The 113,191-nt window shown below is 72.2% G+C and carries 99 protein-coding genes (2 of these 99 cut by a window edge); 40 read left to right on the top strand and 59 right to left on the bottom strand.

Translation table 11 applies throughout. The features are described 5' to 3' along the window. A protein-coding gene (locus BKA18_RS35355) for a LysR family transcriptional regulator (RefSeq protein ID WP_366044974.1) crosses the window boundary here: on the top strand, window positions 1–918 show its 3' portion. Its footprint begins 87 nt before the window's first position; the window shows 918 of its 1,005 coding nt (coding positions 88–1,005); the start codon falls outside the window, past its left edge; the stop codon is at window positions 916–918. A gap of 24 nt (window positions 919–942) precedes the next feature. On the opposite strand, the gene BKA18_RS35350 is transcribed toward BKA18_RS35355, so the two are convergent. The 6 genes from BKA18_RS35350 to BKA18_RS35325 all read right to left on the bottom strand — a co-directional run bounded on the left by BKA18_RS35350 (window position 943) and on the right by BKA18_RS35325 (window position 8,742). Next, window positions 943–2,403: an SDR family NAD(P)-dependent oxidoreductase gene (locus BKA18_RS35350; RefSeq protein WP_093487761.1), complete on the bottom strand. Its 1,461-nt coding sequence runs from the start codon at window positions 2,401–2,403 to the stop codon at window positions 943–945. A 268-nt stretch (window positions 2,404–2,671) separates the two neighbouring features. Then, complete coding sequence (locus BKA18_RS35345) at window positions 2,672–5,305, bottom strand: MFS transporter (protein WP_366044973.1); 2,634 nt, start codon at window positions 5,303–5,305, stop codon at window positions 2,672–2,674. Next, window positions 5,302–5,853: a MarR family winged helix-turn-helix transcriptional regulator gene (locus BKA18_RS35340; protein ID WP_147244492.1), complete on the bottom strand. Its 552-nt coding sequence runs from the start codon at window positions 5,851–5,853 to the stop codon at window positions 5,302–5,304. Before BKA18_RS35340 ends, BKA18_RS35345 begins: the two co-directional genes overlap by 4 nt. Before the next feature lie 431 nt (window positions 5,854–6,284). Continuing rightward, on the bottom strand, window positions 6,285–6,896 hold the full coding sequence (locus BKA18_RS35335; protein WP_366044972.1) for a TetR/AcrR family transcriptional regulator: 612 nt from the start codon (window positions 6,894–6,896) through the stop codon (window positions 6,285–6,287). 152 nt (window positions 6,897–7,048) lie between these two features. Continuing rightward, the gene (locus BKA18_RS35330) at window positions 7,049–8,335 is read right to left on the bottom strand and encodes an NADH-ubiquinone oxidoreductase-F iron-sulfur binding region domain-containing protein (RefSeq protein WP_366044971.1); all 1,287 of its coding nucleotides are present in this window, start codon (window positions 8,333–8,335) and stop codon (window positions 7,049–7,051) included. Then, entirely contained in the window at window positions 8,332–8,742 is a 411-nt protein-coding gene (locus BKA18_RS35325; protein ID WP_093487751.1) for a hypothetical protein, read from the bottom strand. Before BKA18_RS35325 ends, BKA18_RS35330 begins: the two co-directional genes overlap by 4 nt. Window positions 8,743–9,174: 432 nt before the next feature. On the opposite strand from BKA18_RS35325, the gene BKA18_RS35320 reads away from it, so the two are divergent. Further along, window positions 9,175–10,326 (top strand): aromatic ring-hydroxylating oxygenase subunit alpha, encoded by a 1,152-nt coding sequence (locus BKA18_RS35320; RefSeq protein ID WP_366044970.1) that lies wholly within the window; start codon window positions 9,175–9,177, stop codon window positions 10,324–10,326. A 7-nt stretch (window positions 10,327–10,333) separates the two neighbouring features. Here the strand turns inward: BKA18_RS35320 and BKA18_RS35315 are convergent, their stop codons facing one another. Continuing rightward, window positions 10,334–11,254: a DMT family transporter gene (locus tag BKA18_RS35315; protein WP_366044969.1), complete on the bottom strand. Its 921-nt coding sequence runs from the start codon at window positions 11,252–11,254 to the stop codon at window positions 10,334–10,336. 402 nt (window positions 11,255–11,656) lie between these two features. On the opposite strand from BKA18_RS35315, the gene BKA18_RS35310 reads away from it, so the two are divergent. The 14 genes from BKA18_RS35310 to BKA18_RS35245 all read left to right on the top strand — a co-directional run bounded on the left by BKA18_RS35310 (window position 11,657) and on the right by BKA18_RS35245 (window position 26,888). Beyond that, on the top strand, window positions 11,657–12,427 hold the full coding sequence (locus BKA18_RS35310) for a GntR family transcriptional regulator (RefSeq protein ID WP_231977147.1): 771 nt from the start codon (window positions 11,657–11,659) through the stop codon (window positions 12,425–12,427). Window positions 12,428–12,494: 67 nt separating this feature from the next. Next, window positions 12,495–12,722, top strand: coding sequence for a 4Fe-4S dicluster domain-containing protein (locus BKA18_RS35305; protein ID WP_006607955.1), 228 nt, complete (start codon window positions 12,495–12,497; stop codon window positions 12,720–12,722). 13 nt (window positions 12,723–12,735) lie between these two features. Beyond that, window positions 12,736–14,181, top strand: a complete 1,446-nt coding sequence (locus BKA18_RS35300; protein ID WP_366044968.1) for an ABC transporter substrate-binding protein — start codon at window positions 12,736–12,738, stop codon at window positions 14,179–14,181. Further along, window positions 14,178–15,071 carry an ABC transporter permease gene (locus BKA18_RS35295; protein ID WP_429638749.1) on the top strand — a complete coding sequence of 298 codons (894 nt, stop codon included), beginning with the start codon at window positions 14,178–14,180 and terminating at the stop codon, window positions 15,069–15,071. Before BKA18_RS35300 ends, BKA18_RS35295 begins: the two co-directional genes overlap by 4 nt. Beyond that, window positions 15,068–15,874 carry an ABC transporter ATP-binding protein gene (locus tag BKA18_RS35290; RefSeq protein WP_366044967.1) on the top strand — a complete coding sequence of 269 codons (807 nt, stop codon included), beginning with the start codon at window positions 15,068–15,070 and terminating at the stop codon, window positions 15,872–15,874. The genes BKA18_RS35295 and BKA18_RS35290 overlap by 4 nt, the downstream gene beginning before the upstream one ends. A gap of 64 nt (window positions 15,875–15,938) precedes the next feature. After that, window positions 15,939–18,698, top strand: a complete 2,760-nt coding sequence (locus BKA18_RS35285; protein WP_429638748.1) for a fumarate reductase/succinate dehydrogenase flavoprotein subunit — start codon at window positions 15,939–15,941, stop codon at window positions 18,696–18,698. A 181-nt stretch (window positions 18,699–18,879) separates the two neighbouring features. Then, window positions 18,880–20,004 carry a PP2C family protein-serine/threonine phosphatase gene (locus tag BKA18_RS35280; RefSeq protein WP_366044966.1) on the top strand — a complete coding sequence of 375 codons (1,125 nt, stop codon included), beginning with the start codon at window positions 18,880–18,882 and terminating at the stop codon, window positions 20,002–20,004. Window positions 20,005–20,125: 121 nt separating this feature from the next. Next, window positions 20,126–20,389: a hypothetical protein gene (locus BKA18_RS35275; RefSeq protein ID WP_234371881.1), complete on the top strand. Its 264-nt coding sequence runs from the start codon at window positions 20,126–20,128 to the stop codon at window positions 20,387–20,389. 411 nt (window positions 20,390–20,800) lie between these two features. Then, a complete protein-coding gene (locus tag BKA18_RS35270; protein ID WP_040901948.1) occupies window positions 20,801–21,091 on the top strand; it encodes a hypothetical protein in 291 nt (96 codons plus the stop codon). Between the two features lie 224 nt (window positions 21,092–21,315). Beyond that, window positions 21,316–21,900: a hypothetical protein gene (locus BKA18_RS35265; RefSeq protein ID WP_366044965.1), complete on the top strand. Its 585-nt coding sequence runs from the start codon at window positions 21,316–21,318 to the stop codon at window positions 21,898–21,900. Between the two features lie 333 nt (window positions 21,901–22,233). Beyond that, complete coding sequence (locus BKA18_RS35260; RefSeq protein ID WP_366044964.1) at window positions 22,234–24,039, top strand: M4 family metallopeptidase; 1,806 nt, start codon at window positions 22,234–22,236, stop codon at window positions 24,037–24,039. A 120-nt stretch (window positions 24,040–24,159) separates the two neighbouring features. Then, entirely contained in the window at window positions 24,160–25,359 is a 1,200-nt protein-coding gene (locus BKA18_RS35255; protein WP_366044963.1) for an MFS transporter, read from the top strand. Between the two features lie 286 nt (window positions 25,360–25,645). Further along, window positions 25,646–25,984 (top strand): hypothetical protein, encoded by a 339-nt coding sequence (locus tag BKA18_RS35250; RefSeq protein ID WP_366044962.1) that lies wholly within the window; start codon window positions 25,646–25,648, stop codon window positions 25,982–25,984. Window positions 25,985–26,060: 76 nt separating this feature from the next. Then, window positions 26,061–26,888: an alpha/beta fold hydrolase gene (locus BKA18_RS35245; protein ID WP_366044961.1), complete on the top strand. Its 828-nt coding sequence runs from the start codon at window positions 26,061–26,063 to the stop codon at window positions 26,886–26,888. 137 nt (window positions 26,889–27,025) lie between these two features. On the opposite strand, the gene BKA18_RS35240 is transcribed toward BKA18_RS35245, so the two are convergent. The 7 genes from BKA18_RS35240 to BKA18_RS35210 all read right to left on the bottom strand — a co-directional run bounded on the left by BKA18_RS35240 (window position 27,026) and on the right by BKA18_RS35210 (window position 35,566). Continuing rightward, window positions 27,026–27,262 (bottom strand): hypothetical protein, encoded by a 237-nt coding sequence (locus BKA18_RS35240; RefSeq protein ID WP_006607969.1) that lies wholly within the window; start codon window positions 27,260–27,262, stop codon window positions 27,026–27,028. A 321-nt stretch (window positions 27,263–27,583) separates the two neighbouring features. Next, a complete protein-coding gene (locus BKA18_RS35235) occupies window positions 27,584–28,921 on the bottom strand; it encodes an MFS transporter (protein ID WP_366044960.1) in 1,338 nt (445 codons plus the stop codon). After that, on the bottom strand, window positions 28,918–30,006 hold the full coding sequence (gene pdxA / locus BKA18_RS35230; protein WP_366044959.1) for a 4-hydroxythreonine-4-phosphate dehydrogenase PdxA: 1,089 nt from the start codon (window positions 30,004–30,006) through the stop codon (window positions 28,918–28,920). Before pdxA ends, BKA18_RS35235 begins: the two co-directional genes overlap by 4 nt. Before the next feature lie 61 nt (window positions 30,007–30,067). Further along, window positions 30,068–31,447 (bottom strand): four-carbon acid sugar kinase family protein, encoded by a 1,380-nt coding sequence (locus BKA18_RS35225; RefSeq protein WP_366044958.1) that lies wholly within the window; start codon window positions 31,445–31,447, stop codon window positions 30,068–30,070. A gap of 33 nt (window positions 31,448–31,480) precedes the next feature. Next, window positions 31,481–32,293: a DeoR/GlpR family DNA-binding transcription regulator gene (locus tag BKA18_RS35220; RefSeq protein ID WP_366044957.1), complete on the bottom strand. Its 813-nt coding sequence runs from the start codon at window positions 32,291–32,293 to the stop codon at window positions 31,481–31,483. Window positions 32,294–32,419: 126 nt separating this feature from the next. Beyond that, on the bottom strand, window positions 32,420–32,815 hold the full coding sequence (locus tag BKA18_RS35215; RefSeq protein WP_366044956.1) for an SHOCT domain-containing protein: 396 nt from the start codon (window positions 32,813–32,815) through the stop codon (window positions 32,420–32,422). Window positions 32,816–32,857: 42 nt separating this feature from the next. Beyond that, window positions 32,858–35,566 (bottom strand): SpoIIE family protein phosphatase, encoded by a 2,709-nt coding sequence (locus BKA18_RS35210; protein WP_366044955.1) that lies wholly within the window; start codon window positions 35,564–35,566, stop codon window positions 32,858–32,860. Window positions 35,567–36,016: 450 nt separating this feature from the next. Here BKA18_RS35210 and BKA18_RS35205 point away from each other — a divergent pair, with 450 nt between their 5' ends. Beyond that, window positions 36,017–36,355: a hypothetical protein gene (locus BKA18_RS35205; RefSeq protein WP_366044954.1), complete on the top strand. Its 339-nt coding sequence runs from the start codon at window positions 36,017–36,019 to the stop codon at window positions 36,353–36,355. Window positions 36,356–36,413: 58 nt separating this feature from the next. Here the strand turns inward: BKA18_RS35205 and BKA18_RS35200 are convergent, their stop codons facing one another. Then, window positions 36,414–37,871, bottom strand: a complete 1,458-nt coding sequence (locus BKA18_RS35200) for an APC family permease (RefSeq protein WP_366044953.1) — start codon at window positions 37,869–37,871, stop codon at window positions 36,414–36,416. 313 nt (window positions 37,872–38,184) lie between these two features. After that, window positions 38,185–40,269, bottom strand: coding sequence for a SpoIIE family protein phosphatase (locus BKA18_RS35195; protein WP_366044952.1), 2,085 nt, complete (start codon window positions 40,267–40,269; stop codon window positions 38,185–38,187). A 435-nt stretch (window positions 40,270–40,704) separates the two neighbouring features. Here BKA18_RS35195 and BKA18_RS35190 point away from each other — a divergent pair, with 435 nt between their 5' ends. Together BKA18_RS35190 and BKA18_RS35185 are read left to right on the top strand one after the other, a co-directional pair. Further along, window positions 40,705–42,249 carry an AMP-binding protein gene (locus BKA18_RS35190; RefSeq protein ID WP_366044951.1) on the top strand — a complete coding sequence of 515 codons (1,545 nt, stop codon included), beginning with the start codon at window positions 40,705–40,707 and terminating at the stop codon, window positions 42,247–42,249. Between the two features lie 60 nt (window positions 42,250–42,309). Beyond that, window positions 42,310–42,687, top strand: coding sequence for a hypothetical protein (locus BKA18_RS35185; protein WP_366044950.1), 378 nt, complete (start codon window positions 42,310–42,312; stop codon window positions 42,685–42,687). A gap of 33 nt (window positions 42,688–42,720) precedes the next feature. On the opposite strand, the gene BKA18_RS35180 is transcribed toward BKA18_RS35185, so the two are convergent. From BKA18_RS35180 to ligD, 3 genes are all read right to left on the bottom strand, one after another. After that, window positions 42,721–43,944, bottom strand: coding sequence for a PP2C family protein-serine/threonine phosphatase (locus BKA18_RS35180; protein ID WP_366044949.1), 1,224 nt, complete (start codon window positions 43,942–43,944; stop codon window positions 42,721–42,723). Then, complete coding sequence (locus BKA18_RS35175; RefSeq protein ID WP_366045107.1) at window positions 43,941–45,458, bottom strand: MFS transporter; 1,518 nt, start codon at window positions 45,456–45,458, stop codon at window positions 43,941–43,943. The genes BKA18_RS35180 and BKA18_RS35175 overlap by 4 nt, the downstream gene beginning before the upstream one ends. 356 nt (window positions 45,459–45,814) lie before the next feature. Beyond that, window positions 45,815–46,828, bottom strand: coding sequence for a non-homologous end-joining DNA ligase (ligD, locus tag BKA18_RS35170; RefSeq protein WP_366044948.1), 1,014 nt, complete (start codon window positions 46,826–46,828; stop codon window positions 45,815–45,817). Window positions 46,829–46,930: 102 nt separating this feature from the next. Between ligD and BKA18_RS35165 the strand changes: the two genes are divergently transcribed. Beyond that, window positions 46,931–47,992 (top strand): ATP-dependent DNA ligase, encoded by a 1,062-nt coding sequence (locus BKA18_RS35165; protein ID WP_366044947.1) that lies wholly within the window; start codon window positions 46,931–46,933, stop codon window positions 47,990–47,992. A gap of 39 nt (window positions 47,993–48,031) precedes the next feature. Here BKA18_RS35165 and BKA18_RS35160 read toward each other — a convergent pair whose 3' ends face one another. The 3 genes from BKA18_RS35160 to BKA18_RS35150 all read right to left on the bottom strand — a co-directional run bounded on the left by BKA18_RS35160 (window position 48,032) and on the right by BKA18_RS35150 (window position 51,922). Next, window positions 48,032–49,018: an MASE1 domain-containing protein gene (locus tag BKA18_RS35160; protein WP_366045106.1), complete on the bottom strand. Its 987-nt coding sequence runs from the start codon at window positions 49,016–49,018 to the stop codon at window positions 48,032–48,034. A gap of 63 nt (window positions 49,019–49,081) precedes the next feature. Continuing rightward, entirely contained in the window at window positions 49,082–49,915 is an 834-nt protein-coding gene (locus BKA18_RS35155) for a PP2C family protein-serine/threonine phosphatase (protein WP_366044946.1), read from the bottom strand. 360 nt (window positions 49,916–50,275) lie between these two features. Further along, on the bottom strand, window positions 50,276–51,922 hold the full coding sequence (locus BKA18_RS35150) for an APC family permease (protein ID WP_429638747.1): 1,647 nt from the start codon (window positions 51,920–51,922) through the stop codon (window positions 50,276–50,278). A gap of 483 nt (window positions 51,923–52,405) precedes the next feature. On the opposite strand from BKA18_RS35150, the gene BKA18_RS35145 reads away from it, so the two are divergent. After that, window positions 52,406–52,660, top strand: coding sequence for a hypothetical protein (locus BKA18_RS35145; RefSeq protein ID WP_359367567.1), 255 nt, complete (start codon window positions 52,406–52,408; stop codon window positions 52,658–52,660). A gap of 100 nt (window positions 52,661–52,760) precedes the next feature. On the opposite strand, the gene BKA18_RS35140 is transcribed toward BKA18_RS35145, so the two are convergent. Then, a complete protein-coding gene (locus BKA18_RS35140) occupies window positions 52,761–53,258 on the bottom strand; it encodes a hypothetical protein (RefSeq protein ID WP_366044945.1) in 498 nt (165 codons plus the stop codon). Window positions 53,259–53,548: 290 nt separating this feature from the next. Between BKA18_RS35140 and efeB the strand changes: the two genes are divergently transcribed. Next, window positions 53,549–54,808, top strand: a complete 1,260-nt coding sequence (gene efeB / locus BKA18_RS35135; RefSeq protein ID WP_366044944.1) for an iron uptake transporter deferrochelatase/peroxidase subunit — start codon at window positions 53,549–53,551, stop codon at window positions 54,806–54,808. Between the two features lie 64 nt (window positions 54,809–54,872). Here efeB and hypE read toward each other — a convergent pair whose 3' ends face one another. The 17 genes from hypE to BKA18_RS35050 form a co-directional block, all read right to left on the bottom strand. Then, the gene (hypE, locus tag BKA18_RS35130) at window positions 54,873–55,982 is read right to left on the bottom strand and encodes a hydrogenase expression/formation protein HypE (RefSeq protein ID WP_371126871.1); all 1,110 of its coding nucleotides are present in this window, start codon (window positions 55,980–55,982) and stop codon (window positions 54,873–54,875) included. Then, window positions 55,975–57,099: a hydrogenase formation protein HypD gene (gene hypD / locus BKA18_RS35125; protein ID WP_366044943.1), complete on the bottom strand. Its 1,125-nt coding sequence runs from the start codon at window positions 57,097–57,099 to the stop codon at window positions 55,975–55,977. Before hypD ends, hypE begins: the two co-directional genes overlap by 8 nt. Further along, complete coding sequence (locus BKA18_RS35120) at window positions 57,096–57,446, bottom strand: HypC/HybG/HupF family hydrogenase formation chaperone (RefSeq protein WP_366044942.1); 351 nt, start codon at window positions 57,444–57,446, stop codon at window positions 57,096–57,098. Before BKA18_RS35120 ends, hypD begins: the two co-directional genes overlap by 4 nt. 55 nt (window positions 57,447–57,501) lie before the next feature. Further along, complete coding sequence (gene hypF / locus BKA18_RS35115) at window positions 57,502–59,928, bottom strand: carbamoyltransferase HypF (protein ID WP_366044941.1); 2,427 nt, start codon at window positions 59,926–59,928, stop codon at window positions 57,502–57,504. Further along, a complete protein-coding gene (hypB, locus tag BKA18_RS35110) occupies window positions 59,925–60,746 on the bottom strand; it encodes a hydrogenase nickel incorporation protein HypB (RefSeq protein ID WP_366044940.1) in 822 nt (273 codons plus the stop codon). The genes hypF and hypB overlap by 4 nt, the downstream gene beginning before the upstream one ends. 3 nt (window positions 60,747–60,749) lie before the next feature. Continuing rightward, window positions 60,750–61,130, bottom strand: a complete 381-nt coding sequence (locus BKA18_RS35105) for a hydrogenase maturation nickel metallochaperone HypA/HybF (RefSeq protein WP_366044939.1) — start codon at window positions 61,128–61,130, stop codon at window positions 60,750–60,752. 128 nt (window positions 61,131–61,258) lie between these two features. Then, window positions 61,259–61,363: a DUF6893 family small protein gene (locus BKA18_RS35100; RefSeq protein WP_429638746.1), complete on the bottom strand. Its 105-nt coding sequence runs from the start codon at window positions 61,361–61,363 to the stop codon at window positions 61,259–61,261. After that, the gene (locus BKA18_RS35095) at window positions 61,357–61,923 is read right to left on the bottom strand and encodes a hydrogenase maturation protease (protein WP_366044938.1); all 567 of its coding nucleotides are present in this window, start codon (window positions 61,921–61,923) and stop codon (window positions 61,357–61,359) included. Before BKA18_RS35095 ends, BKA18_RS35100 begins: the two co-directional genes overlap by 7 nt. Window positions 61,924–61,999: 76 nt before the next feature. Continuing rightward, the gene (locus tag BKA18_RS35090; RefSeq protein ID WP_366044937.1) at window positions 62,000–63,421 is read right to left on the bottom strand and encodes a hypothetical protein; all 1,422 of its coding nucleotides are present in this window, start codon (window positions 63,419–63,421) and stop codon (window positions 62,000–62,002) included. Next, window positions 63,418–64,125 carry a DUF6084 family protein gene (locus BKA18_RS35085; protein ID WP_366044936.1) on the bottom strand — a complete coding sequence of 236 codons (708 nt, stop codon included), beginning with the start codon at window positions 64,123–64,125 and terminating at the stop codon, window positions 63,418–63,420. Before BKA18_RS35085 ends, BKA18_RS35090 begins: the two co-directional genes overlap by 4 nt. Continuing rightward, window positions 64,122–64,796 (bottom strand): DUF5947 family protein, encoded by a 675-nt coding sequence (locus BKA18_RS35080; RefSeq protein ID WP_429638745.1) that lies wholly within the window; start codon window positions 64,794–64,796, stop codon window positions 64,122–64,124. Before BKA18_RS35080 ends, BKA18_RS35085 begins: the two co-directional genes overlap by 4 nt. Next, complete coding sequence (locus tag BKA18_RS35075) at window positions 64,793–65,401, bottom strand: hypothetical protein (protein ID WP_366044935.1); 609 nt, start codon at window positions 65,399–65,401, stop codon at window positions 64,793–64,795. The genes BKA18_RS35080 and BKA18_RS35075 overlap by 4 nt, the downstream gene beginning before the upstream one ends. Continuing rightward, on the bottom strand, window positions 65,398–67,182 hold the full coding sequence (locus BKA18_RS35070; protein WP_006608003.1) for a nickel-dependent hydrogenase large subunit: 1,785 nt from the start codon (window positions 67,180–67,182) through the stop codon (window positions 65,398–65,400). Before BKA18_RS35070 ends, BKA18_RS35075 begins: the two co-directional genes overlap by 4 nt. A gap of 84 nt (window positions 67,183–67,266) precedes the next feature. Beyond that, window positions 67,267–68,355 carry an NADH-quinone oxidoreductase subunit B family protein gene (locus BKA18_RS35065; RefSeq protein WP_366044934.1) on the bottom strand — a complete coding sequence of 363 codons (1,089 nt, stop codon included), beginning with the start codon at window positions 68,353–68,355 and terminating at the stop codon, window positions 67,267–67,269. A gap of 429 nt (window positions 68,356–68,784) precedes the next feature. Then, window positions 68,785–69,507: a DUF4232 domain-containing protein gene (locus tag BKA18_RS35060; protein WP_366044933.1), complete on the bottom strand. Its 723-nt coding sequence runs from the start codon at window positions 69,505–69,507 to the stop codon at window positions 68,785–68,787. A 568-nt stretch (window positions 69,508–70,075) separates the two neighbouring features. After that, window positions 70,076–72,538 (bottom strand): MFS transporter, encoded by a 2,463-nt coding sequence (locus tag BKA18_RS35055; RefSeq protein WP_429638744.1) that lies wholly within the window; start codon window positions 72,536–72,538, stop codon window positions 70,076–70,078. 367 nt (window positions 72,539–72,905) lie between these two features. Beyond that, window positions 72,906–73,580, bottom strand: a complete 675-nt coding sequence (locus BKA18_RS35050) for a ScbR family autoregulator-binding transcription factor (RefSeq protein ID WP_366044931.1) — start codon at window positions 73,578–73,580, stop codon at window positions 72,906–72,908. A 174-nt stretch (window positions 73,581–73,754) separates the two neighbouring features. Here BKA18_RS35050 and BKA18_RS35045 point away from each other — a divergent pair, with 174 nt between their 5' ends. Next, window positions 73,755–74,735: a ScbA/BarX family gamma-butyrolactone biosynthesis protein gene (locus BKA18_RS35045; RefSeq protein ID WP_366044930.1), complete on the top strand. Its 981-nt coding sequence runs from the start codon at window positions 73,755–73,757 to the stop codon at window positions 74,733–74,735. Between the two features lie 193 nt (window positions 74,736–74,928). Further along, window positions 74,929–75,693, top strand: coding sequence for an SDR family oxidoreductase (locus tag BKA18_RS35040; protein ID WP_366044929.1), 765 nt, complete (start codon window positions 74,929–74,931; stop codon window positions 75,691–75,693). Window positions 75,694–75,766: 73 nt separating this feature from the next. Here the strand turns inward: BKA18_RS35040 and BKA18_RS35035 are convergent, their stop codons facing one another. The 7 genes from BKA18_RS35035 to BKA18_RS35005 all read right to left on the bottom strand — a co-directional run bounded on the left by BKA18_RS35035 (window position 75,767) and on the right by BKA18_RS35005 (window position 83,366). Then, the gene (locus BKA18_RS35035) at window positions 75,767–76,507 is read right to left on the bottom strand and encodes a 2OG-Fe(II) oxygenase (RefSeq protein WP_366044928.1); all 741 of its coding nucleotides are present in this window, start codon (window positions 76,505–76,507) and stop codon (window positions 75,767–75,769) included. 128 nt (window positions 76,508–76,635) lie between these two features. Next, window positions 76,636–77,145, bottom strand: coding sequence for a methylated-DNA--[protein]-cysteine S-methyltransferase (locus tag BKA18_RS35030; protein ID WP_366044927.1), 510 nt, complete (start codon window positions 77,143–77,145; stop codon window positions 76,636–76,638). Next, on the bottom strand, window positions 77,142–78,665 hold the full coding sequence (locus BKA18_RS35025) for an AlkA N-terminal domain-containing protein (protein WP_366044926.1): 1,524 nt from the start codon (window positions 78,663–78,665) through the stop codon (window positions 77,142–77,144). Before BKA18_RS35025 ends, BKA18_RS35030 begins: the two co-directional genes overlap by 4 nt. Before the next feature lie 285 nt (window positions 78,666–78,950). Beyond that, entirely contained in the window at window positions 78,951–79,145 is a 195-nt protein-coding gene (locus BKA18_RS35020; RefSeq protein WP_366044925.1) for a hypothetical protein, read from the bottom strand. A gap of 233 nt (window positions 79,146–79,378) precedes the next feature. After that, window positions 79,379–79,606: a hypothetical protein gene (locus tag BKA18_RS35015; protein ID WP_006608014.1), complete on the bottom strand. Its 228-nt coding sequence runs from the start codon at window positions 79,604–79,606 to the stop codon at window positions 79,379–79,381. Between the two features lie 393 nt (window positions 79,607–79,999). Further along, entirely contained in the window at window positions 80,000–81,781 is a 1,782-nt protein-coding gene (gene gcl, locus BKA18_RS35010; RefSeq protein WP_366044924.1) for a glyoxylate carboligase, read from the bottom strand. 358 nt (window positions 81,782–82,139) lie between these two features. Continuing rightward, window positions 82,140–83,366 (bottom strand): acyl-CoA dehydrogenase family protein, encoded by a 1,227-nt coding sequence (locus BKA18_RS35005; RefSeq protein ID WP_366044923.1) that lies wholly within the window; start codon window positions 83,364–83,366, stop codon window positions 82,140–82,142. 161 nt (window positions 83,367–83,527) lie between these two features. On the opposite strand from BKA18_RS35005, the gene BKA18_RS35000 reads away from it, so the two are divergent. Further along, window positions 83,528–84,175 carry a TetR/AcrR family transcriptional regulator gene (locus BKA18_RS35000; protein ID WP_006608017.1) on the top strand — a complete coding sequence of 216 codons (648 nt, stop codon included), beginning with the start codon at window positions 83,528–83,530 and terminating at the stop codon, window positions 84,173–84,175. Between the two features lie 34 nt (window positions 84,176–84,209). Here the strand turns inward: BKA18_RS35000 and def are convergent, their stop codons facing one another. Continuing rightward, window positions 84,210–84,770, bottom strand: coding sequence for a peptide deformylase (def, locus tag BKA18_RS34995; RefSeq protein WP_366044922.1), 561 nt, complete (start codon window positions 84,768–84,770; stop codon window positions 84,210–84,212). A gap of 185 nt (window positions 84,771–84,955) precedes the next feature. On the opposite strand from def, the gene BKA18_RS34990 reads away from it, so the two are divergent. The 5 genes from BKA18_RS34990 to BKA18_RS34970 all read left to right on the top strand — a co-directional run bounded on the left by BKA18_RS34990 (window position 84,956) and on the right by BKA18_RS34970 (window position 89,609). Next, window positions 84,956–86,194 (top strand): Mur ligase family protein, encoded by a 1,239-nt coding sequence (locus BKA18_RS34990; RefSeq protein WP_366044921.1) that lies wholly within the window; start codon window positions 84,956–84,958, stop codon window positions 86,192–86,194. Window positions 86,195–86,232: 38 nt separating this feature from the next. Beyond that, window positions 86,233–86,961 carry a type 1 glutamine amidotransferase gene (locus BKA18_RS34985; protein WP_093487645.1) on the top strand — a complete coding sequence of 243 codons (729 nt, stop codon included), beginning with the start codon at window positions 86,233–86,235 and terminating at the stop codon, window positions 86,959–86,961. A 192-nt stretch (window positions 86,962–87,153) separates the two neighbouring features. Beyond that, window positions 87,154–88,179, top strand: a complete 1,026-nt coding sequence (locus BKA18_RS34980) for a 6-phosphofructokinase (protein WP_093487643.1) — start codon at window positions 87,154–87,156, stop codon at window positions 88,177–88,179. Window positions 88,180–88,333: 154 nt separating this feature from the next. Continuing rightward, complete coding sequence (locus tag BKA18_RS34975) at window positions 88,334–89,293, top strand: cytochrome c oxidase assembly protein (protein WP_366044920.1); 960 nt, start codon at window positions 88,334–88,336, stop codon at window positions 89,291–89,293. 157 nt (window positions 89,294–89,450) lie between these two features. After that, window positions 89,451–89,609, top strand: coding sequence for a hypothetical protein (locus BKA18_RS34970; RefSeq protein WP_186831750.1), 159 nt, complete (start codon window positions 89,451–89,453; stop codon window positions 89,607–89,609). Between the two features lie 43 nt (window positions 89,610–89,652). On the opposite strand, the gene BKA18_RS34965 is transcribed toward BKA18_RS34970, so the two are convergent. Continuing rightward, entirely contained in the window at window positions 89,653–90,066 is a 414-nt protein-coding gene (locus tag BKA18_RS34965; protein ID WP_366044919.1) for an SSI family serine proteinase inhibitor, read from the bottom strand. 207 nt (window positions 90,067–90,273) lie between these two features. Beyond that, window positions 90,274–90,963, bottom strand: a complete 690-nt coding sequence (locus tag BKA18_RS34960; protein WP_366044918.1) for a hypothetical protein — start codon at window positions 90,961–90,963, stop codon at window positions 90,274–90,276. 405 nt (window positions 90,964–91,368) lie between these two features. On the opposite strand from BKA18_RS34960, the gene BKA18_RS34955 reads away from it, so the two are divergent. Together BKA18_RS34955 and BKA18_RS34950 are read left to right on the top strand one after the other, a co-directional pair. Beyond that, entirely contained in the window at window positions 91,369–92,127 is a 759-nt protein-coding gene (locus BKA18_RS34955) for a lysophospholipid acyltransferase family protein (RefSeq protein WP_366044917.1), read from the top strand. 89 nt (window positions 92,128–92,216) lie between these two features. After that, window positions 92,217–93,272, top strand: coding sequence for an NAD-dependent epimerase/dehydratase family protein (locus tag BKA18_RS34950; protein WP_366044916.1), 1,056 nt, complete (start codon window positions 92,217–92,219; stop codon window positions 93,270–93,272). A gap of 148 nt (window positions 93,273–93,420) precedes the next feature. Here BKA18_RS34950 and BKA18_RS34945 read toward each other — a convergent pair whose 3' ends face one another. Beyond that, the gene (locus BKA18_RS34945; RefSeq protein WP_366044915.1) at window positions 93,421–95,058 is read right to left on the bottom strand and encodes an alpha/beta hydrolase; all 1,638 of its coding nucleotides are present in this window, start codon (window positions 95,056–95,058) and stop codon (window positions 93,421–93,423) included. Between the two features lie 667 nt (window positions 95,059–95,725). On the opposite strand from BKA18_RS34945, the gene BKA18_RS34940 reads away from it, so the two are divergent. The 4 genes from BKA18_RS34940 (at window position 95,726) to BKA18_RS34925 (ending at window position 97,905) form a co-directional block, all read left to right on the top strand. Next, window positions 95,726–96,109, top strand: a complete 384-nt coding sequence (locus BKA18_RS34940) for a hypothetical protein (protein WP_006608029.1) — start codon at window positions 95,726–95,728, stop codon at window positions 96,107–96,109. A 42-nt stretch (window positions 96,110–96,151) separates the two neighbouring features. Next, on the top strand, window positions 96,152–97,003 hold the full coding sequence (locus BKA18_RS34935) for a hypothetical protein (RefSeq protein WP_366044914.1): 852 nt from the start codon (window positions 96,152–96,154) through the stop codon (window positions 97,001–97,003). 70 nt (window positions 97,004–97,073) lie between these two features. Next, window positions 97,074–97,454 (top strand): roadblock/LC7 domain-containing protein, encoded by a 381-nt coding sequence (locus BKA18_RS34930; protein ID WP_006608031.1) that lies wholly within the window; start codon window positions 97,074–97,076, stop codon window positions 97,452–97,454. 76 nt (window positions 97,455–97,530) lie between these two features. Continuing rightward, a complete protein-coding gene (locus BKA18_RS34925; RefSeq protein WP_006608032.1) occupies window positions 97,531–97,905 on the top strand; it encodes a roadblock/LC7 domain-containing protein in 375 nt (124 codons plus the stop codon). Window positions 97,906–97,919: 14 nt separating this feature from the next. Here the strand turns inward: BKA18_RS34925 and BKA18_RS34920 are convergent, their stop codons facing one another. The 6 genes from BKA18_RS34920 to BKA18_RS34895 are packed head-to-tail and all read right to left on the bottom strand — an operon-like array spanning window position 97,920 to window position 102,611. Beyond that, window positions 97,920–98,798 carry an urease accessory protein UreD gene (locus tag BKA18_RS34920; RefSeq protein WP_366044913.1) on the bottom strand — a complete coding sequence of 293 codons (879 nt, stop codon included), beginning with the start codon at window positions 98,796–98,798 and terminating at the stop codon, window positions 97,920–97,922. Next, entirely contained in the window at window positions 98,795–99,490 is a 696-nt protein-coding gene (gene ureG, locus BKA18_RS34915) for an urease accessory protein UreG (RefSeq protein ID WP_093487625.1), read from the bottom strand. The genes BKA18_RS34920 and ureG overlap by 4 nt, the downstream gene beginning before the upstream one ends. Before the next feature lie 57 nt (window positions 99,491–99,547). Continuing rightward, window positions 99,548–100,222 (bottom strand): urease accessory protein UreF, encoded by a 675-nt coding sequence (locus BKA18_RS34910; RefSeq protein ID WP_093487623.1) that lies wholly within the window; start codon window positions 100,220–100,222, stop codon window positions 99,548–99,550. A 43-nt stretch (window positions 100,223–100,265) separates the two neighbouring features. After that, complete coding sequence (locus BKA18_RS34905) at window positions 100,266–101,987, bottom strand: urease subunit alpha (protein WP_366044912.1); 1,722 nt, start codon at window positions 101,985–101,987, stop codon at window positions 100,266–100,268. After that, complete coding sequence (locus tag BKA18_RS34900) at window positions 101,980–102,291, bottom strand: urease subunit beta (RefSeq protein ID WP_006608037.1); 312 nt, start codon at window positions 102,289–102,291, stop codon at window positions 101,980–101,982. The genes BKA18_RS34905 and BKA18_RS34900 overlap by 8 nt, the downstream gene beginning before the upstream one ends. Window positions 102,292–102,308: 17 nt before the next feature. Next, window positions 102,309–102,611 carry an urease subunit gamma gene (locus BKA18_RS34895; RefSeq protein ID WP_006608038.1) on the bottom strand — a complete coding sequence of 101 codons (303 nt, stop codon included), beginning with the start codon at window positions 102,609–102,611 and terminating at the stop codon, window positions 102,309–102,311. A gap of 521 nt (window positions 102,612–103,132) precedes the next feature. Between BKA18_RS34895 and BKA18_RS34890 the strand changes: the two genes are divergently transcribed. After that, window positions 103,133–104,077: a M28 family metallopeptidase gene (locus BKA18_RS34890; protein ID WP_006608039.1), complete on the top strand. Its 945-nt coding sequence runs from the start codon at window positions 103,133–103,135 to the stop codon at window positions 104,075–104,077. Between the two features lie 39 nt (window positions 104,078–104,116). On the opposite strand, the gene BKA18_RS34885 is transcribed toward BKA18_RS34890, so the two are convergent. Next, the gene (locus BKA18_RS34885; protein ID WP_366044911.1) at window positions 104,117–104,431 is read right to left on the bottom strand and encodes a type II toxin-antitoxin system Phd/YefM family antitoxin; all 315 of its coding nucleotides are present in this window, start codon (window positions 104,429–104,431) and stop codon (window positions 104,117–104,119) included. 445 nt (window positions 104,432–104,876) lie between these two features. Further along, window positions 104,877–107,696, bottom strand: a complete 2,820-nt coding sequence (locus tag BKA18_RS34880; protein ID WP_366044910.1) for a helix-turn-helix transcriptional regulator — start codon at window positions 107,694–107,696, stop codon at window positions 104,877–104,879. Window positions 107,697–107,863: 167 nt separating this feature from the next. Between BKA18_RS34880 and BKA18_RS34875 the strand changes: the two genes are divergently transcribed. From BKA18_RS34875 to BKA18_RS34865, 3 genes are all read left to right on the top strand, one after another. Next, window positions 107,864–110,788 carry an AAA family ATPase gene (locus tag BKA18_RS34875; RefSeq protein WP_366044909.1) on the top strand — a complete coding sequence of 975 codons (2,925 nt, stop codon included), beginning with the start codon at window positions 107,864–107,866 and terminating at the stop codon, window positions 110,786–110,788. Between the two features lie 256 nt (window positions 110,789–111,044). After that, window positions 111,045–111,686, top strand: coding sequence for a helix-turn-helix transcriptional regulator (locus tag BKA18_RS34870; RefSeq protein ID WP_366044908.1), 642 nt, complete (start codon window positions 111,045–111,047; stop codon window positions 111,684–111,686). A gap of 482 nt (window positions 111,687–112,168) precedes the next feature. Beyond that, window positions 112,169–113,191, top strand: partial view of an AfsR/SARP family transcriptional regulator gene (locus BKA18_RS34865; RefSeq protein WP_366044907.1) — the 5' portion only. Its footprint extends 579 nt past the window's final position; 1,023 of the gene's 1,602 nt are visible here — the first part of the coding sequence; it begins with the start codon at window positions 112,169–112,171; the stop codon falls past the right edge of the window.

Here is a 113,191-nt window from a genome sequence, read left to right as displayed (position 1 = left end):
CCCGGGGTGAGCGCCCAGATACGGCAGCTCGAACGGGAGCTGGGGCAGCCGCTCCTCGACCGCGGCAGCCGGGCGGTGACCGTAACGGAGGTGGGGCGGGCCGTGCTTCCCTTTGCGCGGGCCGCGCTCGCCGCCGCCGAGGGGATCCGGCAGAGCGTGGACGAGTTCAGCGGGCTGCTGCGGGGGCGGGTCCGGGTCGGCCTGGTCTCGGGCGCGAGCACCCGCCGATTCGATATGGCGTCGCTGCTGGCCGATTTCCACGACGCCCATCCGCAGGTCGAGATCTCCCTCACGGAGGACACCTCGGAGCGGATGCTCGACGCGCTGCACCGCGGGGAACTCGACCTCGCCGTGACCGGCCTCGTGGCGGAGGAACCCCCGCCGGGGATCTCCGTACGGCTCGTGGTCGACGAGCCGCTGGTCGCCGCCGTCGCGGCCGACGATCCCCTGCTCAGCACGTACCCGGCCGGTGGGAGCATCCCGCTGGCCGCGCTCCGCGACCGCCCGTTGATCAGCCTGCCGCGCGGTACCGGCCTGCGCGGGGTGCTCGAACGCGCCTGCGCGGAGGCCGGGTTCCGGCCCCGTATCGCCTTCGAGGCGGCCGCTCCGCCGGTGCTGGAGCGGCTCGCCGCCCGGGGCCTCGGCGTGGCCGTCATCCCGCCGCCGGCGGACGGGGCCGCGGCCGGGCTGCGGACGCTGGCGCTCGCCGCACCGCAGCCGCGCGGCCGGGTCGCCCTGACCTGGCGGACGGACGGGCCCGCCGCCCCCGCGGCCAGGGCCCTGCTGGCGCGGCTGCGCAGCACGCTGCCCGTCCCGGGGGCCGACGCGGCGCCACCGGAGGAGGCCCGGGAGCCGTCCGCGGCGCCGCGTCCGCGCCGCCGGGAGCCGTCCGGAGCCCGCGAGCGTCCGGCCGGCTGATGCCCTCGGCAGGCCGCGGACGGCTCACCAGGCCGCGGGGGCGTAGTCCTTCAGGAAGCAGCCGAACAGGTCCTCACCGAGCTCGCCGCGGACGATCGGGTCGTAGACCCGGGCGGCGCCGTCGACCAGGTCGAGCGGGGCGTGGAAGCCCTCGTCCGCCAGGCGCATCTTGTCGGGGTGCGGGCGCTCGTCGGTGATCCAGCCGGTGTCGACGGCGGTCATGAGGATGCCGTCGGTCTCCAGCATCTCCCTGGCGCTGGTGCGGGTGAGCATGTTCAGCGCCGCCTTGGCCATATTGGTGTGCGGATGCCCGGCGCCCTTGTAGCCGCGGCTGAACTGGCCTTCCATCGCCGAGACGTTGACCACGTACTTACGGCGCGCGGGGGCCGCCGCCATCGCCGGGCGCAGCCTGCTCACCAGCAGGAAGGGCGCGGTCATATTGCACAGCTGGACTTCCAGCAGCTCGACCGGGTCGACCTCGTCCACCTTCTGGATCCAGCTGTTGGTCGCATGCAGATCGGGGACCAGCCCGCCGGCGTCGATCGCGGTGCCCGCCTCGATCCGGGCGGGCGAGGCGGAACCGGTGGTCAGGGCGAGCGCGGTGATGTCCTCGGCGGTCAGGGCGCCGGAGCCGGCCGTGGCGGCGGGGAGGGCGGCGGGGGCACCGCTGCCGAAGTGCCCGAGGACGACCGAGGCGGGCAGTTCCCCGGCGGGCAGCGGCGCGGATTCGGCGGCGATCAACTGTCCGTAGGCGTCGGGCGACCGGCGGACGGTCTGGGCGGCGTTGTTGATCAGGATGTCGAGCGGGCCTTCGGCGCTCACCGCATCGGCGAGCGCGAGGACCTGCGCCGGGTCCCGGAGGTCGATCCCGACGATCTTCAGCCGGTGCAGCCACTCCGCGCTGTCCGGCATCGCCTTGAAGCGGCGGATGGCGTCGTTCGGGAAGCGGGTGGTGACGGTGGTGTGGGCGCCGTCGCGCAGCAGCCGCAGCGCGATGTACATGCCGATCTTCGCCCGGCCGCCGGTGAGCAGCGCGCGCCGGCCGGTGAGGTCGGTGCGGGCGTCGCGGCGGGCCCGGTTCTCCTTGGCGCAGGGCGGGCAGAGCTGGTGGTAGAAGGCATCGACCTGGACGTAGCGGCTCTTGCAGGTGTAGCAGGACCGGGGCCGCTCCAGGATTCCGGCGATCTCGCTCGTCACGGAGCTGCTGAGGGCCAGCCCCTGCGTCTCGTCGTCGATCCGGTCGGGGGCGCCGGTGGCGGTGGCCGCGGTCACCGCCCGGTCGTTGGCGGTCTTGGCCGCCCGGCGCTCGTGCCGGCGCCGCTGCTTCACCTTGCGGTAGATCCCGGCGGTGGCGCGCCGTATGGCGATGGCGTCGGGGTGGTCGATGGGCAGCGCGTCGAGCTCCTCCAGCACGCTGAGGCAGACCGCCATCCGTTCCGCGTCGATACCCGCGCCCTCGGCCATGCCTGTTTCGGTCACCGTCATCGCCGCTGCCGTTTCCCCTGGGATCGTGTGTTCTATTCAAGCTTCGGCGGAACTGTACGTAGGCGGGGGCCGCGGCGCCAAACCCGGTGGGTGGGAAAGCGGTGGTCGGAGGGCTCCTGGCGTCGGCGACGGACGCGGTGGGCGACGCCGCGCCGGCCGGCTCCCGCGCGCTGGGTGCCGACGAGAACCGCCCGGCCCGGTCATGGCCGACGGGCCCGGCGCGCGTCCGCACCGGGCCCGTCGGCTCCGCCTCACTCGCCGGCGGCCGTCACGTCACCGGGTCATGGCCCAGCTCGATGTCGCACTCGCCGTGCCCGGCGGCCCCCACGGACAGCGGGGTCGCCACCGGCGGGTAGCCGCTGGCGATCAGGGTGTAGTCGCCGCTGTCGAGATCGGTGAAGACGTACTCACCGTCCCGGCCGCTGGTGGCGGTGCCCACGACATTGCCCGCCGGGTCCAGCAGGGTCACCCGGGCATCGTCCACCGGACTGCCGTGTGCCGTGCGGACGGTGCCCCGGACCTGGGCGCCGAGCGTCAGCCGGACCTCGTACCAGTTGCGGGCGCCGGAAGCGACCTCTACCTGGAGCGCGGACGGGCGGTGGTGCGCGGCGCTGACGGCCAGGGTGTAGCTGCCCGGGCTCAGTTCACCGAAGGCGAAGCCGCCGTCCTGGCCGGCCACACCCGACGCCACGACCTCGCCGCGGACGTCGGTGACCACGACGAGCGCGCCGGGCACCGGGTCGTCGTCCTTCTCCGCACGGACCTCGCCCGACAGGCCCGCGGCACCGCTGAGGGTCAGATCGAACGACACCGGCTCCGCGCCCACCACGACGGTCGCGGCCTGCGGCTGACGAGCCCCCGCGGAGCCGATCAGTACGTAGGTGCCGGCACCCGTCGTGGGCAGGGAGTAGCCGCCGTCCGCCCCGGTCGAGGTACGGCCGAGCTGCCGGCCGCCGACACTGATCAGGGTGACCGCGGCCCGGTCCACCGGCCGGCCGTCGCCGTCCCGCACCGTGCCCCGGATCGCGGGACCGGTCGCGCCGGTCACGGAGCCGGCGGGCGGTGCGACGAGGGCCGGTACGGGCTCGTCCGCCGGGACCTCGGCCGGTGCGGCACGTTCGTCCGGAGCAGGCGAACCAGCGGCGTCAGCCTCGTTCGCGGCACCCTCCGCGTCGTCGGCGACACCGTCCGCCGCGCCCCCGGCGGACTGCGCCGCCGCGTCCGCCTCCGCCTGGGCCCGCGCCTGCAGGCCGGACAGCTGCCGCAGCGGCATCTCCTTGATGAACCACATCAGCACGAAGGCCAGTGCGACGACGACCGCGCCCATGAGGAACACGGTGTGCATCGACTCCGCGAAGCCGCGCTTGAACGGCTCCGCCAGCCGCGGGTCGAGGTGCTGAATGAACGACGAATCGCTCAGCACGCCCGAGGAGTTGCCGTTGCCGGGGTGCTTGAGCATGTCCAGCACGGGCTTGTTGGCGGGGTCGCGCAGCACCGCGGGATCGTGCAGTGCGGCTTGGAACCGCTCGGTGGACACGGCGTCCTTGAACGCCCCGGAAATCTTCTCGCCGACCGTGCTGAACAGCACCGACAGGAAGATCGCGGTGCCAACGGTGGCGCCCATCTGCCGGAAGAACGTGGCCGACGAGGTCGCCACGCCCATGTCCCGCGGCGGCACCGCGTTCTGTACGGACAGCACCAGGGTCTGCATACAGCCGCCCAGGCCGAGGCCGAAGACCAGCATGTAGATCATGGTCTCCCACAGCGGGGTGTCCCACTGGACGCGGAAGTGGAAGAGCAGCATCGACGCGAACATCAGCGCGGTGCCGATGATCGGGAAGATCTTGTAGCGGCCGGTCTTGCCGGTGATCTGGCCGGACGCGACCGAAGCGATCAACATGCCCGCCATCAGCGGCAGCATCTCCAGACCCGACTTGGTGGGGCTGGCACCCTTCACGATCTGGAGGTACTGCGGGATCATCAGCAATCCGCCGAACATCCCCATACCGATCAGCACGGACATCAGGCTGGTCTTGCTGAAGGTGCCGTTGCGGAACAGCCGCATCGGGATGAGGGCGTCGTCCCCGATCCGCCGCTCGACCAGGATCCAGGCGATGATGCCGACCACGCCGATGGCATAGCAGGCGATCGACCGGGACGAGTCCCAGCCCCACTCCCGACCCTGCTCCGCGACGAGCAGCAGCGGCACGACACCGAGCGAGATGGTGACCGCGCCCCACCAGTCGATGCGGTGATCGCGCCTGGTGTGCGGGATGTTGAGGACCTTGGCGACCACGAACAGCGCGATGATGCCGATCGGTACGTTGACCAGGAAGACCCAGCGCCAGCCGGTGAGGCCGAGCAGCTGGTCCTGGCCCGCCAGGGCCCCGCCGATCAGCGGCCCGGCCACACTGGAGGTGGCGAAGGTGCCGAGCATGTAGCCCTGGTACCGGGCCCGTTCCCGGGGCGGGACGATGTCACCGAGGATCGCCAGCGCCAGCGACATCAGACCGCCGGCGCCCAGGCCCTGTACGGCCCGGAACGCGGCGAGTTCGGTCATCGAGGTGGAGAAGGTGCACAGCACCGAGCCCGCGACGAAGATCGTGATCGCGGCCAGGTAGTAGGGCTTGCGGCCGTGCAGGTCGGACAGCTTGCCGTACAGCGGGGTGGCGATCGTCGAGGTGATCAGATAGGCGGTGGTCGCCCAGGCCTGCTGGCTGAGGCCGTGCAGATCGTCGGCGATGGTCCGGATCGAGGTGCTGACGATGGTCTGGTCGAGGGCGGCCAGGAACATCCCCAGCATCAAGCCGCTGAGGATGGTGAGGATCTGACGGTGACTCAGGAAGCCTGGGGCGGGTATCGCCTCGGCTCCCGCCTCGGGCGGAGAGGTGGCTGTGCTCATGTACGTATGTCTCCCTGCTCCACGGCGGCGCCCTGGTCTCCCCCGGGACCCAGCCGTGTGTGTTGTCGTTCTGCCATGTCCTCGTTGAGGCGGCCCAGCAGCCGGATCAGATCGGCCCGGTCCTGGGGCGACCACGGTTCGAGCAGCTCAGCCAGTTCGGCGTCGCGCTGACGGCGGTACTGCGCGAAAGCGGCACGCCCGGCCTCCGTCGCGGCCAGCAGCGACCCACGACGGTCCTCCGGATCGGGGCGACGGGTGACCAGGCCCCGTTCGACCAGCGAACGCACCTGACGGCTGACGGTCGACAGGTCGAGGAAGGCGTCGGCGGCCAGGTCGGTCGCCCGCTGATCCCCGCCGACCACCAGCCTGGCCAGCAGCACCCGGTCGGCCGCACCGCCGTCCGTCTTGGCGCGCTGCTTCCATGCCGCCATCAACCGGGAGAAGCGGACGATCTCCGTCCCCAGCCCGGCGGCAGCGTCCTCCAGCCTCGACGAGGCGGTGACCTGCGCGGCAGCCCGGTCGCAGGCATGGACCGTGCCCTTACTCATCGTCGTGATCCTTCGCGGTGATGCCGTCGGCCGGCTGAATACATTGCTTGTATCCAGCAAGCATAGCGTCCGAATCCGGCCACGTCGCACCCCACCGGCCATCCGGGGAATTCCCAAGGGCGTTCCAGCCCGCTGGGTGCGTACGGCTATGCCGAGTGCGGGCGCGAACTGCTCGGCCAGGCACCGGACCTGGCACCGTCGTCGTGGCCCTCGGGTCCGGTGGCACGACGGCCGGGCTGGTGGACACCCCCGGGCCAGGGAAGGTGCTGACGCACCGTGCTGCCGCACTCCGGCGGGCTGCCCGGTCTGTTCGGCCATTCCGCCGCCGTCGCCCGGGCGCAGGACGCACTCACGGTCCTGTCGCCGTAGCGCCGGCGGGCCCGGCTGCCACCGTCACCGCGGCGCCACCAGGGGCGTTCCGGCCGGCGGTATCAGATCTCGGGGAAGGTGTCGGGGACGCCGAGCGTCCCCGCGACGGCCCGCCAGATGGCTGTCTGGGCGGCAGCGAGGTCGATCCTGGGGTCGCCCAGCATCAGCCGGATGCCGAACCCGTCACTCAGCGCGAGCAGCAGCGAGCTGGTCGCGTCGACGTCGCAGTCGCGGAATTCGCCCGCCGCGATGCCCCGCCGGATGGCCTGGACGAGCCAGGTGTGCAGCTGGTCGTAGAGATCGACGGCGAGCTGCTGGGCGGTCTCGTCGCGCAGGGCCCTGACCCACAGTTCCTGCCACAGCCGCCAGTCCTGCCGCAGCTCCGGGTCCGTGGGCAGCATGTTGTGCAGGATGCGGGCCAGGACCACGGAGGCCGCCACGGTGTCGGCGTCCCGTTCGAGATCGGTGCCGGTCTGCCCGAAGGAATAGGTCATCGCCTCGGCGAAGAGCCGCTCGCGGTTCTCGAAGTGGTAGTGGAGCAGGGCCGTCGACACCCCGGCGTGTTCCGCGACCATCCGCATCCGGATCTTCTCGAAGCCGACCTCGGCGATCACTTCGCACGCGGCGGCAAGAATCCGTTCCCGCGTTTCGAGAGTGCGTCCAGCCTTGGCCACGTGAGTGCTCCCCGGGTCGTGTCGAAATCCTCCACGGGCGCGGCGGGCCCGTCCCGTGCCATCTTCCCGCATCCCCTTTCCCGGTCGTCCGCGGCCGGTACGCACCGGTGGCGGCGCGACGGCGGCCTCGAAGCCGGGGTCGGGCACGCAGATCACGGCCGATTTCGGCCGGGGCAGGCGGCGGAGTGCGGGCGGGGCACGGGGCGGCCGGCGACGCGGGGGACGGCCACGGTGAGCGGGGCGGCGGGCGCCGCGCAGGCCGGGCAGGGGGCGTCGAGGTGGGACCGGACGAGGTGGGGAAAGGCCCGCAGGAGGCTGCCGGCCGTACGCGCCGCGGCGTCCAGCAGCCCGCAGGCACCGCGGCCGGGCCGTGCGGTGGCCCGGCGGTGCAGCCGGGAGACGAGGCCGGGGGCGGCCGTCCCGGTCGTCAGCGAGCCGACGTCGTCGCGGATCGAGCCGGTGCCCGTGGCGCAACTGCCGCACTGCCGTGCGCTCTCGGCGGCGAGATGGGCGACGGCCGCGGAGGCGAGGGAGACTGGGCACTCCTCGGGGGCGAGGAAGCGGATCGCCCCGCAGCCCAGGGCCGCGCCCGCGGCCGCGAGGGTGTCGGCGCCCAGCGCGAGGTCGAGGAAGTGGGGCCCGATCAGCCCGCCGAACAGCCCGCCCATCAGGACGCCGGCCGGCTCGGGGGTGCCCTGGGCGCGGGCCAGGGTCCGCAGGGTGCAGCCGTAGGGCACCTCGGCGAGCAGCGGATCGGCGCCGCCCCCGGCGAGGGTCACCAGCGTGCTGCGCGCGGTGTGGCGGCCACCGTCCGGCCGGGCGGCGATCAGCGCGATACGGGCCAGGGTCTCGACATTGGCGACGAGGGTGGGGCTACCGCCAACGCCCTCCTCGTGCGAGCGGGGCGGTTCGGCGGTGGGGAGGGCGGGTCCGCCGTTGATCCGCCGGACCACCGCGGACTCCTCCCCCGCCACATACGTGTGCCGGGTCTCGACAACCTCCACCGGCAGCCGCGGCGGCCGCTCGGCGAGCGCGCGGCGCACCCGTTCGCCCGCTGCGGCGTCGGAGAGGTACACATAGCCGCGCCGCGCACCGGTGATCTCCGCGGCCCGCAGCAGCCCGTCCAGGACCAGGTGCGGCCGGGCCCGCAGCAGCCAGCGGTCCTTGACCGAACCGGGCTCGCCCTCCTCGCCGTTGGCCACGACGACGGGGCGGTCTCCGGCGTCACGGACGGCGCGCAGTCCGGCGGCGGTGAGGCAGTCGGCGCCGCCGCGGCCGCGCAGACCGGCGGCGTCGATGCCGGCGAGGAGCTCGGCCGCCGAGGTCGTCCCGCGGTAGCCGCCGGCGGCGTCGTACGCCTCGGCGTCCTCGGCCACACCCGGGGCGGCGCCGAGCACCCCGGGGGTCCCCCGGGGTGTCAGCGAGTCGATCCGGGTCATCCTCGGTCTCCGTCCGGTGGGGCGGTGCGCAGGGTGCGTACCGCGCTTTCCAGGGCTCGGCGGTCGGCGGCTGTCCGGCCGTACCCGGTTCCGGGCAGGCCGATCAGCATGCGGTGGTGGTCGAGTACGACCTCGGCCGCCCGGAGTGCGGCCCGCCGGTCACCGGGGCGGGCGCCGCCGGCGACGGCCGTCACCAGGCCGGTCACCTCGGCGAGATAGCGCAGCCAGCGCTGCTGGGTGCCGTGCAGGATCAGCCGCTCGACGCGGTGCCGCTCGGCCTGCGCCGCTTCGGCGGGGGTGTGGGCCAGGTCCCGTACGGCGGTGCGCAGGGCCGCGACGGTGGTGGGCAGTTCCCGCTCCGGTTCGGGGGTGAGTCCGAGCCAGACCAGGCTCCGACGACGGCTCATGCGTGCCTCCGGGGCGAGGGGGTGTCTCTTCGGTCTCCGTGGATCAGCCTGCGGCTCCCCCAGCTAACGCTGGGAGGTGCCCCCAGGTGCCGTGCATCGCAAGGCGGAGCGTCTCCCGCGGACTGGGTGTCCGTGGGTGATGCGACAACGCCGCGAGGCGCGGTGCCAGGCGTCGCAGGCCCACGGAGATCGGAGAGACACCCCCTAGGAGTATCCGGCCGCGTCCGAGCCCCCTGCGACGGAGCACCAGCGCGGCACCTCCACTACACTAACTAATCAGTTAGTCAGGACACAACTCCTGGCTTCGCTGATCCCCTGCCGGTGAGCCGACGACCGGCCGATGAGTCAGCACGGATCCCGGCAGGCCGGTACGGGCCCTGCGCGGCGCCCGCCACCGCCCGACCCGTCCGTGCGGCACGGAGGAGTGATTCGATGCGCCCTGAAGTCACCACCCCGGTCCCGGAACAGGACCTCCCCGGGCAGGCGCTGCCCGCCCGCTACTACACCGACCCGACTCTGGTCGCCGCCGAGACACGGCACATCTTCGCCAGGTCCTGGCAGCTCGTGTGCCATGAATCCGACCTCCCCGGCCCCGGCGCGCGGCTCGCCGCCACCGTCGCCGACCGCGAGGTGCTGGTCGTACGCACCGCAGACGGCGCCCTCGCCGGACACCTCAATGTGTGCCGGCACCGCGGCACCCGCCTGGTCAGCGCGCCCGAACCGTCCGGGAAGGCCATCCGGTGCCCCTATCACGGCTGGACGTACAAGCTCGACGGGCGGCTGGTCGGCGCGCCCGAGGCCCGCCAGATCCCCTGTCTGGACAAGCCGGCGCTCGGTCTCTTCCCGGTCCGGGTCGAGTCGTTCCTCGGGTTCGTCTTCGCCAACCTCGACCCGGACGCGGTGCCGCTGGCGCAGCAGTGCGCCCAACTGGCCGCGGCCGTCGGCCACTACGCGGGCGCCGACCTGGTACCGGTGGGCCGCGGCCGCATCCACGATCTGGCCGGCGCCGAGGTGCAGCAGGCCAACTGGAAGGTCACGGTCGACAATTACCTGGAGGGCTATCACATCCCGGTCGCCCACCCCGGACTGATGCGCCTGCTCGACTACCGGCGCTACACCTGCGAGACCACCGAGGCGTATGCGCTCTTCACCTCACCGCTGCGGGACAAGCCGTCCTCGAACCGGGTCGAGCGGCTCTACCAGCGGCTCGCCTCCCCCATGCCCGGGCTGACCGAGGCGGACCGGCGGGTCTGGCGGTACGCGGTGATCTACCCCAACACGCTCATCGACTTCTACCCCGACCACGTACTTGCCTGGACCGCCCTCCCGACGGCGGTCGACCGGGTCGCCGTCCCCGGCGCCTTCTACACCCGCCGCGGGGCCGGCGCCCGCACCCGGCTCGCCCGACGGCTCAACATCCACCTCGGCCGGCTCACCGATGACGAAGACGTCGCCTTGGTGGCCCAGGTGCAAAAGGGCCTCGGCACGCCGGGCTTCGAGCCGGGTCCGCTGTCCCGCCGGGAGGCCGCGGTCGGCTGGTTCGCCGACCGGATACGCGCCGACCTCGGGGGCGCGGCGCGCTGATCCCAGGTCACGGCGGTCCGGCTTCGGCGGCGGTCCCGCCGGGGGGCGCGGGGGCGGTACCCGGTGCGCCCGTCAGGTCCCGGGCCAGGGCGACGCGGGAGAGCAGCACCGCGCCCCACAGCACCAGGGCGACACCCAGGGCCTCGGGCACCAGCCACCAGCCGGCCCGTACCCGCTCGTCGTAGAGGGTGACGCCCAGCGACAGGCTCACCAGTGCGTCCCCGAGGGTGAGCACCGGCTGCGAGGCGGTGAGCGGGCCCGATTGCATGGCGTTCTCCAGGAGGAAGATGGCCATGATCCCGACCGCGGCGAAGCCGTAGGTCTGCCATGCGGTGAAGAACGCGCCGGGGCCGCCGGCCTGCCAGGTGTGCGTCGCGTCCTTCATCAGGGCCGCGGTGAGTGCGTAGGAGACGGCCGTGGCCCCGGCGAAGCAGGCCGCCCGCACGCCACCCGCACCGCGGCGGAGCGCGGCGCCGACGGCCGTGGCGATCACCGCGGCGCAGACCACGAGGGCGGGCACCCAACGGACGAACGGAGCGTGGTCGGTGCCGATGGTGGGCGCGGCGGCGGCGAGGGCGGAGCCGAGTCCGACGACCAGCAGCGCCACCCCCACCCAGCCACTGCGGGAGATCCGGCCGCCGAGGAGGACCCGCCCGATGAGCAGCGCGAGCGGCAGTTCCAGGACGAAGAGCGGCTGCACCACCGACAGCGCCCCCTGCGACAGTGCCAGCGCCTGGAAGCACGCCGCGGCGACGACCGCGAGCATCCCGCCGAGCCAGACGGCACGGTGCAGCAGATCGACGAGCAGTCCCAGCCGCAGTCCGGCGGACAGCGGGACGGTACGGGCCGCGCGCCGCTGCAGCACCGTGGCCAGTGCGTTGCTGGCCGCCGCGAGCAGCGCGAACAGCACGGACGGCCATGTGGACACGCGCCCACCTCCTCGTCGGCACCCGGGCACCGGGCGGGTCCCGCGCCGGTCGTCGGGCGGGGCGGGGGGCGCCGTGGTGGGATGCGACGCTATCGGCCGGCCGGCGCGGGCCGCCCGGCGACACGGGCGCCGGACGGCCGCATTCGCCGATCCGGACGGCTGCGTCCGGGGCACCGGGGGCCGCGTCCCAGGCTCCGGAGGGCTGTATCGGGGGCGCCCGTCCGGCCTGATCCGGGGTGCCCGTCCGGCCGCGTCCGAGGTGCCGTCCAGCCGCGTCCGGGGTGGCAGATCTTGCCCCGAGCAGCGTCGAAAGCGCAGGTCACAGCCCTCGGCGGGAGGGTGGCAGGTGGCGCAATGTTGCGGCAACACCATTGGCCGGATCCCGTCGGTATGGTCCACCGCATGCCAGCCGAACGCACCCGCCAGCACACCACACCGGTGGCGGCCGCCCGCCGTCGCCGGCTCCGCGCGGACCGCGCCCGGCAGCTCGCCGACCTGCTGCGCCATCAGGTGCTCGCGGGCCGCTTCCCCGACGGCGTACTGCCGCACGAGGAGGTGATCGGCGCGGATTACGGCGCGTCGCGCAACACCGTGCGCCAGGCCCTGGACCTGCTGCGTGCCGAACAGCTCGTGGAACGCCAGCCGGGTGTGGGCACGGTCGTGGTGTGCCGCAAGTACCCGCATGCCCTCGACCGGTTGAGGGGTCTCGCCGAGACCCTGCACGCGCACGGCAGGGTCACCAATGAGGTACGCACCATCAGCCCGGTCGCCGCACCGGCCCCGGTGGCGGACCGGCTGCGGATCCCGCCGCGCGGCGAGGTGCTGTACGTGGAGCGGCTGCGCAGGCTGGACGGTCTGCCGCTGTCGCTGGACCTCACCTATGTCCCGATGGACCTCGGTCTGTCGCTGCTCGACGCCGACCTGGAGAACAACGACGTGTTCCGGCTGCTCGAAGAGGCCGCCGGACAGCCGCTGGGCACCGCCGAGATCAGCCTGGAGGCCGTCAACGCCGATGCCCACTCGGCGGCCGTGCTGGAGGCTCCCCGCGGCACCGCCCTGCTGATGCTCGAACGGCTCACCCATCTCGCCGACGGCTCCCCCGTCGACCTGGAGTTCATCCGCTTCCGCGGGGACCGCCTCACCATGCGGGGCCTGTTGCGCCGCACGCTCTGAGCCCCGCCGCCCGCTCCTCCCCTCCCCTCTTTTCCTCATCCGCTCCCGCCCCTGCCCGGAGACCGCCATGCCTCTTGTGCCCCAACGCGGCGATGTGCCCGTGACCATCGACGAGTCCCGGTGCATCGACGGCTGCACGCTGTGCGTCGACATGTGCCCGCTGGACTCGCTCGCCATCGATCCGGCGAGCAACAAGGCCTATATGCACGTCGACGAGTGCTGGTACTGCGGCCCGTGCGCCGCGCGCTGTCCCACCGGTGCGGTCACGGTCAACATGCCCTATCTGCTGCGATGAGAGGCTTCCGGCCATGAGCTCCCGACTCCCGGGCTCCCCGTCCACTCCGTTCCCCGTCTCCTCCCCCGCCGGGTCCGCTCCCGCTTCCGCCGCCCGGCGTCCGGCCGGCCGCCGGGTGCTGGTGGCGGCGCTGTCGTCCACCCTGCTGACGGTCTCGCTCGGCGGCTGCGGCAGCCCCGCGGACGCCTCGGACGACAAGACGGTCACCGTGACCGTCGGCTATCAGTCCAAGACCATCAACACCGTCACCGCTGGAACCCTGCTCCGCTCGCTGGGCTCCTTCGAACGCGCGCTGCGCGCCCAGGGCAGGCGGGACGGCAGGACGTACAAGGTGCGGTGGCAGGACTACGCGACCGGTGCGCCGATCACCGCGCAGATGGTCGCGGGGAAGGTCGACATCGGCTCGATGGGCGACTTTCCGCTGCTCATCAACGCCGCCCGCGGCACACAGCTGCACGCCCCGACCCGCCTGGTCTCCGTCACCGGCTACAACCTGCGCGGCGCGCTCAACACCATTGTCACCAGGCCCGGTTCGGCGCTGCGCTCGCTTACGGACCTGCGCGGCAAGAACGTCTCCAGCAGCGTCGGCTCGGCCTCCGACGGCACGCTCGTCCGGGCGCTGCAGCGGGCCGGGATCGACCCGGAGCGGGGCATCCACAAGCTCAACCAGCAGCCGGCCGTGGGGGCTTCGGCGCTGCGGTCGGGCGGCGCGGACGCGCTCTCCCAGTTCGTGGCCTGGCCGGGGCTGCTCGCCTTCCAGGGCAAGGCGCAGACGCTCTACGACGGGGGCGCGCTCGGCCTGCCCACATTCCACGGCGTGACCGTGCGGAACGCCTTCGCCGAAGGCCACCCGGCACTGGTCCGGGCGTTCCTGACCGCGCAGCGGGACGCGACGCGCTATCTGCGGGCCCATCCGGTCGACGCCGCCCGAAAGGTCGCCTCGGCCACCGGGCTGCCGCCCGAGGTGGTCTACCTCTACAACGGCTCCGGCGGCATCGCCACCTTCGATCCCACCCTCAAGCCGCAGCTGCTCGCCGCGCTGAAGAAGGACGTCCCAGTGCTGCGCGCGGCGAGGCTGACCGGGCCGGTCGATGTGGACTCCTTCGTCGACGACCGCTACCTCAGGCAGAGTTACGGCAGCGGCTACGCCAAGGCCGTGCGCGGCACCGCCCACCCGTCGCCGGACGAGGTGTGGCTGCGCGGCGAGGACCGTACCCACTCCTTCGCCGGGCCGGCCGCGCTGCTGCGGTTCGTCGCCGCCCACCACGGCACGGTGCGGGCCGCGTACACGGCCGATACGACGACCGGCAGCCGCTGGTTCGCCGACAAGTCGGTCTGGGTGCACGATGGGGCCCGGCTGCTGCCCTTCACCGCCCGGGCCACCGCCGACGCCTGGACGCGCCGGCACCGCGGGGCCCGCACCGTCGGCTACGCCGCCGCGCTGGAGCTGGCCCGGTGAGCGCGCCCGCCGGCACGGCCGGCGCCGCCCTGCGGACGGGCCCGCGTCCGGCGCCCTGGACCCGGCACGCCCGGCGTACGGCAGCGGTCCTCTCGGCGCTCGCCCTGTGGCAGCTGCTCGCGCAGTTCCGGGTGCAGCTGTGGCTGCGGTTCTCCCAGTTCCCGACGGTCACCGAGACGGCCCGGGAGTTCGCCCGCCGGCTCGGCACCGGCGCCTACTGGCAGGACGTGTCCGAGAGCCTGACCCGGATCGTCGGCGGCTTCGCCCTCGCGGCCGTCCTGGGCGTCGCCGTCGGCACCGCCCTCGCCCGCTCCGCCCTGGTCTTCGATCTGCTCGGCCCGCTGCTCGAAGTGCTGCGCCCGATACCGGCGATCGCGCTGGTGCCGGTGGCGATCCTGCTGTTCCCCAGCAATGAACAGGGCATCGTCTTCATCACGTTCGCCGCGGCGTTCTTCCCCATAACGGTCTCCACCCGGCATGCGGTGCGGGCACTGACGCCGGTCTGGGAGGAAGCCGTCCGCACCATGGGCGCGGGCCGGTGGCGGGTGCTGTGGTCGGTGGTGCTGCCGGGGGCGCTGCCCGGCATCCTCGGCGGGCTGTCGGTCGGCGTCGGGGTCTCGTGGATCTGTGTGATCTCCGCAGAGATGATCTCCGGTGAGTACGGCGTGGGCTATCGCACCTGGCAGGACTACACCGTCCTCGACTATCCGGGGGTCTTCGTCGGGATGGCCACCATCGGCCTGCTCGGCCGGCTCACCTCCACGGGGGTGGAGCTGCTGGGGCGGCGCCTGACCCGGTGGCTGCCGCGGACGGCGGACGGCCCGGGCCCGCCCGCGGGCGGGCGGGTGCGGTGGCGGCGGGCCCGCGCACTGTCGGGGGGATCCTCATGACCGACACCGAGATCAGCCCGGCGGCCCCGGCGCAGAGCACTGCCCCGGGTCTCCGGCTGACCCTCACCGGTGCCGCGCTCGGCCGGCCCGGCGCCCCCGTGCTGCACGGCCTGGACCTCGACGTCGCCGCGGGCGAGATCCTCACCGTCGTCGGCCCGTCCGGCTGCGGCAAATCCACCCTGCTGCGCACGCTGGCCGGTCTGCTGCCGCTGCTCGATGGCCGGCTGAGCCAGGACGGCGAGCCCGTCGAGGGCCCCGCCGCGGACCGTGCGCTGGTCTTCCAGGAGGATGCGCTGCTGCCCTGGCGCACCCTGCGGGCCAATGTGGAACTCCCGCTGGCGATCCGGGGCGTGGCCCGGGCGCAGCGCCGTGCACGGGCCGACGACTGGGTGGCCCGGGTCGGCCTCACCGAGCACGCCACCCGCCTGCCGCACCAGGTCTCCGGCGGCCAGCGGCAGCGCGCCCAGCTGGCGCGCGCGCTGGCCGGGCAGCCGCGCGCGGTGCTGATGGACGAACCCTTCGGCGCGCTCGATGCGCAGACCCGGGCCGGAATGCAGCAGTTGCTGGTGACGGCGCTGAGCGGGACCCGGGCCACCGTCGTCTTCGTCACCCATGACGTGGACGAGGCGCTGTTCCTGGGGGACCGGGTCGTGCTGCTGGGCACCGGCCGGGTGCTGGACGTCCCGCGGCCACGGGTGCGCGAGGCGCACGCCGAGCCGGCGACGGCCGCCCTGCGCCGCGAGGTCCTGGCCTCCCTCGACGGCCGGATCGAGGCCCGCCTGGGCGTCCGGCGCACGGCGTGAACCCGCCCCCGACCCTGTGACCGGTCACGTCGTCCGACGTGACCGGCGACCGAAAGGCACCGTCATGCAGACCACGGAAGCCATGGAGATCCCCTCCCCCGACACCGCCGAGGAACTGTCCTGCGACGTCCTCGTCGTCGGCGGCGGCACCGCCGGGACCATGGCGGCCCTCACCGCCGCCGAACACGGCGCATCCGTCCTGCTGCTGGAGAAGGCGCACGTCCGGCACTCCGGTGCGCTCGCCATGGGCATGGACGGGGTCAACAACGCCGTCATCCCGGGCCGTGCGGAGCCCGATGACTACGTCGCCGAGATCACCCGCGCCAACGACGGCATCGTCGACCAGTCCACCGTCCGCCGGACCGCGACCCGCGGCTTCGCGATGGTGCAGCGGCTGGAGTCGTACGGCGTGAAGTTCGAGAAGGACGAACACGGCGCGTACGCGGTCCGGCGGGTGCACCGCTCCGGGTCGTACGTGCTGCCGATGCCGGAGGGCAAGGATGTCAAGAAGGTCCTCTACCGGCAGTTGCGGCGGCGCGAGATGCGCGAGCGGATCCGCATCGAGAACCGCATCATGCCGGTGCGGGTGCTCACGTCCGGCGGCCGGGCGGTCGGCGCGGCCGGCTTCCACACCCGTACGGGACGGTTCGTCACGGTCCGCGCCGGGGCGGTGATCCTCGCCACCGGCGCCTGCGGCCGCCTCGGCCTGCCCGCCTCCGGCTATCTCTACGGCACCTACGAGAACCCCACCAACGCCGGCGACGGCTACGCCATGGCCTACCACGCGGGCGCCGAACTCACCGGCATCGAATGCTTCCAGATCAACCCGCTGATCAAGGACTACAACGGCCCGGCCTGCGCCTACGTCGCCAACCCGTTCGGCGGCTACCAGGTCAACCGGCACGGTGCGCGGTTCGTGGAATCCGACTACTGGTCGGGGCAGATGATGGCGGAGTTCGCGGCCGAGGTCGCCTCCGCGCGCGGACCGGTCTACCTGAAACTCAGTCACCTCCCGGAGGAGTCCGTCGCCGCCCTGGAGACGATCCTGCACACCACCGAGCGCCCCACCCGCGGTACGTTCCACGCCGGGCGCGGCCACGACTACCGCACCCACGACGTGGAGATGCACATCTCCGAGATCGGCCTGTGCGGCGGGCATTCGGCGTCGGGCGTGCGCGTCGACGACCGGGCCCGCACGACCGTGCCGGGGCTGTATGCGGCCGGTGACCTGGCCTGCGTCCCGCACAACTACATGATCGGAGCGTTCGTCTTCGGTGATCTGGCGGGCGAGGACGCCGCGCAATACCGCGCGTACGAGGGCGCGTTGCCCGACGACCAGGTGCGCGCCGCCCATGAGCTGATCTACCGGCCGCTGCGCTCTCCCGACGGCCCGCCGCAGCCCCAGGTCGAGTACAAGCTCCGCCGCTTCGTCAACGACTACGTCGCCCCGCCCAAGAGCGGTGCCCGTCTGTCGCTGGCCGTCGAGCACTTCACCCGGATGCACGCCGATATCGCCGCCATGGGTGCCCGTACCCCGCACGAGCTGATGCGCTGCGCGGAGGTCACCTTCATCCGCGACTGCGCCGAGATGGCCGCCCGGTCGTCACTGGCCCGTACCGAGTCCCGCTGGGGCCTCTACCACGCGCGCACCGACCACCCCAAGAGCAATGACCGCGACTGGCTGCACCACCTCGACCTGCGCAAATCGGCCACGGGAGCAATGGAGTTCACCGCCCGCCCGGTGGCGCCGTACCTCGTCCCGGTCGACGAGTACGCACCCGTGGGCGGCGCCTCCCGCTTCCTCGGCGAGGTCCATCCGGAGCAGGTCGCGACGGCGGGGCGGCGGGACACTCCCCCGGTGGGGTCTCCCGGGACGGGTGCTGCCGCGGCGACGGACGGCGGCAGGGCCGGGGCCCCCGGCACCGGGGACGGGACCAGCACCGGGACTCCCCCCTCCCCCCGCATCCTCGAACTCCTCGCCCTCACCGAGGACCAGCCGGACCTCCCGGCGCTGCGCCCCTACCTGGCCGATGCCGACCCGGCCGTCCGCCGGGCCGCGGTCGACGCGCTCACCGAGAGCGTCCCGCCCGGCACCGGTCAGGCCCTCGCCGCCGCCCTCGCCGATCCCGCCCCGGCCGTCCGGGCCGCGGCCGGCGCCTCCCTGCGCGAACTGATCGAGGTCCTCCCCGCGGAAGCCGGACTGCGCGCGCCGCTGGCCGCCGCCGTGCACGGGCCCGACGCCGTCGTCCGCTCGGCTGCCGTGGAGGTGCTGCGCGCGCTCGGCCTCGGCGACCGGGCCCTGTTCGCCACCGCCCTCACCGACCCGGCCGTGGACGTACGCCTCCAGGCCGTCCGTGCCCTGGTCTCCGTCGACGCCGTGCACGACCTGCTACGGGCCGCCGAGGACGGCTCCCGTGAGGTGCGGGTGGCCGCCGCACAGGGCCTCGGTACGGTCGGCCGCCCCGAGGAGCTGGCGGCGTTCCTGCCCGACGACGACCCCCTCGTCCGCGCCGCGGCGCTCGCGGCGCTGGCCACGGCCGGCTGCCCGCCGCCGTACGATGCGGCGGCCGCCACGGCGCTCGGCGATCCGGCCTGGCAGGTCCGGGCCGGTGCCGCCACCGCCCTCACGGCCGCCGGCTCCGCAACCGCCGTGGCCGCCCTCTCCGCCGCGCTGGGCGACCCGCACGCGGATGTGCGCAAGGCCGCGGTGCTCGCGCTGCGCGCCCACGCCGGCCGCGCGGACGCCCGCCGGGCCCTGGCCTCGGTCGCCGACGACCCGGACGCCGATGTCCGGGCATACGCCCGCCCGGCAGCAACGGGGTGACACACGTTCGGGCCGTCCGGGTGGCCGGGCGGGGCCGGGGGACGAAGGCTGAGGGCCATCAGCGCACCGAACGGGATACCGGCCGCCGGCCGGACACCGCCGGCCCCGAGCACCGCCGAGCGCCCGGGGCGGCCGGCACGGCGGGCGCCCACGCGTCAGGAAGGGCTGATCAGGAACCCCTATGCCCCGTCCCTCGCCGCAGTGGCCCCGCTATGTGGAGTTCGCGCCGACCGTCCTGGTCGCCGCGGGACTCCTCTGGGACGTGTTCTCGCCCGCGGACTACTGGGGCGACCCGATGCTCATCGCGGCGAGCGTGACGGCCGGTGCGCTGCTCTCGCTGCGGCACACCCTGGCGATCGGTGCCGTCATCATCGTCGGTGTCTTCGCGCTGACGGTGAAGGACGGCACCGCCGACAACTCCGTGGGCCATCTGGAGCTCGTCAACACCGTCTTCGCCGCGCTCATGGGCGTCGGCGTCAACCGGGTGATCGCCCGTCACGGACGCCATCTGGACGTGGTCCGCACGGTGGCGGAGGCCGCCCAGCGCGCCGTGCTGCCCGCGCCCCCGCAACGCATCGGCCCGCTGACCATCGCGGCCCGGTACCAGGCCGCACAGAGCGAGGCCCGGATCGGCGGGGACGCCTACGCCGTCCAGCGGACCCCGTTCGGCGTCCGGCTGCTGATCGCCGACGTACGCGGCAAGGGACTGGGGGCGGTGAGCGCGGTGTCCGTGCTGCTGGGTGCGTTCCGCGAGGCGGCCGAGCAGGAACCGGACCTGACGACGGTGGCCGATCGGATGGAGCACGCCCTGCTGCGGGAGAGCGAGCAGACCTCCGAGGAGGACCGTCTGGAGGGCTTCATCACGGCCCTGATCTGCGAAGTCCTCCCGGGCGGCAGCGGCCTGCGGCTGCTGGACTGCGGCCATCCGGCGCCCTACCTCTGCCATGGCGGTGCGGTACGCGCCCTGGAGTCCCGCGATCCGGGTCTCCCGCTGGGCATCGGGACACTGGGCGCGGCCCGGACCGCACCGGTCGACTGGCCGTTCCCGGCGGGCAGCACGCTGCTGCTGATCACCGACGGGGTGACCGAGGCCCGCAACGAGGCCGGCACGTTCTACGACCCGGCGGTCCAGCTGGCGGGCCGCGGCCCGTTCCGCGGCCCCGAGGAGTTGATCGACGTGCTGGTACGGGAGGTCGAGCGGTGGACCGGCGGGCCGCGCGACGACGATATGGCGGTCCTGGCGGTCGGCCGGCAGGGAGACGGCCGCCGGAAGCTCCGGTCCGGTGGAAACGGCACCGACCGCTGACGGGAGGCGGGATGGCGGACCCGCGGCTGCCCGATCGCTGCGCCACGCCGCGCCCCTGACGGTGCGTTGCTGCTTTCCGTGGCCTTTTCGGAATTCCCTCGTGTGCTACCGGAAATTCTTGATGCGGGATGAGATGATCAGTAAGAGCATCAGCATCCGCACCGAGCGATTCCTCGCTCCCGCGCAGATCGGAGTTGATGTGTCCAACAACAGATCAACCCTGCTGAGTCAGCGCGCCGCTGTCATTTTCCTCCTCGGCGCCCTCACCGCTGTCGGCGCCGGTGTGCTCACCTTTTGCAATGGCGGCACTCCGGCTTCCGCGACTCTCGTCGGCGGCGCGGCCTTCGGCGCCGCCGTCACCTTCTTCCATACGGTCATCGACTGACATTCGCCGGCGCATTCCCGGCCGCCGGTCCGGGGGCGGCGCACCGCCGCCCGGACTCCCGGTACGACTCCGGCCCGCCCGGTCTCCGCGCGGACGGTCCGGAGCCGAGGCCCTTCCACGGTCGCCGGAGCTGCCCGCAGGCCGGGCACGGACGGTGACCGATGCGCGCGCACAGCAACCGGAGACAGGTGAAGGCCGAGCCGGCCGCCACGGGCTGGAGCGGTCCCCGGCCGCCGCGGCGGCCCGGGCGCCGGTGCGCTGGATTCCGGTCGCCCACGGGCCCCCGCCTGGTTCCGGTGCACCAAGCGGAATCCGTGCTGCCGCATGCGGTGCGCTGCCGGACCTCAGGTGCCAAACTTGAGTCACCGCGCCCGGCCGCCAGCCGGGGCCCTTGTCGCCGAGGGGACCATTATGACCTGGGCATCTTGGACCACTGTCGGGATCCACGCCCTACCCGGCGCGGTTCGCACCGCGGAGATCGGCGTGATCAACGGCGACCTGACCATCCATACGACCTGGTCGGAGAACCTGGCCCACGTGGCGGTGCAGTACACCGGCGCCACGGACTGGTACACCATGGAGGGCAGCCCCGTCCCGTGCGATTCCGAGGAAGCCAGCCGCGCCTTCCACCAGGCCGTCGTCGAAGCCGCCCGCGGCGGCGAACGGGCCGAGGCTTCCCTGGAGGAACTCTTCCAGCGGTGACCGGGATGCGTCCGTGACGGCCCCGCCGGCCTCCCTGCGCCGGTTCTCGCCATCCGGTCGCGCCACGCCCTGGCGAGCCTGACGAGCCCCGGCAGCATTTCCGTGAGAACGTCCGGATGCCTTCGCCCCGGCTCCGTGACTGCCGCGCACCGTAGAACAGCCGCCATGGGGCATCAAGCCGGGCCGCCCTCCGGATGTCAGTGCCGCGTGCTACCCCTACGTGCATGACGGATGCGACGTATGACGAACTGCTGGGAACCATCGACGAGTTCGCCGGAAAGCTGGACCCTCGGGAACGGTTGGCCCGCCTGTACGACCTGATGGCTCCCTTGCTCGACCGCGTGGAGCGAGAGGACGAGGAGCTGAGCGACGACCCCGCCATGTCGACCCCGGACGCGGTGCGTGAGCTGCGCAAGGCTGCCGCGGGAGAGCCGGTCGACATCGACGCGGTGCATGAGCAGTTGACCGAGGTGGCTCTGTGCTATTCCGAGGACCAGGATCCGGAGCGGCACATCGTCTCCCAGTCGGCCTACGCGGCGGCGGCCTGGCTGCGGCTGCTGGCGGGGCGGAAGCCGCGTACCACGGCATACCTCGAGGGCGACGACGAGGAGCTGGTCCCGCCGTTTGCCCCTTCGGCGTTCACGGGGATCGTCGACCTGCTGGCCTGGACCCGGTCGGAGCAGATGTATTTTCACTGGGAGGACGCCCTCGCTCATCCCGAGTGCTGCGATCTTCCGGCCGCGATGGGCGAGCTTCGGGCGATGCATGTGGAGATAACTCCGCAGCGAAGTAACTCCCGTTTGCCGTAGCGGAGTTGGGCTACGGCCCGCTGCCATGAATGACAGGCGGCCGACAGCCGCCGCCTGTCACCCCGCAGTTCACTCCGATCACGAAGCAACCCTTTCCCGCCTTCTGATGTCTCCCTCAAGGGAGCACAGTTGGTCATCTTGCGGCTACTTAAAGCTGATCAATTGTCAAATTTCATCCATAAATCTCGCATTCTGATCATTTCTCTTTACATGCCCATGCCAGGCATACCAGGGTTTGCGCGGGGCCCCACGGCCCCCGTGGTGCACAACAGCACCGCGCGTACGGGCGGTTGGCACGGCCGGCCGCCCCCACAGCGCTAAGGACCCATAGCTGTGCGTAGACCCCACATACGCAGAACCCGTCTGGCGATCGCCGTCGCCGTGACGACGGCCGCGACGCTCACCGCGGGAGTGGCGGGCACCGCCGCCGCGACCACCGATGCCGCACCGGCGGCTGCCTCTTCCACGACTCCCTCCCTCCAGAAGGCCGTCGACGCCGCCCGTACCGCCGCCTTTGCGCATGCCGCGGCCACCGGCGTCGGCAAGAAAGACACCCTCGAAGCCACCGACACCCTCGTCGACCCGGACGGCAGGCAGCATGTCCGCTTCGTCCGGACCCACCGCGGGCTTCCGGTGCTCGGCGGCGATCTCGTCATCCACCTGACCGCCAAGTCGGCGTACGAGGGCGTGACCCGGGCCTACCGCCACCAGGTCGACGTGCCCGACACGGACCCGAAGCTGTCGGCCGGCGAGGCGCAGACGAAGGCCGCCGCCGTGGCCAAGGGCCAGGCCGGGGAAGCCCAACTGGTCGTGGACGCCCGGGACGACCGGACCACGCTCGCCTACCAGGTGCAGGTGGACGAGAGCCGTACCGCCGAGGCCGACGGCGCCCGTACCGTCATCCTCGACGCGGCCACCGGGGCGGTGCTCAGCAACGTCCAGGCCAATGACTCCTTCCTGTCGCCCGCCCTGCAGAAGAAGCTGCGCGCACGGGGCGAGCGGCTCGCCCCCGCGACCGGACTGGCCGCCCCCGAGACGCCCGTCACCGGCGAGGCGGCGGCGACCGCCGGCTACCCGGCCGCGGCCAAGGGCACCGGTTCGTCGCTCTTCGTCGGCAAGGTGCAGCTGTCCACCACCCGGACCGCGAAGAAGTCCTTCACCCTCAAGGACTCCACCCGCGGCAACACCGAGACCCGGGACGCCGGCAACAAGGCGCCGGAGAAGTTCTCCAGCGGCAAGGCGTTCACCAGCACCACCAACCGCTGGGGCAACGGCACCACGAGCAGCCGGGCCACCGCCGCCGTGGACGCCCAGTACGGCATCACCAGCACCCTCGACTTCTACAAGAAGACGTTCGGCCGCAAGGGCATCAAGAACGACGGCCGCGGGGCGCACGCCCTGGTGCACTTCGGCAACAAGGTCGGCAACGCCTACTGGTCCTCCGAGTGCGGCTGCATGCTCTACGGCGACGGTGACGGCAGGACGTTCACCAAGCCCCTGGTCGTCCTGGACGTCACGGGCCATGAGCTCACGCACGGCGTGGTCGACGCGACCGCCAAGTTCCGGCCCACCCGCGTCGACGAGGAGGGGAACCAGTACGGCGAGCCCGGCGCGCTCAACGAGTCGATGGCGGACATCTTCGGCAGCGCGGTCGAGTTCTCGACCAACAACCCGAAGAACCCGCCGAACTACCTGATGGGCGAGAAGCTCGGCCTCCAGCAGAAGTTCCTGCGCCGCCTGGACAAGCCCTCCCTGGACAAGCTGGAGGGCACCGTCGACTACTGGTCGAAGGCGGCCTACGACACTGAGGTGCACGCCGGTTCCGGTATCTCCTCGCACGCCTTCTACCTGCTGGCCGAGGGCAGCGGGAAGAAGACCATCGGCGGTGTCGCCTACGACTCCCCCACCATCGACGGCTCCAAGGTGACCGGCATCGGGCGGACCAAGGCGACGGCGATCTTCTACCGGGCGCTCACCCGGTACATGGTCTCCACGACCGACTTCCATGACGCCCGGGCCGCGACCCTGCATGCGGCCAAGGACCTGTACGGCGCCACCAGCACCGAGTACAAGACGGTGGACAAGGCCTGGGCCGCCGTGAACGTGACGGCGGCCAACGCGCCCTCCGCCACGCACTGATCCTTCCGGACCGAGCACGGCACGGTGCCCCCGCCCCCCGCGGGGGCACCTCCGTGTCCGGCCCCGGGTCCCTCCAGTGGGCCTCGACGGCGCGGCCGGCCGAAGCCTACGTTTGAGCCCATGATCACTGATCGCGCGGGCGGGAGACGGCGGCTCGGCTACCCGGTGGCGGCGGGCGTGTTCGCCATCGGCATGGCCGGCACGACGCTTCCCACCCCGTTGTACGGGCTCTACCGTGCACAGCTCGGGTTCTCCGAGCTGATGGTGACCGTGGTCTTCGCGGTGTACGCGCTCGGTGTGATCACGGTGCTGCTGCTCGCGGGCAATGTCTCCGACGAGGTGGGCCGGCGCCCGGTGTTGCTGGCCGCGCTGGGGCTTTCCGCGGCGAGCGCGCTGTGCTTCATCTTCGAGGGCGGGCTGCCGATGCTGCTGCTCGGACGGGTGCTGTCCGGCTTCGCCGCCGGGTTGTTCAGCGGAGCCGCCACCGCGGCGGTGCTGGAACTCGCGGGGCCCGGCCAGGAAGCGCAGGCCGGGTTCGCCGCGACCGCCGCGAACATGGGCGGCCTCGGCTGCGGCCCGTTGCTCTCCGGCCTGCTGGCCCAGTACGCACCCTGGCCGCTGCTGCTGCCGTTCCTGGTACATCTCGCCCTGGTGGCCGTCGCCGCCGTGGTGACCTGCCTGCTCCCGGAGACCGTCGCGCATCCGCACCGCCCCCGGACGCTGCGGCCCCAGGGCCTGGAGCTACCGCCCGAAGTGCGGGGCGTCTTCGCCCCCTCGGCCGTTGCCGCGTTCGCCGGCTTTTCCCTGCTGGGGCTGTTCACCGCGGTCGCGCCGAGCTTCGTCGGCCAGACCCTGGGCGAGCACAACCTGGCCGTCACCGGATTGATCGTCTTCACGGTGTTCCTGGGCTCCACCGCCGGGCAGTCCCTGACGGAACGGATCGGTACCCGCCGGGCCCTCCCCCTCGGCTGCCTGGTGCTGGTGGTGGGCCTCTTGCTGGTGGCCACCTCACTGGCCGTGACCTCGCTGCCGGTACTGGTCGTCGGTGCGGTGTGCGGCGGCATCGGCCAGGGCCTGGCGTTCCGCGCCGGTCTGACCGCGGTGGGCCGGGCCGCACCGGCCGCGCACCGCGGCGGCACCATCTCGGCCTTCTTCCTCGTCGCCTATCTCGGCATCTCGCTGCCGGTCGTCGGCGTCGGCGCGCTCACCCTCGCACTCGGTCTGCGCGGCGCCGGCCTGACCTTCTCCGCCTGCGTCATCGTGGTCACGGTGGCCGTCGGGCTCTACGTCCTGCGGCGGCCGCCGGCGGGTGACGACTGACCGTCCGCCGAGGGGGCCGGCCTCCTCGCCGGTCGCGATCCCGGCGTCCCCGGCCTGGGACGCCGGGGCAGGGCGCGGGCCCGTCCAGCGCACCCCGGGGACCGCCAGGCGGCCCGGGCCACACCGCCGCCGGACACCTCGCACGGCCGGCCGCCACCCGTATGGCGTGCCGCCTTCACCCGCCTGCCCCTGTGGGCACGCCCTTCCGGCGGAGGCCGGAAACCCTGGGATCCGGCAGTCCCTCGATCCAGCAGCCTCCACGTGGAGTCGGAGAAGTGAGATGCGCATGGCCACAGCTTCCGCCCCTGGCGCCCTGAGCCCGTTCCGGCGCGGGTGTGTCCTCTCCGTGGCCCTCCTCGCGATGTGGTGCGCCGCCGGTCCGGCCGCCGCCCTTGTCCCCCGCGCCCCGGTACGGGTACCGGCCACCGGTCAACGGCCCACCGGCGCCCGTGCGTTCACCGGCGCGGCCGCCGCGCGACCTGCCCTTGCGGAGACGGCGGCCACCAAGCCGCTGGTCTTCATGGGCCTGGGCACGATGGCCGGTCTGACCGTGCTCGCGGGCGCGGAGCTCGTCGCGAGCGCGCGTCGGCGCCGGGACTCCGCGCCGCCGACGGACCGCTGCTGACCGCCCCGCACCCCTTCCGGCCCCCGCGGCCCAGGTCGCGTACACCGGTGAACGGCAGGAAAGGACCGACCCCAGCATGGCGACCCTCACCACCACCGACGGCACGGAGATCTTCTACAAGGACTGGGGAGAGGGCCGCCCCGTCGTGTTCAGCCACGGATGGCCGCTCAACGCCGACGCCTGGGACGACCAGCTGCACCTGGTCGCCACCCACGGGTTCCGTGCGATCGCCCACGACCGCCGTGGTCACGGCCGCTCCGGCCAGCCGTGGCAGGGCAACGACATGGACACCTACGCGGACGACCTGGCGCAGCTGATGGACGCGCTGGACCTGCGGGAGGCGGTGCTGGTCGGGCACTCCACCGGTGGCGGTGAGGTGGCCCGCTACATCGGCCGTCATGGCACCGGCCGGGTCGCCAAGGTGGTCCTGCTCAGTGCCGTACCGCCGCTGATGCTCAAGACCGAAGCCAACCCGGAGGGGCTGCCGCGTACGGTCTTCGACGGGATCCGCGCCGGTGTGGCCGGCGACCGGTCGCAGTTCTACAAGGATCTCAGCGAGACCTTCTACGGTGCCAACCGGCACGGTTCCGCCGTCTCCCAGGGGGTCCGCGAGGCGTTCTGGCTCTGGAGCATGCAGGTGGGGGTGAAGGGGGCGTACGACTGCGTCAAGGAGTTCTCGGAGACCGACTTCACCGAGGACCTCAGGCGGTTCGATGTCCCCACCCTGATCATTCACGGCGATGACGACCAGATCGTGCCGTTCATGGCCTCCGGCAAGAAGTCGGCGAAGCTGGTGAAGGGCGCCACGCTGAAGGTCTACCCGGGGGCGCCGCACGGGCTGTTCGCGGTCGGCTCGTACAAGGACGACCTGCACGCCGATCTGCTGGCGTTCCTCAACAGCTGAGCATCCGGAGCGGCCGCAGGTGCTCCATCGGCTTGCCTGGAACTGCACGTTGCCGGACGGCGCCCGGCCGCGCACAGACGCCGGCGCCGGCCACACGATCTGAGGTCGTGTCGGCCGGCGCCGGGTGTCAGCTTTGATTACCTCCGGTAGCCGTCGCCACCGTCAAAGCCCCAGCCGCTCCTCTCGCAGCCTTCGCTGAAGACCGGGCCGACGCGCTCCAGCACGCCCGCCGAGAGCCAGCAGGCGGCGTGGTGGCCGTGGCCCCGGTGGTGCTTGTAGTGGTGGTGGTTGTTGCAGGCCAGGGCGGCGCTCGCACCGCCCATGACGATGGTGGTGGCCAGGGCGCTGGCTGCGATCGCGGCGCGGATGCGCATGTTTGCTCCTCGGGAGGATCAAAGGGGTATATCGACCTTTTCAGGATCACCTTCGCATAACCTCCCAAAACCTGACACAACCCGAATTGCGCGAGTCGGAGTAACCGGTGGATTTGGGTGCGTTCGAGACTTCCCCGGCCACGGCGTCCGCCGGCCGGTTCGGTTCAGCGGGCCTACCCGCTCAACTGCCTTCGATCGGCGGCTTGTTGAGGTACAGGCAGCTGTCGGCTGCACCGCTCCGGGGCGAGCGTCCGGTCACGGCGGGCCGCTCGCCCCGAATTGATGATCCGTCAGTCGCCGAATCGGCTCAGATGTCTTCCGTCAGTCGCCTGATCGGCTCAGACTCTCCGGGGTCCGTGCCGTCGCGCGGCGCACCGGGCCGGGGCCCGGGCGCAGGCCCAGCGTCACCAGCGCCACGGCCACGGCGAGGAAGCCGGACAGCACCGCGAAGCCGGTCACGCTGGATCCTGTGGCGTCGGTCAGCCAGCCGACCAGATAGGGGCCCGCGAAGCCACCGAGGTTGCCCAGGGCGTTGATCAGGCCCATCGCGACGGCCACCACCTCGATGCGCAGCAGTTGCCCGGGGATCGCCCAGAACGGTCCGTAGGGCGCATAGACCGCTGCCGCGGTCACACACAGCAGCAGCATCCGGGGCAGGGCGCCGTCCACGGCCTGCCCCAGCAGCAGTGCGACGATGCCCACGACGAGCGGGACGGCCACCGCCTGGCGCCGGTTGCCGGTGCGGTCGGACCAGGCGGCGTTGGCGATCATCACGACCAGGGCGACCGTGAACGGGATCGCGGTGAGCAGCCCGACCTCGGTGGACGAACCGCCGTGCGTCAGTTCCTTGATGACGGCGGGCAGCCACAGGTTGAAGCCGTAGAAGCCGGTGATCCAGAAGAAGTAGACGCCGATGAGGACGAGGACCGGCCGCTGCCGGACCGCCTCGAGGTACGAGCCGCTGCCGGCCGGCGGTTTGGCGGCCTCGTCCGCGGCGAGCGAGCGCTCCACATGGTCGGCCTCCGCACGCGAGATCCACCGGGCCTGCGCCGGCCGGTCGGCGACCGCGAACCACCAGACCACCGCCCACACCAGGGGCGGAACGCCCTGGAGTACCAGCACCCAGCGCCAGCCGACATGGTCGAGCATCCACCCCGACAGCGGCGCCATGAGGACCGAGGAGAGCGGCAGACAGGCCATCCACAGGGCGTTGGCGCGGGCCCGCTCCCGCAGCGGGAACCACGAGGCGAGCAGGATGAGGACGGCGGGCCAGACGCCGCCCTCGAAGAAGCCCAGCACGAAACGGGCCGCATAGAACTGGGCCTTGGTCTGCACGAGGCCGGACAGCGAGGCGGCCAGCCCCCACGCCACCATGAGCAGCACGACCGTTTTCCGGGCGCTCCAGCGCTGCGCGAGGATCGCGGCCGGGATCTGCAGGAAGACATAGCCGACGAAGAAGACGCCGCCGACCAGCCCCTTGTCGGCGTTGGACAGCTCCAGATCGCCGTGCATGTAGGGGAGGATGACGGAGACGTTGTTCCGGTCGAGATACGCCAGCATGTACATGATCGCGGCGACCGGGATGACATACGCCCAGCGCTTGGCGGGGATCGCGGGCGCGGTGGGCTGCGGGAGCGCGTCGGGGCGGTCGGCCGTCACCGGGCCGCCGCCGTTCCGTACGCGGCGCGGATCCGGTCGGTGAAGCGGCTGAAGCCGGCGGCGGCGCGGAAGGCCGCGGCCATCGTGCCGTGCGCGGCGCGGCCGCTGCCCGCGATGTCGAAGGCGGTGCCGTGGTCGACGGAGGTGCGCAGGATCGGCAGGCCCACCGTGACGGACACGGTGCCGTCGAAGTCGACGGTCTTGGCGGGGATGTGGCCCTGGTCGTGGAAGTGGGACAGCACACCGTCGAAGCGGCCTTCGAGGCCCTGGTGGAAGACCGAGTCGGCGGGGATCGGCCCCACCACGCCGAGCCCCTCGGCGGCCGCCTGCTCCACCGCCGGGCGCAGCACGGTGATCTCCTCGTCGCCGAAGTGGCCGCCCTCGCCACCGTGCGGGTTGATCGCGGCGACCGCGAGCCGGGGGGCGTCATGGCCGAAGACGCGCAGTGCGGTGGCCGCGTGCCGGATGCTCGCCGCGACCCGCTCCTCGGTGATCTGGTCGAGCGCCGCGCGCAGTGCGAGATGCCGGGTGGTGAAGAAGATCTTGAGGCCGCGGACCACGAACATGGTGTCGAAGTGCGCGGCGCCGGTGAGCTCACCGAGCATCTCGGTGTGGCCGAGGTGCCGCGAACCGGCCGCCCAGATGGCCTCCTTGTTGATCGGGGAGGTGACGAGGGCGTCGACCTCGCCGGACAGCGCGGCGCGGGTGGCGGCCTCGATCGCGGCCACGGCGGAACGGCCGGCCACCGCGTCGACCCTGCCCCAGGGGAGGTCGCCGGGGGCGATACCGAGGTCGAGCACCTCGATGGTGCCGGGCTCGAACCGCGCCTCGGCGGGCGCGGCGACCGCACGGACCTCGACATCCAGCCCGCAGACGGCCACCGCTCGGCGCAATACGGCGGCATCACCGACCGCGAGTCCGCGGCCGACCGCGGTGGTGGCCGGGTCGGCGAGGGTACGGGCGGTGATCTCGGGGCCGATCCCGACCGGATCGCCGAGGGTGACGGCGAGAAGCGGCAACGGGCCGTCGGGGGCCGGCCGGGGGGCTGCCGCCCCGTCCGGGCCCGTCTGCTGAGGGTGCGTCATCAAGCTGCCTTTCGGGGTGCCGTGCGCGTACGAGGGGCTTGGTGGGTGTGCGGTGGGGTGGTCATCCCGCGCCGACGGTGGGACCGAGGGGGTGCCGGCTGCAGGCCGCGCGCAGATGTTCCAGACAGTCACAGGCGGCGTCGGGGCCGCCGATCAGGCCGCCCTTCGTGGCGAAGCGCAGCCCGTCGTGGGGCCCGCCCACCAGATGTCCGGCGATGGCCAGCGGCAGCACCTCGGTCTCGATGGCGAAGCCGTCGGCGCCCAGCTCCGCGGTGACGGCCGCGGCGACATCGCCGCCCGAGGCGTACAGGCCGCCGGGGCGCAGTTCGGCGACCGCACGGCGGGCGACCTCGGCGAGAGCCCGCAGGATGCGCCCGGCGGTGCCGGGATCGAGCACCGCGGCGGATCCGGTGGGTGCGGACGGCGGTTCGGGGGCGAGCCGGACGCCGAGCACCGTGGCGCCCTCCCCCGCTGCCGCGCGCAGCGCCGCCAGCGTCCGGTCGGGGTCCGGGGCGGTGGGGTCGAGCGTGGTCCAGCGGGCGCCGAGCGCGGTTTCGGTGCGGGCGAGCTGGGTGTGGGTGCGGTCCGTGACGCTCCCGACGACCGCGAGGATGCGGGCGGGCGCGCCGGCTTCGGGCCGCAGGCCGAGTTCGGCGGCGAGCGCCGCGCCGAACGGTCCCGAGTCCAGCGCGACCCAGCGGACGGAGTCCTCGGCGGCGAGCCGGGCGGCGGCCACCGCGACCGTCCGCAGATGGGCGTTCTCGGTGGCGTCACAGACCACGATCTCGGCCGGGCTCTCCCGTAACGCCGCGGCCACCGCGTCCGGGCCGCGCTCGACGACGTCCAGCGCCACCTCGTCCGCGGTGCGCCCGCTCTGTGCGCCCAGCACCGCCGCGACCCGGGAATGCTGCACGGGATCGAACGGGTCGCGGGCCACGGCCGTGCGGGTCAGCGGTACGCCGTCGACGAGATGGAGGCCGCCCACCGTGGTCCGGCCGGCGTCGGGGAAGGCGGGGACGGCCAGCGTCCGGACCCGGGCCGACGGCTCGCGGGCGGCGAGGGCGTCCAGCACCGCGTCGAGTTCGCTGCCGGGGTTGCCGCGCAGGGTGGTGTCGACGCGCTTGACGATCAGGGGTGCCCCGCCCGCCGTCTCGACGGCGGTCCGCACGGCCGCGTAGGCGCGGGCGGGGGGCCAGTGCCGGGAGGCGGTGTTGACGACAAGGACGTCCACCCGGTGCGCATAGCGCTCGACTTGGGCGAGCGCGCCGACGGTGACGGCCCGCAGGCCCAGTCGCGCATAGCGCGCACCGGTCGCATTGCTGCCGGTGAGGTCGTCTCCGATGACGAGTACCTGGGCCACGAGGTCTCCTCCCGTCGGCTCCGGTGCCGCGGCGTCGACCCCGAAGTGACCGAACCGCGCATTTTTGATTGCGCAGTTCACGCAACTCAGAGTGGCTACTCGCCGAACGGGCTGTCAAGAGGTGTGTACGGCGCTCCCGTCGGCGGGCCTCCCGGTGCCGTCCGTGACCGGGTGCACCCGCCATCCCCCGTCCGAGAACGCGGCCAGCTCCCGCTCCGTCCCCCCGGAGATCAGCCCCGTACCCGCCGGCATCTCCGCCCAGTACGGAAAGCCCCCTCCCCCGCGGAGCTTGGAGTGGTCGGCGAGCACCCAGGCGGACCGGGCGCACCCGGCCATGGTCTCCTTCAGCGCGGCCTGTTCGGGGTCGGGGCAGTTGATGCCGCGGCGGGGGTCGAGTCCGTCGACGCCGAGGAAGGCGATGTCCGGGGTGAGCCGGCGCAGCGCCTGTTCGGTCCGGGTGCCCAGCAGGGACTCGTTGGGGCGCCGCAGCCGGCCGCCGAGCACCACGACTTCCACCTCGGCGTCGGCCAGTTCGACCAGCGTGGACAGGCCGTTGGTGACGACGGTGAGGTCGCCGCGGCCGCGCAGTTCGTGTGCCAGCCGGGCGACGGTGGTGCCCGCGTCGAGGAGCACGACGTCGCCGCTGCGCACCAGCCCGGCCGCGGCGCGGGCGATGGCGTCCTTCTCGCCCCGCTGTGCACGCTCCTTGTCGTGCCGGGAGCGCTCCACCGCCCGGTGGTCGACCGCGCCGCCGTACGTCCGCGTGATACGGCCGAGCGCGGCCAGCGTGGCGAGATCGCGGCGGACGGTGGACAGCGAGACATCGAATTCCGCGGCGAGATCGTGCACGCTGATGTCCCCGGCACCGAGGAGTTGCACCATCCGCTCGCGCCGCTGCCGGGTGGCCGAGCGTTCCCCACTGGTCACGTCGCTGCCCGCCTCCGCCTGCCGTCGACCACGCGGCGCCCTGGAGGGGCGCCGGCACTCAAGTTGCGTGTTTCGCGCAATTCGAGGTTAGCAGTCGGGCAGACAGCGGCGGGCAGCCTCGGGTGGTCAGGCGAGTACCTTCGCCTTGGCCTTCTGGAACTCCTCCTCGGTGATGTCCCCGTGGTTCTTCAGTTCGGCGAGCTTCGCCAGGGAATCCGCGTGCCGCGCCGTCTCGTCACCGGTCGCGACGGTGTCCCGCAGGTAGGTCTGCAGTTGCTTTTGCTGCCGTTCCGCCTGCGCGAACTCCCGCTCGCTCATTCCGTGGCCGCGCGCGATCACATAGATGAAGACGCCCAGGAAGGGCAGCAGAATCACCAGGACGAGCCAGCCTGTCTTGGCCCAGTTGTTGATGTCACGGCTCCGGAAGATGTCGCCGATGATCCTGAACAGCAGGATCAGCCACATGACCCACAGGAAGATCAGGCACATCGTCCAGAATGCGTTGAGCAGCGGGTAATCCATCACGGCCTCCTCGTGACGCAGAGACCCCCGAGCTCCCTCACCTCAAGCATCGTCGAGGTCGAGGTCCACCGCTACCAGATCGATGCCGGCCAGTGCCTGTTCCGTCCAGATGACCTTGCCGCTGGTGGTGTACCGGGTGCCCCAGCGTTCGGCCAATTGGGCGACGAGGAAGAGGCCGCGGCCACCCTCGTCCGTGGTGGCGGCCTGCCGCAGATGCGGTGAGGTGCTGCTGCGGTCGGAGACCTCACAGATCAGGGAGGTGTCGCGGATCAGCCGTACGCGGATGGGGCCGGCCGCGTACCGGATGGAGTTGGTGACCAGCTCGCTGAGGATCAGCTCGGCGGTGAACGCCGCGTCCGCCAAGCCCCATTCGATCAGCTTGCGCACGGCCGTGGCGCGTATGTGGGCCACCGCCGAGGGGTCCGGCGGCACGTCCCACTCGGCGACGTGCGCGGCATCCAGCACCTGGGTGCGGGCGACGAGAAGGGCGATGTCATCGCTGGGGCGCTCCGGCAACAGCGCGCTCAGCGCCGCCTCACAGGTCTCCTCCGGCGTCCGGCCGGGGTGGTCGGACAGCGTACGGCTCAGCAGCGCCATGCCCTCGTCGAGGTCGCGGTTGCGGTCCTCGACGAGCCCGTCGGTGAACAGCACCAGACGGCTCGCCTCGGGCAGTTGCTGCTGCCAGGTCTCGAAGGGCAGTCCGCCGAGTCCGAGCGGCGGGCCGCCGGGCACGTCGGCGATCTCGGCGGTGCCGTCGGGCCGCAGCAGCACGGGCTGGACGTGCCCGGCGCGCGCCATGGTGCAGTTCCCGGACGCCGGGTCGTAGATGGCGTAGAGGCAGGTGGCTCCGGTGACCGAGCCCTCGGCGCCCTCGTCCTGATCGATACGGGTGACGAGTTCGTCGAGGTGCCAGAGGATTTCGTCGGGCGGCAGGTCCAGATTGGCGAAGTTGTGGACCGCGGTCCGCAGCCGTCCCATGGTGGCCGCGGCATGCAGTCCGTGCCCCACGACGTCCCCGACGACCAGCGCCACCCGGGCGCCGGGCAGCGGGATGATGTCGAACCAGTCGCCGCCGACGCCGCCGAGCCCGCCGCGCCCGGCCTGGGCGGGCAGATAACGGTAGGCCGCCTCGACGGCGTTCTGTTCCGGCAGGGCGCGCGGCAGCAGGCTGCGCTGCAGGGTGACGGCCATGGTGTGTTCGCGGGTGTAGCGGCGGGCGTTGTCGATGCTCACCGCGGCGCGGGCGACCAGCTCCTCGGCGACCGACAGGTCCTCGTCCTCGAACGGCTCGGGCACGTTGGAGCGCCAGAAGATGGCGACGCCCAGGATGACGCCGCGGGCCCGCAACGGCACCGCGATCCTGGAGTGGATGCCGTGCTGGACGATCTTTCTGGCCCGGTCGGGGCTCTGCAGATGCCAGCCGGTGAACGCCGTCAGGTCCGCTTCCAGCGCCGCCTGCCCGCTCAGCAGGCTGGCACCGAGGGCGGTGGCCGGCTCGAAGCGGATCAGCCGGCCGACGGGGTAGAGGCCGCTCTCGACCGGGGCGCCGCTGAGGGCCGTGCGGCGCATCTCGACGATCGCGTTGGTGGGGGCGGTCGGCTCCTCGCCGATCAGCACGTCCTCGGCCAGATCGACGGTGACGATATCGGCGAAGCGGGCGGCGCCGAACTCCGCGAGCTCCTCGCAGGTGCGCACCACGTCGAGGGTGGTGCCGATCTCCGTGCCGGCGTCGTAGAGCAGCTTGAGGCGGCCGCGAGCCACATCGGCGCGGCCGGTGAGGGCCCGCAGCTCGGTGGTGTCCCGCAGCGTCGTGACGCTGCCCGGTGGTCCGCCGGCCTGGTCCGTCGAGCGCTGGTTGACGGCCAGCAGGCGGTCGCCGACCGGGTGGACCTCGTCGGTGACGACCCGGCCGGAGGCCAGCAGATGGGCGGTGGCGGGGTCGAGTCCGAGCTCGGCGACCGGCCGTCCTTCGACCTCGGACGGCAGGTCGAGCAGCCGGCGCGCCTCGTCGTTGGCGAGCAGCAGACGGCCGTCCCCGCCCACGATGATCACGCCCTCGCGTACGGCGTGCAGAACCGCGTCGTGGTGCTCGTACATCCGGGTCATCTCGGCCGGGCCGAGGCCGTGGGTCTGCCGCCGCAGGCGCCTGCTGACCAGTGCCGTACCGCCGGTGGCGACGAGGAGGACGCCGGCCGCGGCACCGAACAGCAGCGGGAACTGGTTGTCGACGACGCCGCTGACACGTTTGACGGTGATACCGGCCGAGACCAGCCCGATGACCTTGCCGTTACGTCCGAAGACCGGTACGACGGCCTGTACCAGGGGCCCGATGGTGCCGGTGATCCGCTCGGTGACGACGCCGCCGGCCAGTGCCGGTTTGATCGTGCCGACGAACTTCTTGCCGATGCGGTTGGGGATGGGGTGCGTGTAGCGGATGCCCTGCGTGTTCATCACGACGATGAAGTCGACCTCGGAGCGTTTGCGCGCGGCTTCCGTCCGGGGCTGCAGTATCAAGGTCGGATCGGCGCTCTTCAGCGCGGTTTCGATGCCCGGCGCATTCGCGAAGGCCTCGGCGACCGCAACCGACCTGTTGCGGGCCTCGCGGTCTCCGTCGGCCCGCGATTGCAGCACGAGAGCTGCGATGGCGGCGGCGACGAGCAACACCACGATCGCCACCTGCAGGAGAAAGACCTGACCTGCGACAGTTCGCATCCTGAGAACCGAACGCGGGCGGCCGTAGCGTCCGGCCATGTCCTCTTTCTACACCTCCCGCATACGGTGGGCGAGCCGCGCGATGCGGAGCGCAGCAGCAGCGAGCGCCCGCGCTGCTACCGGGCGGCCTCACGGGCTGTCAGAGGATCGTCCCGTGATCCCGGTCCGGGCGCCAGAGGGCGGAAAGTCTCCCCGGTAGGTTTTACTGGTACGCATATGCGAACCTCTTCGACGAAGAGGACATACGCGGCGTCCGCAGTGCGCCGCCGCACACGGAACAAATCACCCAGAGTCCGAACGGTTCATGTAACTCTTCCCACAGGCCCGGACGCTTGCCTGATCGGGGTCGGGCGCCCCTGCGCCTCCGGCGTAAGCACAATATGCCTGGTCAGCCCGGCTCGCCAGACGAACGGGTCCGCCCTTGGGGTGGCGCCGAGGTCACCCCTGCCGTAAGAGGGGACGGCGGGACGGTATGAGACGTTCGTGGGCATGCATGTTCCCGAGGAGATCCGTGCCGAGGCGGCCGCACTCATCGACCACCACGCGCTCGGGCTGTGGAAGCCGAATGACGCCGACCGGCGAGCCGCCGTGGCGCTCTACCGCTTCCTCGAAACCGGTCTGCCGCTCACGGGCGAGCAGATCCGGTCCGCCCTGGCGCACACGGAGCCGTCGGCCGGGCTGCACGAGCGGCTGCTGAAGCTGCTGCAGGAGACCGCCGGGCTGCTCGACGACGCACCGGCGGCCGACAGCTCCGCCGGGCGGGACGCCGTCGACCACGTATGCCTTCTGCTGGACGCGCTCGCGCTCTCCGCGCACTCCGGCCAGTAAAGAAGAAGGCCCGCCCGGGCAGGTGCTCCGGGCGGGCGGTTCTGGGGCCGTCAGGGCCCTATTCGGACAGCGGGGCGGCGGGCACCGTCTCGACGGGAGCCTGCTCGTCCTCGGGGACCGAGATCACCCAGTGCGTCTCCTGGCGGGGGCGCAGGTAGCACACCCAGTACAGGGCGGCGGCCGCCACGATCGCGCCGGTGATCACCAGGCTCTTGGTGCTCTGCTGGTAGAGCACCCACGCCAGCACCACGATCAGCAGCGCCGGGATCGCCGGCCACAGCGGCATCCGCCAGGCCAGCCGGTGCTTGTGCTCACCGCGGCGCGAGACCAGGGCGCCCAGGGCGACGAAGACGTACATCGCGGCGACGGCCACGCCGGTGACCTCGCTCAGGGTGTCGAGGTTGACGAAGCACAGGGCCGCTCCGGGCACGCCGACCGCGAGGGTGGCCGCCCAGGGGGAGCCGAAGCGCCGGCCGACGTGCGAGAAGATGCGGTTGACGGTGGTCGGCCAGGCGGCGTCGCGCGCCGAGGAGAAGACCACCCGGGAGTTCTGGATCACCATCACGATCGCCGCATTGATGATCGCCAGAGCGATGCAGAGGCTGACGAAGGTGCCGACGCCCGAGTTGCTCCAGTCCTGCACCATGCCGGCGACGTCACCGGCGCCGAGGGTCTTCAGGTCGGGGGCGCCCAGGGTGATGGCGATGACCGGGATCAGGACGACGGCCGCGCCGATGGCGAGGGTCCACAGCACGGTGCGGGAGACGTTGCGGCGGGGGTTGTCCATCTCCTCGGCCAGGTACACGGCGGTGGAGAAGCCCTGCAGGATGAAGAGCGCGGTGGCCAGTCCGGCGACGATGAGGCCTCCGGTGACCGCGCTGCTGTGTCCGTTCCCGGCGTCGATGACGGGGTGGACGAGGACGGACGCGGACCGCTGGGTGTGGGTGAAGCCGAGGAAGGCGACGACCGCACAGGCGACGACCTCCAGCACCAGGAAGATGCCGGTGATCCAGGCGTTGGCGCGCAGGTCGAGCAGGCCCATGGCGGTGGCCAGCAGCATCACGGCGGCTGCGGTCCACTGCGGATCCAGGTGCACGATCGGGGCCAGATAGTCGGCGGTGCCCAGGGCGATGATGGGCGGCACGATCATGACGACGATCAGCGAAAGGATGAAAACCAGCCATCCGGCGAGCCGGCCCATGAGCGTGCCGACCATGGCGTACTCACCGCCGGAGCTCGGTATCAGCGTGCCGAGCTCCGAGTAGGTGAAGGCCACGCCGATACACAGCAGAGCCGCGACCGCGATGGTCAGCGCGGTGCCCGTGCCCAGGGTCGCGAAGGAGTCCGGAACGATCACGAAGAGCGAGGACGCCGGGGTCAGGCAGGACAGCGTGAGCAGGGTGCCACCGACCACGCCGATCGACCGGGTGAGTTTGGGGGTGCTCGCGGCGTCCCCCTCCGTCGCACCACGGATGGTCCGCTCAGGCTCTGCGGAGGCAACAGGCGTGTAGGGCATATCGGTATCCGTATCCCATCGGTGCTGGCGGCAAGAGAGGTGGCACCTGCAGGAGGGGCGCCACAAAGCGGTCTGAACCCGGACATCCCCAGGTCCGCTTTGGTGACCGAATAAAACCCCCGCCGACGACTCCCGTCAAGACCTTGTTAAAGGTGTGAGACAACGAAATCCGCAGCATCGCCGGGCGCTTGGAACGCTTATCAATGATCCGTCTAGAGAATTCAAGCGGATTTCGCGGTTGAGCGGGGCGATGCGGAGCGCCCACGGGTGCCGCCGAATCCGTCGTGGCTCCCGCGAATCCGCGCCCGTACCGTCACTCCTTGTGCGCCTGCACGCGGGCGATCAGCAACGCGACGTCGTCGTGGTCGTGCTCGTCGCGCAGGGAGGCCAGCAGGCGGTCGCAGAGCTCGTCCAGATCCTCCTGGGGCTCCGACAGCAGCTCCAGCAGAGTGTCCAGCCGGGCGTCTATCGGCTGGTCGCGGGTTTCGATCAGCCCGTCGGTATAGAGCACCAGCTGATCGCCCGCGCGGAGCGGGACCGTGGTCTGCTCGAAGGGAACGCCACCGACGCCGAGTGGCGCGCCGGTGGGCAGATCCAGCAGCTCGGGCGGCCGGTCCGGCCGCACCACGACCGGTGGCAGATGCCCGGCGACGGCGACCCGGCACACGCTGCTGTGCGGGTCGTACACGGCGTACAGGCAGGTCGCGAAGGCCGGGTCGAGACCGCCGGCGATGTGGTCGAGATGGCGCAGCACCTCGTCCGGATCGAGGTCGAGGTCGGCCAGGGCGCGGGCGGTGGTGCGCAGCTGGCCCATGGTGGCGGCGGCGTTGATGCCGCTGCCCATGACGTCGCCGACGACCAGCGCGGTCTTGTCCCCGGCCACGGGTATCGCGTCGAACCAGTCGCCGCCGACCTCGCTGGCCGCCTGGGCCGGCTGGTAGCGGTAGGCGATCTCCATGGCTGTGGGCTGCGGTGGCCGGTGGTTCATCAGATGGCGCTGGAGGGTGAGCGCGGTGCGGCGTTCGCTCTGGTAGGACCGCGCGTTGTCGATGCAGACCGCCGCCCGGGCGGCCAGCTCGACGGCGAGCACCGCATCGTCCTCGTCGAACGGCTCCTGATTGCGCACGCGGTAGAGCGACAGCGCACCGAGGACCTCACCACGGGCGATCAGCGGTACGGCCAGATAGGAGTGCAGCCCCGCCTTGTTCAGGACGGCGGCCCCTTGCGGGTCCGCGGCGATGTGCGGCAGGTCCTCCTCGCCCACCTGGGCGACGAGGACCGGGCGGGCTTCGGTCACACACCGGGTGATCAGCCGGTCCGCCTCATAGGAGGCGATCTGGCCCGTGGGGTCGGCGGCACGGACGGCCTCGGTGTGGTAGGCCGTGGAGACGGCGAGCGCGCGGAAGCGGGCCGGGCCGCCGCGGGACAGCGAGGTCGGGCGCCGGCCGTCCAGGACGGCGTCGAGGACGTCGACCGCGGCCATGTCCGCCAGTTCGGGGACGATGACGTCGGCCAGTTCGTGTGCGGTCTGGTCGACGTCGAGGGTGGTGCCGACGGTGGCGGAGGCGTCGGCGATGACGGCCAGCCGCCGGCGGGCGCGGGCGGCCTCGGTGGCGGCCCGGTGCTGCTCGGTGACGTCGACGACCGAGGTGGCCAGCCCCAGCACCCGGCCGTGGGCGTCCTCCAGCCGGTAGTAGGACACCGACCAGGCCTTGTCGGCATGGGGGTCGGAGGCGGTGCGGCCGACGGTGAACTGGTCGAGCATCGGCCGGCCGGTGTCGAGGACCTCGCGCATGCCGGCCACGATGGTGTCGGTGTTCAGGAAGGACAGCGCCTCGCGGACGTCGCGGCCGATGTGCTGGTCGGCGGGCAGCTCGTTGATGCGCTCCAGTGCGGGGTTGACCATGACGAAGCGCAGCGAGGTGTCCAGGACCGCCAGGCCGATCGGCGACTGGGCCACGAGGCGTACGGACAGCGCCAGATCGCGCTCCACCCGCCGCAGCACGGCCTGGTCGGTGGCGATGCCCAGGGCGTAGGACTCGCCGCGCTCGTCCAGCAGCCGCATGTTGCGGAATTCGACGAGCCGGGTGCTGCCGTCCTTGTGCTGGACCGGGAAGACCCCTGCCCAGCTCTCGCCGCCCGCCATGACCTCGGTGAACAGGCTCAGCACCAGATCGAAGTGCTCCGGTCCGACCAGCAGCTGTGCCGCGGGTCGGCCGAGCGCTTCCTCGGCGCTCCAGCCGAACAGCGCCTCGGCCTGCGGGCTCCACAGGGTGATCCGTCCGTCCGCGTCCAGCATCACGGCGGCCACGCCGAGCAGGTCCAGCAGGCCGCCTGGCTGCCCCGGTGCGGCCCCTACGCGGGCGGCACCCTCGGGGAACGCGTCGGTCGCACCCATCCAGGCACTCCTTCCGCCGGTCGTCGCGGACCGACAGCCGTGGCGCTCTCCGTACATCGGCCGATTCTCACAGTGCTTCCGTTGCTCTCCATCATCTCTCGACACGGGACGGACCTGCAGACAGAGCGGGATCCGCAGGGCAGCCGCGACCCGTGCGCGAGGGAGCATTATCCGACGCCGTTCCCAGGTGGGCGACCGTGTTGGCGATATTCGAAGCGATGTTTCCGGCCGGGTTTGGGAGCGGTGATACGGGCGCCGGGCGCATGGCGTACGGCGGCGGCCCGTGCGGGCGGGGCGCGGCACCGTTCCGACTTGGAGTTGTTGATCTACAGCGACTAAGCTGGACCTCTTGGTTGCCTCCAGCAACTAAATTCGCGAGACCGCATACCGGCGCAGAGGACTGCGCCCGCCGGCGTCAGGAGGAAGCCCGACATCATGCCCAGCGCCCCGACATTCCGCACATACGTGGAGGAGAACCTCGATGCCCTTAGCGCCGACCCGACGCGCGAAGCCCTGGTCCACCAAGGCCGCCGCGTCACCGCAGGGGAGTTCCGCGCACTCGTCCACCGCCTGGCACGCGCCCTGCGCGCCCGCGGCGTCGACCGCGCAGCGACCGTCACGCTGCTGAGCGGCAACCTCCCGGAGACCCTCGCCGCCCGCTACGCGGCCAATCTGCTCGGCGCCCGGGTCAACTTCCTCTACAACAAGCTGTCCGCCGAGTCCCAGGCCGCCATCGTCCGCGATGTCGAGACCCGCGCCCTGATCGTCGACCCGCGCCTTGCCGAACGGGCCGCCGAGCTCACCGGGCTGGCGCCGGTGCCGGACGTCCTCGTGCTCGGTCCGGCCAAGGTGGGCGCGGATCTGCTGGAGCTGGCGGCCGGCGAGTCCGACGAGCCGTTCGCGAGCCGCGCCCGGCCGGACGATGTGTGCACCATCCGCCACACCGGCGGCACCACCGGCCACCCCAAGGGCATCTGCACCACCTTCACGCAGGCCCGCTGGTTCCACGGAGTGCACCCGCTGCAGCCGGAGTTCGCGCCCCGGCAGCTGGTCTGCACCACCCTCGCGCACGCCGCGGGCGTGATGGCCGACCGCACCCTGCACGCGGGCGGCACGGTCGTCCTGCTCGACGACTTCGACCCCGCGACCGCGCTCGCCGCCATCGAACGCGAGCGCATCACCGACCTGTTCCTGTTGCCGCCGCTGCTCTATCAGCTGATGGACCATCCGGACGCGCAGCACACCGACACCTCCAGCCTGCGGCTGCTGACGTACGGCGGCTGCCAGGCGTCCCCCGCCCGGATAGCCGACGCGGTACGGGCGTTCGGGCCGGTACTGGTGCAGGGCTACGGGCAGAACGAGGCCGGCGGCATCAGCGTGCTCACCCAGGACGACCACGACCCCGAGCGCCCCGACCGGCTGCGCTCCGCGGGCAGGGCGCTGCCGGGCGTCGAGGTGGCGATTCGCGACGAGTCGGGCCGTGACCTGCCGGCCGGTGAGCACGGCGAGGTCTGTGTGCGCTCCGACATGATCATGCAGGGGTACTGGAAGCAGCCCGAGCTGACCGCCGAGGTACTGCGGGACGGCTGGCTGCACACCGGGGACATCGGCTTCCTCGACGACGAGGGGTACCTGACCATCGTCGACCGGCTCAAGGACATGATCGTCGTGGTCGGCGGCCATGTGTACACCACGGAGCTGGAGGACCTGCTGAACTCGCACCCGCAGGTACTCCAGAGCGCCGTGTTCGGGGTCCGTGACGCCGACCGCATGGAGCGGGTGCACGCCGCGGTCGTCCGGGCGCCGGGCAGCAGCGTCGACGCCGCGCAGCTGTGCGCGATGGTGCGGACGGAGCGCGGCGTGATGTACGAGCCCGCGCGGGTCACGTTCGTCGATGCGCTGCCGCTGACCGATGCCGGCAAGCCGGACAAGAAGGAACTGCGCCGGCAGGCCGAGCAGGAGGCCGGCACCGCCGGATGACCACGATGACGGGCCGCCGCGGCTGATGCCGCGACGGCCCGTCGGTTCTGCTGCCGGTCAGTGTCAGAGGATGCCGAACAGACCGAACGGGAAGCCGAACAGGCCGAAGAAGCCGAAGGGGCCGCCACGGCCGAAGCGGCCGAAACCCTCACGGCCAAAGTCGCCGCGACCCTCGAAACCGCGGTGGTGCCCGTGGTGACGGTGGTGACGGCCATGGTGGTCATTCTGGGGCGCGGCCTGAGCCAAGCCGGCGAGCGGGACGACGGCGGCAGCGGCGATCGCCGCGGCAGCCACGGAGCGGCCTATGAACTTGCGCATTGCGTTTCTCCTGTTTGGCAGGAAATCGGACATTCGATGAATACCGCGTACCGCCGAAAACCCCGCAGACACGGCGAACAGCCACTCCAACGGCCCCGGGAATTGCTCCAGTCGCGGTAACGAACGGGGCGGGTGATCCGGCGGCCGCACCGGTCAGAGCCGGACGATGACGAGGGCCGCATCATCGGTGGCGCCGTGGGGCGGCAGCAGCTCCGCCAGCAGCGCGTCGGCCAGCGTCTCGGCGTCGGCGCCGCGGTGCCGGGTGAGCGCCGCCGCCAGCCGTGCCAGCCCGACATCGATGTCCTCGTGGCGGCGCTCGATCAGTCCGTCGGTGTACAGGACCAGCACGGCGCCGTCGGCGAAGGCGACGTCCGCCTCGGGGCGGGCCACATGCTCGGGACGCGCCCCCAGCGGCGGGTCGGTCGCCTGGTCCAGCAGTTCCACCCGGCCGTCCGGGTGCAGCAGGGCCGGCGGCGGGTGGCCGGCGCTGCTGTAGGCGAGGGTGTGCGTGGTCCAGTCGACGATCGCCTGCACCGCGGTGGTCGACTCGGCACCGTCCACCGACCGGGCGTAGATGCCGAGCACCTCCAGCGCCTGGGCCGGGCCCCGGGTGACCAGGGTGGCGGCGCTCAGCGCGCTGCGCAGCTGGCCCATGACGCAGGCGGCGTCCAGTCCGTGGCCGACGACATCGCCGACGGCCACCGCCATCCGGTCGCCGGGCAGTTCGGCCAGGTCGTACCAGTCGCCGCAGACATTGAGCGCGCCGACCGCCGGGCGGTAGCGCACCGCCGCCCGGTGCCCCATGACCCGGGGCGCGGGCAGCATCGCGTCCTGGAGGGCGAGCACCACCTCCCGCTCCCGCGCGTGGGAGCGCCGCAGCCGGTCGTTGACCTCCTGGAGTTCCTTGGCGCGGCTGTAGAGCTCGGCCTCCATCCGCTCCCGGTCACCGCCGTGGTTCCGGGCGCCGGCCCGGACGATCTCGGTGACCTCCTCGACCCGGTGCACGATCAGCTGCACCTGCCCGTCGGGGCCGAGCACCGGCGCATTGACCGGGCTCCAGTACCGCTCCTCGAACACGCCGGGCCGGCCGGGCGCCTCGACGTCATAGCGCTGCAGCCCCATGGTGTCGCGGCTGCCGGTGGCCAGCACCCGCTCCAGGGACGCCCGGAGATTGCGCTCCCCGGACGCGTCGGAGGTGTCGGGATTCTCGGGGAAGACGTCGAAGAGGCGGCGGCCGATCAGCTCGTGGCGTTCCCGGCCGGCCCGCTGAAGGAGGGCCTCGTTCGCGTCGACGATCACGAACTGCGGGGTGAGCAGCAGCACTCCGCCCGGCAGCGCCTGGAACACCGCCGCGTAGTCGATCGCGGAGCTGCTCATGTGCGGCCCGCACCGGACGGCGGGGCCTGGGGCAGCCGGGTCCCCGGGTGCAGGTGGGCGCAGAGGAACGCCACGGCCAGCGCGGCGGCCATCCCGTAGAAGACCGCCCGGTTGCCCTCGGCGAAGTCCATCCGTACCGCCTCCAGCACCTCCGGCGGCAGCCGCGACGAGCTGCCCTCGCCGGCCGGCGGCCGGCCGCCCTGGGCGGAGAGGGAATCGGTGAGGCCGTGGGCCAGTTCGCGGGAGGTGGCGGTGGACAGCCCGCGGTCCTTGAGGCTCGCGACGATCCGGTCGGTGGTGACGTTGGCCAGCACCGTGCCCAGGACGGCCAGACCCAGGCCGGCGGCGTAGTTGCGGACGGTCTGAGTGACGCCGGTGACCTCGCCGTAGGACGTGCCGATCGCCCGGCTCACGGCGTCGGTCGAGGCCGGCGCGAGCAGCAGTCCGATGCCGGCGCCGGCCAGCACGATGTACGGCCACTGGGCGCTCAGCGACAGGTCCGTCATCTCGTGCGCCCACAGCGCGAAGCCCACGGCGCCCAGCGCGGTGCCGAGCCGGATCGCCGGCCGGGCGCCGCGCCGGTCGAGGATCCGGCCGCCGAGCTGCGCGGCGACGCCGAAGCCCGCGAAGAAGACCAGGAGATAGCGGCCCGCCTCGTTCGGCGACGAGCCGAGGGCGACCTGTGCGTAGACCGAGGCGAAGAAGAACACCGGGACGAACGCCAGCATCGCGAAGAACAGCACGGTGATATCGGCGACGAAGGCGCGGTCGCCGAACACCCGCAGGCTGATCAGCGGGTGACGGGTGCGCAGTTCGAGGCGGACGAAGACGGCCAGCACCAGCAGCCCGCCGACGATGCACGCCCAGGTGGCCGCACTGGCCCAGCCCCAGGTGGCAGCCTGCTGCAGACCCAGCACGCCCAGGACCGTACCGGTGGCGAGCAGCAGCGCACCGCGCCGGTCCAGGCTCCCGCGGCGCCGCTCGTCGGGGAGGTGCGCCGGCAGTGTCAGGACGACGGCGACGACCGCGACCGGCACATTGACCCAGAAGACGGCCCGCCAGGTCCAGGTGGTGAGCCAGCCGCCGAGGACCGGCCCGATGGCGGTCAGTGCGCCGGAGAGCCCGAGGAACAGGGCCGGGGCCCGGCCCCGGCGTTCGGCCGGAAAGACCATGACCACCACGGCGAGCGCCGCCGGGAATATGAGGGCCGCGCCGATGCCCTGGACGGCCCGGCACACGATCAGCCAGGTCTGCGCGGCGTCCCCCGCCGGCACCGCGCCGCACAGCGCGGCGGCGAGGATGAAGACCCCGGTGCCCAGGAACATGATGCGGCGGTGGCCGAGCAGATCAGCCAGCCGCCCGCCCAGCGCGAAGCATGCCGCCAGGGCGAGCAGATAGGCGTTGACGACCCATCGGATGCCGGAGGCGGACAGGCCCAGCTCCTCGGTGAGCTGCGGCGCCGCGATGGACACCATCGTCTGGTCGATGAAGGTCATCGACACCGCGAAGAGCATGGCGGCGAGCGAGAGCGTCTCGTGCACCGCTCCCGCCCCGGCCGTCCGCTGTGCCTCCGGCACGCGCCGGCGGTTCGTCTCCGGTGCGTTCCTGTCGTGGGCCACGTGCGAAATGTTCCCGTCCGGGCCGGGTGGGCGCACGCCGGGCGACGGGGGCCGCCCGCCCGCCGGCAGTCGAACGGGGAGGCCGGTCCGGTCCTGTGGCAGCCGTGGCGGGTGCCGCCGTTCGGGTCAGCCCGCCGACCGCCGCCCGGTGCGGCAGGGCCGCCGGCCGCCGGGGCCGGTGTCCGCCCGGCACCCGCCGGCCCGGCCCTGCCCCGCCCGCACCTCTAACGGGTCCGGCTCTCCCCCCACCCTCACTTCTTACGGGCCCGGCTCGGCTGCACCCTGGACGGCTCCCCCGGCATCTTCGGATGGTCGGGCGGATAGGGCATGTCCCCCAGCCCGGCGTCCGCCTCCTGCCGGTCCGCGAGTTCCAGGACGGATTCCAGGCCGAAGGCGTGGTCCGCCATGTCGGCGTGCACATCGCCGAGTTCCGCGAACCGCGGTGGCACCGTACGCAGATCGAAGTCCTCGGGTGTGGCGTCGGACAGCTCGTCCCAGTGCAGCGGGGTGGAGACGGTCGCCCGCGGCCGGGCGCGCAGCGAGTAGGCGGAGGCGATGGTCCGGTCCCGGGCCATCTGGTTGTAGTCGACGAAGACCTTCGCGCCGCGTTCCTCCTTCCACCAGGCCGAGGTCACCCGGTCCGGCATCCGGCGCTCCAGCTCCCGGGCCACGGTGATGGCGGCGCGTCTGACCTCGGTGAACGTCCAGCGGGGCCGGAGCGGCACATAGACGTGCACCCCGCGGCCACCGGACGTCTTGGGCCAGCCGCGCAGCCCGTGCTCCGCCAGCAGCTCCCGCAGGACGTGCGCGACCCGGACGGCGTCGGTGAAGTCGGTGCCGGGCTGCGGGTCGAGGTCGATCCGCAGTTCGTCGGGGTGCTCGGTGTCGGCCCGGCGGACCGGCCACGGATGGAACGTCAGACAGCCCAGATTGGCCGCCCAGACCACGGCCGCGGGCTCGGTGGGGCACACCTCGTCGGCGAACCGTCCGCTGGGAAAGGCGATACGGGCGGTGGGCAGCCAGTCGGGCAGTCCCTTGGGCGCCCGCTTCTGGTAGAAGAACTCGCCCTCCACGCCGTCGGGAAAGCGCTGCATGGTGGTGGGCCGGTCGCGCAGGCCCCGCAGCACCCCGTCGGCGACGGCGAGGTAGTACTGCGCGACGTCCAGCTTGGTGAAGCCGCGCTCCGGGTAATACGTCTTGTCGGGGTTCGACACGCGCACCGTGCGCCCCGCGACATCCAGCTCGACAGCTCCGCCTCCGGCCATGACTCCACGTTAGGTTCCGGGCGGCGGCGCCGCGCGCCGGGAGAGCGGCGGCCGGCCCGCATCCGGCGCGCGGGAAGCGGCCCCAGCCTTCAGGATCGGGACATGGACCTGCCCGTGATGCCCCCGGTCTCCCCGATGCTCGCGAAGCTGGTGACCGACATTCCCGCCGGCATGCAGTACGAGGCGAAGTGGGACGGCTTCCGCGTCATCGTCTTCCGCGACGGCGACGAGGTCGAGATCGCCAGCCGCACCACGAAATCGCTCACCCGTTACTTCCCCGAAGTGGTCACGGCGGCCCGGGCCGAGCTGCCGCGGCGCTGTGTCCTCGACGGCGAGATCGTCATCGCCCATGACGGCCGGCTGCACTTCGAGGAGCTGCTGGAGCGCATCCACCCGGCCGACTCCCGGGTCCGTACGCTCGCCGAGCGGACCCCCGCCTCGCTCGTCGCCTTCGACCTGCTGGCCCTGGATTCCGCCGCGCTGGTGCACGAGCCGCAGACGGCGCGCCGGGAAGCTCTGGTCGAGGCGCTGCGGCCGGCGCGTGCTCCGGTGTACACCGCGCCCGCCACCACGGATCAGGAGCTGGCGCGCCGATGGTTCACCCAGTTCGAGGGCGCGGGGCTGGACGGGGTGGTCGCCAAACCGCTCGATCTGCCGTACCGGCCCGGCGACCGTGCCATGTTCAAGATCAAACATGCCCGGACCGCGGACTGTGTCGTCGCGGGGTACCGGCTGCACAAGAGCGGTCCGGTGGTCGGCTCCCTGTTGCTCGGCCTGTACGACGACGCCGGGCAGTTGCAGCACGTCGGGGTGTCCGCCTCGTTCCCCATGGCGAAACGGCGCGCGCTGGTCGAGGAGCTGGCGCCGCTGCGGATGGACGAGGTCGCGGAGCACCCGTGGGGCGAGTGGACCGATGAGGCGGCGCATGCCGCGCGCCGGATGCCCGGTGGGCCCAGCCGCTGGAGCGGCGGCAAGGATCTGTCGTGGGTGCCGCTGCGCCCGGAGCGGGTCTGCGAGGTCGCCTACGACCACATGGAGGGCAGCAGATTCCGTCATACCGCCCAGTTCCGCCGCTGGCGCCCGGACCGTACGCCGGAGAGCTGCGGCTACGACCAGCTGGAGGAGCCTGTCCATTACGACCTGGGGGAGCTGCTGCAGGGCTGACCGCGTCAGCGGGCTCGTACGCTCCCGAGGGTCAGCCCCTCAGCGGTCACGCTCCGGGGGCCAGCGGCGCCGGGGCTCCCCCGGGGCGAGGCGCTCGACCACCTCCGACAGCTCCCGGCAGGCCTGCTCGATCTTGCGGCGGATGCTGTTCTGCTCGGCGATGATCGCCGACAGCAGCAGCGCGGTGAGCGCCGCGGACATATTGAGGGCCTGGAGGTTGATCATCGCCTCCAGCAGGCTCTGCCCCCGGAACGGTCCCCTGCGGCCGTGCGCCGCCGCGATGGCCAGTACGGACACCAGCAGCACGATCGGGGCCGCCCCCGCCAGCTGGAAACGCAGCGCCGCCCACACGATCAGCGGAAAGACCAGGAACAGCAGCGAGAGCTCGCTGGAGACCGCCACGAGCGAGACCAGGACCGAGACGGTCAGTAGCGTCGCCGCCTCGGCCCACCGGTGGCCGGGCACGTCCCAGTGCCGCCGGGGCAGCGCGCGGAACGCGAGGATGAGCGGGGTGACGACGAGGATGCCCATCGCATCGCCCGACCACCACGCGACCCAGGTCTTCCAGAAGCCGCCGGCCGGCAGCGCCCCGCTGAGGAAGAGCGTCCCGGTGCCGATCGTCGCGCTGATCAGCATCCCGGCGAACGCGCCGAGGGCGACCAGAGCCACCCCGTCGCGCAGCCGGTCGAGTTCGATGCGGAAGCCCACCCTGCGGAGCATCCAGTAGGCACACACCGGGGCCAGGGTGTTCCCCGCCATGATCCCGATGACGGAGACCTGCAGATCGCTGATCGAAGCGACGACGAGGAGGGTGCCGAGCGCGATGCCGGGCCACGTCCGCAGGCCCAGGAGGAGCAGACAGCTCAGCGAAATGCCCGTGGGCGGCCACAACGGCGTGACCTGGGCACCGGCGACCACCACCTGCTCCAGCAGGCCGATCCGTGCGGTCGCGTAGTAGACGCCGGCGAGCGCGAGGATCGTCAGGGCTGCCGGCGCGAGACGGCGGAGTTCCTCGGTGCGCACCACAGCAGCCATCAGACAACGCCGGCGGACGGGCGCCGGCCACGACACGCACGCCCGGTCCGCGCTTCACCCGGCTCTGGGCGCCGCCGCGTCGAAGCGCAGCACGAGCACCGCGGAGTCGTCGGTGTGCCCGGTGAACTCGGCCACGCTCATCGCCGCGTCGGCCACCGTCGCCGGATCACCGCCGGCGTTCGCGCTGACCAGCCTGGTCACCTGCGCCAGCCCGGCTTCTATCGGGAACGACGGCCCCTCGACGACCCCGTCGGTGAGCAGGACGAACGCTCCCGCCGTGGCGAACCGCCGGTGGCTCACCGGATATTTCTCCCCCGCGACGATGCCGAGCGGCAGGCCCCCCGGGTCCTCGGCGAGGCCGTGCCGGCCGTCGGTGGTGGCCCAGATGCCGGGCACATGACCGGCCCGGGCGCTGGACAGCTCCCAGGCGACCGGGTCGAAGCGGACGAAGGTGCAGGTCGCGAAGAGCCCGCAGTCGACCGAGAGCAGCAGGTCGTTGGCCCGCCGCAGCACCTCCCCCGGGTCCGGGGCATGGACGGCGACGGCGCGCAGCCCGAAGCGGATCTGCCCCATGAAGGCGGCCGCCTCCACGTCATGGCCCTGCACATCACCGATGCAGAAGGCGAGCGTCCCGTCGGGCAGCGGGAAGCCGTCGTACCAGTCGCCCCCGATGTCCAGTCCGTGCCGGGCGGGTGCGTAGGTCGCGGCGGCACGCAGGCCCGGTATCGCAGGCAGGACGGTCGGCAGCATCTCGTGCTGCAGGGCCTCGGCCAGCTCCACCCGGGCCCGCTGGGTCTCGGCGCCTTCGCGCGCCTGGGCGGTCAGCCGGCCGAGCGTGGTCAGCAGATCGTCGGCGCTCGCGGACCGCGGGGGACGACGCCGAAGCATGGACCGCTCCAAGGTGCGTCGGTGAAGGAGCCGCCGCGGGGCCACGCTCCGTGCCCTGCCCCGCGTGGGCCGCCTGACCTGGCTTCATGGGGACTCCTGTGGAGCCCGCCTCTCCCGATTCATCTTATTTCTGCGGTGTGACTTCCGCTTGACGACCATCCGGGGGCCGCTTGCGGCTGGGGGCCGCAAGCGACGGCGGGCGTGGCAGCGAGCCGTCCCGGTGCACGGCGGCGGGGTCCGTCACCCTCCGCGTCCGGGGAAGCACGGCGCGCGGGCCCGGCAGCGCACGCAGCCCACCGGCCTCCGCGCCCGGCCGGACCCGCCCCGCCGTCCCTCCCGCGGCCCGACTTGAACGGTCAGTTAGGCGGCAGCCGCCGAGCTGAGCGCCTGCAGATGCCGGACGCCGGACCGTACGGCCCAGAAGAAGACCGCGAGCGCGAGGGCCGCCACGGTGATCGAGTCGTACGGGGCCGGCAGCCGGCCGGAGCCCTCGAAGGTGCCCAGCCAGGAGAGCACCGTGAGGGCGACGAGGTAGACCACCAGCCAGGCGCCGGTGCGGAGTTCGGCACCCAGCGGACGGCTCGGGCCGGCGCCGTCGGCCTCCAGGGCGGCCTGGTCGGTACGGGCGCCGGGGCGGCGCATCGCCAGGAAGATCAGCAGGCCGCCGAGGACGAGAGGCAGCGCGAGACGCAGATCCTGCCAGCCCGACCAGTAGACGAACTCGCTGGACACCACGAAGCTGACCGGCGCGATCCAGCGCAGCCCCGGGACCCAGCCGGCGGTACGGCCGCCCGGCTCGGCGCGGAACACGGCGACCGCGACCGCGGAGGCGGCGTAGATCAGCAGGTACATGTCGCCCATCACGCTGACGATGTCCTGCCAGCCGCCGAACGGAAGCAGAAAGACGACGATGACGATGAGGTTGACCACCAGCGCCCGGCGCGGGATGCCGAACCGCTCGTTGACCTTCATGAAGTACCGGGGAATGGTGCCGTTCTTGGCGAGCGCGTAGGTGTGCCGGGCGTCGATCGCCACGCCCACGTACGCCGAGCCGCCGGGCGAGACCACCGCGTCCGCGTAGAGCAGGCTGGACAGCCAGTGCAGATTGAGGATCAGGGCGAGCTGGCCGAACGGCGAGTCGAAGGAGACCCCCTGCCAGCCGTGGCCGAGCAGGTTCTCGGGGACGGTGAAGAGGAACGCCAGCTGCAGGGCCAGGTACATCAGGACGGCGAGGCCGATCCCGGTGAGGACGGCGACGGGAATGGTCCGGCGGGGGTTGCGGGTCTCGCCCGAGAAGTCCAGCGGCGCCTGGAATCCGTTGACGGAGTAGACGATGCCGCCGCCGGCCAGCGCCGTCAGACAGGCGACATAGCCGTACGGCGCGAATCCGCCGTGGTCCGTCAGCCGGCCGGAGTGCCAGCCGGAGGCGATCAGCGCGATCACGGTGACCACCGGGACGACGATCTTGAACACCGAGACCAGGTTGTTGAGCGTGGCGAACATCCGCACCGCGAACCAGTTCAGCGCGGTCAGCAGGACGCTGAGCCCGGCGGCCAGGGCCAGCCCGGAGACGGTGAGGGTGTGGCCGTTGTAGATGCCGGGGAGGTAGTGCGCGGCGTACTGCATGATCGCGCTGATCTCGGCCGCGGTGCCGCCCACGGACAGCAGCGTCGACCATCCGATGACGGTGCCGACGAGCCGGCCGCTGGCGAACAGCGGCCAGCGGACCGTGCCGCCGCCCTCCGGCCGGGATGCGCCGAGCTCGATCATCACCAGGGCGACCAGGGCGCACAGCACGCCGGCACCCACCCAGGACAGCAGCGCGGCGGGTCCTGCCGTCTGTGCCGCATACATGGCGGCGAACAGCCAGCCGGAGCCGACGATATTGGAGAAGCCGATGCCCGTCAGCCCCCAGAAGCCCAGGTCACGACGCAATCGGCGCTCCTGCACCTGCACTTCTGGCGCGCCGGCGCCCTCGCCCCCCGCTGATACCTGACGCTCCGTCACGGAAACGGCCTCCTCGATTCACTGTTGCGGCTCGCCGGACCCTACTCGACGTGCGGCGATGGCAAATTTCCCGCTCCATCGGCGGACACCTCGTCCACACAGCGCACCGCCACGGCCCCGGAGCGTGCAGCGCCGGGCCGGGCGGCGGAGATCCGGACGCACCGGCGCGCGGGACGGCACGACAGTGCAGGGCACAGGCGAAACAAAGAATTCATACGGCGGGCAGCAAGGGGAGGTCCGCGGCGGCCGTCATCACTCGACCTGATCCGCCGGGACGCCGCAGGCCGCGTGTGCACGGACGGGCCGGCACACCGGACCGGCCGTCACCGGCTCCGGCGCACCGGGGCTCAACGGCCGCCCCCACCGTCGTGATCCGTACGCATGTTTTACCGTGGCCGGGTAGATGTCGCCGGGGGAAGCCGCATCGGCACACGGGGATGCCGGCTCTGCCGTAACTGCCGTATAGAGGCGAGGAGCTGACGTATGACGCTGCCGTGGCGGGAGAACGAGGACTGGCGGCGCCGGTACCCGCAGCCGGGGCCCGACTGGACGCAGGGCATGCCGCAGGGGCCGACGGATCCGCTGACGCCCATGGGGCGGGTCGACCAGTACGGCCGGATGGGGAGCGCGCTGCGCGCCGGCTCGCTGTCGGACTGGCAGCGGAAGGTGATCGTCGGCTTCGCCGTCGGCGCGGCCGTGGTCACCGTGGTGTCGGTCCTGCTGGCCCTGTTCGGCTGACCGTCCGCCGTACGGACCGGGAGCAGGCCCTGGACGGACCGGAAACAGGTGGCCGGCTCGCCGGGAACACCCGCCGGGGCGCCCCCGCGCCCGCAGGCGGTCAGCAGCTCCAGCAGCCCGACCAGCAGGCGGACCGGTGGGCGTGCAGGCGCCGTCCGTGGAGCGGGACGGGGGCAGGTGCCCCGGCCTCGCCGGGCGCGGCGAGGGCGCGCAGCGCGGCGATCTGGGCGCACAGCACGACGCTGAGGGCGGCGATTTCTTCCGGCTCGGCGTGGCCCTTCTCGATGCGCAGCCAGGACTCGGGCGGCTCGTCGGGCACCGGGCACCCGTCGACGGGCGAGGGGACGTCGGCGGGCGGGGCGTCGGCGGCGGGCGGGGTGTCGTCGGCCGTGCGCTCGCCGGCAGCCGTGTCCTCGGTGCGGCGGGTGCGCTCGACGGCGGGGGTGCCCGCCCCGGCCGTGGCCGGGCCCGCGCCGGTGGGTGCGTGCTCCACGAGGGGGGCGGCAGCGCCGTTGCGGGGGCTCGCGTCGGTGGAAACGACCGTGCCGACGGGTCCGGCCTCGCCGATGACGGTGCTCGCGTCGGTGGATGTGCTCATGTGGGGGTCCGTGGGCTAGGTGGCGGTGCGTGGCGCATGACGGGCCGCCCCGGCGTCGCGCTGTGCCGCGTACGGACAGGTCACCGTCCCGACGCTACGAGCGTCCCCGGATGGTGTCGCGCGGGAGGCGCTCTGCCTGCGCCATTCGGACGACCCCGCCGCTGTCCCAGGCGTGATATCCGGCCCCGGCACCGTGTTGCTCCCGGCCCCCGCACCCCGGGCGACGAGCATCGCGCCCAGGTATGTGCAGGCGCGCGGCTGCCGGATGACGCAGTCAGGATGGCGGGACGATGAGACGTGACCAGGCCGACGACGAATGTGCTCCTACGCGGGACGAGGGGCGCCGGGGCTTTCTGAAGTGTGCGGCGGGGATGGCAGGCGCGGCGGCCGCCGTGGGACTCGGCGGGGAGGCCGTCGCCGTCCCGGCGTCCCGGACGGCGGCCGGGCTGCGTGCGGACGGGCAACTGCCCGACCAGATCCCCTTCCACGGCCGCTATCAGTCCGGCATCGTGACACCGCAGCAGCTCTTCGCCGGGTTCGTCGGCTTCGATGTGCTGGCCGAGAACCGGGAAGGCCTGACCGAGCTGTTCCAGCGGCTCACCAAGCGGTCGCGCATCCTGACGGCAGGGGTGAAGCCGCAGGACGAGCAGGTCGCCAAGGAAGCGCCGACGCCGGACTCGCTGACCATCACCCTCGGGGTCGGCGCCTCGCTGTTCGACGACCGGTTCGGGCTCTCCGGGCACAAGCCCCGGCACCTCAAGGCCATGCCGGCCTTCCCCGACGACCGGCTGGAGCCGCCCCGCTGCCACGGTGACCTGTCCCTGCAGATCTGCGCCCAGCACCCCGACGCGATCGTCCACGTCCTGCGCGATCTGGCACGGGAGACGGAGGGGCTGCTGCGGCCCCGCTGGCGCACGGACGCCTTCCTCAACCCCTCGCGGCCCTCGGGCTCGCCCCGCACCTTCATCGGATTCAAGGACGGGATCGTCAATCCGGACACCGGATCGGCCCGGGAGATGGACCGGCTGATGTGGGTGACCCCGCCGTGCGGCGAGCCGGAGTGGGCCCTGGGCGGCAGCTATCAGGTGCTGCGCCTGATCCGCTTTCACATCGAGAAGTGGGACAAGCTGCCGGTGGACCGCCAGGAGCGGATCTTCGGCCGGCGCAAGGCGAGCGGTGCCCCCCTCGACGGCGAGCACGAAACGGATTCCCCGCGGTTCCACGACGACCCGCACGGGACGAAGATCCCGCTCAACTCGCACATCCGGCTGGCCAACCCCCGCACCGAGAAGACCGACGACTCCCGCTTCCTGCGCCGTAGTTACAACTACGACGCCGGTTTCGACCGGAGCGGGAAGATGGACCTCGGACTGGTCTTCTGCGGCTACCAGCAGGACCCGGAGCGGCAGTTCGCGACGGTGCAGCGGCGGCTCCAGCACGAGCCGCTGTCCGAGTTCGTCACGCCCCTCGGCGGCGGCTACTTCTTCATCCTGCCCGGGGTACGGGACGCCGACGACTGGTTCGGCTCCCGGCTGCTGGAGAAGGTCTGAGCACAGCGCTGGCGGTGCCCCGGCGCCTGTGACGCCGGGGCACCGCCACCGGGCGAGGGGCCCGTCAGCAGATCCGCGGCAGCTGCTCCCCCAGCGGCAGATCGACCACCCGGGTGCCGCCCAGCGGGGTGCGGGCGACGACCATGCCGGGGTGGGTCTCGACGGTCTCGCCGATGACCGCGGCGCCGGCGCCCAGCGGGTGCGCGCGCATCGCGTCCAGTACGGCATCGGCATGGGCGCGGGGGACGAACGCCACGAGCTTGCCCTCGTTGGCGACGTACATCGGGTCCAGGCCGAGGATCGCGCAGGCATTGGCGACGGCCGGCGGGACGGGGACGGCGCGTTCCTCGATGACGATGCCGGTGCAGGACGCGGTGGCGATCTCGCACAGGGCCGCGGCCAGTCCGCCTCGGGTGGGGTCGCGCAGCACATGCAGATCGGGGGTGACGGCGAGCATGCTCTCGACGAGGCCGCCGAGTGCCGCGCAGTCGCTCTCGATCTCGACGCCGAATTCCAGGCCCTCCCGCACGCTCATGATCGCCACACCGTGCAGGCCGATGTCGCCGCTGACGATCACCACGTCGCCGGGGACGACGCGCTGCGGCCGCAGGTCGACGCCCGCCGGGATCAGCCCGATGCCGGCGGTGTTGAGATAGACCCCGTCACCGTGGCCGGCCTCGACGACCTTGGTGTCACCGGTGGCCACCTCGACGCCGGCCGCCCGCGCGGCCGCGCCCATGGCATCGGCGACCCCGGCGACCACCGGCATCTCGACGCCTTCCTCCAGAATGAAGCCGCAGGAGAGGTAGGCGGCCCTGGCGCCGCTCATGGCAAGGTCGTTGACGGTGCCGTTGACGGCGAGATCGCCGATGCAGCCGCCCGGGAAGAAGAGCGGCCGCACGACGTAGGAGTCGGTGGAGAACGCCAGGCGTACGCCGCCGAGGGAGACCGCCGCGGAGTCGCCGAGCTGGGCGAGGATCTCGCCGCCGAAGGCCGGGGCGAAGATCTGCTGGACGAGTTCGGCGGACAGTGCGCCGCCCCCGCCGTGCCCCATGACGATCCGGGGCTGGTCGCGGACCGGAGCGGGGCAGGTCCAGCCGGAGATGTCGACGGTGGGCAGGCCGCGGTCGGCCGGGGTGGGGGCGCCGTGGGCGGATCGGGTGGTGTCAGGCAACGGGGCTCGCCTCCTGCGGGGTGGGCGGGGTGCCGAGTCGGCGGTAGAGGTAGTAGGCGGCGCAGGCGCCCTCGCTGGAGACCATGGTGGCGCCGAGCGGGGTGCGCGGGGTGCAGGTGGTGCCGAAGGCCTCGCACTCGTGCGGCTTGATCAGCCCCTGGAGGACCTCCCCGCTGCGGCAGGCGGCGGGTTCGCGGGTGGTGAGGCCTTCGACGGAGAAGCGGTACTCGGCGTCGTAGTCGCGGTAGCGCTCCGACAGCCGCCAGCCGCTGGCCGGGATGGTGCCGATACCGCGCCAGGCGCGGTCGGTGACCTCGAAGACATCGGCGAGCATGGCCTGGGCCGCCGGGTTGCCCTCGGGGCGTACGGCGCGCGGATAGGCGTTGTCGACGGTGTGTTCGCCGCGCTCCAGCTGGCGCACGGTGCGGCGGATGCCCTCCAGGATGTCCAGCGGTTCGAAGCCGGTCACCACGATCGGCACCCGGAACCGTTCGGCCAGCTCCGGGTACTCCCGGATGCCCATCACGCTGCACACGTGGCCGGCGGCCAGGAAGGCCTGCACCCGGCAGCTGGGCGACTGCATGATGGCCTCGATGGCGGGCGGCACCCGGACGTGCGAGACCAGCAGGCTGAAGTTGGGGATGCCGAGCTTGCGGGCCTGATGGACCGTCATGGCGTTGGGGGGTGCGGTGGTCTCGAAGCCGATCCCGAAGAACACCACCTGGCGGTGCGGATTCTGCTGGGCGATCTTGAGGGCGTCGAGCGGGGAGTAGACGACTCGTACGTCCCCGCCGCGGCTGCGCACCTGGAACAGGTCGCGGTCGCTGCCGGGGACCCGGAGCATGTCGCCGAAGGAGCAGAAGATCACGTCGGGGCGGGCGGCGATCTCCAGCGCCTTGTCGATGACCTCCAGCGGCGTCACACACACCGGGCACCCCGGGCCGTGGATCAACTCGACGTTTTCCGGCAGCAGTTGGTCGATGCCATGGCGGATGATGGTGTGGGTCTGGCCGCCGCAGACCTCCATCAGGGCCCAGGGCCGGGTCACCGTGGCCCGGATCTCGTCGAGCAGCCGGCGGGCCAGCCCGGGGTCCTGGAACTCGTCGAGGTACTTCACCGGATCGCCTCCGTCGCCCCGTCACCGGGGGCCGCGGCCGGTGCGCCACCGGCTCCCGCGACCGCCCCGTCATCTGCCCCGGAAGCGACAGCCGCCTCCCAGGGATCGCCGAACTCCTCCTGCAGCAGGCCCAGTTCCTCGAACAGGGCGAGCGTCTGCCGAGCGGATTCCTCGTCCAGGCGCTGCAGCGCGAAACCGACATGGACGATGGCGTACTCGCCGACCTGCAGATCGGGGACGTACTCCAGGCACACCTCCTTGACCACCCCGCCGAAATCGACGGTGGCCATACGGGTGCCGTCCCGTTCCTCGATGTCCAATACCTTGCCGGGTACCGCCAGGCACATGGGTCCTCTCCCTCCTCGTCGTGGGTGCGTTGCGTCTGCCTCGTCGGGCCACCGCTCAGGGCACGCCCACCCCGCCGAACGCCGGTACCGCGCGGGCGGCCACGACGATCTGGCCGAGCGCCAGTCCTCCGTCGTTGGGCGGGACGCGGCGGTGGCGCAGGACGGTGAACCCGTCCTGCCGCAGGAGGCGGGCGGTTGCCTCGGCCAGCAGGGTGTTGGCGAAGACGCCGCCGGTCAGCGCCACGGTCGTCAGGCCGGCGCGCTGCCGGGCCAGCGCGCAGCAGCGCCGGACGAGATCGGCGACCGCGGTGTGGAAGCGGGCCGCGATCAGCGCCGGGGCGGTGCCCGCCCTGAGGTCCTCGACGATGGCGGTGAGCACCGGGGCCGGGTCGGCGACGGTGTCGGCGCCCGCCTGGCCCGTCGGTGCGGTGTGCAGCGCGAAGGTGTAGCCGGGGCCGTGGTCCTCGCCCGCGGTCAGCGCCGCCGCTTCGAGCGCGACGGCGGCCTGGGCCTCGTATCCGGCGTGGTGGCAGACCCCGGCCAGCGAGGAGACGGCGTCGAAGAGCCGGCCCATGCTGGAGGTGGGCACACAGTTGAGGTGGCGTTCCAACTGCCGTGCCAGCAGCGGCCGTTCCTCGGGCGGGCAGGCCGCCACCGGCGGCAGATCGGCGGCCCAGTCGAGGCCGGCGGCGCGCAGATGGGCCAGGGCCATCCGGTAGGGGCGCCGTACGGTGGTGTCGCCGCCGGGCAGCGGGACGTAGGCGAGCTGTCCGAAGCGGCGGTATCCGTCGTAGTCGGCGAGCAGGATCTCGCCGCCCCACACGGCGTGGTCGTCGCCGTAGCCGGTGCCGTCGAAGGCCACCCCGATGACCGGCTGCCGGTCGCCGAGGCCGTGTTCGGCCATGGCCGCTGCGATATGGGCGTGGTGGTGCTGGACGCGCACCAGCGCCCGGCCGTCGGTGTGGCGCTCGGCCCAGCGGCCGGAGCGGTAGCCGGGATGCCGGTCGGCGGCGAGGAGTTGCGGACGCACGCCGGTGACCGTCTCCAGATGCGCCTCGGCCTTCTCGAAGGCGAGCTGGGTCGCCAGGTCGTCCATGTCGCCGATGTGCGCGGACAGCCAGGCGCGGCGCCCCTCGGCGAGGCAGAGCACGTTCTTGAGGTCGCCGCCGGCCGCCAGCGCGGGCCGCACCGGTACCGGGAGCGGGACGGGGAACGGCGCATAGCCGCGCGAGCGGCGGACGAACAGCGGCTCCCCGTCGCTGATGCGGACCACGGAGTCGTCGCACGGGACATGGATCGGCCGGTCGTGGAGGAGCCAGGCGTCCGCCAGCTGCGCCAGGCGCGCCACGGCCTCGTCGTCGTCCGTGACGATCGGTTCGCCCGCGATGTTGCCGCTGGTCATGACGAGCAGCCGGGGGCCCGGCGGGTCACCGGGCAGGCCGAGCAGCAGATGGTGCAGCGGGGTGTACGGCAGCATGACGCCCAGGTCGGGGCTGCCGGGGGCGACGGCGGCCGACAGCGCGGGCGCGTCGGGGGGCGGCGCGGGGTGCGGGGCGCGGCGCAGCAGGACGATGGGGCGTACCGGCCCGGTGAGCAGCGCGCGTTCCTCGTCCCGCATCCGCACCAGGTGCTCGATGTCGGTAAGTTGACGGGCCATCAGGGCGAAGGGTTTGTCGCCACGGGACTTGCGGCGGCGCAGCGTGGTGACCGCGGTGTCGTCGGAGGCGTCGCAGACGAGGTGGTAGCCGCCGAGGCCCTTGACGGCCACGGTGGCGCCGTCGGCGAGCAGCCGGCGGGTCTCGGCGACCGGGTCGGGGCCGGTCGCCGGGCGCGGGGGGCGGGTGCGGTCGGCCGGGTCGGCGGTCAGCAGCCGCAGCCGGGGGCCGCAGTCGTGGCAGGCGATGGGCTGGGCGTGGAAGCGACGGTCGGCCGGGTCCGCGTACTCCCGCGCACAGCGGGCGCACATCGGGAACCGGTCCATGGTCGTCAGGGCACGGTCGTAGGGGACCGCGGTGACGATGGTGAAGCGCGGCCCGCAGTGCGTGCACGTGAGGAAGGGGTGCCGGTAGCGGCGGTCGGCCGGGTCGGTCAGCTCGGCGAGGCAGGCGTCGCAGGTGGCGGCGTCCGGGGAGACCAGGGTGCGCGAGGGGCCGTCGGCACGGGAGGGGAGGATACGGAATCCGGTGTCGCCGGCCACCGCGAGGTCCTCGCCGTCGACGGCCTCCACCACGGCCAGCGGGGGCGCCTCGGCGCCGAGCCGTTCCCCGAAGCGGGCGAGCGCGGCGGGGGCGCCCTCGACCTCGGCGACCACGCCGTCGCCGGTGTTGGTGACATGGCCCGTCAGGCCCAGTTCCGTGGCGAGGGTGTGGACGAACGGGCGGAAGCCGACGCCCTGGACGACGCCGCGCACGGTGATCCGGCGGCGGCCGGCGGCTGTCGCGGGGGCCGTGGCGAGGGCCCCGCCGGCCTGCCCCGTGGTCATGAGCGGCTCGACGCCACGGTGTCGGAGCCGGTCGGGTGCGGATGGCCGCCGTGTGCCGGCGGGGCGTGGGTGTGCCCCCCGTCGGGGGCGTCCCCCGCTCGGCCGTCCTCGACGTCGTGCACATGGTGGGACTTACGGGTCATGACCGGGATGTGCACCGGCGCTCCGTCGCGCGCGGCCAGCGCCCGGTCCAGCAGCACCCCGTCGCCGGTGCCGCCGCGGGCCGAGGTGAGGACGACCTCGACGCCGGGGTTGATGCGTTCGACATTGGCGCGGAACTCCGCCTCGTCGAAGGCGACCGCATCGGCGATGTCCGTCTTGGTGACCACGACCAGATGGGCGAGGCCGAAGGCGGTGGGGTACTTCAGCGGCTTGTCCTCGCCCTCGGTGACCGACGCCAGCACGACGCGCAGCGTCTCGCCCAGGTCGTAGGAGGCCGGGCAGACCAGATTCCCGACGTTCTCGATGAACAGCAGCCGGGTGTCGGCGGGCAGCCAGCCGTGCAGGTGCCCGCCCAGCATCTCCGCTTCGAGGTGGCACAGCCCGTCGGTGAGCACCTGTTTGACGGGGACCTGGGAGCGGGCCAGGCGCACCGCGTCGTTCTCGGTCGCGAGGTCGGCGGTGAGCGCGGCGACCGGGATCTTCCGGCTGCGGGCGAGGGTGAGTTCCCGCTCCAGGAGGGCGGTCTTGCCGCTTCCGGGGCTGGAGAGCAGATTGACGAGCGCGGTGCCACGGGCGGCGAGGTCCTCGCGCAGGGTGTGGGCGCAGGCGTCGTTCTTGGCAAGGACCGCCTGTTGCAGGTCGACGACACGGCACATGGTTCAGCGCTCCTCGTGAGTCGGTACGTGTAGCGGGGCGTCGTTCCAGCACACACTGACGATCTGCAGTTCCCGGCCGGAGAGCAGCTCGGCGCTCGCCCCGCCGCAGCCCGGACAGCTCAGCTGTGGGGGCATGCCCACCGGCCAGGCCTCGGCGCAGGAGCCGCAGCGGGCACGCGCCGCAACGGGCTCGGTGACCAGTTCCGCGCCCTCCAGCACGGTTCCGGCGCAGGCGAGGGAAAAGGAGAAGGCCAGCGCATCGGAGACCACGCCGGCCAGTTCGCCGACCTGGAGCCGGACGCTGTGGACCGTGCCGGCCCCGTCCGGCCGGGCCGCGCTTGCGACCTGGTCCACGACCGCAAGCGCGATGGACATCTCGTGCATCGGTCCCTCTCTGGTGCGGGGACGACCGGGTGCCGCTCGGCTTCATTAGACGGCGCGTCCAAAGGCCCGCCGGGGTGCCTCGCCGGGGCGGCCCGGCGGCGTACACCGTTCGGTGCAGCGCCGCCCGGTCACATGGCGCGGATCCGCAGATAGCGCTTGAGATCGGGCAGCAGGGACTTCAGGACGGCGGCGAGCGCGGCGGCGAGCACTCCGCTCACGGCGAGCTTCAGCATGATGGCGAGTTCCTCTCACTGGTGTGTGGTCCGGCGGCCGACGGTGTCGGCTCCGCCGCGCCGACGAGCTGCAGGATGAGCCCCACGGCCTCGTCGACCGCGGCGGCGACCGGTTCGCTGAGCCCGATGCCTTCGGCGACATCGGCGGGTTCGCAGCCGACGACCAGTACGCGGTCCGGGCGCCGGCTTTCGGTGCCCGCGCTGAGCGTGTCGAGCAGCGCGAGCACGGTGTCGGGGGTCATGTGGTGGCCGTCGAGCGTGGTGGCCTGCGGGCGGGCGGTGGCCGGGTCGGTGGCGTCGAGGAGGTGGACGGTGCCGGGTTCCTCGCCGCGCGCAGTGGCGTCCACCAGGAGCACCGTGTGGTAGCCGTCGAGCATCTGGTAGGCGAGGTGCACGCCCCGGACGCCGACGTCGACGACCTCGACGCCCTCGGGGAGTTCGTGCTCACCGAGCCGGCGGACGGCCTCGACGCCGAAGCCGTCGTCGCCGAGGAAGATGTTGCCGACGCCGGCGATCAGCGTCTTCCCGGGCGGCTTGCCGGCCGGCGCCCCGGCGGTCATGCCGCGGCCCCGCTGCGCTCGTCGGGCCGGCCCGCGCCCCGCGGGTGCCCGTGGACAGTTCGCTTGCCGTGCGCGCTCACGCGTCCTCCAGGGGAGCGATTTCGTCGGGTTGGAAGTACAGGAAGCGGCCCTGCTCCCGCCGGATGTCGACGCCCGGGTCGCCCTCCACGGTCACCGCGAGATGCACCCCGCCGTCGACGTCATGCAGCACGGCTTCGACCTGGGCGGTGCGGCCCTGGAGGAAGAGGTCCTGGGCGTCGGTGCGCCGCCGGCCGGGCCGCAGCAGCACCCGGCTGCCGGCGCCGACCGACCGCCCGTCGACGGTGACCCGGTCGCGTACGGGATCGACGCTGCGGTCACTCTCCGGGTCCCACCAGGGGGTGTCCGGGCCAAGGCCCGGCACCTCGGGCGCGAGGGCGTCGGGCGCGGCCGGTCCGGGGCCGGTGACCTCGCGCAACGCCCGTACGGCGCCGTGCAGTCGCTCCAGCACCTCGGGGGGCATGGTGTCGGCGAGTTCGATGACCTCGGCGGCGCGCGGGTCGGTGCCGCGGGCCTCGCGCTTCTCCTGGTCGGTGAGGGCCGCGGTGCGCAGGGCGAGGATTTCGTCGATCTCCAGGGCGTCGTAGAGGGCGCCGGGGCTCTCGGGGGCGATGGCCGGGTGGTCCTCCAGGATGATCGGGGCGGACAGCAGCACATCGCCGCGGCCGTCGGCGCCGGCCAGTACCGGCCAGGCGTGCTCGTTGCGGCAGGCGTCGACGGCGGCCCGGGCCCACTCCGGCGGGTCGGTCATGGACAGGAACGACCCCGCGCTCAGGCCGAGCAGGAGATGGGCGCCGACCAGGCAGTGCGGCAGCGCCGCGGTGCGGTCGGCGCCGGCGTCGTCCGGTTCCCAGCCGCTGGTGTTCTCGACGGTCGCGGTCAGCCGCAGCGTCGCGTAGGGGCCGTCGATCGCGCGCGCGGTCAGCCGCACCCGGCCGTCGAGCCGCGCACAGCGGCGCACCAGCCGGCCGACGAGCCGTCCTTCGGCGTCGTGTACCTGCTCGGTCTCCTCCCGCGCGGGCCGGGTGAAGGGCACGGTGACGCCCTCGCCGGTCAGCTTGGAGACATCGGCCTCGATCGTGACGCGCTCCTCGGCGCCCTCGTCCCAGGGAACGAGCACCCGGTCGGGCAGTTCGAGTTCCTCGACGGTCTCGAACCCGCCGTCCGGGCACAGGCGTTGGACGGTGCGCCGCTGTGCGTGCAGAAACCGCAGCTCGGCCGAGAGCCGGGCGCCGGACCGGGGCTCCATGAGGCACTCGGTGCGCTGGAAGGAGTGCTCGGCGCTGTCCGTTCCCCAGGCCGGCGGTACGAGGACGCCGAACTGCCAGCGGAGCCGGTTCTTGGCGGCGGACGCGCGGTACGGGTAGAGGACGTAGCCCTCGAACAGCACGGCGTCCGCCACCTGGCGGGCGGTGGCGAAGGGGTCCGCCGTCTCGTCGGGCAGGACGCCGGTCGTCATGTCGCGGTCCTCTCGCTGACGGAAGGGGCCCGGGCGGCGCCGCGCAGCAACCGGGCGTCCGGTGTGGGCGGCTCGGTGCCCCCGGCCGATTCCAGCAGCGACTCGACGGCCGCCTGCCAGGACGGAAGGGCGTGGCGGGAGCGGTAGGCGAGCAGTGCGTCGAGGGTTTCGCGGGGCAGCCGGAGCCAGCCGCAGCCGGGGAAGTGCGCCTCGGTCATCTCCTGCCATACGGCCACCGGCATCCGCACGGCCGCTTCCTTGTCCCAGGACACCGGCTGGACCTGGAAGCCGCCGGCCCCGGCGAACACCGTGCCGGAGAACAGCAGCAGCAGCGGCACCTCGCCCTCGTGCAGCGCACGGAAGTAGCGGCCGGCCGCGACCTCCAGGTCGTAGCTGCACGGGACGGCGAGATCCACCTCGGTCTCACCGGTGAAGCCGGGGACGACCTGGGAGACCTGGGCGAACTGCAGCGGGTGCAGGGTGCTGCCCCAGCGGGACCGCTCCCCGAAGAGGTCGGACAGCGCCTCGGCCTCGTCGTCCCGGTAGCCGCGCCGGGCCGGTTCGATGCGGATCTGGCAGCGCAGCGCGATGGCGTGCACCCGGGTCGCCTCGTCGGCGGTCAGGCGCAGGCGGAAGAGGAGGGTGGGCGCGGCGGCGTAGCGGTCCGCCCGTACGCCGGTGCACTCGAACGACAGCTCCGTCACGGCCGGTCCTCCTCCTTCTCCTTCGGTTCGCGGGCCCGGCGGGCGACCTTGGCGAAGAAGTCGGTGAGTGCGGCGCGCGCCTCGGCGCCGCCGTCGAAGCCCTGCCACAACAGCCGCATCCGGCCGACGAGTTCGTAGCAGACGTCGACGGGCACCAGATAGCAGTCGATGCGGCCCTCGAAGCGGCGCAGCAGCAGCGCCTCCACATCGGGTTCGAGGAGAGCGGAGAGCCGGCTGGCGCCGAGCACGGTCTGCCAGGTCGACGGGTCGAGTTCGCTCTCGGTGGCACCGGCCGGGCTGGGGTAGAGCGCGACCAGCCGGTCCAGGTCGGCGTTGTGCAGGAAGAAGGCGACACCGACGGGGATCTGGAGCAGGTCCCAGGCCGCGTCGTCGAGGGTGTGGCCGGGGTCGACGAGATAGCGGGCGGGGACGGTGCGGAACTGTCCGCCGCCGGATCCCGGCCGGTCGAAGAGCAGCGCGCAGGGGGTGCAGGCGCAGGCCAGTGCCCGGCGCTTGGTGTCGACCAGATGGCGGTGGTTGTGCTCGGCGAGCACCACGCCGCACAGTTCGCAGCGTTCCGGGGCCGGCGGCGTCGGTGCGCGGAAGCGGCGCAGGCCGCGGTGGGCGGCCTGCGGCCCCAGGCGGGTGGGGGCCGTCCCTGGGCCGTTCACGGGGCGCCGGCGCCGGTCGGGGGCCGGCGGGAGATCTGCAGCAGCGCTGGTTCGGGCGTGGCGCCCGCCGTCTCCCACTGCACGGAGTTCACTTCGGGTGCGTAGCAGGCGACGGCGGCCTCGACGGCCTGGTGGGCCTGATCGGCCGTGCTGGGGCAGCCGCAGCCGCCGGAGTCGCCCGCCCGCAGGCGCAGCACCCCGGTGTCCGCGTCGAACTCGGCCACCTCGGCGGCGTGCTGACGGCGGACGCTGTCCAGGGCCCGGCCGATGCGGGCCGCGGTGTCCTCGGGGTGCAGATCGTGCAGCACCAGCAGGCTGGTGACCAGTTCGTCGCGCAGCAGCGCCGGCCGCGGGCCGTCGTCGCCGGTGCCCACGTGGTGCATGATCCGGGCGAGTCCGGCGCCGTAGAAGTCCATCAGGACACTGACCAACTCCTCGGCGGCGGCGCTGACTTCGCGGTCGCCGCGCTGTGCGAGCCGGTCCAGGACGTCCTCGATGCGCCGGCCGGTCGCCTCGGCGTTCGGCGTGCTGCCGTGGGATGCGGTGCCCTGGGGCACCCCGGCCTGCGGTGCGGCGGCCGGCGCCGTGGTGGCCCGGGCGGTCATCCGGACAGCCCGCTCAGACCGGTGGGCACATGCATCTTCTGGACGGCCTTGCCGTCGCCGACGTACATGTGGACGCCGCAGGGCAGACAGGGGTCGAAGCTGCGCACCGTGCGCATGATGTCGATGCCCTTGAAGTTCTCCGGGGAGTTCTCCTCGAAGATCGGGGTGTTCTGGACGGCGTCCTCGTACGGGCCGGGGGTGCCGTAGCTGTCGCGGGTGGAGGCGTTCCACGGGGTCGGCGGATAGGGGTGGTAGTTGGCGATCTTCCCGTCCCGGATGACCATGTGGTGCGAGAGGACGCCGCGGACCGCCTCGGTGAAGCCGCAGCCGATGGACTCGTCGGGGACCTCGAACTTCTCCCAGGTCTGGTGGCGTCCGGCGCGGACCTCGTTGAGTCCCTGCTCCGCGAAGTGCAGCGCCATGGCCGCCGAGTACGCCTGGAAGTAGGTACGGGCCCGGTTGCGCTCCAGCGCATTGCTCCACTTCGGGATCTTCCACTCGAAGCGCGTCTCTGGCTTGGTCATGGAGCGGGGCAGGTCGATGACGACGCTCTGGCCGGTGGCCTTGACGTAGGGGGTGTCGACGAGCCCGGACAGCGCGGTGGACCACAGCCGGGCGATCGGGCCGCCGCCGGTGTCCAGCGCCAGATGCTCCTTGCCGTCGAACCAGCGCGGCGACATCACCCAGCTGTACTTGTCGGCGAAGTCCCGCTTCTGCGGGGCCGGGATGGTGTGCTGGTTCCACGGGTGGCGCGGGTCGACGGGGTTGCCGAGCGGGTCATGGGTGACGAACTGCTCCTGGCCTTCCCAGTCCTGGTAGTAGGAGCTGCCCAGCAGGATGCGGATGCCGAGGTTGATCTCGGTGAGGTCGTTGGTGACCAGCTTGCCGTCCACGATGACGCCGGGGGTGACGAACATCTTCCGTCCCCAGTCCGTCATGTTGCGGTAGGTGAAGTCGCAGTACTCCGGGTCGTTGAGCGCGCCCCAGCAGCCCAGCAGCACCCGCCGCCGGCCGACCTCCTCGTAGCCGGGCAGCGCCTCGTAGAAGAAGTCGAACAGGTCGTCGTGGAGCGGGACGACGCGCTTCATGAACTCGACGTAGCGCATCAGCCGGCTCATGTAGTCGGTGAAGAGCTGGACGCTGGCCACGGTGCCGACGCCGCCCGGGTAGAGCGTGGAGGGGTGCACATGGCGGCCCTCCATGAGGCAGAACATCTCCCGGGTGTAGCGGCTGACCTGGAGGGCCTCGCGGTAGAACTCGCCCTCGAGCGGGTTGAGGGAGCTCATGATGTCGGCGATGGTGCGGTAGCCGTGGTCGGCCGCGTGGGGGGCCTCGGTGCGCTGGGCGAGGTCCCAGACGCCGGGGTTGGTCTCGCGGACCATCTTCTCGCAGTAGTCGACCCCGACCAGGTTCTCCTGGAAGATGTTGTGGTCGAACATGTACTCGGCGGACTCGCCGAGGTTGATGATCCACTCCCCCAGGTGCGGGGGCTTCACCCCGTAGGCCATGTTCTGTGCGTACACCGAGCACGTGGCGTGGTTGTCGCCGCAGATGCCGCAGATCCGGCTGGTGATGAAGTGGGCGTCGCGCGGGTCCTTGCCCCGCATGAAGACGCTGTAGCCGCGGAAGACGGACGAGGTGCTGTAGCACTCCGCCACCCGCTTCTGCTTGAAGTCGATTTTGGTGTGGATGCCGAGGCTGCCCACGATCCGGGTGATCGGATCCCAGGACATCTCCGTCAGACCGCTGCCGTCACCGGCCGTCTTTGTCGTCGGTGCCATCGTGTGTGCCGTGCCCTTCTCTGCGCGCGGAAATGGGGGGTCGGACGGAGAGTCCGGGGTGTCCGGACGGCTATGGGGGTGCGCTCACCACGGTTGCCGGTAACCGGTGGTCAGCTGGTCGCCGCGATGCCGCCACTTGGGCTCGCTGTCGACGGTCTTGGCCGTGATGCCGCGCAGCCGGCGGACGATGCTGCCGTACGCGGCGCTCGCGGTGCTGGAGACCTTGGCGCCGGGCGGCTCGTCCATGAACGGCATGAAGTTGTCGGGGAAGCCGGGCATGGTGCAGGCGATACAGATACCGCCGACGTTCGGACAGCCGCCGATGCCGTCCATCCAGCCCCGCTTGGGCACGTTGCATTTGACCACGGGACCCCAGCATCCGAGCTTCACCGAGCACTTGGGCGAGTCGTAGGTGGTCGCGAACTGGCCCTGCTCGTAGTAACCAGCCCGGTCACAGCCCTCGTGCACGGTGCTGCCGAAGAGCCAGGTCGGCCGCAGCTGGTCGTCCAGCGGGATCATCGGCGCCGCTCCGGCCGCCTGGTAGAGCAGATAGGTCAGCGTCTCCGAGAAGTTGTCCGGCTTGATCGGGCAGCCGGGCACGCACACGATCGGGATCCCTGCCTTGGACGTCCAGTCCCAGCCGAGGTAGTCGGGCACCCCCATGGCTCCGGTCGGGTTGCCGGCCATCGCATGGATACCGCCGTACGTGGCACAGGTGCCGATCGCGACCACGGCCAGGGCCTTGGGCGCCAGGCGGTCGATCCACTCACTGGTGGTGATCGGCTGGCCGGTCTCGGGGTTGTCACCGAAACCGCACCAGTAGCCCTCCGGCTTGATCGACTCGTTGGGGATGGACCCCTCGATGACCAGCACAAAAGGGTCGATCTCGCCGCGCTCGCCCTTGAAGAACCACTCGATGAAGGTGTCCGCGCCCTGGACCGGGCCGGATTCGAAGTCGATCAGTGGCCAGTGGACGGCGACCTTGGGAAGTCCCGGCAGCGCGCGGAGCGCGATCTCCTCGATACTCGGCTGGGTCGCGGCGGTGAGCGCCACGGAGTCACCATCGCAGCTCAGGCCGGCATTGATCCACAGAACATGGATCGGGGATTCGTCCTCGGCGGACGGCTTTCCTTTGGCATCGGCCTTGGTGGCCGTACGCGAAGCTGCAGACATGGGAATGTCTCCTAGGCAGATATGCAACGAAAGCACTCATTCAAGGCTTTCATCCACCTTGGTAACACCGATCCCGAGAGCCGGGGCGATCGCCAGGGGCCGTTGCGGTGATGTGCCACCCGACCGTCGGATCGGACCGTCGGGTCGGATGGGGCTGGCCGCTCGGCGAGGGGCGCCGGCGCCGGGGCGCCGTGGAAGCCGCTGACGCCGCCGTCCACTGCACGGCAGCACGCCCCCGGCGGGTCGTTCGGTCGCCGGGGGCGTGCTGTCGTGCGGTGGACGGCGGCGTGCTCTTGTGCAGTGGCGGTGCGCGCGGACGGCTACGGTCCGGGGGCCGGTCGGGGTCGGTCCGCCGTCCGGGGGTCGGCCCGGGGGGGCGGTCGGCCCGGGGGGCGGTCCGGGGGTCGGCCCGCGGTCCCTGTCCGGTCGTCAGCCCAGGGCCCCGGGCTGCACGGCCGTCACGTCGAACCGGCCGCCGCATACCCGCAGGCCGCCACTGCCCGTGGTCATCGACTCCTTGGAGCCGGGCGGGTAGACGTAGACGATCTGCGACTTGCCCCAGCACGGGGTGTCCGAGACGCCCTCGTTGAGGGTGTGCAGCACGGCATGTGCGCTCTGCCCCGGCTGGAGCCGGACGACGCCGCCGCTGCCGCCCGCGCGGGTGGCGGGCTTGCCGACCGCCGAGCCGTCCCGGTTGATCAGCGACACGCCGGGGAAACCGCGCAGCGAACAGGCCTTCTTGCCCTTGTTCGTGAAGACGAGGGAGTAGTGGATGTTGCCCGCACCGATGTCGGCGGGGCCCAGGCGCAGCGACATGGCGGCGGCGGTGCAGCGGTCCGATGCCGACATCGCGGAGCTGTGGGACTGGGTGGTGCCCGGGACCGAGCCCTTCGGTGTCACGCTGGGTGCCGACGAGGACCGGTGACCGCCCGGCGCGGAGGACTGCGGCTTGGCGCCGGGCGAGTGTCCGCTGCCGGACGCCTGCGAGCCGCTGCCGGCGTCGCTGGACGTGGCGGGGGAGGCGGCCGACGAGGGGTGGGATGCGGCATCGGTCCCGCCCTTGCAGGCGGTGAGCCCGAGCGCAGCGACGGCGATCAGCGATCCTGCGGCGACACGGCGGCCGCGGCCGGGCTTCTTGATGGTGAGCGACATGAGTGTCCCCCTCGTCTGGTAGGTGCGAGCGGTCGTAGAAGGTGTGCGGTCCGTCCGTTGCCCTTTCCAGCGTGGCCCCGGTCACTGCTGGTCCGCTAACGAGGCACTAACACACCGCTAACGACCGTGTACGCTCGGCACGCCGATGACTCCGGCAACCGGTGTGACCAGCCGGGATTCCGGGCGTGCCGCTCAGACTCGCAGAAAATCCCCGAGTTGCGGACAGGGCACCACCGGGTTCGGCCGTTCCGCGGAACGGGTTCCTCCGCCTCACTCCTCCCGACCGACCCACCGACCCCGAGGGCTCGGCCGGTGGCCGGTTTTGCTACGCCCCCTGTCCCTGGTCGGCCCCCATGTTCGGCGGATCGGGCCCCGGATTGCCGTAGAAGCCGCACTCACCCCGCCAGGGACGGGCTACGCCCGCCCCCGGGGCCAGTGAGCCGGCGCGCGACCGCGCATCGTCCGGGGCCCAATCAGCGGGCCAGGAGGGCGCGGGCGGCGCCGCGCCGGCGTCGACCCGGGTGCCCGCCGGGGAGCCGGACGGTGGGTGCGTCAGCCGGTAGAAGCGTCAGCCGGTGGTCGCCGGGGGCTGGGCGAGCTCCAGGTCGAGGAGCGCGTCGGCGCCGCCGGTGAGGGATATCGGGGCGGCGTGCGGCGGATATCCGACTGCGGTGAGGGTGTAGTGACTGCCGCTCAGCTCGGTGAAGGCGAAGACGCCGTCCGGGCCGGTGACGGTGTGCCCGGCGACGGTGCCGTCCTCCACGAGGGTCACGGCGGCGTCGGCGAGTGGCCGCCCGCCCGGACCCCGCACCGTGCCGCGGACCGTTGCGGCCGGCTGCAGTCGGGCGTCCAGCCGTTCCGCCTCGCCGCCGGACATCTCCCATGCACGGGCCTGCGGCCGGTGCCCCGGTGCGCTGAGGACCAGGGTGTACGCGCCGGGCGGCAGCTGGGCGACCTCCCAGCGCCCGTCGGCACCGGAGGCCGTACAGGCCACCACATCGCCCCTGGTGTCGGTGACGACGACGCTCCCGCCGTCCAGCGGGGTGCCCTCCGGGCCGCCGAACAGGGTGCCGTGCAGCCGGGCGTAGCCGCTGAGTATCAGGTCGACCCGGGTCGAGGCGTCCGCGCCGCGGAGGGTGACAGAGGCCGCATGCGGGGCGTGGCCGGGCGCGGCGGCGGTCAGGACATAGGAGCCGGCCGCGGGAGCAGCGAGCGCATAGCGCCCGTCGGCGCCGGCCGTGGTGACGCCGGCCTGGCGACCCTGACGATCTATCAGGGTGATGCTCGCACCCGGGACCGGGGCACCAGAGGCGTCCGCCACCCGGCCGCGGAATCCGGCCTCGTGGTCGATCACGCGGTCGGTCACGCGGTCGGTCCGAACGGCTGCGAACCGACCGGCTGTCTCCGCCCCTTCGGCCGGTGCGGCAACCGCGGGCAGTGCGCCCGCCGCCGGTGCACTGCCCGCGCTGCCCGTGGCCTGCGGGCCCCGCGAGCCGTGCACAGCGGCGTGCTGCTCCGCGTCCTCCGTACCATCCGGGCTCTGCGCAACCAGGGCCGGACGACGGGACGCCTTCGGCTGCGACGGCAGGAAGGACGCCAGGGCGAGGCCGGCGAGGACCACGGCCGTGGCGATCAGGAAGGAGACCCGGAAGCCGGCCATCGTGGGCACCGTGACACCTCCGGCGCGCATGGACATGTGGGCCAGCACCATGCCGATGACCGCGCTGGACACCGAGGTGCCGATCGAACGCATCAGGGTGTTCAGGCCGTTGGCCGCGCCGGTCTCCGACGGGTCGACGGCGCCGATGATCAGGGCGGGCAGCGAGGAGTACGCCAGGCCGATGCCGGCGCCGAGGACCACCGCGATGATGACGGTCTGCCAGGCGGCGGCCATCAGGCCCATACCGGCGCCGTACCCGATCGCGATGACCAGCATGCCCAGCATCAGGGATGCCTTGGGGCCGCGCCGGGCGGCGATCCGCGCATACAGCGGGGCGACGCACATCATCGTCAGGCCCAGCGGTGCCATGCACAGCCCGGCCACCACCATCGACTGGCCGAGGCCGTAGCCGGTCGACGTGGGCAGCTGGAGCAGTTGCGGCAGCACCAGGGAGACCGCGTAGAACGCCACACCGACCGTGATCGAGGCGAGGTTGGTCAGCAGCACCGCACGCCGGGCGGTGGTCCGCAGATCGACCAGCGGATCGGGCCGGCGCAGCTCCAGCACGCCCCACAGCACCAGGATCAGGGCCGCGAGGCCGAACAGACCGAGGGTGGTGGGTGAACCCCAGCCCCAGTCGCTGCCCTTGGTGATGGGCAGCAGCAGGGCCACCAGACCGGCCGACAGCCCGAGGGCACCGGCCACGTCGAAGCGCCCCTGGGCACGTACCGCGGTCTCCGGTACGACGAGGAGGGCGAGCAGCATCGACAGCACGCCGAGCCCGGCGGCGCCGAAGAACAGGGTGTGCCAGTCGGCGTGTTGGGCGACCAGGGCCGCGACCGGCAGCGCCAGCCCGCCGCCGACGCCGATCGAGGAGCTCATCAACCCCATGGCCGCACCGAGCCGTTCACGCGGCAGCTCGTCGCGCATGATGCCGATGCCGAGGGGAATGGCGCCCATGGCGAAGCCCTGGAGCGCCCGGCCCACGATCATGGTGACCAGGTCGTCGGTGAATCCGCAGACCAGCGAGCCGACGACCATGATGGCGAGGCTGGTCAGCAGCATCCGCCGCTTGCCGTTCAGGTCGCCGAGGCGTCCCATGATCGGCGTCGCGACGGCACCGGCGAGGAGGGTGGCGGTCAGCACCCACGTGGCGTTGCCGGGTGCCGTGTGGAGCAGCACCGGCAGGTCCTTGATGACCGGCACGAGCAGCGTCTGCATCACCGCGACGACGATGCCGGCGAAGGCCAGCACCGGAACGATGCCACCGCTGGGCCTACGGTGCCCGCCCTCGGCCGGGTCGTGGACCAGGGGCGCTGCGGCCATGGCCGCCGCCCCTCCGGCTGGCTGGTCGGTCGTCGTCCGGGTCATGCGCAGGGCCTCCAGGGCGGCGGAGAGGAGTGTGGTGTCGTCAGGGGTGGCAGAGCGGGGATGAGCAGCACGCGAACCCAGTGAACCGCACCCCACTGACAATCCCGCTCGGAAGCGATCGCGTGCATCGCGCCCTCACTCACGGGCCACCGCCCACTGGTGCACCCGTCAACAGCGAGAGGCGCCGCGGTTCTTCCGCGACGCCTCCACTCCGGCCCACACTCCACTGACCTGCACACTTCGCGCACGACTCGTCCACATGCCGGCGTTGCACACCGACTACGCGGTATTTTTCAGCCGCCCTGAATGCCCTGGGTATCCGAACTGCCCGACACCTTCCGGCGAACCCGGCCCGCCCGCCCCGGCTTCAACTCACCGCAACATCGACCCCGGTGGGCGCCCGGCCCGTGCGCTGCAGCGCGGCATCGAGCTCGGCGCCGCGCTCCGGGTCCAGTTTGAGCTTGGCGAGCACGGCGGGCACCGCGATGCTGGGGAGGGTGTGCTCGAAGAACACCGTCAGACGGTGGCTGAGGTCCGCCTGATTGGACAGCGCGTTCGACATCAGCTGCAGGCCGGCGAACGCCCCGACGAAGAGCTCGGCGGTCTCGGACACCACGACGCTCTCCAGTACCTCGCCGCGATCCCTCGCCTGGTTCAGCAGATCCTCGACGAACCGCGTCCAGGCGATCATCCCCTGCTTGCGATCCAGGTGGTTGGAGCCCTGCTCGACGGCCAGCCGGGCCGCTCCGCGCTGGATCGGGTCGCTGCGCAGCCGGTACGCGAGCACCTGCCCCGCGTCGACGAACTCCTGCAGTTTGATCTTCTGCGGCTCCACGGCGATGTCCGTCACATGCTCATCGAGCACGGCGAGGGCGAGCTGTTCCTTGGAGGCGAAGTGGAAATACAAGGCGCCCTTCGTCACGCCGGCGCGCTCAAGGACCTCGGCGATGGTCGCACGGTCGTAGCCGAGGTCGTCGAAGACCGAAGCGGCTGCCTCCAGGATCAGTCGCCGGGTCCGAATAGCGCGGTCCTGTTGTGCCACAGGACGCCTCCTGTCTCTTGAAGTTTTCCCGTTCTGCATCAGTTAGCTACCGCTCAAGTCGCCGCTGAGCCAGCTACTTACTCCGATTCGTCGCCCGGCATTGAAAATAAAACCGGATGGTACGTATCTTAACAGCGCCGGACCTCATCCCATCTGAGACGCCTGGGGGCAGTCATGAGCGACACGATGCACGTCAGCGGCGCTGTTCAGCCCAGGGCTCCACATCAGGCGCCGCTGAACCGCGATCAGGCCGCTTCGGGAGACCACCGAGACCCCTGCGTCCCCCGGGAATTCGTACACCGCCCACTCGTCGACGACATTCTGGTCACCTCATGGCGTCGGCGGGACGCCTCCCATTTCTCGCTGACCGCCCAGTGGCCGCACGACCACGGGTATTTCACGCCGGTTCACGGCCGCCACCACCTCATTCTCACCGGCGAGACCATCCGCCAGGCAGGGCTGCTGCTGTGCCACACCGAGCTCGGCGTGCCGGTCGGGCACCATTTCATCCTCGGCGACCTGGTGTACACAACTCACCCCGAGGACCTGACGGTTGGCCATGGGCCGACTCATCTGACGGTCGATGTCCGTTGCAGCCGGATGCGCTTCCGGTCCGGCACGCTCACCAGTGGTCACTTCGACATGACCATCCGCAGGGCGGGGCGGACCGTCGCGACGGGCCACTCCGACGTCACCGTCACCTCGCCGGCCGTCTACCGCCGGATCCGCGGCGCTCGGCTGACCGCCCGCCGCGTCCTCGAACCGCTCCCCGCGCCCCTCCCGCACGAGCTGACCGGCAGCGCCCATGACAGCGATGTCCTGCTCTCCCCCACCGGCCGGCCGGACCGCTGGCAGCTGCGCATCGCACCCGGCCATGCGGCGATGGTCAACCCCGCCAACGACCACATCCCGGGAATGCTGCTGCTCGACGCCGCGCAGCAGGCCGCCCGCGCGCTGACCGCGCCCCAGGCCTTGGTCCCGTACGCCTTCGGCACGGAATTCCGCCGTTACGCGGAACACGGCACCCCCTGCATCATCGAGGCACGGCGCGTCCCGTCCGCGCTCCCCTGCACCACGACGATCCAGGTCACCGGCTCACAGGACGGCGAGCCGGTCTTCGTCTCCACCCTGACGGCGCTGGACGCGCGCCCCTGAGCCCACCGCTCGCGGACGCGTCCTGGCATCGCCCCGACGGCCCCCAACACCCCGCACGTCACCGGACGTCGTGCCGTGCGGGGCACTCGCAGACCCGGCCGACCGCCGGGCACCCGGCAGCCACCCGCAGGACCCCCGTTCACGTCGTGGCGCGCAGCATGCCCACCTCAGGTACCAGAAAGGCCTTCAGATCATGGGTGACCTCAAGGGAAAGACCGCACTGGTGACGGGAGCCAGCCGGGGCATCGGCCGGGCCATCGCCCAGCGCCTCGCCGAGGACGGTGCCCTGATCGCCGTCCACTACGGCAGCAATGACGCCGCGGCCAAGGAAACGGTCGAGGGCATCACGAGCGCGGGCGGCCGGGCCTTCATGATCGGAGCGGAACTGGGGGTTCCCGGTGATGCCGAAGCCCTCTTCGCCGCCTTCGACGCCGAACTCGCCGCCTTCGGTGCGGAACCAGGCCTCGATATCCTCGTCAACAACGCGGCGCTCAACTTCCCCGGACGCATAGACGAGGTGACCTACGAGGAGTTCGACCGCACCATCGCGGTCAACATCAGGGCCCCGTTCTTCCTCGTCCAGCACGGTCTGCGCCGGATGCGGGACGGAGGACGCATCATCAACGTCTCGTCGGCGGTGACGAGCACGGCGCTCCCGTCGCAGATCGCCTACAGCGTGTCCAAGGGCGGGGTGGACACCCTCACGCTCACCCTCGCCAAGGATCTCGGCGCGCGCGGGATCACGGTGAACGCCCTCGCCCCCGGATGGGTCGAGACCGATGTGACCGCGGCGCGGCGGGCCACGCCCGAGGGGCGGGCTGCGCTGGCGGCCTATTCGGTGTTCAACCGCATCGGCCGGCCCGGGGACATCGCGGACGTCGCCGCGTTCCTGGCCTCGGACGACTCCCGCTGGATCACCGGCCAGCGCATCGACGTCACCGGCGGCTCGATGCTCTGACCCTGCCGGGGACCGCCCTCGGCCCAGCCGCAAGGCCATGGCGTCGTCAGGCGTCCTCAAACGTCGTCAGGCGTCAGGCGTCGTGGAAGACCAGGCCCAGGGAGTGCCGGTGGCCCGAGCGGACGGTGCTCACACCGTGGCGTACGTGGCCGGCCGACCAGCCGCGGGCCGAGCGGACGGGGCGGTCGCGGGTCGTGAAGATCAGGCCGTGGCCCGGCGGCAGGACGGTGGTGGTGCCGCGGGACTGCGCGCGCGGCCGCTGCTCGACGAGGAGGAACTCGCCCCCGGTGTAGTCGGTGCCCTGCTCGTCCAGGCCGATGACGACCTGGAGCGGGAAGACCATCTCCCCGAAGAGGTCGCGGTGCAGCGCGTTCCAGTCACCCGCCCCGTAACGCAGCAGGATCTGGGCGGACTTGCGCTGCCCGGCGTCGTGGCACAGGGCGAGCCACTCCTCCAGGGTGTCCGGCCAGGGCGCCGGCCGGCCGAGCTTGTCCGCCCAGTCCCGGGCGATCGTCAGCAGGTGCGGATAGAACGCCTCGCGCAGGGCCCGGACGGGTTCGGGCGGCGGGTCGGCGAAGTAGCGGTACTGGCCCGAGCCGAAGCGGTGCCGCGCCATGTCGATGGTCGAGCGGAAGCGCCGGTCCTCGTCGTAGCAGGCGATGAGGGCGCGGCAGTCGGCCGGATCGAGCAGGCGTGGGGTCAATGCGCAGCCCAGTTCGTTGAGTTCGCCGGTCAGGGCCGGCCAGTCGGCGGCCGCGACGCGCCGGGCGAGCCCGGTGGGGCGGGCTCGGCGCTCGGGGGTCGTGAGGGTCATGAGGTCCTCCAAGAGGGCGTCGGGGCGGCTCACGGGGCGCGCAGACGTGGCCGGCAGGCCCCGCAGGCGCCCCCTACGGGCACGCTCCGCCGCCACGGCGGATACGGCGCCCCGTGCGGGCGACGGGCTCAGGCGGCGTCCGGGGCGACGCCCTCGACGCCGAGGAGCTTCCGCTTGCGCGCGGGCCCGGCCGCGTAACCGGAGAGGGAGCCGTCCGCGGCGATCACACGGTGACAGGGCCGGACGATGAGCAGCGGGTTCGCGCCGATCGCCGTTCCGACGGCGCGCACCGCACCGCGCGCCGCACCGATGTCGGCGGCGATCCTCCCGTACGTGGTCGTGGTGCCGTACGGAACCGCCTCCAGGGCCTTCCACACCCGCTGCTGGAAGTCCGTGCCCCGGCTGAGGAATTCGACGCTGAAGCGGGTCAGTGTCCCGTCGAAGTACGCGCGCAGCTGCTGGACGATCGCGGCGAAGGCGTCGGCGTCGGACGTCCAGCCGTCCTGGACGGTGGCACCGCCCTTCTGGCCGGGCAGGGACAGCGAAGCGAGCGCGGTGCCGCCCGGTGCGGTGGCAGATTCCTCGCCCACCAAGAGAAGTTCGCCCAACGGGCTGTCGAGGGTGGTGTAGAGCGTCATGGTCCTGTGCTTTCCGTAGTGGGTGGGCGGACGTCGGCCGGCTCCGTGGTCGGCACGTTCCAGAAGTGGTGCATCGCGTACGAGCGCCAGGGACGCCAGCCGTGGGCGTGCGCCGCCAGAGCGGCGGTCGGGGCCCCGGCCCGGCGCATTCCGGCCCGTACGGCCACGTCGCCGCTCAGCAGGACATCGGGGTCCCCGAGGGCGCGCATCCGGATGTAGCCGGCGGTCCACGGGCCGATGCCGCGCAGACCGAGCAGCGCGTGCTCCGCCTGGTCACGGTCGGCTCCGGCGTCCAGGGGGACCGTGCCGTCGGCGAGTGCGGCGCCGAGGGTGCGCAGGGTCGCCCTCCGCGACGCGGGCATGCCGAGTTCCGCGAGCGAGGCCTGTGCCAGGTCATCGGCACGGGGGAAGAGGTGGGTGAGCGGACCGACCGGTTCCGGCAGCGGTTCTCCGTACGCGGCAACCAGCGCGCCACCGAGGGTGCGGCCGGCCGCGAGCGAGACCTGCTGACCGAGCACGGCGCGGACGGCGAGCTCGTGCGGGTCGGGTGCGCCCGGCGCCCGCAGACCGGGGCGCTGTGCCACCAGCCGGGCCAGAACGGGGTCTTCGCCGAGCCGCTCGGCCACCGCATACGGGTCGGCGTCCAGATCGAAGAGGCGGCGCACCCGCTGGCTCGCGGTGGTGAGATCGCGCAGCTCGGTGAGGCGCAGCCGGCAGTTCAGCCAGCCGTCCCCGGTCGCCTCGTCGACCTCGGCGATGCCGGTTCCGTTCGGCAGCCGCAGGGTGCGCCGGTAGGTCCGGGCGCCGACCTCACCGCTGATGTCCTCGATACCGGTGAGCGCGCGCCGCTGGAGATGGTCGAAGAGCTGCCGCGCCCCATACGGGCCGCGGAAGGCCAGCCGCAACGGCAGCACTCCCCTGGTGGCATCCGGCGCCACCGGGCCGAATCGGGCCGTGCTGCCGGGGCGCGCGGCGCGCAGCTCGCTCGGGGTGAGCGCGTAGATCTCCTTGATCGTGTCGTTGAACTGGCGCACGCTGGCGAAGCCCGCCGCGAAGGCGATCTCGGCTGCCTGCAGGCCGGTGGTCTGTAGCAGAATCCGGGCGGTGTGGGCGCGCTGCGCCCGCGCCAGCGCCACCGGGCCGGCGCCCAGCTCGGCGTTCAGCTGCCGCTGGACCTGCCGGGCGCTGTAGCCGAGCCGGGCCGCGAGCCCGCGGACGCCTTCCCGGTCCACCACCCCCTCGCCGATCAGCCGCATGGCCCGCCCGACGACATCGGCGCGGGCATTCCACTCCGCGGAGCCGGGGACCGCATCGGGGCGGCAGCGCCGGCAGGCGCGGAAGCCGGAGCCCTGGGCGGCGGCAGAGGTCGGGAAGAAGGTGACGTTCCGGCGCCGGGGCGTGGTGGCGGGGCAGCTCGGCCGGCAGTAGATCCCGGTCGTGGACACCGCGAAGAAGAAGGCGCCGTCGAATCTGGCGTCCCTGCTGCGCACCGCCTCGTACCTGCTGTCCTCGTTGCTCACGGAGTCCACTGTGCAGCAGGTCAGGCCGGGGCGCTGGCGGAAATCGGACGGCGCGTTCGGGGGCGGCCGACGGGGCGGGGAAGTATCGGCGGGGCCTCGGGCCGCCCCATGGAGAAGCTGGTGCGGCCGCGCCGTGGAGGAGCCGGGCCGCCGCTTGCGGAAGACCTGGCAGCGTTCTCCTCAAGGGACGGACGTCCGTCACGGACAGGACACCGTCACGGACGGCACACCGTCACAGACAGGACGGCTGGGGACCCCGGACAACTCCGGTGACTCGACGCCGCGTTATGACGCCACCACCGCAAGGACCACCAGGAAGAGGACCAGGGCGAAGGTCTCCCAGCGCATCGCCCGCCGCAGCACCCCCCAGTCCGAGGCGCCACTCGACGACCGGCTGGGCTGCCATGCAGGGCCGCTGTCGCAACTGTCGCCGCCGTAGCCGCCGTCCCCGTTGCTCCCGTTGTCCCCACCGTCACTCATGTCGCGCTCCCGCTCTCCTGCCCTCACCGCACGGGCCGATCAGCCCGTCGCCCGCCGCCCGGCAGCGTATGTCATACGGCCAGGGGTGGCGGGGTGCGGCATACGGCAGCACGACCACGGTGGAGGCGTGCCCGGGACGACGAGCACCCGACACGGCGACGCACGCAGGACGAGGTGAATCGCCCGGCACGGCGACCTGCCGAGCGCGATGGCCTCATCGGCGACCGGCACCTTCAGGCCGGCGGCATCGGCCAGTCATCCAGCGAGCCGCCGCGCCATTCGACGAGGCGCGGGTCATCGAGGGCGATGTCCTCGGCCGGGCCGGCGACGCCCGCACGGCGGAGAAACTCGGCGACATCGCCGCGGCCGTGGGCCAGACCGACGATCTGCCCACGCACGGTCACCCGCCGGCCACCGGACGGCGTCGGGGGGTGCACGATGACAGGCGGATGCTCGGTCATGCCTCCAGCGTGCGCCGGGCTCCGCGCTCGCGCATTTCGACGACCGCCGGGGGCGTCACTCACCGTCGGGGATGTCGGTCGGCGTGGGGACACCGGTCGCCACGGGGTGCGTCAGTCGTCGTCAGGGTGTAAGTCCTCGTCACCACGGGCCGCGCGAGGGGCGGCCCGCGGCGGCGACGCTCCAGAGAGGAGCAAGAGGAAGCCCCGGCCAGACGGGGGGAACTGGCCGGGGCGGTTCGGTGTGGGGCGCTACCTCAGCACCCACACCCAATTGAACGGTAAACAGAGCATGGCCGTTCCGTGGAGGTGACGTGATGGCTATCACGTCGGCAGACACGCCCCGTTGCCGCCGACCGACCAGCAGACCGGCCGACCGCCCTATCGGACCCCGCGTCAGACCTTGAGCGGCTTGATCGCAGTGGGAGCATGACCGGGCTCGCTCGCGATCTCCTCCCACTCATTCACCTTGTCGATCTCCGCGGCCGCCATGGAGATATTGGTGATGCGCTCCAGGATGGCCTCGACGACGACCGGGACACGGTGTTCGGCGGCCAGCTTCTTGGCTTCCTCGAAGGCGGCGCCCAGTTGGCTCGGATCGGTGACCCGGATGGCCTTGCAGCCCAGGCCCTCGGCGACCTTGACGTGGTCCACGCCGTAGACGCCCAGCTCCGGCGAGTTGATGTTCTCGAACTCCAGGTTCACCTGGAAGTTGATGTCGAGGTTGCGCTGGGCCTGCCGGATCAGGCCCAAGTAGGCGTTGTTCACCAGGACGTGGATGTACGGGATCCGGTGCTGGGCACCGACGGCCAGCTCTTCGAGCATGAACTGGAAGTCGTAGTCACCGGAGAGCGCGACGACCGGCGCCTCCGGGTCGGCGGTGGCGACCCCCAGCGCGGCCGGGATGGTCCAGCCGAGCGGGCCGGCCTGGCCGCAGTTGATCCAGTGGCGGGGCTTGTAGACGTGCAGCAGCTGCGCGCCGGCGATCTGGGAAAGGCCGATGGTGGTGACGTAACGGGTCTCCGGGCCGAAGGCCTTGTTCATCTCCTCGTAGACGCGCTGCGGCTTCATCGGGACGGCGTCGAAGTGCGTACGGCGCTGCAGTTGGGCCTTGCGCTCCTGCGTGGACGCGGCCCAGTCGCTGCGGTCGGGCAGCTTGCCGGCGGCCTTGAGCTCCTTGGCCACCTCGACGAACAGCTCCAGGGCGGCCTTGGCGTCCGAGGCGATGCCGTAGTCCGGAGCGAAGATCATGCCGATCTGCGTCGGCTCGATGTCGACATGGACGAACTTGCGGCCCCGGGTGTAGACGTCCAGCTTGCCGGTGTGGCGATTGGCCCAGCGATTGCCGATGCCCAGGACGAAGTCGGATTCCAGGAAGTTCGCATTGCCGTAGCGGTGCGAGGTCTGCAGGCCGACCATGCCGGCGTTCAGCTCGTGATCGTCGGCGAGGATGCCCCAGCCCATCAGGGTGGGGACGACCGGGGTGCCGGTCAGCTCGGCGAACTCGACCAGCAGCTCGGAGGCGTCGGCGTTGATGATGCCGCCACCGGCGACGATCAGCGGACGCTCGGACTCCAGCAGGAACTGGAGCGCCTTCTCGATCTGCGGGCGGGTCGCGGCCGGCTTGAAGGCCGGCAGCGGCTCGTACGTCTCGGGATCGAAGTCGATCTCGGTCAGCTGGACATCGATCGGCAGGTCGATCAGGACCGGGCCGGGGCGTCCGGAGCGCATCAGGTGGAAGGCCTGCTGGAAGACGCCGGGGACCTGGGCGGCCTCCATCACCGTCGTCGCCGCCTTGGTGACCGGCTTGGCGATCGAGGCGATGTCGACGGCCTGGAAGTCCTCCTTCTGGATCACCGCGGTCGGGGCCTGGCCGGTGATGCACAGGATCGGGATCGAGTCGCCGATTGCGGAGTAGAGACCGGTGATCATGTCCGTCCCGGCCGGGCCGGAGGTGCCGATACAGACGCCGATGTTGCCCGGGTGGGTCCGGGTGTAGCCCTCGGCCATGTGCGAGGCGCCCTCGACGTGCCGCGCGAGCGTGTGGTCGATCCCGCCGGCACCCTTGAGCGCCGCGTAGAAGGGGTTGATCGCGGCACCCGGCACGCCGAAGGCGTGGCGCACGCCCTCCCGCTTGAGGATCTCCACCGCGGCACGGGCGGCTGTCATTCGAGGCATCGCGTACTCCTGCATCGGCCTGTCACGGGCACGCTCCAGCGAAGGGCCGGAGGTTCTTAATTCCGCATCATGGAATTAATGTTTTGCTTTATGGAAGGAACGTAGAGCGGGGCGTTCCGCCCGTCAAGAGGTACGTCCCTGGTGAGCGACGCGCACGGATCGAGCCCTGGGAACGCAAAAGCCGCGTACGGGTGGGTTCCCGATACGCGGCTGGGTGTTTGACGAGGGCGCGGCCACTCAGGGGCCGCCGCCTGCCGCCGAGCCCTCATCGGCTCCAGGCGCACACCGAAGCGCCGTCGGCACTCTCGACATCACCTCGATGTCAAGAGCGCCGACGGCGCAGGAGATTGACGACTAGTCAGCGAATCGGCACCCCCGACAGCGTCCGGGCGATCACCAGCCGCTGGATCTCGCTCGTGCCCTCGAAAATGGTGTAGATGGCGGCGTCACGGTGCATCCGCTCGACCGGGTACTCGCGGGTGAAGCCGTTGCCGCCGAGGATCTGTACGGCCTGTGCGGTGACCTTCTTGGCGACCTCGCTGGCGAAGAGCTTGGACATCGAGCCCTCCGCGGAGGTGAAGGGCTTGCCGGTCACGGCCATCCAGGAGGCGCGCCAGACCAGCAGCCTGGCCGCGTCGATCTGGGTGCGCATATCGGCGAGCTGGAAGGCCACGCCCTGGTTGTCGATGATCGGGCGGCCGAACTGGGAGCGGGTCGTGGCGTACGTCAGGGCCTCCTCGTAGGCCGCGCGGGCGGTGCCGACCGCCATCGCGCCGACGGCCGGGCGGGAGGCCTCGAAGGTGGCCATCGCGGCGTTCTTCACGCGCTCGCCGTCGCTCTTGGCGCGCTCGCGGGCACGGGCGAGGCGCTCGTCGAGCTTCTCCTTGCCGCCGAGGAGGCAGTGGCCGGGGACGCGGACGTTCTCCAGGACGACCTCGGCGGTGTGCGAGGCGCGGATGCCGTGCTTCTTGAACTTCTGGCCCTGGGAGAGGCCGGGGGTGTTCGGGGGGACGAGGAAGGAGGCGTGCCCCTTGGAGCCCAGCTCGGGGTCGACGACCGCGACGACGACATGGATGTTGGCGATGCCACCGTTGGTGGCCCAGGTCTTGGTGCCGTTGAGCACCCACTCGTCCTTGGCCTCGTCGTAGACCGCGCGGGTACGCATCGCGGCGACGTCCGAGCCGGCGTCCGGTTCCGACGAGCAGAAGGCGGCGACCTTGACGTCGTTCACGTCGCCGTACATCTGCGGGACCCAGGTGCCGATCTGCTCCTCGGTGCCGTTCGCGAGCACACCGACGGCCGCGAGTCCGGTGCCCACGATCGACAGGCCGATACCGGCGTCACCCCAGAAGAGCTCTTCCATGGTCATGGGGATGCCGAGGCCCGTGGGGTCGAAGAACTGCTGGGCGTAGAAGTCCAGCGAGTACAGCCCGATCTTGGCGGCTTCCTGGATGACGGGCCAGGGCGTCTCCTCGCGCTCGTCCCACTCGGCGGCGGCGGGGCGCATGACGTCCGCAGCGAAGCCGTGAATCCAGTCACGGACTTCCTTCTGCTCGTCGTTGAGCTCCATGGTGAACTCGGCCATGTCCCCTCCAGTGCTGCAGGCCGTACGATGTTACTAGCGGTAACACGAAGTGTGTTACTCGCCAGTAAGGGATGTCAACTCCCCTGAGGACGAATTCGCCGCGGAGAACGGGTGTTACGTTGCGCCAGCGCCACGGATTCACAAGGGTGGGGAGCACGACCATGGAACGTACACAGCGCAGCGGCCGCCAGCAGTCGGCGACCGAGCGCAGGCGGCGGGAGCTGCTGGAGGCCGCCGAGCGCATTGTGCTGCGCGACGGCCCGGACGCCTCGATGAACGCCATCGCCGCCGAGGCCGGTATCACCAAGCCGATCCTCTACCGGCACTTCGGGGACAAGGGCGGGCTGTACCGCGCGCTCGCCCTGCGGCACACGGATGCCCTGCTGGCCAACCTGGCCACCGCGCTGGACGCACCCGTCCTGCGCCGGGACCGCGTCGAGGCCACCCTCGACGCCTACCTGCTCGCGATCGAGAGCCAGCCGCAGGTGTACCGCTTTCTGATGCACCCGTCCGACGAGGAAGCGGGGCCGGAGAACGGTTTCGACGTGGGACGGCACTCCGCGCCGCTGCTGCGCCGGCTCGGCGAGGAGCTGGCCAAGGTGATCACCGACCGGCTGGACCTGGGGCCGGGCGGCGAGCTGACGGCACGCGTCTGGGGGCACGGCATCGTCGGCATGATGCACGGCGCCGGCGACTGGTGGCTGCGCGAACGCCCGTGCTCACGCGAGGAGTTGGTCAAGCAGCTGGCCGATCTCCTCTGGGGGCAGCTGGCCGCGGTCAAGGACCGCGAGGACGGTCCCGGCTTCTGAGCACCGGCCCGTCCGGGGGCGGACCGCCGGTCGCTCAGCGGCCGGACGCCCCCGCCGCCGCGGCCCACGGGGCCCTGGCCGCCGCCCGCAGTGCCCGGCGGCGGCGCAGCCCGGTGAGGTGGTCGACGTACAGGCCACCGTCGAGGTGGTCGCACTCGTGCTGCAGACAGCGGGCGAAGAAGCCGGTGCCGGTCACCGTCCTGGGCTCGCCGGTGCCGCTGAACCCGGTCACGACGGCGTGGTCGTGGCGCGGAGTGCCGGCCTCGATGCCGGGGAGCGACAGACAGCCCTCGGGACCGCGGAAGACCGGGCCGTCGGCCTCGACGAGCCGGGGATTGACGAGATGGCCGAGATGCCGGCGGTCCTCGTCGTCGGGACAGTCGTATACGAACACCCGCAGCGGAACGCCGATCTGGTTGGCGGCCAGGCCGACGCCCTGCGCGGCGTACATCGTCGCGAACATGTCCTCGACCAGCCGTTCCAGCGCACCGTCGAATGCGGTGACCTCCCGGCAGGGCTCGGTCAGGGCCGGGTCGCCGAGCAGGCGCAGGGGGTGGACACGTCCGGAACTGCCCTGGATGGTGCGGGAACGCATGGGGGTAAGGGTACGGCCCGGTCCGCGCCCGGTTGTCGCCGCATGGGTGGCGGGATTCGGGCCCGCCGCCGGATCTCGATAGGCTGATCCCCGACCGAAGCCCCGGCCGGTCATCGGCTGCGGAGGAGCGTTCCACGGGCAGCCGCACGGCAGGCGGGCGCCGGATGCAAGGAGGATCAAGGACGATGGCAGGCAACACGGAGCCGCTGTCGCCGCGGGCCAAGCTGGCCGTGACGGCAGGCAAGGCCGCGGCGGCGGTTTCGCGCGCGGCGGGCCGCGGCAGCGGATCGGTGATCGGTGGCCGGGTGGCACTCAAGCTCGACCCCGACCTGCTCGCGCGGCTGGCCCGGCACTTGGACGTCATCCTGGTGTCGGCGACCAACGGCAAGACGACCACGACGCGCTTGATCGCGGAGGCGCTGCGGGCCAGCGGCCCGGTGGTCTCCAACGCGCTCGGCGCCAACATGCCGGCGGGCATCACCTCCGCCCTGGCAGGCGGCTCGGACGCCAAGTACGGCGTCATCGAGGTGGACGAGAAGTACCTCGCGGGTGTCGCGCGCGACACGACGCCGAAGGCCATAGCGCTGCTGAACCTCTCGCGCGACCAGCTCGACCGCGCCGCGGAGACCCGGATGCTGGCCGAGCACTGGCGAGAGGGCCTGGCCGGCTCCAAGGCGCTGATCATCGCCAACGCGGACGACCCGCTGATCGTGTGGGCGGCCTCGTCGTCCGCGAACGTGGTGTGGGTCGCGGCCGGGCAGGAGTGGAAGGACGACGCCTGGTCCTGCCCCTCGTGCGGTGGCGTGATGCAGCGGCCGGGCGAGGACTGGTTCTGCGCCGAGTGCGGCTTCCGCCGTCCCACGCCCAGCTGGGCGCTCTCCGGCGAGCACGTCCTCGACCCGCACGGCAGCGCCTGGCCGATCAAGCTCCAGCTGCCGGGGCGCGCCAACCGCGCGAACGCCACCACCTCCGCCGCGGTCGCCGCCGCCTTCGGGGTGCCGCCGCAGGTGGCCCTGGAGCGGATGTTCTCGGTGCAGGCCGTGGCCGGCCGCTACGACGTGGTCACCTTCATGGAGCGCGAGCTGCGGCTGCTGCTGGCGAAGAACCCGGCCGGCTGGCTGGAGACGTTCTCGCTGATCGACCCGCCGCCGACCCCGGTGATCATGTCGGTGAACGCGCGGGGCGCCGACGGCACGGACACCTCCTGGCTGTGGGACGTCGACTACACCCGGCTTGCCGGGCACCCGATCTTCGTGCTGGGCGACCGCAAGCTGGACCTCGCGGTGCGCCTGGAGGTCGCGGGACTCGACTTCCAGGTGTGCGAGAGCCTCGACGAGGCGGTGCGGACGGCGCCGCCCGGACGGATCGAGGTCATCGCCAACTACACGGCCTTCCAGGACCTGCGCCGCCGCGTGGGCAACTGAGTGCGGTCCACCGACGCTACGGACAAGGACGAGCGAGCATGAGTGACAACAGCCTGCGCCTGGTGTGGATCTACCCGGACCTGCTGAGCACGTACGGCGACCAGGGCAACGCCCTGGTGGTGGAGCGGCGGGCGCGCCAGCGCGGTCTGGACGTACAGCGCCTGGACGTACGCTCCGACCAGCAGATCCCCACCTCCGGCGACATCTATCTGATCGGCGGCGGTGAGGACCGGCCGCAGCGGCTGGCCTCGGAGCGGCTGATCCGTGACGGCGGACTGAACCGCGCGGTCTCCAACGGCGCGATCGTCTTCTCGGTCTGCGCCGGCTACCAGATCCTGGGCCATGAGTTCATCAATGACCTCGGGGAGCGGCAGCAGGGCGTGGGGCTGCTGGACGTGGTGAGCACCCGCGGCGAGGCGGAGCGCTGCGTCGGCGACGTACTCGCGGACATCGACCCGCAGTTGGGGCTGCCCCCGCTGACCGGCTTCGAGAACCACCAGGGCGTCACGCATCTGGGCAAGACGGCCCGGCCGTTCGCCAAGGTGCGGTTCGGCAAGGGCAACGGCGTCGGCGACGGCTACGAGGGCGCGTACAACGACACCGTCTTCGGCACGTACATGCACGGTCCGGTGATGGCCCGCAATCCGCACATCGCCGACCTGCTGATCAAGCTGGCGCTGGACGTCAATGCGCTGCCTCCGGTGGAGGACCGCTGGTACGAGGCGCTGCGCCAGGAGCGGATCGCGGCGGCGACCCAGCCCGCTTGATACCGGTTGACGGCAAGTTCAGGCATTTCGCCCGCCCGTAACGTTTGTCGGAATTGATCCCTTTTCGAACGCCCGCAGTCCCGCACTGCGGGCGTTCGTGTGCCCGACGGCCCCGCGCTTGTAGGGTGAGCGGGATCCAACCGGACGACGGGGTCCGGGCCTCCGGTTGAGTTGCAGAGGGTTTTTCGAGCAATGCGTATTGGTGTCCTCACCTCCGGCGGCGACTGCCCCGGCCTGAACGCCGTCATCCGGTCCGTCGTCCACCGCGCCACCGCTGATCACGGCGATGAGGTGATCGGCTTCCGCGATGGCTGGAAGGGCTTGCTGGAGTGCGATTACCGCAAGCTCGACCTCGATGCCGTCGGCGGCATCCTGGCGCGCGGCGGAACCATCCTCGGGTCCTCCCGGGTCCAGCCCGCCCATCTGCGCGACGGCGTGGAGCGCGCCCGCGGCCACGTCGCCGAACTGGGCCTGGACGCGATCATCCCGATCGGCGGCGAGGGCACGCTGAAGGCGGCGCGGCTGCTGTCGGACGCCGGGCTGCCGATCGTCGGCGTACCGAAGACGATCGACAACGACATCGCGGTCACGGACGTGACGTTCGGCTTCGACACCGCGGTGGGTGTCGCCACCGAGGCGCTGGACCGGCTCAAGACCACCGCGGAGTCCCATCAGCGGGTGATGATCGTCGAGGTGATGGGGCGGCACACCGGCTGGATCGCGCTGCACTCGGGGATGGCGGCCGGTGCGCACGCCATCGTGGTGCCGGAGCGGCCCTTCGACATCGACGAGCTCACCGCGCGGGTGGCCGAGCGGTTCGAGGCCGGCAAGAAGTTCGCGATCGTGGTGGTCGCCGAGGGAGCCAAGCCGCGCGAGGGCAGCATGTCCTTCGACGTCGGCGGCAAGGACATGTACGGCCACGAGCGGTTCGCCGGCGTCGCCCGGCAGCTCTCCGTGGAGCTGGAGGACCGCCTCGGCAAGGAGGCCCGCCCGGTCATCCTCGGCCATGTGCAGCGCGGCGGTACCCCCACCGCGTACGACCGGGTGCTCGCCACCCGCTTCGGCTGGCACGCCGTCGAGGCGGCGCACCGCGGCGACTTCGGGATGATGACCGCGCTGCGCGGCACGGACATCACGCTGGTGCCGCTGGCCGAGGCGGTCGAGACGCTCAAGACGGTGCCCGTGGAGCGCTATGACGAGGCCGAGTGCGTGCTGTGAGCACCGCACCGGACCCGACCTAGTCACCGCACCGGAGCGGACCTGGTCCCGGTCCGCACCAACCCGTCGTACGAACCGCCCCCGGCCGCTGTTCCGGCCGGGGGCGGTTCTAGTCTTGTGGGCCGGAGTATCGGTACGAATCAGGAGCGAGCGGATGGATCACAGCGGGCACGGCATGGACGGCATGAACATGGATCTGCCGCCGTTCACGCTGGGGCGGGGCCTGGAGTTCGGTGGTGATCCGTTCTTTCTCGTCGGCTGCCTGCTGGGACTGGCCCTCTACGGCTGGGCGGTGCTCCGGCTGCGGCGGCGGGGTGACGCCTGGCCGGTGGGCCGGACCATCGCCTGGGCGCTGGGCGTCGTGACGGTGGCGCTGGTGATGTGCACCAAGCTGAACGACTACGGCATGGCGATGTTCAGCGTGCACATGGTCCAGCACATGGTCGTCAGCATGCTCTCGCCGATCCTGCTGCTGCTCGGGGCGCCGGTAACGCTGGCGCTGCGGGCGCTGCCGGCCGCCGGGCGGGGCCGCAAGGGCCCGCGCGAGCTGCTGGTGGCGCTGCTGCACAGCCGCTACATGCGGATCATCACGCACCCCGCGTTCACCATCCCGCTCTTCATCGCGAGCCTCTACGCGCTCTACTTCTCCCCGCTGTTCGACTTCCTGATGGAATCGCGGGCCGGGCACATCGGGATGATGGTGCACTTCCTCGCGGTCGGCCTGGTGTTCTTCTGGCCGATCATGGGGGTCGACCCGGGCCCGCACCGGCCGGGCTACGTCATGCGGATGCTGGAGCTGTTCGCGGGCATGCCGTTCCACGCGTTCTTCGGCATCGCGCTGATGATGGCCTCGGAGCCGATGGTCGACACCTTCGTGCACCCGCCGGCCTCGCTCGGGATCGAGGCCCTGGCGGACCAGACGGCCGCCGGCGGCATCGCCTGGGCCTTCAGCGAGATCCCGTCCGTCGTGGTGCTGATCGCCCTGGTCTACCAGTGGTACAAGTCCGAGGCGCGGCAGTCGCAGCGCGCGGACCGGGCCGCCGACCGCAACGGCGACAAGGATCTGGCCGACTACAACGCCTATCTCGCCTCGCTCCACGCACGGGGGCGATAACGGGGGGTCGGCGCGTAGCGCCGTCTTCTGGGGGTGGAGGTCGGGCGACGGGCGGGCGGGTCGCCACTCTGGCGATATGGGCCGCGGCCGGGGACGATGGTCCCATGGCCGCGGCCCGTGGCATTGGCGCCCGGGCCGCCCTGAGGAGGTTGCGGGTATGCCCGGATCTGCTAAGACGATGGCCGTGTGCACGGTGGGCGGACTGGTGGTGGCGACCGCCTACACCGTGGCGTTGGGCGCCAATGGCTGGCTCTGGTTCTCCTGGGTGGTGCTGGCGCTGGTGACGATCGGAGTGGTGGCCGCGCGACCGGTCTGAGCGCCCCCGCCCGGAGCGGGGTACGGCGCGTGCGGGGCCCGGCTCAGAAGCGGAAGACGGGCCCGGTGGCGGAGTCCATCGTGCAGGCGTTGGGGAACTCCTTGCGCCAGTTCACCGGGGTGCCGCGCCAGCTGCCGGTCGCGCTGACGGTGACCGGGTCGAACTCGCGGGTGCAGCTGTGCGGCTCACCGGGCAGTGCGTCCATGTCCCCGCGCGCCCAGGTCAGCGCGTCGCAGGCGGCGAGCGCATGCGGATGGCGCCGGTAGGTGTCGGGGCAGCTCAGCCGTACCCCGCGGACCCAGGTGTTGCCGGATCCGGACACGGTGAGCTGCAGGCCCTGGTCGACGGGCGGCTCATCGGCGCCGGCCGAGCCGGCGCCGAGCGCGCCGAGCAGGGCCGTGGAGAGGGCGGCGAGCACGGCGGTACGGGCGGATCGGCGTCCACGGCTCACGGGCATCGAGGTCTCCTGGCAACGTCGGTGGGATCGGATGCGGGAGCCCGACAGGGACGCGCGGCGCCCAGCGGCCCCAGGCCACCTCGCCGGGCGCCGGTGGACAAGCGGCCACGCCGTGAGGTCGCCCGGACGGGCCTTCGATCCACGCCCTGGGGAACAGGGTGGCCGGCAACGGAGGAGGCGGCTCCGTTGCCGGCCACCGGACCGGGATTACCCCACGCGCTCGATCTTGGCGCGCCGGATCAGGTTCTTCCCCTCCTCACGTACCTGCTCGAAGGCCGCGTTGTTCAGCAGCGCACAACTGCCCGAGGTGGACGTCACGGAGACGGTCGTCGACTTGTTGTTGTCCAGGTTCGTCACCTTCAGCTTGGTACCGGTGGGGAACTGGTTGCTGGACGCCGCCGGAGCGCCGCCCTCGCCGGAGAGGGTCACTGTCGAGCCGGGGCAGACCACGTCGCCGTCGGCCGACGAGTTGCCCGCGGCAGGCGGGGCCGCGGAGGCGGTGGAGTCGCCCGATCCGGACTGCTGCTCCGCCGAACCGGGCGGCGCCGCCGAGGACGCGGGCGGGGCGTCCCCGGCGGGTGCCTGCTTCGCCGGCGGCGCGCCCGCGGCATCACCCCCGCCCCCGTCCCCGGAGCAGCCGGCGGCTTTCTGCTTGACCTGGATCTCCTTGATCACGGCTTGCCGGTTGGCGATGCGGGCCGCCGACTGGGCGTCCGGGTTGGCCTGCTGGTCGGCGATGAACTTCTGGTTGTTGCTCAGGGCCGTGGCCAGCCCGTCGCAGGCCACCGATGCCTGACTGGTGCCCGTGGTGGCGATGGCGATGCCACCGACCAGCGCCGCGGCACTGACGCAGACAATGATCTTCTGACGCCGGCCGACTGTTCTCTTTCGGGACATCTCTGAACTCCTGTCCTCGGCCTGGAACCGTGGGTTCAGGCGCGGTTGCCGGACAGTACGACGCGCCAACCCGGCCTGGTTCAGTACGAGTTGAAAGTTGTCCGTGGATGCCAAAGGGGATTCCCGGCGGGCAGGTATCTCTGCGAGGGTGCGGGGTTTTGGGTCCGCCGGCGCGGGTTTTCGGACAGCCGCAACACACCGGCGAACATGGCGAGCGGGGTGCGCGTGCGCCTGACACACCCGACCGTGTGGCCGCCGGTCGCCTGGCGGAGGACAGCATCGATCCGGCCGAAGGTGGTTACCAGCGGCGTTTTGTGCCCATAAACTCACTGGCCGTTCCGGCGCCCCTCGTGACCTGGAACGGCATCACCGCCACGGCCACCCGACGCAAGAGGGAGCTGCTCCGTGCTCTACCAGGTGCTGAAGTACCTCCTCCTCGGACCGCTGCTGCGGCTGGTGTTCCGGCCACGGATCGAGGGTCTTGAGCACATCCCGGAAGAGGGCGCGGCGATCATCGCGGGCAATCACCTGTCGTTCGCCGACCACTTCGTGATGCCGGCGATCGTGCCGCGCCGGGTGACCTTTCTGGCCAAGGCGGAGTACTTCACCGGGCCCGGTCTCAAGGGGCGGCTGACCGCGGCGTTCTTCCGCGGCGTCGGGCAGATCCCGGTGGACCGTTCCGGGGGCCGCGCCTCGCGGGCGGCGCTCTCCGCGGGGCTCTCCGTCCTGCGCAAGGGCCACCTCCTGGGGATCTACCCGGAGGGCACCCGCTCGCACGACGGGCGGCTCTACAAGGGGCGTACCGGTGTCGCCTCGATGGCCATCACCGCGGGCGTACCGGTGGTGCCGTGCGCGATGATCGGCACCTTCGAGGCGCAGCCGACGGGCCGGCGACTGCCGCGCGCGATGCGGATCACCATCCGTTTCGGCGCGCCGCTGGACTTCTCGCGGTACGCGGGCATGGAGGACGAACGCTTCATTCTGCGCGCCGTCACCGACGAGATCATGTACGAGATCCTCTCGCTGTCCGGCCAGGAGTACGTCGACCGGTACGCGGGCGAGGCCAAGGCCGAGGCCCAGGCGCAGGCGCGCGCACAGGGGCGACGGGGACAGGCGAAGGGGACGGGGAAGGGCAAAGGCAAGGGCAAGGGGCGGGCGGCCTGATCGGCGGCCGTCCGGCCCCCGCCCCGTGGACCGTTGCGCCGGGGGCGAACGTGCGGCGACCGCCGCCCCCTCCTCCGTAGGGTCCCCGTATGACCTCAGGCAGCGCAGTGGTGATCGGGGCGAGCGGACAGATCGGGCGCGTGGCGGTGCGGGCCCTGGCGCGGGACGGCTGGGCGGTGACGGCCGCGTCCCGGCGCGGCGGGCGGGATGAATCCTGGCCCGCGGAGGTCCGTTCGGTGGCGGTGGACCGGGAGGACGACGCGGCGCTGGCCGGGCTGATCGGCGAGGGCTGTGACGTGCTCCTCGATTGTGTGGCCTACGGTGCCGCGCACGCCCGGCAGTTGGCCGGCCTGGCGGACCGGATCGGTTCGGCCGTGGTGATCTCCAGTGGCGCGGTGTACAAGGACGACCGGGGACGCGGTTTCGCCACCATGGGCGAGCCCGACGGCTTCCCGGCCTATCCGGTGCCCCTCCCCGAGACCCAGCCGACCGTGCCGCCCGGCGACGCGGACTACGGCACCCGCAAGATCGCCCTGGAGCGGGCACTGCTGGCGCAGGGCGACCGGCTGCCGGTGACGCTGCTGCGGGCCGGGGCGATTCACGGTCCGTACAGCCCGCTGCCGCGCGAGCTGTACTTCGTCAAGCGGGTGCTGGACGGGCGGCGGGTGCGGGTGCTCGCCTACGGCGGCAGCAGCCGTTTCCATCCGGTGCATGTGGCCAACCTCGCCGAGCTGGTCCGGCTGGCGGCCCGCCGGCCGGGTTCGCGGGTGCTCAATGCCGGCGATCCGCAGGCCCCGACGGTCGCCGAGATCTCCGCGGCGGTGGACGCGGCGATGGGGGCGCCGCCGAGCGAGATCGTCGGGCCGGCCGGTGCCCCGCCGTCGACCGGGGTCGGCAAGACACCGTGGACGACACCGCACCCCATCGTCTACGACATGACGGCGGCGGAGCGGGAGTTGGGCTATCGGGCGGTGACGACGTACGAGGAGTCGCTGCCGGAGACGGTGGCGTGGCTGGCCGACCAGGTCAAGGGGCGGGACTGGTGGGACGCGTTCCCGCTGATGGCCGGCCACTACCCGGACGAGGAACTGTTCGGCTATGCGGCCGAGGACCGCTGGCTGGCCGGCCGCGGCGGGCAGCGCTGAGGGCGCCCGCGGACCGGCCGGGCGCGCCGATATCCGCGGGCGGGGCAGGTGGCCCGCGCCTACGTTGATCGCCGTGAGGAATCGGATACGGGGGTACCGACAGGGGCGGCCGGGAAGATCCCGGCCGCCCCTTTTCTGCCGTGCCGGATCAGGGTGCGGACAGAAGGTCGGCGACACTCTTGGCAGCGGCCTTGGCCGTCGCGTTGCCCGGCTGGGGCGTGGCGTGCGGAGCGCAGGTCACGTCCTTGGGGTCGGTCTTCCCCTCCAGGAAGTACGCGTCGACCCGCTTGTTGATGCAGGGGTTGACCTGGCCGGTGACGCCGTGCGATCCGGCGTCCCGCTCGGTGATCAGGCGGGAGCCCTTGAAGCGGCGGTGCAGGTCCACGGCGCCGCCGTACGGCGTGGCCGCGTCACGGACGCTCTGCACGATCAGCACGCTCGGCAGGCCCTTGCCCGTCTTGACGTCGACCGGGCGCTGCTGCTTGACCGGCCAGGTGGCGCAGGGCAGGTTCATCCACGCGTTGGACCAGGTCATGAACGGTGCCTTGGCGTGGATGCGGGTGTTGTCGCGGTCCCACGTGCGCCAGTCGGTGGGCCACTTGGTGTCGGTGCACTCGACGGCCGTGTAGACGGCGTTGCCGTTCTCCGAGGCGATGTTGCCCGCGGTGTCCTTGAGGTTCGGACCGGCGTTCTCGACCAGCGGCTTGCTGTCACCGGAGAGGTACGCGCTCCAGACCTCGGCCACCGTGGCCCACATGGAGTCGTAGTACGGCGCGTTCTGGAAGAAGCCGGTGAGCTCGGCGGGGCCGACGACGCCGCCGATCGGGTTCTTCTTGGCGGTCGCCCGCAGCTTGTCCCACGCCGCCTGGACCTTCTGGGGGGTGTCCCCGATGTGGTAGGCGGCGTCGTTCTTGGCGACCCACTTCTTCCAGTCGCCCCAGCGGGTCTCGAAGGCGATGTCCTGGTCGAGGTTGGCCTGGTACCAGATCTTCTCGCGGGAGGGATCGACGACGCTGTCGACGAGCATCCGGCGGACATGGCCCGGGAAGAGCGTCCCGTACACGGCGCCCAGGTAGGTGCCGTAGGAGACGCCCAGGTAGTTGAGCTTCTTCTCACCGAGCGCGGCACGGATGACGTCCATGTCGCGGGCGGTGTTCGACGTCGTCATGTACGGCAGCAGGCCGTGGCTGCGCTCGGCACAGCCCTCGGCGTACTCCTTGGCGAGCTTGCGCTGGGCGCGCTTGTCCGCCTCGCTGTCCGGCACCGGGTCGGCCTTGGGCGCCTTGACGAACTCCTGCGGGTCCATGCAGGAGATCGGCGCGGAGTGCCCCACGCCCCGGGGGTCGAAGCCCACGAAGTCGTACGCCTTGGCGGTCTTGGCCCAGAGCGGGTTCTTGGTGGTGATGCGGTTCGGGAACTTCATGCCCGATCCGCCGGGGCCGCCGGGGTTGTACACGAGGGAGCCCTGGCGCTCCTTCTTGCTGCCGGTGCTGACGGCCCGGTCGACGGCGATCTTGATGGTGCGGCCGTTGGGCTTGGCGTAGTCGACGGGGACCACGACATAGCCGCACTGGATGGGTGACTTGAGGCCCCAGTCGGCGGGGCACTCCTGCCAGTGGATGCCCTTCTTGGCGGCGCGCGCGGCGGCGGTCTGTACGCCGTGCGCCTCGGCCGAGCCACTCGGGTGCCGCTCACCCGCGGTGGCGGGCGTGGCAGATATCGCTCCGGCGAGGAGCGCTCCGGTCACCAGGGTGCCGGCGGCGCCGAGCGCTGCTGATTTTCTCACGTGGTCAATTCCCCCTGCATGGTGCGCCACTCGTGGCGGCGTTGATCACAGGCTTACAGAGGGATCCTGACGGGTGGCGTGCCCGGTTGAACAGGTTGGACCCGCAATTCTTTACCAAGCTGTAGGTATCCGGCCGCTCCGGCTCCGGTTCGCCGGGGGCGCACGGGAGCCGTTTCGGCCGCGCACACCTCCCCCGCCGGGCTCCCCCGGCGCCCCCGGCAGCGGGTCTCCTGCGCCAAGATCCACCGGCGAGTGGCTGGGACATCACCGTCGAACGGCTGGGGCATCGCAGGGGAACCCCGCCATTCAGGCCAGGATCGTCGGCGAAGGACGACCGCCCTTCGCCGCTCCCGCTGTACCACCGGAGCCGTCAACTTGGGGGGAATACCGCGCAATTGACCGAGCGAGAGCAGTGCAGGGACCAGGGTGGGTGTCCGCGGCGAGGCCTCAACGCCCCTGTTCACCTGGCCGGTTGATGGCCGGCGCGTGGACCGTCGGAGGGGGCGCGGAGGGGCGAGAATACGTCAATTGCCGTAGACCTGCCCGTGAGGCATGTGCCAGACGCACCCCTTCAGTAACCTTCCGTGAAGGCTCTCCCACTCACCGCCACGGGAGGCCTTCGGCGTTTTCGCGCCCCACGACCGAATCGTCCCGAAGGAGATCCGAAGTGCCGGGTATCGATCAGGTGTTGTTCCGAGCCATGGGGATCCCGGGCGTGCTCGGCGCCGGACTGATCGACTGGACCAGTGGTCTGACACTCGGCACGGCGGGGCAGGCGCCGCACGGCGACCACGACGCGGCCGCCGCCGACACCGCCGATGTGGTGCAGGCCGTCACGCGCAACGCCACCTTCGACACCGCGGGCACCGGCGGTCCGGCTCTGGAGGACCTCATCATCACGGCCGCGGGCAGCTACCACCTCATCCGCTTCGTGCACACGGCCTTCGACAGCCAGACCTATCTCTACCTCTGGCTGGACCGCTCCCAGGCCAATCTCGCCGTCGCCCGGCTCCGGCTGCGCGATCTGGCGGCGGAGCTGGTCGCGTCCTGACGGCGCGCTCCGCCACCTCGTACGAACGGTAAGGGAACCACCATGGGCCTGCCCATATCTCCTCCCCCGCCCGCTCCGGCCGGGCTGCTCGACCGGTTCGCCGCCGAACGCGTCACCGGCGCCCTCTCCGGTCCGCACGGCTGCTTCTACTTCCTCGACGGTGCGGTGTACTGCATAGAGAGCACCGCCGCTCCCGGGCTCGGCAGCCGCCTCACCGCGGCCGGCAAGGTCCCGCCGCAGGGCTGGGAGTACGCCGCCGAAGCGGCCGGGGAGCGGCGATCCGGCGGCCGATTCCTGGTCGAAGAGGGCTGGTTGACCCAGGGCGAGCTGGAGATCTGCCATCTCGCCGCCCTGCTCGATGCGGCGTTCTTCGCCCTGCCGCTGCTGCCCGGGGCCACCTCCTTCACCCCCGGAACCGCGCACTGGCTGGGTGTCATACGCCCGGTCAGCACCGCCGCCCTCCAGCAGGCGACGGCCCGCCGCCGGGCGCTGCTCGACCGGCTCCAGCCCTGGGCGGCGGCCGACACGTCGCCCGTCATACCCGTCGGCACCCGCATACCGGCCGCCACCACCCGCCGCCAGCGGCGGCTGCTCGACCGTGCCGACGGCCGGCACACCCCGTACGAACTGGCCCGTGTGCTGGGGGAGTCGGCGTTTGCGACGCTGCTCGACATCCGCCTGCTCGCCGCGGCCGGCCTGGTCCAGGTCCCCCCGCCCCCGGCCCCGCTCCCCCGGCGACGCCCCGGCGCCTGCCTGGACGGGTCGCCGGCCCCCGCTGCCGCCGGCCACACCGCGCCCGTCCGGCCGCTGCCGCTTCCGGACGTCTTCGACACGGCCGACCCGACCATCGCCCTCCTCGTCCGCCTGCGTACGGCGCTGGAGGAAGAACTGTGAGCTCTGCTGCGCGAAGCCGGTGCACCCCATGAGGCGCGTCATCAGAGGGCGCGTCAGGAAAAGGAGACTGATGACGATCGAACCCCGGATACGGGAGGAATTGCACACGTTGCGCGATCAAGTACGCCATTTCCAGGGCGGGATGGTGGCGAGCGTGGACGGCATGGTCATCGCCCATGATCTGCCGGACATCGAACCGGACGGCCTGGCCGCGCTCACCGCCGCGGCGATCGGGGTCGCCAAGCGCCTCACCGAGGCGACCGGGCAGGGCGACTTCGAGGAATCCCTGACCCGCGGCGCCGACGGCTATATCGCGGCCTATTCGGCCGGACGCCGCGCGGTGCTCACGGCCGTGGCGAGCCCGGACACCAATGTGGGGCGGCTCCATCTGCAGGCCAGGAAGGCCGCGGAACGCATCGGCGCCCTCGTGGACACCCCGCCCCGCCGATAAGCCCCCACACACCGGCACCCCGCAGTACCCCCGCACACCGGCAATACCATCAAGAAATCGAAAGGTCTGACCCTTCATGGCTCAAATGGAATCCGCCCTCTCCGACGCGATGTCGTCCATCGAGGGCGCCGTCGGCGTCGCCCTGGTCGACTACACCAGCGGGATGGCACTGGCCGCGCTGGGCGACAACCAGGTACTGGACCTCAATGTCGCGGCGGCCGGCAACACCGATGTCGTACGCGCCAAGATGCGCACCATGGAGATGCTGGAACTCCAGGGCTCCATCGAGGACATACTCATCACCCTCACCGCGCAGTACCACATCATCCGCCCGGTGACCGGGAAGAGCGGCCAGGGCCTCTTCCTCTACCTGGTGCTGGACCGCAAGCGCGCGAACCTCGCGCTGGCCCGCCACCGCCTCGCCAAGGTCGAGGCCGACCTGGAGGTCTGACGAGGGCGCCGCCGTCACCCGGCGGCGGCGCTCCGCACGGCCTCGTCCAGGAGGCGGCGCAGCCGCAGCGCGTCCGGGGCGACGGCCGTGGCCAGGGCCGCCGGGCCGGCGAGCGGTGCGAGCACCCCCTGGCCCTCGTCCGCCGCGGGCCGCTCGCCCGCCGCGCCGCCGAGCAACCGCACGTCCGCCGGCCGGTCGTCAAAGTCCGGTGTGACCACCAGGAGTTGGCCGACCGCCCGGTGTCCTCCCAGGACGGCGGAACCGTCCCAGCCGAGGACGCCGGGCCCGTAGGCCGTCTCCTGGTCGAGCAGCGTCCGGCCGGCCCGGCGGACGGTGAGTCGGCTGCGCAGGGCACCGGTCTCCTCGCCGCTGCGTCCCAGGACCTGCTCCTCGCGGAGTACCAGACGGGCGGTGGGGGCGAGTTCGACGGTGGTGGTCATCCGCAGGTCGCTGCCCGCCGCGGAGATCAGTGGTTCCGGCAGCCAGTCGAGCCGTGCGCCGTCGCCCACCGTCAACCGTACGTCGTAGTGGGCGGGTTCCCCGGTGCGGCCGGGCAGCGCGACGGTTGCGGCGGCGGCCGTGAGGTGCAGCGCGGCGCCCGCCTCGACGGTGGCGTCGAGCCCCAGCCGGTCGCCGCCGAGCGGGGCGCTCATCGCGCCCACCACGCAGACCCGGGCCTGCCGGCCGGGCGCGCCGACGCGGCGCAACGCGAACGGGCCGTCGCCGTCGAGAACGGGCAGCCGGGTGACAGCTCCCCCACTCTCGACCGCGCTCGACCGGGAGGTACCCCCCTCGTCGAGCCGCGCGAGGATGCGGGCGGTGGCACGCAGTCCGGCGGCCGACGGGGCGGGCGTCCCCTCGGGCCGGGCCGGTGTGTGCAGTGCGAGGGTCATGCGCGGCCCGCGGTCCAGTCGGCCAGCCGCCCGCGGACCCAGTCGGAGACCGGCTGCACGCCGTTCTCGGACGTCAGCGCGGTGAAGGCGACCGGCAGCTCGCCGCGCTGCGCCTTCGCGTCGCGGGCCATGCCCGCCAGATCCACACCGACGTACGGCGCGAGGTCGGTCTTGTTGATGACGAGCAGATCGGAGGTGGTGACGCCGGGGCCGCCCTTGCGGGGGATGTCATCGCCGCCGGCCACGTCGATGACGAAGATCTGGGCATCGACCAGGCCCTTGGAGAAGGTGGCCGTCAGATTGTCCCCGCCGGACTCGACCAGGACCAGGTCGAGGGGTCCGACCGCGTCCTCCAGGTCCTCCACCGCCTCCAGGTTGGCGGAGATGTCGTCGCGGATGGCGGTGTGCGGACAGGCGCCGGTCTCGACGGCGGAGATCCGCTCGGCGGGCAGCACGGCCTCCCGCAGCAGGAACTCGGCGTCCTCGCGGGTGTAGATGTCGTTGGTGACCACGGCGAGGGACAGTTCGTCGCGCAGCGCACGGCAGAGCGCGGCGACGGTGGCGGTCTTGCCGGTGCCGACCGGCCCGCCGAGACCGATGCGCAGTGCGCGCCGGGTTCCGTCGGGGCGCTTCGGCCCGGCGGCGCTGTAGGTGTGCCGCTCGGGGAAGGTTTCCTTGTGGTCGAGGTGCATGGTCACTCCGTGGTTCGTACGGCCAGGGCCGCTCGGGTCCGGCGGGGGCCGGCGGGGTCAGGACGCGAAGAGTCGTACCGGCCAGGCCGCGTGCTGCTGAGCGGTGATGTCGAGCAGCGGCGCGGAGGCCGCGGGCAGCGCATCGGTCCCTTCGGCGAGAACGCGCTCCGCGGCGTCGGCGCCCTGCTGGGCGACCCGGTCGACGTCGGCAGCGAGGCGGGCGAGTACGGCGGTGGCGTCGAAGGGGTCCAGGCTCAGCAGCCGGACGGCCGCGCCGGCCGGACCGCTGATGCTCTCGTAGGCCACGGCGTGCGCGGCGTCCAGCGGCGCCAGGCCCGCGGACCGGGCGGCCAGGCCCAGCACGACGGGCTGGTGCGCCCCGCGCGGACGGGCCGCGGCGAGCGCGTCGAGCGCGGCGCTCGGCCAGGTCGCGCGGGCGGCCCGCATCATCTGCCGGCCGAGCCGCCGGGCGACCTGCCGCAGCGCCGGTACGGGCGTCCGGGCGTCGGCGGCGTCGTCCAGGAGGAGCGGGTCGTGACCGGCGGCGGCCGCGGCGGCGAGGCCGGCGGCGACCAGGCCGGCGGTGTGCAGCCGGCCCCGGCAGAAGGTCTCCAGGGTGGCGGCGTCCGTGATGCGCCCCGCGGTGACGGCCGGTTCGGCGCCGCCCGAGTGGGCGTGCCCGCCGGCGGGGAACCGGCCGTCGGCGAGGACGAGCAGTGCGGCGCGGCTCATCGGTGGTCCGGGTCGTTCATCGGGATGTTCCCTCGGCGTCCCATCAGAAGAGGAAGTACCGCTGGGCCATGGGGAGTTCGGCGGCGGGGGCGGGTTCGACCACCTCGCCGTCGATGGTCACCGTGAAGGTGTCGGGGTCGACCTGGACCCGCGGCAGGGCGTCGTTGTTGCGCATGTCGGCCTTGGTGACGCGGCGGGTGGAGCGGATCGCCTCGTAGCGCTTCGCCAGCGGCAGGCGCTCGGGGAGCGCGTCGTCGAGGGCCTGCGGGGAGACGAAGTTGACCGAGTTGCTGCCGGGCGCCTTGCCGGTGGCGCCGAACATCGGGCGGGGCAGCACCGGCTGCGGCGTCGGGATGGACGCATTGGCGTCGCCCATCTGCGCATACGCGATCTGACCGCCCTTGATGACCAGCTGCGGCTTGACGCCGAAGAACGCCGGGTCCCACAGGACGAGGTCGGCGAGCTTGCCGTCCTCGACGGAGCCGACGACATGGTCGATGCCCTGGGCGAGCGCGGCGTTGATGGTGTACTTCGCGACATAGCGGCGGGCGCGGTGGTTGTCCGCACCGCCGTCGCCGGGCAGGCTGCCCCGGCGCCGCTTCATGACGTGCGCGGTCTGCCAGGTACGCAGCACGACCTCGCCGATCCGGCCCATGGCCTGGGCGTCGGAGGACATGATCGAGATGGCGCCGAGGTCGTGCAGGATGTCCTCGGCGGCGATGGTGGAGGGCCGGATCCGGGATTCCGCGAAGGCCAGGTCCTCGGGGACGGCGGGGTTGAGGTGGTGGCAGACCATCAGCATGTCGAGGTGTTCCTCGACGGTGTTGACGGTGTGCGGCCGCGTGGGGTTGGTGGACGCGGGCAGCACGTTCGGCTCGGAGACCATCGCGATCATGTCGGGGGCGTGTCCGCCGCCGGCGCCTTCGACATGGAAGGCGTGGATCGAGCGGCCGGCGATGGCCGCGAGGGTGTCGCCGAGGAAGCCGGCCTCGTTGAGGGTGTCGGTGTGGATCGCGAGCTGGGCGCCGCTCTCCTCGCAGACGTTCAGACAGGCGTCGAGGACGGCCGGGGTCGCGCCCCAGTCCTCGTGGATTTTGAAGCCGAGGATGCCGGCCCGCAGCTGGTCGCGCATCGAGGCGAGGGAGGTGGTGTTGCCCTTGCCGAGCAGTCCGACATTGACCGGCAAGGAGTCCATCGCCTCGAACATCCGGGCCACATGCCAGGCGCCGGGGGTGATGGTGGTGGCCTTGCTGCCTTCGGCGGGGCCGGTACCGCCGCCGATCATTGTCGTGACACCGGAGGCGAGGGCCTCGTCCGCCTGCTGGGGGCAGATGAAGTGGACGTGGGTGTCGATGGCGCCGGCCGTCAGGATCTTGCCGTTGCCGGCGATGATCTCGGTCTCGGGTCCGATGACCAGGTCGGGGTGGACGCCGTCCATGGTGTCGGGGTTGCCGGCCTTGCCCAGGGCGGTGATCCGCCCGTCGCGGATACCGACGTCGGCCTTGACGATGCCCCAGTGGTCCAGCACGACCGCGCCGGTGATCACGGTGTCGGGGGTGCCCTCGGCGCGGGTGGCCCGTGACTGCCCCATCGATTCGCGGATCACCTTGCCGCCACCGAAGACGGCCTCGTCACCGGCCCGGCCGGGCCCGCCCGAGCGGTCCTCGGTGATCTCGATGACCAGGTCGGTGTCGGCGAGCCGGATCCGGTCGCCGGCGGTGGGGCCGAAGAGGTCGGCGTACGCCTGACGGGTCAGCTCAGCCATCGAGAGTGCCTCCGGTCTCGCCGCGCAGCCCTTCGACGATCCGCTTGCCCCCGATGGGGATGAGCTCGACCTCGGTCGGGATGCCGGGCTCGAAGCGCACGGCGGAGCCGGCCGCGACGTTCAGTCGCTTGCCGTGCGCGGCCGCGCGGTCGAAGTCCAGGCCGGGATTGGCCTCGGCGAAGTGGTAGTGGGAGCCGACCTGCACGGGGCGGTCGGCGGCGTTGAGGACGGTCATACGCGTACGGGGGAGGCCTTCGTTGAGGCGTACCGGCTCGTCGGCGTGGAGGATCTGTCCCGGGATCATCTTCGGCTCTCCCGCCGTCAGTTGATGGGTTCGTGGACGGTGACGAGCTTGGTGCCGTCGGGGAAGGTGGCTTCGACCTGCACGTCGTGGATCATCTCGGGGACGCCCTCCATGACCTCGTCGCGGGTGAGCACCTTGCGGCCGGAGGACATGAGCTCGGCGACCGTACGGCCGTCCCGGGCGCCTTCGAGGATGTGCACGGTCAGCAAGGCGATCGACTCGGGGTGGTTCAGCTTCACTCCCCGCGAGCGGCGCTTTTCGGCCACATCGGCCGCCACATGAATCATCAGGCGTTCCTGCTCATGCGGGGTCAGTTGCATACGTTCCACCTCACGGTCTTCCTGCCCGGACACATTCACCCAGGTCACAGGCGTGGGCACACCTGTGACGATAGGTGTACCACCCAGCAATTAAAGGAGGAGCAAACCGACTTCCAGCACTTGGCCATCAAGAGCCCCACGCCAGGAGAGTAGTTCGGCGGGATTTCGTCGGCGTTACAGCCAGGGACGCGTCGGCGCCTTTTCATGCGGCCGACGTAACGCCGCCGCAGCACGGCGCCGCCACCGCCCCGCCGGGGCGAGCGCACCCCCTCGGCCCCCTCGCACTCGCCCTGCCGCGCACGGCATCGAGTGGCGAAATCCACACCTTACAGACCGCGCCCGACCACGGAACAGATGGTTCCCACGCACCACGAACCGCCATCAAACGCACCTAACGGACACACCCCGCTCGGCGAACACGCCTGTCCGATATGCGCTCTTGACGGTTGGCAAAGTGATCGCAATTCTCATGTGCGCGTCAAAACGCTCCGCACCATCCCCCCACACCTGGAGCTCATACCGTGAAAAATTCGGCACGAATACGCCGGGCCGCGCTGGCCACGGGCGCCGCGACCGCCCTGGCCGCCACCCTCTTCACCGCGGCCGGCGCCTACGCCGACCCCGCCCCGGCCGAGGCCCCGGACATCGACGTCAAGGCCGTCAAGGGCGACCTGGACCAGCTGCAGTCGATCGCCGACGCCAACGGCGGCAACCGCGCCCACGGCAAGGCCGGCTACAAGGCGTCCATCGACTACGTCAAGGGCAAGCTGGACAAGGCCGGATTCACCACCAAGGTCGAGGAGTTCGACAACGGCGGCGCCAAGGGCTACAACCTCGTCGCCGACTGGAAGGGTGGCGACGAGAGCAAGACCGTGATGGCCGGCGCCCATCTGGACTCGGTCCCCGCCGGCCCCGGCATCAACGACAACGGCTCCGGCTCGGCGGGCATCCTCGAGGTCGCCCTCGCGGTCGCCAAGTCGAACCTCAAGCCCACCAAGCACCTCCGCTTCGCCTGGTTCGGCGACGAGGAGGATGGCATGGTCGGCTCCAAGGCCTATGTCGACAAGCTCGGCGCCGACAAGTCGAAGATCGACTCGTATCTGAACTTCGACATGATCGGCTCGCCCAACCCGGGCTACTTCGTCTACGACGACGACACCCGCCTGGAGAAGGTCTTCAAGGACTGGTTCGCCACCAAGAACATCGCCACCGAGAAGGAGACCGAGGGCGACGGGCGCTCCGACCACGCCTCCTTCAAGGACGCCGGCATCCCGGTCGGCGGCCTGTTCTCCGGCGCCGACTACATCAAGACCGAGAAGCAGGCGAAGGCCTGGGGCGGCACGGCGGGCAAGGCGTTCGACGCCTGCTACCACCAGTCCTGCGACACCTCGAAGAACCTGGACGACAAGGCGCTGGACAACAACACCGACGCCATCGCCCACGCGATCTGGGAGCTCAGCTCCTGAGCCACCCGCACCATCCCGCGGTCGGCTCCGGCCGACCCCTCAGTGCCCGCGACCCGGCCGCCGATCCCCGGCGGCCGGGTCGCGGTGTTCTGCGGCGATCCCGAACCTCCGCCGTTCGCCCGGAGCAGACGGGAGCTGCCGTACGGCCGAGACCGTACTGATCACCTGCTCCTCCTCCGCGTCCTCCTCGCGCCGCCCCAGCTCTTCGAGAAGCTGCAGGTCAGCGGCGGATACCAGGGCCACCAGCGGCTTGCCGTGGCGGGTGACGACCACCCGCTCGCCGCCGTAGACGACTCGGTTGATCAGATCCGCCAGCTCCGCCCGGGCTTGCGTCACCGGAATTTCGTAGGCCATGTTCCTAGCCTATGTAATGTCCACCTGGTTCGCCGTGGTCCGTGACGACAGCGAATATCCAGGTCAGAGGTTCTCGCGTGCTCTGGTCGGTGCACTCGGCCCGCACGCTGCGGATGAACCGCTCGGCGTGGGCGTTCACCCTCGGTGCCTGTGGCGCGGTCCTGAGGATCTCGATGTTGTCGGCGGTTCGGAATCACCGGGGAATCGCGAAGGGCCACAGTGGACCGCGGGCGATAGCCGGTCGATTACCCGAGAATTCTCTGGAGATTGTTAAGGTTTGAGCCGTCCAAGAATTCGATACTCCTACGGACCGCTGGTGTACGACGGCACCATTACCGGCCCAGCCCGCCACAGCTCCGGTGCGGGCCCTGGCACGAAGCGAGGCGTTCATGGGATTCCCGCGCGGGCGCCACCTCCGTGAACGCCTCTTGTGCCGCCCGCGCGTTCACCCGCCGGCCGGGCCGGACCCCGCTCCCGGTCCCGGCGCACCGCCCGGCGGGACGTCCGGCACCGGGCCGAGCCCGGCCAGGCTCCCGTCCAGCCAGGCTGCCACCAGCTCCACCCGCGAGCGTCGGCCGGTGCGCTGGAACAGCCGGGCCAGCCGTTGTTCGACCGTCTTCTCACTGCACGCCAGACGGGCCGCGATCTGCCGGTTGGTGCCGCCTTCGCCCACCATGCGGATCAGCTGCATGTCCGCCTCGCTCAGGCCCTCGCGGGCCGAACGGCCCCTGGGCAGCGGCACGTTGCGGCGTTGCGCCGACCTGCCGAGCCGGGCTCGCCCGGGACGCCCCACCGACAGCACGTGCATGTGCCGCGCCGCCTCGGCCAGCCACGGCTGGGGATCGTCGCCGACGTCGGCGAGGATCTGGCAGCAGTACAGCATCATGTGCCGGTCGCCCCGCCGCTCGGCCGAGCGGTAGGCGTCGTGCGCGCCGTCCGCGTCGCCGTCCAGCACCCCGCGGCCGACGAGCAGCGCCTCCCGGGTCATGGCCGTGTCCGCCTCCGCGTGCAGTGCCGCGAGCTGCTCCAGGGCCTGCCGCGCCTGCCGCGGCCGGGTCTCCTCGGCGAACTCCAGGATGCGCATCAGCACCCTCTCGGTCCCGGCGAGCAGGCCGCTGTCGCGCGCCCGCCGCACGTCGTGCCATGCCTCCTCCAGCGCCGCGTCCTGCTGTCCCGACCAGTACCGCACCCCCAGCCGGGCGCGGGCCACCAACGGGTGGACGACCGTGCCGGGAATGAGGTCGAGCCACTCGCGGGCGCGGACGAGGTCACCGCGGAAGCAGTGGATCTCGGCCGCCAGCGCCCGGGCCAACTGGCCGCCCGGCCCGCCGGGGGCCCCGCTGCGCCGCTCGATGCCGCGGGCTGCCGACAGGGCGTCGTCCCAGCGCCCGGCCAGGTAGTCGCGGACCATGGCGTGGTAGCGGCCGGCGGCGCTGTGGCCCGCGCGTACGTAGCGTTCGCCCAGCACGGATTCGAGGGCGCCCGCCAGGTCGCCGTAGGCCGCGGCGTCACGCAGCCGCCCGATGGCCGCCTCGCAGCCCTCCTCCCGCTGGAGGCCGTGGACGGCCCTCGCCAGCTCCTCGTGGCCGCCCACGGCGGCGGCCAGCGTCCGCAGCTCGGCCCAGGACGGCAGCGGACCGTACCCATCGTGCAGCCGGCCGCTGTCCGGGGCGGGTTCCGCGGACGAGGGCCAGGGGGTGAGCGGGCCGATCCCGTACCGGCCGCCGAGCGCGGCCAGCATCGCCGCCCGTGGCATCCGCGCGAACACCTCCCGGGCCGCGGCGCCGTAGGGCGACCGGTGCTCGTGCAGTGCGGACAGCCCCCAGGCGTGCGTGGCGAACTCCAGCCCGCCGCCGTCGGTGGGGCCGGGGTCCCGCAGGCTGGTGAGGATCGGCTCGCCCAGCCCGAGGACGTGGGCGTGGTCGCCGCACCACAGTCCCAGTTCGGCGGCCTCGCGCAACACGCCCAGCGTCGCGGGGTAGTTGGGCGGCAGACGGCGCAGCACGGACAGGTAGGCCCGCGCCCCCCGCGGGTGGTAGGACCGGGCATCCTTGGCGGCGGCCGCCAGCAGCAACGGCACCGCCACGCCGTCGTTCAGCGCGGGACCCGCGGCCGCGACGTGGTCGGCCAGCAGCGGATGGCAGGCGCCCGTGGCGGCGGGGCCCAGCCGCTCGGCGACCGTCCGCACGACGGCGGCGTGCATCGAGCGGACGTCGCGGCGGGGCGGCAGCGTCCGCAGCGCCGCCGCCAGCGCGGGGACGGCGAAGGCAAGCCGGCCGTCCCCGTCGATGGTCAACGCCCGCTCCCGCACCAGCCGGTCCACCGTCCGGCCGAGGTCCGCGGCGAGCACCGCGCACGCCGGGATCAGGCGGTGCAGGTCCTCCAGCCGCAGTTCCGCGCGGTGCAGGAGGCCGGCCAGGGCGACGGCGGCGTCCGTGCCGTCGGCGGCGACCCGGCGCAGCGGTTCCGCGTCCACGGTGAGCCGCAGGTCGTCCTCCGTCCCGGCCAGGCAGGCACGGCCGTCGAGGTCGACGAGGCCGTCGTCCTCGTCCAGCGCGGTGAGCACCGACAGCACGGCCGCGGGGCTGCCGGCCAGGGGGCCGAGGGAACGCCGCACCGCCGCGAGCAGCGCGGGTTCGGCGGGACGGCCGAGGCGCTGTCCGACGAGCTCGCCGACGTCCTCCGGCCGCAGCGGCGGCAGGTCGAGCACCCGGTCGGCCGCCGTCGCCAGGTCGGGCGCGCCTGCCGGGCCCCGGGGCACCGGGCGCCCGGCCATCACCACCGGCAGGCCCGCGGGCCGGAACACGCGCAGCATCAGCTGGAGCGCGGACGCGGTCGGCGGGTGCATGCGCTCGACGCCGTCGAGGACGAGGGCGAACGGCACGTCGCACGCCGCGTCCGCGAGGGTCTCGCCCAGCGTGGACAGTAGTGTCAGTTCGCCGCCGTCACCGGAACGCGACTGCGCCCGGCGCACGGCGGTGATGTGGGCCGGGAGCCGGGCGTGCCGGATCTCGGCGAGCACGCCGCAGACGGCGTCGGCAAGGGTGGCGGCACCGGTCGGCCCGGTGGCGGTCTCCCAGGACAACCGCAGCACCTTGCCCCCCTCCTGGACCACCGCGTACCGCGCCTCGTCCAGCACGGCGGTCTTGCCCGCTCCGGCCTCGCCGGTCACGAGCAGGGTCCGCGCCGTACCGGCCGGACGCAGGGCGTCGGCGACAACGCCGACTTGGTGGTCCCTGCCGACGAGAGATGCACGGCGTTCCACTGGACTCCTCACTCGCTTTCGGCCCACGTCGACCGGGGCCCTCCCGCTGATCGTGACGTCGTCGTGGGAGACGGCCATAATGCAGGCTCCGACGGGACCGGCGCACCGGTCCCGTCGCGCGTACACAGGCGGAATGCCCGCCGGTGACACGGCGTTGAGGAGGTTCCGTGGACAGTGGCCGGGGGGCGGACACCGGGGTGGTGCGCGGTGCCACGGCGACGTGGACGGATGGCGCGAGCGGGCAACTGGTGGGTCGTGAGCAGGAGTTGGCAGAGTTGGAGCGCTGCCTGGACGACCCGGACGGTCCCGGCCTGGTGCTCGTCCACGGAGAACGGGGAGCGGGGCGCAGCGCGTTCGCGCATGCGGCCGCCGAACGGCTGGCTGCGCGGGATCATGTGGTCCTGCCGTTGGTCTGCGTGCGCGGGGACCAGGACCGTCCGCTCCTGCTGGCGCTGCGGGTGGTCACCGCCGTGCGGGAGCACCGGTCGGTCACCGGGAGGCAGCCCGCGGCCGGCCGGGCGAACCTGGAGGCCGAGGTGCTGCCCGCCGCGGAGAGGGGCGATCGGGCGGCGCTCGCCGACGCACTGCTGTTCGCGCTGACGCATGCGGCGCCCGTGGCCGTGGTGGTGGACGACGCGCAGTACGCCGACGCGGCATCCCTCGGCGTACTGGGAGCCGTCGCCGCCCGGTGCCCCCCGGAGGTCCGGCTGGTGATCACGTCGGTACGGCACACCGGCGGGGCCGGTGACGCCGCGTCCGGCCGTCGGGAGGACCAGGCCGTCGGACTGCCGGCGGCAGCGGGCACGGCGCGGACGATCGCCCTGCCGCGCCTGACCCGGCCGCAGCTCGCCGACATGGTGGCGCGGCGGTCGCAGGCGGCGCCCGACCCGGCCCTGGTGGCGCGTGTCCTCGGGCTGACCCGCGGGATTCCCGCAGCCGCCGACGCGCTGCTCACCGAGTGGTCGCGGCGGGACGCGGTGCGCATCGCCGACGGGCACGCCTTCCTCGCGGCGAGCGCGCCGGTGCCGGTACTGCCCGATGAGGACCGGTTCATGAGGGCGCTGCACGAGCTCGGCGAACCGTGCCGGACGACGGCGGCGGCACTGAGCGTCCTGTGGCCGCTCGGCCGGACGGCGGTGGCGCTGGTGGCCAGGTCCACCGGGCTGTCCGACCAGGAGGTCGGCGACGGCGTGCGCCGCCTGATCGCCGCGGGCCTCCTCGACGAACTGCCCGGCGAGGACGGCGGCGGCCCCCGGGGCTGGGTGTTCCGGTCACCGCTGATGGAGCACGCCACCCGGGAACGGCTCGGGCCCCTGGAACGCGCCCGGATGTCCGCCGCCGCGGTGGAGGCTCTCTGGGCGGCTCGGGACGGCACGGCCGCAGCGACGTCCCCGGGGCGTCCGGCCGTGCTCCTTGAGGAGGCGGACACCGTGACGTACCTGCCCGAGCGGATGGCCGACGCGGGCGTGCTGATCGACCGCGAGCGCGCGGCGGCGGAACTCACCGCCGCCGCCGAGGCGTTGCACCCCGACCCCGAGGACCGCGGCATGCTGCGGTGGTTCCGGGCGGCGCTGCGCCTGATCGAGGAACCGGCGGCCCGCGAACTGGCGTTGCTGCGGTGTGTGAAGGCCGCCTGGGTCGTGGGCGACCACCCGGTGGCGGGCCAGGCGGCGGAGACGATTCTGCGCGACCCCTCCGACGTCGTCAGCGGCCCGGATCTGCACGAGCTCGCCGCCCTCCAGGTCGTCGCGGTCACCTCCGTGAAGGACTGGCCGCAGTTGTCCCGGATGGGGGCGGCCGAGTGGTGGGACCGTCTGCCGCTGCCCCCGGAGGCCGCATTGCCGGCGCGGGCCCTGGCGTTGTGCATGAGCGGGCGGTGGCCGGAGGGTCTGGACCTGCTCTCGCGGACGGAGCCGGTGTGGCGCCCGGACCCGCACATCCGGCTGATACCCGAGCTGCTGCAGGCCGCCGGGAACCTGGTGCAGGGCCGGACCGACATGCTCGCCCGGGCCCTGGAGACACCGCCGGACCCCGGCCTCCCCCCGGAGGCGCTGTACTCGATAGCAGCCGGGTACACCCTCCAGTTGCTCGGCAACGCGGACCTGTGCGGCGCCATGGACCTGTTGAAGGACCGCGGGATGCCGCCCGAGGCGCTTCCCCCCACCAGCCACTTCCTCCTGCTCCACCTCCAGGGCCGGTGGGACGACGCGCTGGCGCTGGCGCGCGGCATGGTCGCGAAGGATCAGGCGTTCATCGCGCCGCCCCAGCACCATCTGTTCACCGCGGGGACGGCCGCCATCCTGCTGGCCAGGGGCAAGCCGACCGGCGCCGCCCGTCTGATCGCCGGTGAGCGCGGGACCCACGAGGGTCATGTGGAGATCTTCCTGGACGTCGCCGAGGCCGCGGTGCTGCGGACCATGGGCCGTCCCGACGCGGCCGACCGCATCTTGCGGCGCGGGCTGCGGGAGGCCGACGCGCGCGGCTATGTCTACGGAACCGACGAGCTGGCCGCTGCCCTCGCCATGCTCCGGGCGGAGGACGGCCGGGCCGATGCGGCGGCGGGCTGTCTGCGGCGCCTGGAGGAACTCGCCGGGCGTACCGGCAGCGGACGCACCCGGCTGCTGTACCTGCTGGCATCGGCGCGGGTGCGCCAGCAGGGCTCCGGCGCCGCGCGCGAGCTGCTGCACGAGGCGGTGGAGCTGGCCCGCTCGCGGTGCCAGCCGTTCGAGACCGCGGTCACGCTGGCGGCGGCGGCCGGGGACGCGGGCCCCCCGGAGCTGCTGCACGAGGCGTACGAACTGTACGGGGAGACGGGCTCGTTGCTGAGCCGCTTCCACACCCGGGCCGCGATGCGCGAGGCCGGGCTGACCGTCCCCGGCCGCAGACAGGCCGCCGCCGAGAACGAGCAGCTGCTGGCCACCCTGGTCACCGAGGGGCTCGCGAACCGCCAGATCGCCACCGTGCTGCGGCTCAGCCAGGACGCCGTCGCCAATCGCCTGTCACGGCTGTTCGCACGCACCGGTCTTCGGTCTCGTACCGAGATCGTTTCGGCCATGCTCACCGGCAACCCCCTGACCGCTCCGGACCTCTGAACGTCCCGCCGCGCGCCCGTCCCTCCCCCAGGGCAGGCCGGGGCGGAGCGAGGCCCGGGGAGTCCCGGCGGGGAAATCCCTTTCCGCGGAACTCTCCTGGGCCGCCGGCGGACTTCTCCTGAACGGTGGGGGTCTCCTCGGATCGTTGCGACAGGTTTCCCTGTCATTAAGCGATCGAGGCGTGCGGAAAGCCGGTGAGCAAAATGTGCGTGGCATGATCATCTACCTCATGGGCGATTACCGATGGGGAGGCGAAATGCCTGAGCAGATACTCACCGGCACCGTGCGTGTGGCGGTCCACTCACCCGACCCCGTGGTCCACGCGGGACTTGTCAGCTCCCTCAAGCACGACCGCCGCGTCCAGGAAGTCCCACCGGAGAGAAGCCACGAGGCCGACGCCGTCGTCGCGGCCTTCGACACCGTCGACGCCACCGCACTGGACCGGCTGCGCGCCCTGTCCGACAGGCCCGACACGCGCTTCCTCCTCGTCGCCGGACGACACTGGCGAGCAGACGTCTCCGCGGCGATCGACCGGGGAGTGCGCGCCGTGCTGTGGCGTGACACGTTCACTCCCTCCGCCTTCGTGCGCACCCTGCTCACCGTCGCGGACGGCGGCGGCAGCTTCCCGCCCACGCTGCAGGGCGCGCTGATGGAACAGGTCCGGTGGACCCACCGGGAGGTCCTTGCGCCGCGCGGCCTCACCGCCTCAGGCGTCAGCCCCCGCGAACTCGATGTCCTCCGCCTGGTCTCGGAGGGAAAAGAACTCGCCGAGATCGCAGCCAAGTTGTGCTATTCGGAGCGCACCGTGAAGTACATCCTCCACGGCCTGATGAAGCGATTACAGCTGCGCAACCGCTCGCACGCCGTCTCCTACGCCATCCGCGCCGGCCTCATCTGATCAACGGCACGACACGTGCCGGTCCGGCCTGACACAACCTGCGGCGGAAGGCAACGGCGCCCGGATCGCTCACCATGGCAGCGCGTTGCCGCCTGCGGTGCCCCGGGGTATGCACAGGCCTGTTCAAAAGGGCAAAGGCCCTCCGGAATGCTGGACTCCGGACCGGGCGTCCCTGCAATGTGAAGGAGCGTGATCTACCAAGCAGACCGTCCGGTTGATGCCGGATCCAAGGAAAAGTCAGCGTCATCCACAGGAATTTGGCGCCCCACCGTGCGTCCGCTTCCACCGCCGCTGTCTCACCCGCGGAAGATTCTCGCCACCGACCGGCCTTCTTCGCTGCGTGCCGCCTTCTGCGCCACAGCACGCACGCCTTTGCGGCCCGGCCAATGGCCGAGCGGAGCCTCTCGTCGTGGTGATGCCCTCCGCGGTCGACCGGCCGTCGGGAACGAGAGTAGCCAGGGTCAGAGGGAAATGAGGTGGAAGTGAACTTCCGTATACTGGGCTCTCTTCAGGCAGGCGTGGACGGCGCGGTGATCCCGCTCGGCGGAGTGATCAAACGCCGGCTGCTCGCCTACCTTTTACTGAACGCCAACCGGGTCGTGGCCACACACAAGCTGCTCGACGTCCTGTGGCCGGACGAAACACCCCGCACCGCACGCAAGATGATCGGCAACGCCGTCCGAGGCCTGCGGCTCGATCTGGCCCACGGGGCCACGGACACGCGTGCGGCCATACTGACGCGTGCTCCCGGATACCAGTTGCGGGTCGACCCCGACACCGTGGATCTGTTCCTGTTCCGCCGGCACGTAGAACGAGGACGCACCGAAGCCCGCGGCGGCGATCATGCCGCCGCGGCGTGCACGCTGCGGGGGGCGCTCGACCTGTGGGGAGGTGCGGCACTCGCCGACCTGGCGGACGGCGACTTGAACTGGCCCGAACTGGACGGTCTGGAGAGTGAGCGACTGGGTGCCCTGGAGGACTATTTCGAAGCCGGACTGGCGATCGGCCACCACCACGAGATTCTGGGCGAGCTGCAGAAGGCCGTCGCCGAGGACCCGCTGCGTGAGCGGCTGAGCGGCCAGCTGATGGTGGCGCTCTACCGGTGCGGTCGGCAGACCGACGCGCTGTCGGTGTTCCGGCGCGTCCGGACCGAACTCGTGGAGCGGTTCGGACTGGAGCCGTCGCGGGAGCTGCGTCGCCTGGAACGCTCCGTCCTCGAACACGCCCCCGACCTGGAGGTGCCGGCCGCGCCGGCAGCGGAGCACCCCAAGGCGCCCGAGCGGCCAACGGGGCCGGCCCTCGTCGAACAGCAGGCGACGCGTCGGCCGGACGCGCCCGACGCCCGTGATGCCTCGTCCGTGAGCCGCGTACCGTCGCGGGTGGGCAGGGACTTCAGGCGCGATCACCGTGTGGCGCCCGACCGCGTGGACGACGGCGATCGGCAGGGTACGGGCCACCGGTCGGCGCCCCGTCGCACACGCGTGAGCGTCGTCCTGGTGTGGGTG

The sequence above is a fragment of the Streptomyces auratus genome, assembly GCF_050433025.1.
Lineage (GTDB): Bacteria > Actinomycetota > Actinomycetes > Streptomycetales > Streptomycetaceae > Streptomyces > Streptomyces sioyaensis.
The sequence above is the reverse complement of the archived record's forward strand: the minus strand, read 5'-3'. Positions and strand labels throughout refer to the sequence as shown.

What these genes read in the sequence shown, in the direction of transcription:
- BKA18_RS34960 (WP_366044918.1), bottom strand. Translation starts at nt 90,963, where the DNA reads ATGTCCCGAAAGAGAACAGTCGGCCGGCGTCAGAAGATCATTGTCTGC.
- BKA18_RS35055 (WP_429638744.1), bottom strand. Translation starts at nt 72,538, where the DNA reads ATGACCCGGACGACGACCGACCAGCCAGCCGGAGGGGCGGCGGCCATG.
- BKA18_RS35155 (WP_366044946.1), bottom strand. Translation starts at nt 49,915, where the DNA reads ATGCTTCGGCGTCGTCCCCCGCGGTCCGCGAGCGCCGACGATCTGCTG.
- BKA18_RS35250 (WP_366044962.1), top strand. Translation starts at nt 25,646, where the DNA reads ATGGCCACAGCTTCCGCCCCTGGCGCCCTGAGCCCGTTCCGGCGCGGG.
- ureG (WP_093487625.1), bottom strand. Translation starts at nt 99,490, where the DNA reads ATGCACCTCGACCACAAGGAAACCTTCCCCGAGCGGCACACCTACAGC.
- BKA18_RS35105 (WP_366044939.1), bottom strand. Translation starts at nt 61,130, where the DNA reads ATGCACGAGATGTCCATCGCGCTTGCGGTCGTGGACCAGGTCGCAAGC.
- BKA18_RS35020 (WP_366044925.1), bottom strand. Translation starts at nt 79,145, where the DNA reads ATGAGTGACGGTGGGGACAACGGGAGCAACGGGGACGGCGGCTACGGC.
- BKA18_RS35280 (WP_366044966.1), top strand. Translation starts at nt 18,880, where the DNA reads ATGCCCCGTCCCTCGCCGCAGTGGCCCCGCTATGTGGAGTTCGCGCCG.
- BKA18_RS35240 (WP_006607969.1), bottom strand. Translation starts at nt 27,262, where the DNA reads ATGCGCATCCGCGCCGCGATCGCAGCCAGCGCCCTGGCCACCACCATC.
- BKA18_RS35290 (WP_366044967.1), top strand. Translation starts at nt 15,068, where the DNA reads ATGACCGACACCGAGATCAGCCCGGCGGCCCCGGCGCAGAGCACTGCC.
- BKA18_RS35285 (WP_429638748.1), top strand. Translation starts at nt 15,939, where the DNA reads ATGCAGACCACGGAAGCCATGGAGATCCCCTCCCCCGACACCGCCGAG.
- BKA18_RS34990 (WP_366044921.1), top strand. Translation starts at nt 84,956, where the DNA reads ATGGCAGGCAACACGGAGCCGCTGTCGCCGCGGGCCAAGCTGGCCGTG.
- BKA18_RS35270 (WP_040901948.1), top strand. Translation starts at nt 20,801, where the DNA reads ATGACCTGGGCATCTTGGACCACTGTCGGGATCCACGCCCTACCCGGC.
- BKA18_RS35060 (WP_366044933.1), bottom strand. Translation starts at nt 69,507, where the DNA reads ATGTCGCTCACCATCAAGAAGCCCGGCCGCGGCCGCCGTGTCGCCGCA.
- BKA18_RS35195 (WP_366044952.1), bottom strand. Translation starts at nt 40,269, where the DNA reads ATGGGTGCGACCGACGCGTTCCCCGAGGGTGCCGCCCGCGTAGGGGCC.
- BKA18_RS35210 (WP_366044955.1), bottom strand. Translation starts at nt 35,566, where the DNA reads ATGGCCGGACGCTACGGCCGCCCGCGTTCGGTTCTCAGGATGCGAACT.
- BKA18_RS35175 (WP_366045107.1), bottom strand. Translation starts at nt 45,458, where the DNA reads ATGCTCTTCGCGGTGTCGATGACCTTCATCGACCAGACGATGGTGTCC.
- ligD (WP_366044948.1), bottom strand. Translation starts at nt 46,828, where the DNA reads ATGGCCGGAGGCGGAGCTGTCGAGCTGGATGTCGCGGGGCGCACGGTG.
- efeB (WP_366044944.1), top strand. Translation starts at nt 53,549, where the DNA reads ATGAGACGTGACCAGGCCGACGACGAATGTGCTCCTACGCGGGACGAG.
- BKA18_RS35325 (WP_093487751.1), bottom strand. Translation starts at nt 8,742, where the DNA reads ATGAGCCGTCGTCGGAGCCTGGTCTGGCTCGGACTCACCCCCGAACCG.
- BKA18_RS35140 (WP_366044945.1), bottom strand. Translation starts at nt 53,258, where the DNA reads ATGAGCACATCCACCGACGCGAGCACCGTCATCGGCGAGGCCGGACCC.
- BKA18_RS35205 (WP_366044954.1), top strand. Translation starts at nt 36,017, where the DNA reads ATGCATGTTCCCGAGGAGATCCGTGCCGAGGCGGCCGCACTCATCGAC.
- BKA18_RS34920 (WP_366044913.1), bottom strand. Translation starts at nt 98,798, where the DNA reads ATGACCCTCGCACTGCACACACCGGCCCGGCCCGAGGGGACGCCCGCC.
- BKA18_RS35040 (WP_366044929.1), top strand. Translation starts at nt 74,929, where the DNA reads ATGGGTGACCTCAAGGGAAAGACCGCACTGGTGACGGGAGCCAGCCGG.
- hypF (WP_366044941.1), bottom strand. Translation starts at nt 59,928, where the DNA reads ATGACCACGGGGCAGGCCGGCGGGGCCCTCGCCACGGCCCCCGCGACA.
- BKA18_RS35035 (WP_366044928.1), bottom strand. Translation starts at nt 76,507, where the DNA reads ATGACCCTCACGACCCCCGAGCGCCGAGCCCGCCCCACCGGGCTCGCC.
- BKA18_RS35090 (WP_366044937.1), bottom strand. Translation starts at nt 63,421, where the DNA reads ATGACGACCGGCGTCCTGCCCGACGAGACGGCGGACCCCTTCGCCACC.
- BKA18_RS34885 (WP_366044911.1), bottom strand. Translation starts at nt 104,431, where the DNA reads ATGGCCTACGAAATTCCGGTGACGCAAGCCCGGGCGGAGCTGGCGGAT.
- BKA18_RS35190 (WP_366044951.1), top strand. Translation starts at nt 40,705, where the DNA reads ATGCCCAGCGCCCCGACATTCCGCACATACGTGGAGGAGAACCTCGAT.
- BKA18_RS35340 (WP_147244492.1), bottom strand. Translation starts at nt 5,853, where the DNA reads ATGAGTAAGGGCACGGTCCATGCCTGCGACCGGGCTGCCGCGCAGGTC.
- BKA18_RS35005 (WP_366044923.1), bottom strand. Translation starts at nt 83,366, where the DNA reads ATGGCCGAGTTCACCATGGAGCTCAACGACGAGCAGAAGGAAGTCCGT.
- BKA18_RS34895 (WP_006608038.1), bottom strand. Translation starts at nt 102,611, where the DNA reads ATGCAACTGACCCCGCATGAGCAGGAACGCCTGATGATTCATGTGGCG.
- BKA18_RS35075 (WP_366044935.1), bottom strand. Translation starts at nt 65,401, where the DNA reads ATGACCGCCCGGGCCACCACGGCGCCGGCCGCCGCACCGCAGGCCGGG.
- BKA18_RS35350 (WP_093487761.1), bottom strand. Translation starts at nt 2,403, where the DNA reads ATGACGGTGACCGAAACAGGCATGGCCGAGGGCGCGGGTATCGACGCG.
- BKA18_RS35070 (WP_006608003.1), bottom strand. Translation starts at nt 67,182, where the DNA reads ATGGCACCGACGACAAAGACGGCCGGTGACGGCAGCGGTCTGACGGAG.
- BKA18_RS34965 (WP_366044919.1), bottom strand. Translation starts at nt 90,066, where the DNA reads ATGCCCGTGAGCCGTGGACGCCGATCCGCCCGTACCGCCGTGCTCGCC.
- BKA18_RS35245 (WP_366044961.1), top strand. Translation starts at nt 26,061, where the DNA reads ATGGCGACCCTCACCACCACCGACGGCACGGAGATCTTCTACAAGGAC.
- BKA18_RS35330 (WP_366044971.1), bottom strand. Translation starts at nt 8,335, where the DNA reads ATGACCCGGATCGACTCGCTGACACCCCGGGGGACCCCCGGGGTGCTC.
- BKA18_RS34905 (WP_366044912.1), bottom strand. Translation starts at nt 101,987, where the DNA reads ATGGCTGAGCTGACCCGTCAGGCGTACGCCGACCTCTTCGGCCCCACC.
- BKA18_RS35255 (WP_366044963.1), top strand. Translation starts at nt 24,160, where the DNA reads ATGATCACTGATCGCGCGGGCGGGAGACGGCGGCTCGGCTACCCGGTG.
- BKA18_RS34975 (WP_366044920.1), top strand. Translation starts at nt 88,334, where the DNA reads ATGGATCACAGCGGGCACGGCATGGACGGCATGAACATGGATCTGCCG.
- BKA18_RS35145 (WP_359367567.1), top strand. Translation starts at nt 52,406, where the DNA reads ATGACGCTGCCGTGGCGGGAGAACGAGGACTGGCGGCGCCGGTACCCG.
- BKA18_RS35065 (WP_366044934.1), bottom strand. Translation starts at nt 68,355, where the DNA reads ATGTCTGCAGCTTCGCGTACGGCCACCAAGGCCGATGCCAAAGGAAAG.
- BKA18_RS34910 (WP_093487623.1), bottom strand. Translation starts at nt 100,222, where the DNA reads ATGAGCCGCGCCGCACTGCTCGTCCTCGCCGACGGCCGGTTCCCCGCC.
- BKA18_RS34925 (WP_006608032.1), top strand. Translation starts at nt 97,531, where the DNA reads ATGGCTCAAATGGAATCCGCCCTCTCCGACGCGATGTCGTCCATCGAG.
- BKA18_RS35300 (WP_366044968.1), top strand. Translation starts at nt 12,736, where the DNA reads ATGAGCTCCCGACTCCCGGGCTCCCCGTCCACTCCGTTCCCCGTCTCC.
- BKA18_RS35000 (WP_006608017.1), top strand. Translation starts at nt 83,528, where the DNA reads ATGGAACGTACACAGCGCAGCGGCCGCCAGCAGTCGGCGACCGAGCGC.
- BKA18_RS35180 (WP_366044949.1), bottom strand. Translation starts at nt 43,944, where the DNA reads ATGAGCAGCTCCGCGATCGACTACGCGGCGGTGTTCCAGGCGCTGCCG.
- BKA18_RS35095 (WP_366044938.1), bottom strand. Translation starts at nt 61,923, where the DNA reads ATGACCGCCGGGGCGCCGGCCGGCAAGCCGCCCGGGAAGACGCTGATC.
- BKA18_RS34970 (WP_186831750.1), top strand. Translation starts at nt 89,451, where the DNA reads ATGCCCGGATCTGCTAAGACGATGGCCGTGTGCACGGTGGGCGGACTG.
- BKA18_RS34950 (WP_366044916.1), top strand. Translation starts at nt 92,217, where the DNA reads ATGACCTCAGGCAGCGCAGTGGTGATCGGGGCGAGCGGACAGATCGGG.
- hypB (WP_366044940.1), bottom strand. Translation starts at nt 60,746, where the DNA reads ATGTGCCGTGTCGTCGACCTGCAACAGGCGGTCCTTGCCAAGAACGAC.
- BKA18_RS35100 (WP_429638746.1), bottom strand. Translation starts at nt 61,363, where the DNA reads ATGCTGAAGCTCGCCGTGAGCGGAGTGCTCGCCGCCGCGCTCGCCGCC.
- BKA18_RS35015 (WP_006608014.1), bottom strand. Translation starts at nt 79,606, where the DNA reads ATGACCGAGCATCCGCCTGTCATCGTGCACCCCCCGACGCCGTCCGGT.
- BKA18_RS34985 (WP_093487645.1), top strand. Translation starts at nt 86,233, where the DNA reads ATGAGTGACAACAGCCTGCGCCTGGTGTGGATCTACCCGGACCTGCTG.
- pdxA (WP_366044959.1), bottom strand. Translation starts at nt 30,006, where the DNA reads ATGACGCACCCTCAGCAGACGGGCCCGGACGGGGCGGCAGCCCCCCGG.
- BKA18_RS34870 (WP_366044908.1), top strand. Translation starts at nt 111,045, where the DNA reads ATGCCTGAGCAGATACTCACCGGCACCGTGCGTGTGGCGGTCCACTCA.
- BKA18_RS35200 (WP_366044953.1), bottom strand. Translation starts at nt 37,871, where the DNA reads ATGCCCTACACGCCTGTTGCCTCCGCAGAGCCTGAGCGGACCATCCGT.
- BKA18_RS35045 (WP_366044930.1), top strand. Translation starts at nt 73,755, where the DNA reads ATGAGCGACACGATGCACGTCAGCGGCGCTGTTCAGCCCAGGGCTCCA.
- BKA18_RS35120 (WP_366044942.1), bottom strand. Translation starts at nt 57,446, where the DNA reads ATGTGCCTGGCGGTACCCGGCAAGGTATTGGACATCGAGGAACGGGAC.
- def (WP_366044922.1), bottom strand. Translation starts at nt 84,770, where the DNA reads ATGCGTTCCCGCACCATCCAGGGCAGTTCCGGACGTGTCCACCCCCTG.
- BKA18_RS34900 (WP_006608037.1), bottom strand. Translation starts at nt 102,291, where the DNA reads ATGATCCCGGGACAGATCCTCCACGCCGACGAGCCGGTACGCCTCAAC.
- BKA18_RS35305 (WP_006607955.1), top strand. Translation starts at nt 12,495, where the DNA reads ATGCCTCTTGTGCCCCAACGCGGCGATGTGCCCGTGACCATCGACGAG.
- BKA18_RS35310 (WP_231977147.1), top strand. Translation starts at nt 11,657, where the DNA reads ATGCCAGCCGAACGCACCCGCCAGCACACCACACCGGTGGCGGCCGCC.
- BKA18_RS35165 (WP_366044947.1), top strand. Translation starts at nt 46,931, where the DNA reads ATGGACCTGCCCGTGATGCCCCCGGTCTCCCCGATGCTCGCGAAGCTG.
- BKA18_RS35265 (WP_366044965.1), top strand. Translation starts at nt 21,316, where the DNA reads ATGACGGATGCGACGTATGACGAACTGCTGGGAACCATCGACGAGTTC.
- BKA18_RS35215 (WP_366044956.1), bottom strand. Translation starts at nt 32,815, where the DNA reads ATGGATTACCCGCTGCTCAACGCATTCTGGACGATGTGCCTGATCTTC.
- BKA18_RS35275 (WP_234371881.1), top strand. Translation starts at nt 20,126, where the DNA reads ATGCGGGATGAGATGATCAGTAAGAGCATCAGCATCCGCACCGAGCGA.
- BKA18_RS35030 (WP_366044927.1), bottom strand. Translation starts at nt 77,145, where the DNA reads ATGACGCTCTACACCACCCTCGACAGCCCGTTGGGCGAACTTCTCTTG.
- BKA18_RS34980 (WP_093487643.1), top strand. Translation starts at nt 87,154, where the DNA reads ATGCGTATTGGTGTCCTCACCTCCGGCGGCGACTGCCCCGGCCTGAAC.
- BKA18_RS34930 (WP_006608031.1), top strand. Translation starts at nt 97,074, where the DNA reads ATGACGATCGAACCCCGGATACGGGAGGAATTGCACACGTTGCGCGAT.
- BKA18_RS35345 (WP_366044973.1), bottom strand. Translation starts at nt 5,305, where the DNA reads ATGAGCACAGCCACCTCTCCGCCCGAGGCGGGAGCCGAGGCGATACCC.
- gcl (WP_366044924.1), bottom strand. Translation starts at nt 81,781, where the DNA reads ATGCCTCGAATGACAGCCGCCCGTGCCGCGGTGGAGATCCTCAAGCGG.
- BKA18_RS34935 (WP_366044914.1), top strand. Translation starts at nt 96,152, where the DNA reads ATGGGCCTGCCCATATCTCCTCCCCCGCCCGCTCCGGCCGGGCTGCTC.
- BKA18_RS35320 (WP_366044970.1), top strand. Translation starts at nt 9,175, where the DNA reads ATGCGCCCTGAAGTCACCACCCCGGTCCCGGAACAGGACCTCCCCGGG.